This window comes from Cupriavidus sp. CPT47-8839-RL05A, from assembly GCF_058792255.1.
In genome coordinates this window covers 1-112,105 of the sequence record NZ_JBYTEG010000006.1, presented here as the reverse complement: position 1 = coordinate 112,105, position 112,105 = coordinate 1, and the positions used below count along the sequence as shown (strand labels likewise).

General features: G+C 66.6%; 101 protein-coding genes and 4 pseudogenes. 42 read left to right on the top strand and 63 right to left on the bottom strand.

Annotation, left to right across the window (positions count from 1 at the left end; all coding sequences use genetic code 11):
- Positions 1-110 precede the first annotated feature (110 nt).
- Positions 111-773 (top strand): DNA oxidative demethylase AlkB, encoded by a 663-nt coding sequence (gene alkB / locus AC3WVS_RS08950; RefSeq protein WP_492318308.1) that lies wholly within the window; start codon positions 111-113, stop codon positions 771-773.
- An 84-nt stretch (positions 774-857) separates the two neighbouring features.
- Positions 858-1,345 (top strand): annotated as a pseudogene (locus AC3WVS_RS08945) (GFA family protein).
- A 127-nt stretch (positions 1,346-1,472) separates the two neighbouring features.
- Here the strand turns inward: AC3WVS_RS08945 and cysK are convergent.
- Entirely contained in the window at positions 1,473-2,390 is a 918-nt protein-coding gene (gene cysK, locus AC3WVS_RS08940; protein WP_436224655.1) for a cysteine synthase A, read from the bottom strand.
- 295 nt (positions 2,391-2,685) lie between these two features.
- Here cysK and AC3WVS_RS08935 point away from each other — a divergent pair, with 295 nt between their 5' ends.
- The gene (locus AC3WVS_RS08935) at positions 2,686-4,845 is read left to right on the top strand and encodes a glycosyltransferase (RefSeq protein WP_492318307.1); all 2,160 of its coding nucleotides are present in this window, start codon (positions 2,686-2,688) and stop codon (positions 4,843-4,845) included.
- Positions 4,842-5,573 (top strand): cellulose biosynthesis protein BcsS, encoded by a 732-nt coding sequence (bcsS, locus tag AC3WVS_RS08930; protein ID WP_152548594.1) that lies wholly within the window; start codon positions 4,842-4,844, stop codon positions 5,571-5,573. Before AC3WVS_RS08935 ends, bcsS begins: the two co-directional genes overlap by 4 nt.
- Positions 5,574-5,702: 129 nt before the next feature.
- Here the strand turns inward: bcsS and AC3WVS_RS08925 are convergent, their stop codons facing one another.
- The 3 genes from AC3WVS_RS08925 to AC3WVS_RS08915 all read right to left on the bottom strand — a co-directional run bounded on the left by AC3WVS_RS08925 (position 5,703) and on the right by AC3WVS_RS08915 (position 9,015).
- Positions 5,703-6,332, bottom strand: a complete 630-nt coding sequence (locus AC3WVS_RS08925) for a DUF938 domain-containing protein (RefSeq protein ID WP_035827207.1) — start codon at positions 6,330-6,332, stop codon at positions 5,703-5,705.
- A 74-nt stretch (positions 6,333-6,406) separates the two neighbouring features.
- Positions 6,407-6,919 carry a GNAT family N-acetyltransferase gene (locus AC3WVS_RS08920; protein ID WP_492318306.1) on the bottom strand — a complete coding sequence of 171 codons (513 nt, stop codon included), beginning with the start codon at positions 6,917-6,919 and terminating at the stop codon, positions 6,407-6,409.
- A 110-nt stretch (positions 6,920-7,029) separates the two neighbouring features.
- On the bottom strand, positions 7,030-9,015 hold the full coding sequence (locus tag AC3WVS_RS08915; RefSeq protein ID WP_492318305.1) for a PhoX family protein: 1,986 nt from the start codon (positions 9,013-9,015) through the stop codon (positions 7,030-7,032).
- A gap of 295 nt (positions 9,016-9,310) precedes the next feature.
- Between AC3WVS_RS08915 and AC3WVS_RS08910 the strand changes: the two genes are divergently transcribed.
- Both AC3WVS_RS08910 and AC3WVS_RS08905 read left to right on the top strand, forming a co-directional pair.
- Positions 9,311-9,928, top strand: coding sequence for an IMPACT family protein (locus AC3WVS_RS08910; protein WP_492318304.1), 618 nt, complete (start codon positions 9,311-9,313; stop codon positions 9,926-9,928).
- Complete coding sequence (locus tag AC3WVS_RS08905; RefSeq protein ID WP_492318303.1) at positions 9,921-10,235, top strand: 2Fe-2S iron-sulfur cluster-binding protein; 315 nt, start codon at positions 9,921-9,923, stop codon at positions 10,233-10,235. The genes AC3WVS_RS08910 and AC3WVS_RS08905 overlap by 8 nt, the downstream gene beginning before the upstream one ends.
- Positions 10,236-10,290: 55 nt before the next feature.
- Here AC3WVS_RS08905 and AC3WVS_RS08900 read toward each other — a convergent pair whose 3' ends face one another.
- A complete protein-coding gene (locus AC3WVS_RS08900; RefSeq protein ID WP_492318302.1) occupies positions 10,291-11,388 on the bottom strand; it encodes an extracellular catalytic domain type 1 short-chain-length polyhydroxyalkanoate depolymerase in 1,098 nt (365 codons plus the stop codon).
- 133 nt (positions 11,389-11,521) lie between these two features.
- Between AC3WVS_RS08900 and AC3WVS_RS08895 the strand changes: the two genes are divergently transcribed.
- On the top strand, positions 11,522-11,722 hold the full coding sequence (locus AC3WVS_RS08895) for a DUF3606 domain-containing protein (protein WP_010810704.1): 201 nt from the start codon (positions 11,522-11,524) through the stop codon (positions 11,720-11,722).
- A 319-nt stretch (positions 11,723-12,041) separates the two neighbouring features.
- On the top strand, positions 12,042-12,791 hold the full coding sequence (locus AC3WVS_RS08890) for a carbonic anhydrase (protein WP_492318301.1): 750 nt from the start codon (positions 12,042-12,044) through the stop codon (positions 12,789-12,791).
- A gap of 58 nt (positions 12,792-12,849) precedes the next feature.
- Here AC3WVS_RS08890 and AC3WVS_RS08885 read toward each other — a convergent pair whose 3' ends face one another.
- The 7 genes from AC3WVS_RS08885 to czcI form a co-directional block, all read right to left on the bottom strand.
- The gene (locus tag AC3WVS_RS08885; RefSeq protein WP_492318300.1) at positions 12,850-13,605 is read right to left on the bottom strand and encodes a sulfite exporter TauE/SafE family protein; all 756 of its coding nucleotides are present in this window, start codon (positions 13,603-13,605) and stop codon (positions 12,850-12,852) included.
- A 12-nt stretch (positions 13,606-13,617) separates the two neighbouring features.
- A complete protein-coding gene (locus tag AC3WVS_RS08880) occupies positions 13,618-13,974 on the bottom strand; it encodes an antibiotic biosynthesis monooxygenase family protein (protein ID WP_492318299.1) in 357 nt (118 codons plus the stop codon).
- 27 nt (positions 13,975-14,001) lie between these two features.
- Positions 14,002-15,126, bottom strand: coding sequence for a cytochrome P450 (locus AC3WVS_RS08875; protein WP_492318453.1), 1,125 nt, complete (start codon positions 15,124-15,126; stop codon positions 14,002-14,004).
- 152 nt (positions 15,127-15,278) lie between these two features.
- The gene (locus tag AC3WVS_RS08870) at positions 15,279-18,455 is read right to left on the bottom strand and encodes a CusA/CzcA family heavy metal efflux RND transporter (RefSeq protein WP_492318298.1); all 3,177 of its coding nucleotides are present in this window, start codon (positions 18,453-18,455) and stop codon (positions 15,279-15,281) included.
- A gap of 13 nt (positions 18,456-18,468) precedes the next feature.
- The gene (locus tag AC3WVS_RS08865) at positions 18,469-19,737 is read right to left on the bottom strand and encodes an efflux RND transporter periplasmic adaptor subunit (protein ID WP_492318297.1); all 1,269 of its coding nucleotides are present in this window, start codon (positions 19,735-19,737) and stop codon (positions 18,469-18,471) included.
- 16 nt (positions 19,738-19,753) lie between these two features.
- Positions 19,754-21,025: a TolC family protein gene (locus AC3WVS_RS08860; RefSeq protein ID WP_492318296.1), complete on the bottom strand. Its 1,272-nt coding sequence runs from the start codon at positions 21,023-21,025 to the stop codon at positions 19,754-19,756.
- Positions 21,026-21,119: 94 nt separating this feature from the next.
- Positions 21,120-21,494, bottom strand: coding sequence for a cation efflux protein, CzcI family (czcI, locus tag AC3WVS_RS08855; protein WP_035827227.1), 375 nt, complete (start codon positions 21,492-21,494; stop codon positions 21,120-21,122).
- A gap of 285 nt (positions 21,495-21,779) precedes the next feature.
- On the opposite strand from czcI, the gene AC3WVS_RS08850 reads away from it, so the two are divergent.
- Positions 21,780-22,124 (top strand): hypothetical protein, encoded by a 345-nt coding sequence (locus tag AC3WVS_RS08850; RefSeq protein ID WP_492318295.1) that lies wholly within the window; start codon positions 21,780-21,782, stop codon positions 22,122-22,124.
- A 52-nt stretch (positions 22,125-22,176) separates the two neighbouring features.
- Here AC3WVS_RS08850 and AC3WVS_RS08845 read toward each other — a convergent pair whose 3' ends face one another.
- The 24 genes from AC3WVS_RS08845 to tssB form a co-directional block, all read right to left on the bottom strand.
- Positions 22,177-22,383 (bottom strand): zf-HC2 domain-containing protein, encoded by a 207-nt coding sequence (locus AC3WVS_RS08845; RefSeq protein ID WP_492318294.1) that lies wholly within the window; start codon positions 22,381-22,383, stop codon positions 22,177-22,179.
- A gap of 40 nt (positions 22,384-22,423) precedes the next feature.
- Positions 22,424-23,017, bottom strand: a complete 594-nt coding sequence (locus AC3WVS_RS08840) for a sigma-70 family RNA polymerase sigma factor (RefSeq protein WP_492318293.1) — start codon at positions 23,015-23,017, stop codon at positions 22,424-22,426.
- Between the two features lie 58 nt (positions 23,018-23,075).
- A complete protein-coding gene (locus tag AC3WVS_RS08835) occupies positions 23,076-24,698 on the bottom strand; it encodes an AAA family ATPase (protein WP_492318292.1) in 1,623 nt (540 codons plus the stop codon).
- Positions 24,699-24,749: 51 nt separating this feature from the next.
- Entirely contained in the window at positions 24,750-25,427 is a 678-nt protein-coding gene (locus tag AC3WVS_RS08830; RefSeq protein WP_492318291.1) for an alpha/beta hydrolase, read from the bottom strand.
- A 129-nt stretch (positions 25,428-25,556) separates the two neighbouring features.
- Positions 25,557-26,654 (bottom strand): type VI secretion system protein TssA, encoded by a 1,098-nt coding sequence (gene tssA, locus AC3WVS_RS08825; protein WP_492318290.1) that lies wholly within the window; start codon positions 26,652-26,654, stop codon positions 25,557-25,559.
- Positions 26,651-30,769: a type VI secretion protein IcmF/TssM N-terminal domain-containing protein gene (locus AC3WVS_RS08820; RefSeq protein WP_492318289.1), complete on the bottom strand. Its 4,119-nt coding sequence runs from the start codon at positions 30,767-30,769 to the stop codon at positions 26,651-26,653. Before AC3WVS_RS08820 ends, tssA begins: the two co-directional genes overlap by 4 nt.
- Positions 30,770-30,806: 37 nt before the next feature.
- Positions 30,807-31,559, bottom strand: a complete 753-nt coding sequence (locus AC3WVS_RS08815; RefSeq protein WP_492318288.1) for a DotU family type IV/VI secretion system protein — start codon at positions 31,557-31,559, stop codon at positions 30,807-30,809.
- Between the two features lie 26 nt (positions 31,560-31,585).
- Complete coding sequence (tssK, locus tag AC3WVS_RS08810; RefSeq protein ID WP_492318287.1) at positions 31,586-32,914, bottom strand: type VI secretion system baseplate subunit TssK; 1,329 nt, start codon at positions 32,912-32,914, stop codon at positions 31,586-31,588.
- A gap of 45 nt (positions 32,915-32,959) precedes the next feature.
- Positions 32,960-33,463 (bottom strand): hypothetical protein, encoded by a 504-nt coding sequence (locus AC3WVS_RS08805; RefSeq protein WP_492318286.1) that lies wholly within the window; start codon positions 33,461-33,463, stop codon positions 32,960-32,962.
- A 29-nt stretch (positions 33,464-33,492) separates the two neighbouring features.
- Entirely contained in the window at positions 33,493-34,947 is a 1,455-nt protein-coding gene (locus tag AC3WVS_RS08800) for a dicarboxylate/amino acid:cation symporter (RefSeq protein ID WP_492318285.1), read from the bottom strand.
- Positions 34,944-35,645 (bottom strand): cysteate racemase, encoded by a 702-nt coding sequence (gene cuyB, locus AC3WVS_RS08795; protein ID WP_492318284.1) that lies wholly within the window; start codon positions 35,643-35,645, stop codon positions 34,944-34,946. The genes AC3WVS_RS08800 and cuyB overlap by 4 nt, the downstream gene beginning before the upstream one ends.
- Before the next feature lie 32 nt (positions 35,646-35,677).
- Positions 35,678-36,958, bottom strand: coding sequence for a dicarboxylate/amino acid:cation symporter (locus AC3WVS_RS08790; RefSeq protein WP_369798934.1), 1,281 nt, complete (start codon positions 36,956-36,958; stop codon positions 35,678-35,680).
- A gap of 50 nt (positions 36,959-37,008) precedes the next feature.
- A complete protein-coding gene (locus AC3WVS_RS08785) occupies positions 37,009-37,980 on the bottom strand; it encodes a substrate-binding periplasmic protein (protein WP_492318283.1) in 972 nt (323 codons plus the stop codon).
- Between the two features lie 20 nt (positions 37,981-38,000).
- Positions 38,001-38,261, bottom strand: coding sequence for a hypothetical protein (locus tag AC3WVS_RS08780; RefSeq protein ID WP_492318282.1), 261 nt, complete (start codon positions 38,259-38,261; stop codon positions 38,001-38,003).
- 17 nt (positions 38,262-38,278) lie between these two features.
- Positions 38,279-38,665: a DUF4280 domain-containing protein gene (locus AC3WVS_RS08775; RefSeq protein ID WP_492318281.1), complete on the bottom strand. Its 387-nt coding sequence runs from the start codon at positions 38,663-38,665 to the stop codon at positions 38,279-38,281.
- A gap of 2 nt (positions 38,666-38,667) precedes the next feature.
- A complete protein-coding gene (locus AC3WVS_RS08770; RefSeq protein ID WP_492318280.1) occupies positions 38,668-39,330 on the bottom strand; it encodes a toxin-antitoxin system YwqK family antitoxin in 663 nt (220 codons plus the stop codon).
- Positions 39,331-39,388: 58 nt separating this feature from the next.
- Positions 39,389-41,290 (bottom strand): type VI secretion system tip protein TssI/VgrG, encoded by a 1,902-nt coding sequence (gene tssI / locus AC3WVS_RS08765; protein WP_492318279.1) that lies wholly within the window; start codon positions 41,288-41,290, stop codon positions 39,389-39,391.
- Positions 41,291-41,293: 3 nt separating this feature from the next.
- Entirely contained in the window at positions 41,294-44,014 is a 2,721-nt protein-coding gene (gene tssH / locus AC3WVS_RS08760) for a type VI secretion system ATPase TssH (protein ID WP_492318278.1), read from the bottom strand.
- Between the two features lie 11 nt (positions 44,015-44,025).
- Positions 44,026-45,072, bottom strand: coding sequence for a type VI secretion system baseplate subunit TssG (gene tssG, locus AC3WVS_RS08755; protein ID WP_492318277.1), 1,047 nt, complete (start codon positions 45,070-45,072; stop codon positions 44,026-44,028).
- Complete coding sequence (gene tssF / locus AC3WVS_RS08750; RefSeq protein WP_492318276.1) at positions 45,027-46,802, bottom strand: type VI secretion system baseplate subunit TssF; 1,776 nt, start codon at positions 46,800-46,802, stop codon at positions 45,027-45,029. The genes tssG and tssF overlap by 46 nt, the downstream gene beginning before the upstream one ends.
- A complete protein-coding gene (tssE, locus tag AC3WVS_RS08745) occupies positions 46,795-47,250 on the bottom strand; it encodes a type VI secretion system baseplate subunit TssE (protein WP_492318275.1) in 456 nt (151 codons plus the stop codon). The genes tssF and tssE overlap by 8 nt, the downstream gene beginning before the upstream one ends.
- A 12-nt stretch (positions 47,251-47,262) precedes the next feature.
- Complete coding sequence (locus AC3WVS_RS08740) at positions 47,263-47,787, bottom strand: Hcp family type VI secretion system effector (RefSeq protein ID WP_010810734.1); 525 nt, start codon at positions 47,785-47,787, stop codon at positions 47,263-47,265.
- Positions 47,788-47,846: 59 nt separating this feature from the next.
- The gene (tssC, locus tag AC3WVS_RS08735) at positions 47,847-49,358 is read right to left on the bottom strand and encodes a type VI secretion system contractile sheath large subunit (protein ID WP_492318274.1); all 1,512 of its coding nucleotides are present in this window, start codon (positions 49,356-49,358) and stop codon (positions 47,847-47,849) included.
- A 64-nt stretch (positions 49,359-49,422) separates the two neighbouring features.
- A complete protein-coding gene (gene tssB / locus AC3WVS_RS08730; protein ID WP_492318273.1) occupies positions 49,423-49,959 on the bottom strand; it encodes a type VI secretion system contractile sheath small subunit in 537 nt (178 codons plus the stop codon).
- An 847-nt stretch (positions 49,960-50,806) separates the two neighbouring features.
- On the opposite strand from tssB, the gene AC3WVS_RS08725 reads away from it, so the two are divergent.
- Positions 50,807-51,472 carry a LuxR C-terminal-related transcriptional regulator gene (locus tag AC3WVS_RS08725; protein WP_492318272.1) on the top strand — a complete coding sequence of 222 codons (666 nt, stop codon included), beginning with the start codon at positions 50,807-50,809 and terminating at the stop codon, positions 51,470-51,472.
- Positions 51,473-51,556: 84 nt separating this feature from the next.
- Here AC3WVS_RS08725 and AC3WVS_RS08720 read toward each other — a convergent pair whose 3' ends face one another.
- Positions 51,557-51,766 (bottom strand): hypothetical protein, encoded by a 210-nt coding sequence (locus AC3WVS_RS08720; RefSeq protein WP_492318271.1) that lies wholly within the window; start codon positions 51,764-51,766, stop codon positions 51,557-51,559.
- Between the two features lie 142 nt (positions 51,767-51,908).
- Here AC3WVS_RS08720 and AC3WVS_RS08715 point away from each other — a divergent pair, with 142 nt between their 5' ends.
- From AC3WVS_RS08715 to AC3WVS_RS08685, 7 genes are all read left to right on the top strand, one after another.
- Positions 51,909-52,988, top strand: coding sequence for an AraC family transcriptional regulator (locus tag AC3WVS_RS08715; RefSeq protein ID WP_492318270.1), 1,080 nt, complete (start codon positions 51,909-51,911; stop codon positions 52,986-52,988).
- A 303-nt stretch (positions 52,989-53,291) separates the two neighbouring features.
- Positions 53,292-54,080: an SDR family oxidoreductase gene (locus tag AC3WVS_RS08710; protein WP_492318269.1), complete on the top strand. Its 789-nt coding sequence runs from the start codon at positions 53,292-53,294 to the stop codon at positions 54,078-54,080.
- 80 nt (positions 54,081-54,160) lie between these two features.
- Complete coding sequence (locus AC3WVS_RS08705; RefSeq protein ID WP_492318268.1) at positions 54,161-55,450, top strand: styrene monooxygenase/indole monooxygenase family protein; 1,290 nt, start codon at positions 54,161-54,163, stop codon at positions 55,448-55,450.
- A gap of 76 nt (positions 55,451-55,526) precedes the next feature.
- Positions 55,527-56,051 carry a flavin reductase family protein gene (locus AC3WVS_RS08700; protein ID WP_492318267.1) on the top strand — a complete coding sequence of 175 codons (525 nt, stop codon included), beginning with the start codon at positions 55,527-55,529 and terminating at the stop codon, positions 56,049-56,051.
- Between the two features lie 99 nt (positions 56,052-56,150).
- The gene (locus AC3WVS_RS08695) at positions 56,151-57,749 is read left to right on the top strand and encodes a phytoene desaturase family protein (protein ID WP_492318266.1); all 1,599 of its coding nucleotides are present in this window, start codon (positions 56,151-56,153) and stop codon (positions 57,747-57,749) included.
- 27 nt (positions 57,750-57,776) lie between these two features.
- On the top strand, positions 57,777-58,556 hold the full coding sequence (locus AC3WVS_RS08690; RefSeq protein WP_492318265.1) for a cyclase family protein: 780 nt from the start codon (positions 57,777-57,779) through the stop codon (positions 58,554-58,556).
- 258 nt (positions 58,557-58,814) lie between these two features.
- Positions 58,815-60,050, top strand: a complete 1,236-nt coding sequence (locus AC3WVS_RS08685) for an adenylate/guanylate cyclase domain-containing protein (protein WP_492318264.1) — start codon at positions 58,815-58,817, stop codon at positions 60,048-60,050.
- 52 nt (positions 60,051-60,102) lie between these two features.
- Here AC3WVS_RS08685 and AC3WVS_RS08680 read toward each other — a convergent pair.
- Together AC3WVS_RS08680 and prpR are read right to left on the bottom strand one after the other, a co-directional pair.
- Positions 60,103-61,129 (bottom strand): annotated as a pseudogene (locus AC3WVS_RS08680) (IS30 family transposase).
- Positions 61,130-61,295: 166 nt separating this feature from the next.
- On the bottom strand, positions 61,296-63,359 hold the full coding sequence (gene prpR, locus AC3WVS_RS08675; protein ID WP_492318263.1) for a propionate catabolism operon regulatory protein PrpR: 2,064 nt from the start codon (positions 63,357-63,359) through the stop codon (positions 61,296-61,298).
- A 227-nt stretch (positions 63,360-63,586) separates the two neighbouring features.
- Between prpR and AC3WVS_RS08670 the strand changes: the two genes are divergently transcribed.
- From AC3WVS_RS08670 to AC3WVS_RS08650, 5 genes are all read left to right on the top strand, one after another.
- The gene (locus tag AC3WVS_RS08670; RefSeq protein ID WP_492318262.1) at positions 63,587-64,798 is read left to right on the top strand and encodes a CaiB/BaiF CoA transferase family protein; all 1,212 of its coding nucleotides are present in this window, start codon (positions 63,587-63,589) and stop codon (positions 64,796-64,798) included.
- Complete coding sequence (locus AC3WVS_RS08665; RefSeq protein ID WP_492318261.1) at positions 64,795-65,751, top strand: hydroxymethylglutaryl-CoA lyase; 957 nt, start codon at positions 64,795-64,797, stop codon at positions 65,749-65,751. Before AC3WVS_RS08670 ends, AC3WVS_RS08665 begins: the two co-directional genes overlap by 4 nt.
- Positions 65,752-65,904: 153 nt before the next feature.
- Positions 65,905-66,843 carry a tripartite tricarboxylate transporter substrate binding protein gene (locus tag AC3WVS_RS08660; RefSeq protein WP_492318260.1) on the top strand — a complete coding sequence of 313 codons (939 nt, stop codon included), beginning with the start codon at positions 65,905-65,907 and terminating at the stop codon, positions 66,841-66,843.
- A 68-nt stretch (positions 66,844-66,911) separates the two neighbouring features.
- Positions 66,912-67,670 carry an SDR family oxidoreductase gene (locus AC3WVS_RS08655; protein WP_492318259.1) on the top strand — a complete coding sequence of 253 codons (759 nt, stop codon included), beginning with the start codon at positions 66,912-66,914 and terminating at the stop codon, positions 67,668-67,670.
- A 123-nt stretch (positions 67,671-67,793) separates the two neighbouring features.
- Positions 67,794-68,741 carry a Bug family tripartite tricarboxylate transporter substrate binding protein gene (locus AC3WVS_RS08650; RefSeq protein WP_492318258.1) on the top strand — a complete coding sequence of 316 codons (948 nt, stop codon included), beginning with the start codon at positions 67,794-67,796 and terminating at the stop codon, positions 68,739-68,741.
- 86 nt (positions 68,742-68,827) lie between these two features.
- Here AC3WVS_RS08650 and AC3WVS_RS08645 read toward each other — a convergent pair whose 3' ends face one another.
- Genes AC3WVS_RS08645 through bufA1 form a run of 5 tightly spaced genes read right to left on the bottom strand, consistent with a single transcriptional unit; the run spans position 68,828 to position 71,917 of the window.
- Positions 68,828-69,379, bottom strand: coding sequence for a GDCCVxC domain-containing (seleno)protein (locus AC3WVS_RS08645; protein WP_492318257.1), 552 nt, complete (start codon positions 69,377-69,379; stop codon positions 68,828-68,830).
- 55 nt (positions 69,380-69,434) lie between these two features.
- Positions 69,435-69,911: a DoxX family protein gene (locus AC3WVS_RS08640; RefSeq protein ID WP_492318256.1), complete on the bottom strand. Its 477-nt coding sequence runs from the start codon at positions 69,909-69,911 to the stop codon at positions 69,435-69,437.
- Positions 69,908-70,720: an HvfC/BufC N-terminal domain-containing protein gene (locus AC3WVS_RS08635; protein WP_492318255.1), complete on the bottom strand. Its 813-nt coding sequence runs from the start codon at positions 70,718-70,720 to the stop codon at positions 69,908-69,910. The genes AC3WVS_RS08640 and AC3WVS_RS08635 overlap by 4 nt, the downstream gene beginning before the upstream one ends.
- Positions 70,692-71,582: an MNIO family bufferin maturase gene (gene bufB / locus AC3WVS_RS08630; protein WP_492318254.1), complete on the bottom strand. Its 891-nt coding sequence runs from the start codon at positions 71,580-71,582 to the stop codon at positions 70,692-70,694. Before bufB ends, AC3WVS_RS08635 begins: the two co-directional genes overlap by 29 nt.
- Before the next feature lie 14 nt (positions 71,583-71,596).
- Positions 71,597-71,917 (bottom strand): BufA1 family periplasmic bufferin-type metallophore, encoded by a 321-nt coding sequence (gene bufA1, locus AC3WVS_RS08625; RefSeq protein WP_492318253.1) that lies wholly within the window; start codon positions 71,915-71,917, stop codon positions 71,597-71,599.
- Positions 71,918-72,033: 116 nt separating this feature from the next.
- Between bufA1 and AC3WVS_RS08620 the strand changes: the two genes are divergently transcribed.
- Both AC3WVS_RS08620 and AC3WVS_RS08615 read left to right on the top strand, forming a co-directional pair.
- The gene (locus AC3WVS_RS08620; protein ID WP_492318252.1) at positions 72,034-72,729 is read left to right on the top strand and encodes a sigma-70 family RNA polymerase sigma factor; all 696 of its coding nucleotides are present in this window, start codon (positions 72,034-72,036) and stop codon (positions 72,727-72,729) included.
- Complete coding sequence (locus tag AC3WVS_RS08615; RefSeq protein WP_492318251.1) at positions 72,726-73,379, top strand: NrsF family protein; 654 nt, start codon at positions 72,726-72,728, stop codon at positions 73,377-73,379. The genes AC3WVS_RS08620 and AC3WVS_RS08615 overlap by 4 nt, the downstream gene beginning before the upstream one ends.
- A 438-nt stretch (positions 73,380-73,817) precedes the next feature.
- Here the strand turns inward: AC3WVS_RS08615 and AC3WVS_RS08610 are convergent, their stop codons facing one another.
- Entirely contained in the window at positions 73,818-74,681 is an 864-nt protein-coding gene (locus AC3WVS_RS08610) for a class I SAM-dependent methyltransferase (protein ID WP_492318250.1), read from the bottom strand.
- 96 nt (positions 74,682-74,777) lie between these two features.
- Complete coding sequence (locus AC3WVS_RS08605) at positions 74,778-75,671, bottom strand: NAD(P)/FAD-dependent oxidoreductase (protein WP_492318249.1); 894 nt, start codon at positions 75,669-75,671, stop codon at positions 74,778-74,780.
- Positions 75,672-75,952: 281 nt separating this feature from the next.
- Between AC3WVS_RS08605 and AC3WVS_RS08600 the strand changes: the two genes are divergently transcribed.
- The 3 genes and pseudogenes from AC3WVS_RS08600 to AC3WVS_RS08590 all read left to right on the top strand — a co-directional run bounded on the left by AC3WVS_RS08600 (position 75,953) and on the right by AC3WVS_RS08590 (position 77,517).
- Positions 75,953-76,585, top strand: a complete 633-nt coding sequence (locus tag AC3WVS_RS08600) for a TetR/AcrR family transcriptional regulator (protein WP_492318248.1) — start codon at positions 75,953-75,955, stop codon at positions 76,583-76,585.
- Positions 76,573-76,692 (top strand): annotated as a pseudogene (locus AC3WVS_RS08595) (IS5/IS1182 family transposase); the annotation flags it as partial. The gene AC3WVS_RS08600 and the pseudogene AC3WVS_RS08595, both read left to right, overlap by 13 nt.
- Before the next feature lie 396 nt (positions 76,693-77,088).
- Positions 77,089-77,517 (top strand): hypothetical protein, encoded by a 429-nt coding sequence (locus tag AC3WVS_RS08590; protein ID WP_492318247.1) that lies wholly within the window; start codon positions 77,089-77,091, stop codon positions 77,515-77,517.
- 1,441 nt (positions 77,518-78,958) lie between these two features.
- On the opposite strand, the gene AC3WVS_RS08585 is transcribed toward AC3WVS_RS08590, so the two are convergent.
- Together AC3WVS_RS08585 and AC3WVS_RS08580 are read right to left on the bottom strand one after the other, a co-directional pair.
- Entirely contained in the window at positions 78,959-80,035 is a 1,077-nt protein-coding gene (locus AC3WVS_RS08585; protein ID WP_492318246.1) for a porin, read from the bottom strand.
- A gap of 554 nt (positions 80,036-80,589) precedes the next feature.
- Complete coding sequence (locus tag AC3WVS_RS08580) at positions 80,590-81,012, bottom strand: HU family DNA-binding protein (RefSeq protein ID WP_492318245.1); 423 nt, start codon at positions 81,010-81,012, stop codon at positions 80,590-80,592.
- 184 nt (positions 81,013-81,196) lie between these two features.
- On the opposite strand from AC3WVS_RS08580, the gene AC3WVS_RS08575 reads away from it, so the two are divergent.
- Positions 81,197-81,874 carry a PIN domain-containing protein gene (locus tag AC3WVS_RS08575; protein WP_492318244.1) on the top strand — a complete coding sequence of 226 codons (678 nt, stop codon included), beginning with the start codon at positions 81,197-81,199 and terminating at the stop codon, positions 81,872-81,874.
- 109 nt (positions 81,875-81,983) lie between these two features.
- Here the strand turns inward: AC3WVS_RS08575 and AC3WVS_RS08570 are convergent.
- Positions 81,984-82,403 (bottom strand): annotated as a pseudogene (locus tag AC3WVS_RS08570) (amidohydrolase family protein).
- Between the two features lie 513 nt (positions 82,404-82,916).
- Between AC3WVS_RS08570 and AC3WVS_RS08565 the strand changes: the two are divergent.
- The gene (locus AC3WVS_RS08565; protein WP_492318243.1) at positions 82,917-83,606 is read left to right on the top strand and encodes an ArsR/SmtB family transcription factor; all 690 of its coding nucleotides are present in this window, start codon (positions 82,917-82,919) and stop codon (positions 83,604-83,606) included.
- A gap of 26 nt (positions 83,607-83,632) precedes the next feature.
- On the top strand, positions 83,633-84,139 hold the full coding sequence (locus AC3WVS_RS08560; RefSeq protein WP_010810742.1) for a DUF6630 family protein: 507 nt from the start codon (positions 83,633-83,635) through the stop codon (positions 84,137-84,139).
- A gap of 29 nt (positions 84,140-84,168) precedes the next feature.
- On the opposite strand, the gene AC3WVS_RS08555 is transcribed toward AC3WVS_RS08560, so the two are convergent.
- The 3 genes from AC3WVS_RS08555 to AC3WVS_RS08545 form a co-directional block, all read right to left on the bottom strand.
- Positions 84,169-85,101 (bottom strand): LysR family transcriptional regulator, encoded by a 933-nt coding sequence (locus tag AC3WVS_RS08555; protein ID WP_492318242.1) that lies wholly within the window; start codon positions 85,099-85,101, stop codon positions 84,169-84,171.
- Between the two features lie 71 nt (positions 85,102-85,172).
- The gene (locus AC3WVS_RS08550; protein ID WP_492318241.1) at positions 85,173-86,258 is read right to left on the bottom strand and encodes a Zn-dependent alcohol dehydrogenase; all 1,086 of its coding nucleotides are present in this window, start codon (positions 86,256-86,258) and stop codon (positions 85,173-85,175) included.
- Between the two features lie 88 nt (positions 86,259-86,346).
- The gene (locus AC3WVS_RS08545) at positions 86,347-88,017 is read right to left on the bottom strand and encodes a phospholipase D family protein (RefSeq protein WP_492318240.1); all 1,671 of its coding nucleotides are present in this window, start codon (positions 88,015-88,017) and stop codon (positions 86,347-86,349) included.
- Between the two features lie 409 nt (positions 88,018-88,426).
- Between AC3WVS_RS08545 and AC3WVS_RS08540 the strand changes: the two genes are divergently transcribed.
- Positions 88,427-89,962: an amino acid permease gene (locus AC3WVS_RS08540; RefSeq protein ID WP_058697403.1), complete on the top strand. Its 1,536-nt coding sequence runs from the start codon at positions 88,427-88,429 to the stop codon at positions 89,960-89,962.
- Between the two features lie 71 nt (positions 89,963-90,033).
- Positions 90,034-91,710: an amidohydrolase gene (locus AC3WVS_RS08535; RefSeq protein WP_492318239.1), complete on the top strand. Its 1,677-nt coding sequence runs from the start codon at positions 90,034-90,036 to the stop codon at positions 91,708-91,710.
- Between the two features lie 101 nt (positions 91,711-91,811).
- On the opposite strand, the gene AC3WVS_RS08530 is transcribed toward AC3WVS_RS08535, so the two are convergent.
- Positions 91,812-92,057: a type II toxin-antitoxin system RelB/DinJ family antitoxin gene (locus AC3WVS_RS08530; protein WP_492318238.1), complete on the bottom strand. Its 246-nt coding sequence runs from the start codon at positions 92,055-92,057 to the stop codon at positions 91,812-91,814.
- A 232-nt stretch (positions 92,058-92,289) separates the two neighbouring features.
- On the opposite strand from AC3WVS_RS08530, the gene AC3WVS_RS08525 reads away from it, so the two are divergent.
- Positions 92,290-94,452, top strand: a complete 2,163-nt coding sequence (locus AC3WVS_RS08525) for a TonB-dependent siderophore receptor (RefSeq protein ID WP_492318237.1) — start codon at positions 92,290-92,292, stop codon at positions 94,450-94,452.
- A 56-nt stretch (positions 94,453-94,508) separates the two neighbouring features.
- Here the strand turns inward: AC3WVS_RS08525 and AC3WVS_RS08520 are convergent, their stop codons facing one another.
- The 4 genes from AC3WVS_RS08520 to AC3WVS_RS08505 all read right to left on the bottom strand — a co-directional run bounded on the left by AC3WVS_RS08520 (position 94,509) and on the right by AC3WVS_RS08505 (position 98,372).
- Positions 94,509-95,486 (bottom strand): Bug family tripartite tricarboxylate transporter substrate binding protein, encoded by a 978-nt coding sequence (locus tag AC3WVS_RS08520; protein WP_492318236.1) that lies wholly within the window; start codon positions 95,484-95,486, stop codon positions 94,509-94,511.
- Positions 95,487-95,569: 83 nt separating this feature from the next.
- Positions 95,570-96,385: an enoyl-CoA hydratase gene (locus AC3WVS_RS08515; protein ID WP_492318235.1), complete on the bottom strand. Its 816-nt coding sequence runs from the start codon at positions 96,383-96,385 to the stop codon at positions 95,570-95,572.
- Positions 96,382-97,125 (bottom strand): FadR/GntR family transcriptional regulator, encoded by a 744-nt coding sequence (locus tag AC3WVS_RS08510; RefSeq protein WP_492318234.1) that lies wholly within the window; start codon positions 97,123-97,125, stop codon positions 96,382-96,384. The genes AC3WVS_RS08515 and AC3WVS_RS08510 overlap by 4 nt, the downstream gene beginning before the upstream one ends.
- 65 nt (positions 97,126-97,190) lie before the next feature.
- Positions 97,191-98,372, bottom strand: a complete 1,182-nt coding sequence (locus tag AC3WVS_RS08505) for a CaiB/BaiF CoA transferase family protein (protein WP_492318233.1) — start codon at positions 98,370-98,372, stop codon at positions 97,191-97,193.
- A 307-nt stretch (positions 98,373-98,679) separates the two neighbouring features.
- On the opposite strand from AC3WVS_RS08505, the gene AC3WVS_RS08500 reads away from it, so the two are divergent.
- The 6 genes from AC3WVS_RS08500 to AC3WVS_RS08475 all read left to right on the top strand — a co-directional run bounded on the left by AC3WVS_RS08500 (position 98,680) and on the right by AC3WVS_RS08475 (position 103,860).
- Positions 98,680-100,203, top strand: coding sequence for an NCS1 family nucleobase:cation symporter-1 (locus tag AC3WVS_RS08500; protein ID WP_492318232.1), 1,524 nt, complete (start codon positions 98,680-98,682; stop codon positions 100,201-100,203).
- 58 nt (positions 100,204-100,261) lie between these two features.
- Entirely contained in the window at positions 100,262-100,996 is a 735-nt protein-coding gene (locus tag AC3WVS_RS08495; RefSeq protein WP_010810757.1) for an aspartate/glutamate racemase family protein, read from the top strand.
- Between the two features lie 38 nt (positions 100,997-101,034).
- Positions 101,035-102,024, top strand: coding sequence for an allantoinase PuuE (gene puuE, locus AC3WVS_RS08490; RefSeq protein ID WP_492318452.1), 990 nt, complete (start codon positions 101,035-101,037; stop codon positions 102,022-102,024).
- Positions 102,025-102,113: 89 nt separating this feature from the next.
- The gene (locus tag AC3WVS_RS08485; RefSeq protein WP_492318231.1) at positions 102,114-102,932 is read left to right on the top strand and encodes a GntR family transcriptional regulator; all 819 of its coding nucleotides are present in this window, start codon (positions 102,114-102,116) and stop codon (positions 102,930-102,932) included.
- Between the two features lie 100 nt (positions 102,933-103,032).
- The gene (locus AC3WVS_RS08480) at positions 103,033-103,452 is read left to right on the top strand and encodes a cupin domain-containing protein (protein ID WP_492318230.1); all 420 of its coding nucleotides are present in this window, start codon (positions 103,033-103,035) and stop codon (positions 103,450-103,452) included.
- Between the two features lie 57 nt (positions 103,453-103,509).
- On the top strand, positions 103,510-103,860 hold the full coding sequence (locus AC3WVS_RS08475) for a hypothetical protein (RefSeq protein WP_492318229.1): 351 nt from the start codon (positions 103,510-103,512) through the stop codon (positions 103,858-103,860).
- A gap of 88 nt (positions 103,861-103,948) precedes the next feature.
- On the opposite strand, the gene AC3WVS_RS08470 is transcribed toward AC3WVS_RS08475, so the two are convergent.
- The 5 genes from AC3WVS_RS08470 to AC3WVS_RS08450 form a co-directional block, all read right to left on the bottom strand.
- A complete protein-coding gene (locus AC3WVS_RS08470; RefSeq protein WP_492318228.1) occupies positions 103,949-104,329 on the bottom strand; it encodes a DUF427 domain-containing protein in 381 nt (126 codons plus the stop codon).
- An 88-nt stretch (positions 104,330-104,417) separates the two neighbouring features.
- Positions 104,418-104,942: a gamma carbonic anhydrase family protein gene (locus AC3WVS_RS08465; protein ID WP_492318227.1), complete on the bottom strand. Its 525-nt coding sequence runs from the start codon at positions 104,940-104,942 to the stop codon at positions 104,418-104,420.
- Positions 104,943-104,993: 51 nt separating this feature from the next.
- Positions 104,994-105,986 carry a tripartite tricarboxylate transporter substrate binding protein gene (locus AC3WVS_RS08460; protein ID WP_492318226.1) on the bottom strand — a complete coding sequence of 331 codons (993 nt, stop codon included), beginning with the start codon at positions 105,984-105,986 and terminating at the stop codon, positions 104,994-104,996.
- A gap of 76 nt (positions 105,987-106,062) precedes the next feature.
- Entirely contained in the window at positions 106,063-107,220 is a 1,158-nt protein-coding gene (locus AC3WVS_RS08455) for a CaiB/BaiF CoA transferase family protein (protein WP_492318225.1), read from the bottom strand.
- An 8-nt stretch (positions 107,221-107,228) separates the two neighbouring features.
- Positions 107,229-108,176 carry a hydroxymethylglutaryl-CoA lyase gene (locus tag AC3WVS_RS08450; protein WP_492318224.1) on the bottom strand — a complete coding sequence of 316 codons (948 nt, stop codon included), beginning with the start codon at positions 108,174-108,176 and terminating at the stop codon, positions 107,229-107,231.
- 221 nt (positions 108,177-108,397) lie between these two features.
- Here AC3WVS_RS08450 and AC3WVS_RS08445 point away from each other — a divergent pair, with 221 nt between their 5' ends.
- Both AC3WVS_RS08445 and AC3WVS_RS08440 read left to right on the top strand, forming a co-directional pair.
- Complete coding sequence (locus AC3WVS_RS08445; protein ID WP_492318223.1) at positions 108,398-109,360, top strand: LysR family transcriptional regulator; 963 nt, start codon at positions 108,398-108,400, stop codon at positions 109,358-109,360.
- A 184-nt stretch (positions 109,361-109,544) separates the two neighbouring features.
- Positions 109,545-110,237, top strand: a complete 693-nt coding sequence (locus AC3WVS_RS08440; RefSeq protein WP_492318222.1) for an SDR family NAD(P)-dependent oxidoreductase — start codon at positions 109,545-109,547, stop codon at positions 110,235-110,237.
- Here AC3WVS_RS08440 and AC3WVS_RS08435 read toward each other — a convergent pair.
- Positions 110,224-111,180: a LysR family transcriptional regulator gene (locus AC3WVS_RS08435; protein WP_492318221.1), complete on the bottom strand. Its 957-nt coding sequence runs from the start codon at positions 111,178-111,180 to the stop codon at positions 110,224-110,226. The genes AC3WVS_RS08440 and AC3WVS_RS08435 overlap by 14 nt on opposite strands.
- Before the next feature lie 118 nt (positions 111,181-111,298).
- Here AC3WVS_RS08435 and AC3WVS_RS08430 point away from each other — a divergent pair, with 118 nt between their 5' ends.
- On the top strand, positions 111,299-111,976 hold the full coding sequence (locus AC3WVS_RS08430) for a type 1 glutamine amidotransferase domain-containing protein (RefSeq protein ID WP_492318220.1): 678 nt from the start codon (positions 111,299-111,301) through the stop codon (positions 111,974-111,976).
- Positions 111,977-112,105: the final 129 nt, after the last annotated feature.

Below are 112,105 nucleotides of genomic sequence, written 5' to 3'. Positions count from 1 at the left end.
GCGCGGAATAAATGGCTGCAATTGCGCTCCACTGACTTGCCTGCATCAAGGGCAGGTAAGGAGCACAATGCATGGGATTGCCGCAGCATGTGTATCCAGCCACCTGCCCCATGACCTTTGATCTTTTCGACAGCCTCGACGGCCCGAACCCCGCTACACCAACCATCGAGCCCCTCGCCGACGGCGCCGTAGTCCTGCGCGGCCTGGCCCGTGCGGATGCCGAAGTGCTGCTGGCCGATGTCCAGGCCATCATCGCGCTTGCGCCCTGGCGGCACATGATCACCCCCGGCGGGCTGCCAATGTCGGTGGCAATGGTCAACTGCGGCACGGTCGGCTGGGTCTCCGATGCGCGCGGCTATCGCTATGACCCCATCGATCCGCTGAACGGAAAGCCGTGGCCGGAGATGCCTGCGAGTTTCCGGCAGCTGGCCACCACCGCCGCGGCGCAAGCGGGCTTTGCCGGTTTCGAACCGGATGCCTGCCTCATCAATCGCTACGAGCCGGGCACCCGGCTCTCGCTGCACCAGGACCGCGACGAGCGCGATTTCAGCGCGCCCATCGTTTCGGTCTCGCTGGGACTGCCCGCGGTGTTCCTGTTCGGCGGCATGCGCCGCGCCGACCGCCCGCAGCGGGTGCGGCTGGCGCATGGCGACGTGGTGGTGTGGGGCGGGCCGTCGCGGCTGGCCTTCCACGGCGTGGCGCCGCTGGCCGACGGCGACCATCCGCTGCTGGGGCGGCTGCGCATCAACCTGACATTCCGCAAGGCGCGTTAGCCATCACCGCCGCCTTGGCACTTTGCCGGGGGTTTTCTACAGTCAATGGACTGTCCTGAACGCCACCGTGCAAAGGCCCATGCCATGCATCTCGACGGCTCCTGCCATTGCGGCGCGATCCACTTCTCGCTTGAATCCGATTCACCCAGTCCGTATATGCATTGCCATTGCTCGATCTGCCGCAAGACGGCCGGCGGTGGCGGCTACGCGATCAACATCGGCGGCGACGCGGCCACGCTGCGCGTGCGCGGGCGCAAGCACTGGGCATTTACCACGCCGTGCTGCGCGAACCCGGCAAGCGCGCGCGGCGCTCGCCGGCGCAGCGGCATTTCTGCGTGAAATGCGGCAGCGCGCTGTGGCTTTGGGACCCGCGCTGGCCGGAGCTGGTATATCCGCATGCATCGGCCATCGACACGCCGCTGCCGCGCCCGCCGGAGGTGGTGGAAGCCTCGCTGGAATCGGTCGCGCCCTGGGTCGACGTGCCCAAGGGCAAAGGCCATGTGCACTGCGACACCTGGCCGGAGGAATCGCTGGCGGACTGGCACAAGCGGCACGGCCTGTCGTCGCGCTGAAAGGCTCCCGTTCGGCGTCAATGTGCGGCTCGATGCCGGCTTCGGGCGGCGCACGCGCGGGGTCTACTTCCAGATCAATGAAGCGTTCTGAGCGCCCGGGCCGCAAAGGCCGGGCGCTTGCGTCTGCTTAGGCGGGCAGGAACCCCTCGACGGTCAGGTAGCGCTCGCCGGTGTCGTAGTTGAAGCCCAGCACGCGCGCGTTGGCCGGCAGCTCGGGCAGTTTCTGCGCGATCGCGGCCAGCGTGGCGCCGGACGAGATGCCGACCAGGATGCCTTCCTCGCGCGCGCAGCGGCGTGCCATCTCGCGCGCGGGCTCGGCATCGACCTGGATCACGCCGTCGAGCAACGAGGTATCGAGGTTCTTCGGGATAAAGCCCGCGCCGATGCCCTGGATCGGGTGCGGCGCCGGCGCGCCGCCGGAGATCACCGGCGAGGCCACCGGCTCGACGCCAAAGACCTTGAGCTGCGGCCACTTGTCCTTGAGCACGCGGGCGCAGCCCGTCAGGTGGCCGCCGGTGCCGACGCCGGTGATCAGCACATCCAGCCCCTCGGGGAAGTCATTCAGGATTTCCTGCGCGGTGGTGCGCGCGTGCACGTCGACATTGGCCGGGTTCTCGAACTGCTGCGGCATCCATGCGCCCGGCGTGGCCGCAACCAGTTCCTCGGCGCGAGCGATCGAGCCCTTCATGCCCTTCTCGCGCGGGGTCAGGTCAAAGGTGGCGCCATAAGCCAGCATCAGGCGGCGGCGTTCCACCGACATGCTGTCGGGCATCACCAGCACCAGCTTGTAGCCCTTGACCGCGGCCACCATGGCCAGGCCGATGCCGGTATTGCCCGAGGTCGGCTCGATGATGGTGCCGCCCGGCTTGAGCACGCCACGGCGTTCGGCGTCTTCCACCATCGACAGCGCGATGCGGTCCTTGATCGAGGCGCCGGGGTTGCTGCGCTCTGACTTGATCCAGACCTCGTGGCCGTTGCCGAACAGGCGGTTGATGCGGATATGCGGGGTATTGCCGATCGTCTGCAGGATGTTCTGGACCTTCATGGTGTTCTCCGTGGCGGGCGCGATGCCGCAGGCCTGTAAGGCGCTGGTATCGCAGGATCGAATGACGGGACGATTCTAGAGCAAAGCGCCGTGCAGGCCGAATGCTGGCCAGTGACCGAAATCCCTCGCCCCTGCCTTAAATGGTCTTCATATCAGAAATAAACAACAACCGCCCGATGCGACATCGGGTCGTCAAAGAACTCCCTCTTATGGCACCATGCGGACTAGTCGGATGACTATGCCGACATGCTCTCCGCTTGTAGCTCGACGGGCACCGCGCCCAATGGAAGCCAACATGAAGACAGAGCAGCCCAAACGCTATATCGCCTGGCTAGTGGCCGTCTATGTGTCTTGCGGATTCGCGTATCTCGCCTGGCGCGTAGGAACCGTCAACATGGACGCGCCGTGGCTGTCTCTGCCGCTGTATGCCGCTGAAGTCTACGGATATCTGAGCGGCCTTCTGTTCGTGCTGATGACCTTCCGGCTCAGCGTGCGGGAGGTAGTACCGCCGCCAGCGGGACTGAAGGTCGATGTGTTCGTGCCCACTTATAACGAGTCCGTGGAGCTGCTGCGTCGTACGCTGCTGGCGGCCACGCGGATGGAGTACCCGCATGTTACCTGGCTACTGGATGACGGCCGGCGGCCAGACATGCGCAAGCTGGCCGAGGATCTTGGCTGCCGCTACCTCGCCCGCGATAACAACTCCCACGCCAAGGCCGGCAACCTGAACCACGCGCTGCAGTTCTGCGAAGGCGACTTCATTGCGATCTTCGACGCCGACCATGCTCCTCGCAAGGATTTCCTGGTGAAGACACTGGGATTCTTCCTCGATGCAGACGTTGCGTTCGTGCAGACACCGCAAGACTTCTTCAATATCGACTCGTTCAACCACCGCATCGGAAAGAAGCGGGTCTGGGATGAGCAGGCGCTCTTCTTCAAAGTCATACAGCGCGGCAAGGACGCACTGAATGCGGCCTTTTTCTGCGGCAGTTGTGCGGTTATCCGACGTTCCGCGGTGGAGAGAATCGGCGGCTTCGCCACCGAGACCGTTACGGAGGATGTTCATACGGCAGTCAAGCTGCACAAGCTGGGATTCAAGTCTGTGTACTACGCCGAATCACTTGCCTTTGGCCTGGCGCCGCACAGCATTGACACCTACCTGAAGCAGCGCATGCGTTGGGGAATGGGATCGATGCAGGTATTCCGGCGCGAAAGAATTCTATTCAGCCGGGGCCTGACGCTGGGCCAGCGACTCAATTATTTCGCGTCGGCACTTTTCTTCTTCGAAGGTTGGCAGAAGCTTGTTTTCTTTCTGACACCGCCGGCAGTATTTCTCTCGGGCGACCTACCCATAGTCTCATCGCTCAACACCTTCCTGCTGCTGTTCTGCCTGTACTACCTGCTGTCGATGTTGGTTCACCTTGAACTGGGACGCGGCTACAACTCGCTGCTTCTCAGCGAGCAGTACGCCATGACTCGATTCTTTGCCTTCATGTCAACGAGCGTTGGACTGTTTCGTCGCAACATCCCGTTCGCCGTGACCGACAAGCAGCTTTCCGATACAGGCAGGATGTGGCTCTGGATGTCGCCGGTGCTGGCGCTGGCGGGGATTACGGCAATCAGCGTGCCGATAGGCCTGTACCGGATGCATACAGGGAGCATTCCGGTCGGTGCAGGCGTCGTCACGCTCATATGGACCTGCGTGACCCTTCTCACGGCAGCGATGGTGACCGTCTACGCTCACCGCCATGCAAGCAACCGCCGCACCGAGTACCGCTTCCCGCTGCGGCTGCCGATCACGCTGACCCTTGATGGCAAGTCATACCTCGGCTTGACATCGGACCTTTCCCCCAACGGCGCGCTTTACGTCGGGGAACCAATTCCAACGTTATCCCGCGGCGACACGGTAAACATGGCCATCCACCTGCCCAATCTAATCGTGTGCGATGCGGCCGTGGCGACCTTCGTCAACCGAGCTGCGGCGTGGGCGGGAAAGGCCGCGGCGGGCGTCGCCGGGGAGGCCACAGTGGGACTGCGCTTTAACTGGGATGCGCAGGGCAACACCGGCGCACTGGAGACGTTCCTGTACGGTAGTCGGCTGCAGCTCGAAATGGGCAACCTTTCCGAAACCGAGACTCCGCCTCTGACTCGCCTGGCTGAATTGCTGAGCCGCGACGAGGGCGCGCCACTGCTGGCGCAGAACTGGGCGCCGGGACTGCTGATGCAGCCGCTGCGCGCCGGCGTGTTGCCGGTGGTCATCGCCACGATCGAGGGCGCGGCGCCGCTGCTGTTCAGCAGCATCGAACTCGATCTGGACACTGGTGCCACGTTGCGTCGTACCACGGAAGGCAAGGCCATGGAACATACGGTCAGGCTGACGCCCACGGGCAGGCTAGCGACGCCAACCGGCGATTTCCACCTTTACAACATTACGCCGCACGCGACGACGGTATGAAAGAAAAAAGCCGAATGACGCAGGACACGCGCAAGAATATTCGGGCCGACCGTGCTCTCGCCATCGTGACCCTCTGTGGCGCGGCCATGGTCCCGTTGCCGGCCATGGCGGGCACGTTGTTCGGCGGGGCAAGCTTCGCCGGTGGAGGTGAGCGTAGCGAATACGCTGGTGTCACCGGCAATTGGCTGCCGGTGTCCTTCCTCACCCAGAAGCTCGTCGTCAGCGACTACCACTACAAGTACGGCTCGAACGGCACGACGGTGTCAGTGAACGGACAGTCGGCCGAGGCGGCGCTTGGCGTACAGAAAGGCTGGGAGACCGGCTGGGTTGAAGCCACGGCCGGTGCGCGCTATCGCTACAATCGCGTGTCGCCAGAAGGCGCCGATAACCGTGTCGACGGCGGCGAATGGGGCCTGGCATTGACAGTCCTCGGCCAGCAGGAGTTCGCGAAACACTGGGCCGTCAACGGGATCGCGAGCTACAACATCGGGCCCAAGGCGTATTGGGCGCGCGGCCGGATTCTCTACAAGATTTTCGGCGATGCGTGGGCCGGCGCGGAGATCATCAAGCACGGCGACCCGTTTTACCACTCCACGCAGGGCGGTCTGGTGCTGACCGGCATCTCGCTCGGCCAGACCGTGAAGCTTGGCTTCTACGGTGGTGTCAAGAAGACCGGTGGGCAGCCGCGCGCGTTCTATGGCGGGCTGGAAATCAGCAAGGCGTTCTGATGGCGCTGGTGCCGCACACATACGGCTGCGGGAGCGGCGCACGGCGTTGCTGCTGACGGGAACGAGGGGCGCCGCTGAATCCGGGGAAGATCGTCACAGATGCCCCAAAGTGCCCCAACAATACGCTAACTATTTGATTCCATTGACATGGAACGTTAGGCTGAAGTTGTTGGCGGGCATTGGCACCGGCTCGTCGCAGCGCATGCCCTGCGCCTCGCCCAACGCGATCACGGCTTCCATGTCGCGCACGCCCCAGTCGGCATCGGTGGCGCGCAGCTGCGCGTCGAAGGCGGCGTTGCTGGGCGCCGTATGCGCGCCGCCGCGGCGATAGGGGCCATACAGGAACAGCACGCCGCCCGGGCCCAGCAGCTTGCCGGCGCCTGCGAAGAGCGCCTCGGCCGCGGCCCACGGGGCGATATGGATCATGTTGATGCAGACCACCGCATCCGCGGCGTCGATGCCCCACGGCTGGCGGCAGACATCCAGCGCCAGCGGCGCGCGCACATTGGCCAGGCCCGCATGCGCGGTCCACGCGGCGATCGACGCGCGCGCGGCGGCTTCCGGATCGCTTGGCTGCCAGGTCAGTCCCGGCAACGCTGCCGCGAAGTGCACGGCATGCTGGCCGGTGCCGCTGGCAATTTCCAGCACCGTGCCGCTGGCGGGCAGCACTTTGCGCAATACCGCAAGGATCGGCTCGCGGTTGCGCTCGGTGGCGGGCGCCATGCGGCGTGCATCGGGGTCTTGGGTCGAGCCGGTCATGATGGCATGCTCAGCGGGGGAAAGCGCCTAGCGTAGCAGAATCGGCGCGCCGGGGGGCGCGCTGCCGCAGTGCGTCAACGGCGCCCCGGAATCCGGTAGATCAAGCGCTCGAACTTGCGCGTCGTGGCCTGGCCCACGACCGTGCCGCCAAGCGACTCTGCGATCCGGCGGCTGGGCCAGTTCGGTTCGGCCACGGGATAGACCAGGTGCGCCGGCGACAGGTTGTCCTGCGCCCATTGCGCCAGCGCAGTGACCGCTTCCAGGCCGAAGGCATGGCCGTGGCAGTCCTCGCGGATCCAGATGCCGAGTTCCGGCGCGGGCGTGTCGGCATGGTGCAATCCCGCCAGCCCCAGGAACAGCCCGTCGTCGGCACGCCGGATGGTGAGCACGAATTCCGAGCCTCGCGCCATGCCTGCCAGCCAGCCTTGCCACACGGCCTCGAAAGCCGCCGGCGAGGGCGACGGCTCCCAGTCCATGAATCGCGCAAGCGTCGGGGTGATGCAGGCAAACGCCTCGGCTGCATCGTCGCCACGAAAGGGCAGCAGGCTGAGGCGCGCGGAGCGGATGTGCGGAAGCTGGTCAGGCATGACGGGCGGGAGGCTGGGCGTGAACCGGAGTTGCCATGTTAGACGATCGCGCCCCAATAAAAAACGGCGGGCCGAAGCCCGCCGCCCTCATCCTGGCACTGCGCGACGCGTCAGGCCTTGGCCAGCCTGACGCCGGTCGGGTCGCCCGTCAGGTAACCCACGGCGGCACCGAAGCGGTCCTTGTAGTTGGCCATCACCTTGGCTTCAAGCGCCGGCCGCACCTTGTCGTGCAGCGGCGACTCCCAGTCGCCAACGTGCTGGAAGTTGCTCATCACATAAGTCCAGCCGTTGATCTCGTCCACCGCGTGCAGGCCGGTGGATTCGGCGCCGACCGGGCACGACAGCACGCGGCTGAGCACCTTGGTATCGACGTTGTACGCCCACAGGAAGTTGTTGACGTGGGTGTTGCTGTCCTCGCCGACAAACAGCGTGCGCAGCTTTTCCGAGAACTTCAGGTTGTCGGGCGTGGCCACCTTGTCCGGGTTGGCAAAGTTGCCCAGCGCATCCTGCTGCTTCATCTTGCCACCGCCCAGGTCTTCGCTGACCAGCGCGGGCACCGCCGCCATGTCGACCGGCACCCATTCGCTGTTGATGGCCGTGCCGGTCTTGTCGGCCTGGCCGCCCTTCAGGTTCAGCTCATAGACCGCGCCGGAGTACGGGCCTTCCACCTGGATATCACCGGCGTTGGCGGCATTGCCCGTGAGCATGCTCGACTCGATGCGGGACATGGCCGAGTAGGCCTTCTTGTCCTTGATGTTGACCGTGGTGCCTTCCATCTTGGTAAAGCCCAGGCTGCCGCCGACCAGGGCGGCGTAGCGGTGCGTTTCCAGGAACGCCGCGGCCTTTTCCATGCCCGGCATCAGCTTCACCCAGTTCGGCTTGCCGTTGTAGATGATGCGGGTGTAGCTGACGTCAGCGGGATCGGTGGTCCTGACATCCATGATGTCGGCCAGCCTGATGCCGCCGTCGACCAGCGCGCGGATTTCGGCACTGGTGGCGCTGCCCAGCCTGATCCACGACAGCGTGGCGCTGCCCGGCCCCACGCCCGAGGTCTGGTGCCACTTGGCCACGTACAGCGTGCCGGACGACAGGTCGCGGGCGCGGTCGGCGATAAACAGGAACAGGCCGCCGTTGGTGGCATCGTCGCCCATCAGCACGGTGCGTTCGTCGGGCATGACCTGCACCAGCTCATGCGAGATGCGGCCCAGGCAGTAGTGCTTCTTGATGGTGCCGGTGCCGTCCGGGTTGACCGTGACTTCCGGCAGGTGGCCGTAGTTGTAGGCGTTGGCGCGGGCCGGGTCGCCGTACAGGTTCTGGCTGTAGCCCTGCAACTGCGTGACCGCGCTGGCGTTCAGCAGGTCGGTCTCGTACTCTTCGCTCGACAGGTGGGTGTTCCACGGCGACAGGCTGGCGCCGCAGGTGATCCACAGGCCGTTGACGCCCGAGGTATCGACATTGTGGTACTTGACCGGGGTCAGCTTGCCGGTGGCCGGGTCCTGGTCCAGCGTCACCACCGCGATCGGCGACGGCAGCAGGCCGTACATGCTGACATTGCCCTGGTTGCGCGTGGTGTACTCGAACTGCACCACCGCAAACACCGTCTTGCCCTTGATGCCGGGCACGGTCGGGTTGGCCAGGGTCAGCAGCGAGCTGCCGTCCGGCGCGTCGGAGAAGAACTGGCGTTCCTTGCCGGCCACGGAGGTGTCCATGATCGGCTTGTTGTTGATGTCGTAGTAGCCGCCGGCCAGGATGGTGCCGCCCTTGCCGTCGGGCAGGGTGTCGCCGGTGATGAAGAACGGCTGGTAGGCCAGCTTGTAGGTCTGGCTGCTGCCGTCGCTGAACGACACCTTGAGGCTGGAGCCCACCGTGGTGGTCGCCATGGCGTCGGGCGTTGCCAGCGTCGGCGCGCTCATGCCAACGAATTCGGCCGTGGTGAACGTGGCCGCCTGGGCCGGCGGAAGCGGCGCGGCGACAGCGTCGTCGCCACCGCCGCAACCTGCCAGCAGGCTGGTGGAGGCAAGGCCAAGCGGCAGCATCGGCGCGCCGGCCAGGAGCTTCAGGGCCTTGCGGCGGCCTGCATTGGGTTGTTCAAGCATGTTCTCGATCCGGGGAAAAGGAAGGGATATGTTGTTCACTGCGTATTTGCGCCGGTCCTGCGGGCGGGGCCGGGCACCAGTTGGCACAGGCGGGCGGCGGGCGGCATTGCGCATGGCCGTAGCGGATCGTAGGCGCCGTTTGTGACACCAAGTTGACGATACAACACAAAAGCGGTGCTATCGCCCTGGTCCCGGATGCCGCTGCGGTACACTTGCCCTTTGCATCCGCGGCTCCACAGGCGCGGATCCGTTGAATGCCGGCAGCCGCCGTTTCTGCCTCCTTCCGCCCTTCCGCTTGCCCACCTACACGCTAGCCAACCCCGTCCGGGCCGAGATCGAAATCCGCAAGAGCCGCTTCCTGGCGCTGGCGCTGCCCGTTGCCGACCGTGACGCCGCCATGGCGACGCTGCAGGCGCTTCGCGCCGAGCACCCCACTGCCACCCACGTGTGCTGGGCCTTGCTGGCTGGCGGCGCCTCGGGCATGTCCGACGATGGCGAACCTTCCGGCACCGCCGGCCGGCCCATCCTGGAAGTGCTGCGCCACCATGACCTGGACGGCGTGCTGGCGGCGGTGGTGCGCTATTACGGTGGCGTCAAGCTGGGGGCCGGCGGGTTGGTACGCGCTTACACCGATGCCATCGCGGCCGCGCTGAAAACGGCCGAGCGCGTGGAACGCATCGCCTACGGCACCCTGACGGTGTCAGTCGACTACGCCGACGAGCCGCGCGTGCGCCGGTGGCTCGACTACGATGCGCAGCCGGGATGCACGCTGGCCGACACCGCCTATGGCGCGCTGGCCACGTTGGTCCTGCGCATGCCCGCAACCCAGCTCGACGCCGCGCGCGACGCCCTGCGCGACGCGACCCACGGACGCGCCCAATTCCCGGAAGCGGAGGATGAGGACCATGGCTGAACGCGAGCCGGTGGCGCCCGACGACCGCGCGGAATTCACCGCAAGCGTCCTGCCAGGCAATACCCGCTTCGCCGCGCCGGCGGCGCTGAGCCTGCTGGAAGCTGCCTTGCTCGAAGGCGTGGCGCTGCCCAACTCCTGCCGCAACGGCACCTGCCGCGCCTGCGCCAGCCGGCTGCATGCGGGGACGATCCGCTATCGGATCGAATGGCCGGGGTTGAGTCTGGATGAGAGGGATGAGGGGCTGATCTTGCCGTGCGTGGCTTGTCCGGCCAGTGATGTGGTGATTGAGCCTGTCAGTTTGGTGTAGGGCTCAGGCCTGAAGAGAGCCTTAATCACCGTTTGGCAGCGTCAAGACTACGCTCTCACCCCTCAACCGCCAGAAAAAACCGCAACGCCAGCTTCAACCCATCCGGCCCCGCCGGATCGGAAAACGCCTGCCCGCCTGCCCCGCCACTCCAGGCGTGACCCAGCCCCTCGATCCGCACCAGGCGCACGTAAGGCGACTTTCCGTCCATCCAGTCGAACACATCCATCGCATGGCGCATGCCGCGCTGGATGCGCCGTGCCGGCACCGCGGACAGCGCGTGCGCACCCTCCGGCTGCAGGTGCATCCACATGCCCGCCGCGGCGGTGGCGTTGCTGAAGTCGACCACGTGGTCGGCATCGCCATGCAGCAATAGCAACGGCGGCGGGCGGCGCCCTGCCAGCCCGAACCGCAGCGCCTGCATGGCCTTGGCATCGGGCCCACGCCCCCCGCGCATGGCGCGCGCTGCCTGGGCGGCATTGGTGGCGCTCCATGGCACCGCGCCGGAGTGCGACCCCACTGCGGCAAAGCGTTCCGGATAGCGCAGCCCCAGCATCAGCGCCATCGCGCCGCCCGCGGACAGCCCCAGCACGCTGATGCGGTCCGCGGCAACCGGATGGCGGCGGCAAGCCTGGTCGACCAGCGCCATCAGCAGCCCGGCTTCGACGCTGCCCTGCGCGGCGGGCCGGAACCAGTTCCAGCAGCGCTGTGCATTGGCCTGCGAGGTCTGTTCAGGCAGCAACACCACCCAGCCGGCTTCGCGCGCCACCGCGGCGGCGCGCGTGACCGCGGCAAAGCTGGCGGCGTCCTGGCCGCAGCCATGCAGCAGCACCAGCATTGGCGCGCGCCGCGACGCCGTGACGCCGGCCGGCACGAAGATGCGGTAGCGGCGCGGTGCCACTGGCGCGCCCCATGCGCCTTCTTCCCAGCGCCCGCTGCCGCGGCTCTGCGGCGCCTGCACCGGCGATACCACGCCCGACAGTGCGCGCTGCGTGGCGGCGGTGACTGCAGCCGATTGCTTCACCGCGTTGCGCACGATGGCCTCGGTCATCGGCCTGGTCAGGTTCTGGTTGACGGCGCGCTGCATGCGGCGCGCATTGCGGGCAGCAGCCTTGTTCAGCGTGGACCAGAGTTTTGCACCGGATGAGCGGGGCATGCGGCGTCCTGTCGGCCTGGGTAACCCGTACATCATATGCGCAAGCCCAGGCCCACCTTGCATGCAACGCGTGCCGGATGACTGCCTACAATGCAAGGGCCGTGTCGCCCCGAGACATGGACAGGAGGCAAGCATGAGCGATGTGACAAACGAGTTCAGGCCTTTGGATCCTGGCCGCATCAACCTGATGGATCCGCTTGAAGTGCAGTACTGGTGCCGGGAGCTCGGCTGCAGCACCAGTGACCTGGAGAACGCCGTCGATGCCGCGGGCGACCATATCTCCGCGGTACGCGCGCAACTGGAATCGAACCAGGCCGGCGCGCGGCCTGGCTGAAATCCCGAGACAAACGGTGGCAGGCAGGCATCCCCGGCTGAGCGGGGATGCCTGTGGCGGCCTGCGCCTTCAGCGGCCACGTGAGATGTCGGCGCCGTCCATGACGGCATGCGCGGCACGCATCAATCGCATGCGTGCATGCAGTCCATACTCTTGTTAAGCGCTGTGCAGACCGGAATTCAGCAATGCCTTATTCGCTGGACGGCAGTTTTGCTGCATGATTTCCGGCCCGGGCAAAAGACCCGGCACTCAAGACTGGGACAGCTTGATTACACCATGTCGGAAAACAAGGGGTTACCAACACTAGGACGCATCGACAATGAACACCAGGCTGCCGATTATCACGGTTTGCACCGCCTTGCTTGCACCTGCCGCGTGGGCCGGCAATGACCCGCACTGGAGCTACGCCGGACCGACCGGCGCCAGCCACTGGGCCAAGCTCGACCAGGACTACAAGACCTGTGCGCTGGGCAAGCACCAGTCGCCCATCGATATCCGCACCGGCAAGGCCCAACCTGCCGACCTGAAGCCGATCGGCTTTGGCTATGCCGCGGCGCCCGCCACCGTGGTCAACAACGGCCACACCGTACAGGTCAACCTGCCCGCAGCGGGGCAGATCGAACTCGACGGCGTGCCCTACAAGCTGCTGCAGTTCCACTTCCATACGCCCAGCGAAGAGAAGATCAACGGCAAGAGCTATCCGCTGGTCGCGCACCTGGTGCACCAGAATGCAGAAGGCAAGCTGGCGGTGGTGGCGGTGCTGTTCAAGTCCGGGCGGGAGAATGCGGCGCTGAAACCGGTCTTCGCGAGCCTGCCGGCCAAGGCCGGCGAGTCGCGCGAACTGACGGCGCCGCTGGATGTGGCGGCGTTGCTGCCGGCCCGGCAGTCGTACTGGGCCTTCTCCGGCTCGCTGACCACGCCGCCGTGCAGCGAGGACGTGCGCTGGCAGGTGCTGAAGACCCCGGTGGAAGTGTCGCCGGCGCAGTTGGCCGCATTCCGCCGGCTTTATCCGATGAACGCCCGCCCGGTGCAGCCGCTGAACGGCCGCACGGTGCAGGCCAGCCGCTAACTGCGCACTGTTTGCTCCCTCTTCCGCTTGCGGGAGAGGGAGCAAACCGGCAGCGTGCTTAGGACAGCCCGCGCAGCGCCAGCTCGCCGCCCAACACCAGCAGCCCGCAGAAGAACAGCTTGCGGAAGCGCTCGGCGCTGATCCGGTGGCGCAGCCACTGGCCCAGGAACATGCCGCCGAGCGCCGGCACCAGCGCCAGCGCCGAGGCGCCCAGCACCGGCATATGTAGCAGCGACCCGCCCATGGCCAGGCTCACCGCCAGCGCAATGGTCGATACCGTGAACGACAGCCCGAGCGCCTGCACCAGGCTTTCCTTGTCCAGCCCGAGTCCCTGCAGGTAAGGCACGGCGGGAATCACGAACACACCGGTCACCGCCGTAATGCCACCCGTGACCAGCCCGGTCAACGGCCCCAGCCACCGCTCCGCCCCCGCCGGCACCACCAGCTTCACCGCTGCCAGCCCGACCACCGCGTACAGCACCAGCGCCACACCCAAGGCCGAGGTCGCGTGCGTCATCATGCCGGCCGGCACCCATGCCGCGCACAGCCAGGTGCCGGCGCAGATCGCCACCAGCATCGGCCACAGCCGTTGCATCAGTTGCCCGAAGCGCGGGCCGCTGAACAGCTGCACCACGTTGGTCACCATCGACGGCGCCACCAGCAGCGCCGCTGCCTGCGCGGGCGGCATCACCAGCCCCAGCATGCCCACCGCGACCGTGGGCAAGCCCAGGCCCACCACCCCTTTGACAAAGCCTGCCAGCAAGAATGTCAGGCCGATAAAGGCGGCTTGGGTGGCGATTGCTTCCATCGTCATCGCTGCTCCCCCTCAGCCCGCCTTGTGGTCATGCACCGCGCGGCTGTCCGCCGGCGCCTGGTCGCGCTCGTTCAGCCCGTAGTCGCGCAGCACCTGCGCCACGCGCAGCCGGTAGCCGGCAAACACGCCGCCGCGACCGGACGCCTGCGCCTGGCGATGCGCCAGCGTATTGCGCCAGGCGATCACCGCGGCCTCGTCGCGGAAGAACGACAGCGACAGCAGCTTGTTGGGGTTGGTCAGGCTCTGGAAGCGCTCCACCGAGATAAAGCCGTCGATGGCCTCCAGCTGCGGGCGCAGGTGCGCGGCGATGTCGAGGTAGTTGTCCTGCCGGCCCGGCGCGGGCTCGACTTCGAAGATGACTGCGATCATGTTGTCTCCTGGGGGCAATGGCGGGAATCAAAGGAAATGCGGAATGCGTGCGTTCAGCGACGGACGATAGCGGAATGCCTGCGCCAGCGCGGCCGGGTCGGCCCCACGCGCACGCAGCGCCGCCACCATGGCGGCAGCCAGCGCCTGCGCCAGGCGGTCGCCGGGACAGGCATGGCGGCCGTGGCCGAAGGTCCATGGCCGTTCGCCGGCCGCGGCACCACTGCACGACGCCGCGGCCAGCAGCACCAGCACCGCGTCGCCGGCCTTGACGGCGTGGCCGCACAGTTGCGCATCGGCGGCCAGGAAGCGCCGCGTATTCTGCACCGGCGGATCCTCCCGGGCGACCCGTGCCACCACGGCATCGAGCGGCAGCTCTGACTGCGTCGTGTCGCGACCCAGCCGCAGCAGCGTATTCCCGGCCAGCGCCGCGGTAGCTTCGCAGGCTTGCACCAGCAGGCCGATGATGTTGGCGGCGACCGCCTGCGCGTCGATGCCGGCGGCACGGGCTGCCTGCCGCAGCGCCGGCAGCGGCCCTGCGCCGTCCGCCGCATCGGCAAGCCAGTGCCCCAGCCATTGAGCGGCCTCGGCGCCTGCGCGCACGGCCGGTGCATCGGCCAATGGCGACTGCGCGCCGGCGAAGGCCGCAACCCGTTGTGCGGCTTCGGCCGCGCTGCTGCCTTCGTTGGCAGCCGGCAGGCCGAGCAGGTCGGCGACCGTGATGACCGGCAGCGTGAACAGCCAGCGATTGATGCACTCGCCGGACATGGCGGCCCAGGACGCTTCGCCGGCATCGAGCACCGCCGCCAGCACCGTCGCGCGCTGCGCCGCGGCGGCCGGGTCGATACCCGCCAGCATCGGCATCAGCAGGGCCTTGAGCGGCGCGTGCGCGGCGCCGTCGTTCATCCGGATCAGCCGGCCGAACAGCTCGCCGGCGGCGGTGCCGGCCAGCGCGGGCGGCACCGGCTGTGCGGGCGGCCGCACGCGGCAGTCGGGGTGGGCAAGCACGTCGGCCACTTCCCGCGCGCCGGCGGCAACCCACAGGCGCAGGCGGTCATCGCGGAAGAATGGCTGGCTGGCGGCCAGCTCCCGGTAGTACGGGTACGGGTCGGGATGGGTGACGGCGCTGAGCGGATCGATATCGGTATCGGGCATGGCGGCACAGTGGATGGAAGTGCTGAGTCCTTGCAGCGAACCCAGCGCCCGGGGGCTGGCGGACAGTCGCATCATGCCCCCGCGGCGCAGGCCGAAGGTTCATGGTGACATGAACTATCGAATGCAATGGCGCAACACCGCCGCACCCTGGCTCACGCATCCATTCGCGCCAGCTCCCCTTCCCCTTGCGCCGCTTGCGTCGCCGCCTCGTCGTTCCGGTGCGCCAGCCGGTACAGCACCGGCAACACCAGCAAGGTCAGCGCCGTCGACGACAGGATGCCGCCGATGACGACCGTCGCCAGCGGGCGCTGCACCTCGGCACCCGTGCCCGTGGCCAGGGCCATCGGCACGAAGCCCAGCGACGCCACCAGCGCCGTCATCAGCACGGGGCGCAGGCGCGTCAGCGCGCCGTTGCGAATGGCATCATCAAGGCCCAGGCCTTCCTCGCGCAGCGAGCGGATAAACGACAGCATCACCAGCCCGTTGAGCACCGCAACGCCGCACAGGGCGATAAAGCCCACTGCCGCCGAGATCGACAGCGGGATACCGCGCAGCCATAGCGCCAGGATGCCGCCGGTCAGCGCGAACGGGATACCGGTGAAGACCAGCAGGCCGTCCTTGACGTTGCCGAACATGGCGAACAGCAGCACGAACACCAGACCCAGCGCCAGCGGCACCACCACGCGCAGCCGCGCGGTGGCGGACTGCAGCTGCTCGAAGGTGCCGCCCCAGCTGGTCCAGTAGCCCGCCGGGATCTGCACGCGCGCGCGGATCGCGGCCTCGGCCTCGGGCACGAAGCTGCCGATATCGCGCCCGCGCACATTGGCGCTGACCACGATGCGGCGCTTGCCGTTCTCGCGCGAGACCTGGTTGGGGCCCGGCGCGATCTCCACGCTGGCGACTTCGCTCAGCGGGATATAGCTGGTGCGCGCCGCGGCTTCCTTCGGCAGCGGCACCGGCAGCCGCTGCAGCGCTTCCACGTCCTCGCGCACGGCATCGGGCAGGCGCACCACGATGTCGAAGCGCCGGTCGCCGCTGAAGAAGGTGCCCGACACCTTGCCACCGATGCCGATCGCCACCGCATCCTGGATATCGCTCAGGTTCAGGCCATAGCGCGCCGCCTTGTTGCGGTCGATCTGCACCGTCAGCATCGGCAGGCCGGTGGTCTGCTCGACCTTCACCTCGGCCGCGCCGGGGATGCCCTGCAGCACTGCCGCGATGCGATTGGCGGTCTGCTCCAGCACCGCGTTGTCGTCGCCGAACACCTTGACCGCCACGTCGGAGCGCACGCCCGAGATCAGCTCATTGAAGCGCAGCTGGATCGGTTGCGAGAATTCATAGTTGTTGCCCGGCAGCTTGCCCACCTCGTCGCGTATCGCGGCGATCAGCTCGTCGCGCGTGCGGCGCGGCTCGGGCCATTGCGACATGGGCTTGAGCATGATGTAGCCGTCGGAGATATTCGGCGGCATCGGGTCGGAGGCGATCTCCGCGGTGCCGGTGCGCGCAAAGATGCGCTCGATCTCCGGGAACTTGGCCTTCAGCGCGGTTTCCACCTGCTGCTGCATCGCCACGGATTGCGTCAGGCTGGTGCCGGGGATGCGCAAGGCCTGGATCGCCAGGTCGCCTTCGTTGAGGCTGGGCACGAACTCACTGCCCAGCCGCGTGGCAATGGCCAGGCACAATGCCACCGCCACGCCGGCAAACGTCAGCACCACTGGCGTCGCGGCCAGCGAGCGCTCCAGCAGCACCGCGTAGCGGCGGCTCGCCCAGGCCATCAGCCGGTTCTCGCGCTCGGCCACGCGGTTGCCGATGAACAGCGCCACCGCGGCCGGCACGAAGGTCACCGACAGCACCATCGCGCCCAGCAGCGCCAGCACCACGGTGAAGGCCATCGGGTGGAACATCTTGCCCTCGACCCCGGTCAGCGCAAAGATCGGCAGGTACACCACCATGATGATGAGCTGGCCGTACAGCAGCGGCCGGCGTGCCTCGCGCGCCGCGGCAAAGACTTCATGCAGGCGTTCGCCGCGCGTGAGGGGCCGGCCGTGGCGCTCCTGCGCATGCGCCAGCCGGCGCACGCAGTTCTCGACGATCACCACCGCGCCGTCGACGATGATGCCGAAGTCCAGCGCCCCGAGGCTCATCAGGTTGGCGCTGATGCGGTAATGCACCATGCCCGTGAAGGTGAACAGCATCGACAGCGGGATCACCAGCGCGGTGATCAGCGCCGCACGCAGGTTGCCAAGGAACAGGAACAGGATGGCGATCACCAGCACCGCGCCTTCCAGCAGGTTCTTCTTGACCGTGGCAATGGCCTTGTCGACCAGCGTGGTGCGGTCGTACACCGTGACGGCCTGCACGCCCTTGGGCAGGGTGCGGTTGATCTCGGCCATCTTGCGGTCCACCGCCTGCGACACCGTGCGGCTGTTCTCGCCGATCAGCATGAACACGGTGCCCAGCACCACCTCGCGGCCGTTCTCGGTGGCCGCGCCGGTGCGCAGCTCGCCGCCGGTCTGCACGGTGGCCACGTCGCGCACGCGGATCGGCTGGCCCTGCGCGGTGCCGACGATCACGTCGCGGATATCGTCGAGCGAGCGCACCTGCCCCGGCACGCGAACCAGGTACTGCTCGCCGCGGCGCTCGATATAGCCGGCGCCGACGTTGTCGTTGTTCTTCTCCAGCGCGCTCACCACATCGGCCAGCGACAAGCCGTACGACGCCATGCGCTCCAGGCTGGGCGCGACCACATAGGCGCGCGCATGGCCGCCGATGGCATTGACCTCGGTCACGCCGGGCACGTTGCGCAGCTGCGGGCGGATCACCCAGTCCTGGATCTCGCGCAAGTCCGCGAGCGTGTAGGGCGTGCCGTCAGGCTTGCGCGCACCGGGGTCGGCCTCGACCGTCCACAGGTAGATCTCGCCCAGCCCGGTCGAGATCGGGCCCATCGCGGGCGTGATGCCGGCAGGCAGCTTGTCGCGCGCTTCCTGGATGCGCTGGTTGACCAGCTGGCGCGCAAAGTGGATATCGGTGCCGTCGCGGAAGATCACCGTCACCTGCGACAGCCCGTAGCGCGACAGCGAGCGCGTCTGCTCCAGCCCGGGCAGGCCCGCCATCACGGTCTCGACCGGATAGGTGATGCGCTGCTCGGTCTCCAGCGGCGAATAGCCCGGCGCGGCGGTGTTGATCTGCACCTGCACGTTGGTGATATCGGGCACCGCATCGATCGGTAGCCGGGTGTAGCTGTACAGGCCCAGCGCGGCCATGCCCAGCACCGCCAGCAGGACCAGCCAGCGTTGCTCGATGGCAAAGCGGATCAGGCGTTCAAACATGCGTGCCTCCCGCTCAGTGCTCATGCCCGGCGCTGGCTTTGCCCAGCTCGGACTTGAGGACGAAGCTGTTGGCCGCGGCGTAGCGCGCACCGGCCTGCAGGCCCTCGGTCACCTCCACCAGCTTGCCGCCGGCGCGCCCGGTCTTGACCGGCTGCACCGCAAACCCGCCCGGCACGGCGATGAACACCACGCTCTGGCCGTCGACCTGCTGCACCGCGTCGGCCGCCACCGTCACCGGCACCTGCGCCGGCGCGCCCAGCACGCTGACCGTGACGAACAAACCCGGGCGCCACGCCATGCCGGGATTGGCCAGCGTCACGCGCGCCTTGGCCGTGCGCGTCTGCTCGCCCAGCAGCGCGCCGACGTAGGACACCTTGCCCTCGGCCTGCGTGTCCGAGGCGCTCGAGCGCACCGTGACCGCTTCGCCCACGCGCACCTGGTCCAGGTCACGCGCGGACACCACGAACTCCGCCCACACCGAACTCAGGTCCGAGACCGTGAACACGCTGGTGGCTTCCTGGACCGCTTCGCCCAGCGCCAGGTGCTTCTCGACCACGATGCCATCGAACGGGGCACGCAGCGCAAACTGGTTCAGGCCGCCGCCCTTGCCCGCGCTGTTCTCCGTGGCGCCGATCGCGGTCAGCTTCTGGCGCGCGTTCTGCACCGCGATCTGCGCTTCCTCCAGCGCCGTGCGGGCCTGCTGGTAATCTTGCTCGGCGGAGATCTTCTCCTGCCACAGCGTCTTCTCGCGCGCGTAGGTGGCACGCGCCAGCGCCTCGCGCTTCTGCGCCGCCAGCAGTTCGCTGCGCTGTTCGGCCAGGGTCGTGCTGGCGAGCAGCGCCAGCACTTCGCCCTTGCGCACCTGCTGGCCAAGGTTGGCCGGCACCGCCTGCGCCACGCCCGCCACGCGCGGCACCACGTGCGCGGTGCGGTCTTCATTGAAGCGGATCTCGCCGGGGAAATCGACGCTGCTGCGCAGCGGCGCAGCGGCGGCGGCGGCAATGCCGATGCCGGCCTGCTGGATCTGCGCGGGCGTCAGCGCGATCAGGTGCGGCTTGCCTTCGCCTTCCGGTTTCGCCGCGGGGACGCTGGCGTCAGCGTGCGCGGCCGCCTTGTCTTCTTCCTTGCCATGTTCATGCTCCTCGCCATGCTCGGCATGCCCGTGCCCGGCCTCGCCGCCAGCGCTGCCGCCCTTGCCGGTGAACAGGATCGCCGCGCCGCCCAGCAGCCCCGCGACCAGGATGGCCACCACGGCGGCCCGTTGTTGCTTGCTCATTGCCATGTCTGCAGCTTCCGTATCAGTGTCCGAGGATGCGGTCGATGCTGGCCGCCGCGTCATAGGCGCGGGCCAGCACGTCCAGGTAGCGGATGCGCGCCTGGAACAGCGTGCGCTGGGCATCCAGCACATCGAGGAAATTGAATTTGCCGGCCTCGAACCCGCGCGAGGCGGCGGCATAGGCCTGCTCCGCCGCGGGCAGCACCGAGGCCTGCAGCGTCTGCGCCGCGGCGCGCGATACCGACAGCTGCGTCGACGCCTGCTGCAGCTCACCGACCAGGCGGATGCGCGTGGCCGCGTGCGTGTCCTGCGCCTTGTCGGCGCGGCGCAATGCGGCGTACAGGTTGCCCTGGTTGCGGTCAAACAGCGGCAGCGGGATCGCCACGCCCAGCACGGCCATATTGCGGTTGGCCTCGTTGTCGCGCTTGGCGCCCAGGCTCACGGTCACGTCGGGGTACTGGCGGCTACGCGCCACGGCGACTTCGGCGCGGCTGCGCTCGGCCAGGAGGCGGCTTGCCGCCAGCTGCGGCGAGTCTTCCAGCGCCGCTTGCAGCGCTGCCGGCGCGGGGCGCGAGGGCAGTGCATCAAGGTCGCCCTGCGCCTGCGCAAAGTGCGGCACGGCATTGCCCCACAGCGCGGCCAGCGACTGCCGTGCGGATTGCAGCGCGCCGGTGGCCTCGGCCAGTTCCAGCTCGGCATTGGCCTGTTCGACCCTGGCGCGCGCTTCTTCCAGCGGCGCGACCTTGCCGGCGGCCACGCGCCGCCCGGCCGCCGCGGCCGCCTTGCTGGCGATGCCGACCGAGCCTTCGGCGAGCTTGACGCGCTCCTGCGCCACCAGCACGCCAAAGAAGCGCGCGATCACCGCGGCGCGCAGCTCGGCGCGTGCGCCGCCCAGCTCGGCCTGCGCCAGTTCGCGCCCGCGCTCGGCCACGCCGATGCGCGCGGCGCGCTTGCCGCCGAGTTCGATCGGCAGGTTGATCTGGCCGGTGGTGGAGCGCGTGGCCTTGCGCGTGTCTTCCATCGACACGGCCAGTTCGGGATTGGGCAGCACGCGCGCCTGCGTGACATCGCCCTCGGTGGCGTCAAGCTCCTTGCCCGCCGCGGACAGCGCGAAGTTGCCGGCTTCGGCCAGCGCCAGCGCGGCGTCGAGCGTGAGCGTGCCGGCAGGCTCTTGGCCCGGGGCCGGCGAGGATGCCGATGGCTGCGCCATGGCAGGGGGCGGCGTCTGCGCGACGCCATGGATCGGGCTGGATAGGACGGCCGCCAGCCCAAGCGGCAGCAAAAGTCTTCGCATCGAATTGCACCAGGAAAGAAACCGGGAGAATTCGGCGAGACGCCTGACGTCAGGGACTCAGGAAGACCAGGAAATGGAAGCGTCGTCTCGCCGGCTAGGCAAGACGCGGCCACTGCGGACGGTCTGGCGCCCGCGCACTGTGCGAAGAGAAGCTGGGCTGCGGCGCCGGTGGCGCCAGTTCCACCCGGCGCATGGCGTGCACGTCGGGCGCGTCGGCCCGTGCAAACGGCAGCGAAGCGATATGGCAGACGCCGCAGTCGGGATCGGGCAGGCCGAGCTTGGCCTTGTCCTGGGCCTTCTGCGCGGGCTGGTCCTGCTTGCCGCTGTCGGCCTTGTGCTGGTGCTCATGGTGCCCGAAATGGGCCTTGGCCGAAGCCGCCACCTCATGCCGGCAATACGCGGCGGCTCCCGCCCAGGCGAACTGGAGCGGCAGGACGAGCGCAAGAAGGATGAGGATGAGCCGTTGCATAGGGGAAGTGGCAGTTGCCCTGGGCGCCTGGCATCAGGCGACGGGGGATTGCAGCGAGCCGCAAGTTTAACCGAGCCGCGCCGGGCATTCCGGCGACGGGGTCATTACATTTGCGTCATGCCATGGGTGGTTTCCGCCCTCGCCCGTTAATTCAATTTTTTTGAATAACTTGTCCGGCAACTGGCCTGCTTCCGTCTCGATGGCGCTCCTATAGTTCTGTACATGAACGGCACGCACACAACGCAAAGCCTTCTGACAAATTCAACGAGCTTAAGGAGAACCATCATGACCAAGACCACCCGCCTCGCTACCGCCCTGCTCCTGTCGCTGGCCGCCCTGGGCGCCGCGCAAGCCGCCACCGCCGCCGAGCAACTGCCCGGCGACAAGTACGGCTACAGCTTCCGCAGCACCGTGCCCGGAGACAAGTATGGTTATGAGTTCCGCAGCCATGATGTGTTCACGGAAGGCGCCCGCGTCGGCAAGGCCGATCCGTTTGTCGACGGCGCCCGCACGGTGGCCGGGCTGGACCGCAGCGGCGTGTCGACCGCCCCCGCGCGCAGCTTCGACACCTATACCGAAGGCAGCCGCGCTGGCCGCTTCGACCCCTACGGGGAAGGCGCTCGCGCCTGAGCGATGCCGGCACCCAGCCAGCAAGAAGGCCAGCGGCTCCGCTGGCCTTTTGTCATTCGTCGCGCCCGAGCCTGTGCATGGCCTCGCGCAGGGTCCGCATCTGGGCGCTGAAGCTGGTGCAGGCGTCGCAGATCGCCAGGTGGGCGCGCATGCGCAGCCGCTCGCCCCATGACAGCGGCCGGTCCAGGCCCTTCATGGTGAGGTGGTGGACCTCTTCGCAGTTCGGCAGCAGGCGGCGGGAAGGGCGCGGATCTGGCATATAGGTCAGTGACTTGTCCGTTGCATGGGCGGGATTAGGCTCAACCGGCCTTGCCCGGCCGCCCGCGCTGGCCGAACCAGTGCAGTTCCAGGCATTCGCGCAGGCGCATGCGGGCGCGGTACAGCATCGCCCAGGCATTGGTCGCGCTGATCTGCAAATGCTGACAGATTTCTTCGGTGTCCAGCTCCAGCCACTCGCGCATCATGAAGATCCGGCCGGTGCGCTCCGGCAGGCGGTCAACGCAAAGCTGCAGGATCTCGAAGAACTCGCGGCGCTCAAAGGCGCGTTCCGGGTTGCCCCAGTCGGACGGCGGGTCCTGGTAGTGGCCGTTGCGCGTGAACAGCGCGTCGAAGGCGTCGTCGTCGGATTGCGGCTGGCCCTCGGCATCGGTGGCCAGCGCCAGCCTGACCTCGCGCTTGCCGCTGCGCAGGATGTCGATGATCTTGTGCTTGAGGATGCCAACCAGGTAGGTGCGCAGCGTTGACTGGCCGGCGAAGCGCTCAGGGTGCTCCAGCGCCGCCAGCAGCGTTTCCGAGACGGCATCCTCGGCCAGCGCCTCATCGCGCAGCTGCAGGCGGGCAAAGCGCAGCAGGTAGGGGCGTATGGCCTGGAGTTCGGCGGGGTCGAGGCTCATCGGGGATCGGGGCGCGGTTGCCTGGACGGATGCCCCATGATACCCGCGCGCCGGCGCCTTACCCTATCCCGCGGAACTGCCCGCACAGCCGGAACACGTCTTCCGACAGCGGGATCCCCTTGGCCTTGCCGTAGCGCGTCGCCAGCTTCAGCAGCTCCTTGATGTCGCGCCCGCTCGCCTTGGGGTAGGCGGCGGTCAGCGCATCGATCAGCCCGTCGCCCAGGTCCGCGCCGAACTGCCCGGCCTGCAGGCGCCACAGGCGCATGGCGTCTTGCTTGCACGGCGTTTCGTAATGGATGGTGGCGATACAGCGCGACAGGATGGCATCGTCGACGTCGCCGATGCGGTTGGTGGTCATGAACAGCAGGCCGTTGAAGTACTCCAGCGTGCGCAGGAATTCCGCGACGATGGCGTTGTGCTCCAGGTCGTTGTCGCGGCAGCGGATATAGACGTCTGCCTCGTCCAGCAGCAGGATCGCGTTCCAGCGCATGGCGCGGCGCAGGATCGTCATCAGCGTGGCACCGACCGACGCGGCGGTGGTGCCCAGCTGCCCGGAGTGCACGCGGTAGAGCGGCTTGCCCACCACCTCGGCGTAGACCTCCGCGGTCAGCGTCTTGCCGAGGCCTGGCGCGCCCTGGCACAGGATGGTGGTGCCGCCCGACTTGCCGGGCACGAAATCCGGCACCAGCATGTCCATGTGCGAGGTCAGGATATCGATCAGGTCGCGGTGATGCGCGGGCAGGACGAGCTTGTCACGCAGGGCGGGCTGGTAGCGATACTCGGACAGGTGCTGCACATGCACCCAGATATTGCGATGCCATTCCAGGTGGAACAGGTGCACGTAGCAATGCAGCGGCACGCGCTCAAAGCCCTCCATGACCCCGGCATCGCGCCAGAACGCCGGGTCGCAGGTCATCTCGAAGCGGCGCTCCAGCCGCTCCTCATCATTCACGCAGCGCGCGCCCGTGGCGTCGGCGATCGGCGTCAGCTCGGCGGGTCCCTTGGCATCGAGCGAGAACGCCGCGCGGGTGGCGACGAACTGCGCGCCGAAGCGGCGCTGGTAGCGCACGAAGCGCTGCGCATGCTGCTCGTATTCGTGCCGGAATTCCGCGCACTCCTTGTAGAAGCCGAACTCGGCCAGCAACTCCGGGATGGTGCGGTTGGCGATGTCGTCGTGGGTAATCACCATCGACGTGGTCATGCCGGAGCGGCGCAGGTGGTGGTCGGTCAGCGTGGAGTTGGCCGACTGCATGGTGTTGGCCAGCATGTCCACCACCACATAATGCATGCCCTGCTCGGGCGACACATAGCGCATCCGGCGCACCAGCCACGGCAGCAGCACGCCGTCGCGGCTGCGCTGGTACAGCCAGCCGTCGATGGCATCGCGCGACAGGTAGGCGGCCAGCCCCGCCACCAGCTGGTCCAGCCCCGGAATCAAGCGCGCCTGCGGTGCGTTGTAAACATTGTCCAGCGCCAGCATCTGGAACATCAGCGCGCGCTCGTTTTGCGTCTTGCTCAGCGTGTAGAGCGAGTTCAGCGACTGCGCGTCGAACAGCTTGCTCGACACCAGCATATTGCCGTGGCAGACGCCGTGCTCCTGCAGCTGCCGCGCCAGCGGCGACCCGGTTTCGATCATCGCCAGCAGGGGATGGATCAGCGCCTCCGGAATCTCGAAATCCATGTACCGCACTCCCGTTGAATGGCATGGCCGCGCCGGCCAGCGGCCGGGGTTTCACTGCAGGAAGAAATCGATCGCGCGCTCGACCACGGGCGGATGGATGACATGCAGGCCATCGAACTCCACGTATTGCACGTCGTAGCCCGCGGCCTTCAGCCTGGCCGCATGGGCGCGGCCGCTGGTGGCGACCGGCAGTTGCTCGTCGGCCAGCCCGTGCGCGACAAACACTCTGGGCGCGCCCTCCTGCATGAACACTGACATGAAGCCGCCGGAGAACGCAATCACATGGCTGGCAATGTCGCCGTTGGTGATGCCGACCGAGAGCGCGTAGCTAGCCCCGTCCGAGAAGCCGGCAAAGGCAAGCCGGCCCGGGTCGACCCGGTAGCGCGAAGTCACCGCGGTCAGCGCCTGGTGCAGCCGCTGCAGGTCGGGGCCGTTGCCGCCGATCACGATGTCCCAGGTCGGGAAGAGCGAATGCGGCGCCAGCACCAGGAACTTGTGGCGCTGCGCATGCGGTTCGATATGCGGCAGCACCTTTTCCGGAAACCCGCCCGCGCCGTGGAACATCACCAGCAGCGGCACCGGCCCGCGGTCCGGCAGGCCGTCCGGAACGAACAGCACGGCATCGCGCTCCGCAGCCACGCCGAGCGGGTTACGCCCGGGTGGCAGCGGGCCGTCGACGGGATCAGCGTGGGTGAAGGACAAGCGACCGAACAGCGAGGGATCGAGCATGGCGGCAGGAGACGTTATACACACTTAATATATTGTATATCACATATCTAAGTGTGGCGATGGGCTCCGGACGACCGACAGCGAGCTCCCTCTCACGCTTGCGGGAGAGGGATCAAACCTGCACCTGCCCTAATCCTGGTTCTCCAGCAGCGAGAAATACCGCCCGATATCCCCATCCTCGCGCAGGATGTCCTGCATCAGGTCCGCCAGCGGCATCTGCCCCCAGCGCACCGCGCGCCGCAGCAGGTAAGGCGTGGGGCTGTGCGGCTCATGGCGCGCCAGGTAGTCGGCCACGTCGCGGATCAACTGGTAGGCGTGAGCACGGTTCTCGATGCGGCCGTGCGCCAGCATGACGGTCTGCCCCGGTCCCGCGGCCGGCAAGACCGGCAGCGGCTCGGGATCGTCCACGCGATCGTTGCTACCGGCCGGTGCCGGCGCCGTGGCGGCGGGTTCGCCTCTGTGGGCGCTGCCCGTTGCGTCGCCGCGCAGCGCGGCCACCGCCCGCACCAGCCGCGCCAGCGTGTCCGACACGCGCGCCAGGCTCGGCGCTTGCGCCCCCAGCAGCGCGTCGATGCGCCGGTCAAAACCAGCCCATTCGGCGCTGGCACCGTGCAGGTCGCGCCACAACGCATCCAGCCGGGTCCGGTCGGGCGCGTGATGCGCGCGCTGCAGCAGCGCCTCGCGGCCCAGGCTGTCGTCGTCATCGACCGGCGCCAGGCTGCGTTCCCACAGGTCCAGCGTGATGTGCAGGGGTTTCTCGTCGGCCAGCGACAACAGCGGGACATGCAGCGCCAGCACCGCCGGCAAGGTCTCGTTGAGCCATGCGATCGGGGCGCAGCGTGCCTCCGCATCGTCGGCTTCCATGCGCGGCCAGGCGCTATCCCAATACGCGTCCGCCAACGCCCCCAGCAAGCGCACCCCGGCGCAAAAGCCGGCCGCGCCGTGCAGATGGGTCCACGCCTCGCACAGCCATGCCGACAGCTGGAAGTCCTTGCTGCGCGTGGCCAGCGCCTCGCTGGCGAGCGCGGCCACGCGTTTCCAGTCAGCCTTGACCAGCGGGCGCTCCCATTCCCGCATCGGCAAGGACTCGTCGTCGTGCTGGCGCGCTTCGGCGATGGCGCGATAGACCGGCTCGTAGCGCAGCGAAGCGCCCGCGGGATCGTCGCCCGGCACCGGCGCAAGCAGTGCCTGCGCGTCCGGGATGCGGTCTTGCGTTGGCGTCGTCATAGGTTGGTCCATTCAGGAGCCCGGGTGGGAAAGCTTTGCGGCCACGGCAGCGGCATCTTCCTGCCCGCGGCCGTCAGCACCAGGCGCAGGAACACGCGGCCGCGCACCGGCCTGGGCGCCGCCGTGAGATCCGGCGCGGCGCTGCCCAGCGGAAAGTCGAAGCGCAGCAGTTGCGCCGTGCCGTCGGCGCGTCCGCCCGGATCCGCGATGCGATGGCGCGCAATGAACGACAACAGCGACCACGGGTCGGCAAAGCGCCAGGTCATGGTCTTGCCGTCGGCGGCCAGCGCGCGCTGTTCGGCGTCAGGCAACGCGACCATCGGTGAGTCCTTGGCAAAGCGCAGCGTCAGCGTCACCGGACTGCCGTAGTCCCAGTGCAGCGAGCGCGGCGCATCGCGCATCGACAGGCTCTGCGCGCCGAGCGTCAGGGTCCAGTCGATGATCTGGTTGCCGGCCAGTTCCGCGCCACGGTTGACGCGGAACTCCGCGCTCACGTCATAGCCCGCGGGCGCGCCCTCCTCGACCGGATACAGTGGCGCGAGCAGGGTCCTGACCTGGTCGAAGCTGTCGATGAACTGGTGCACCGGCACGCCGGACGCGATATTCCTGAGCGGCCCGTCGCCACGCGCGGCCCGGTACGTCGCCGAGAGCGGTTCATAGCGCTTGAGCACGCGGCCAAGCTCGGCATAGTCCGCCGTGCGCACCTCGCCGGCGTTGGCGCCGCCGCCAAACGGCGCACGCCCGGCCAGCCGTTCATTGAACGTGGCCGAGAACCCGTCCCACTGCCGCTGCAGGTCGGCAAAGTAGCCTTGCGCACAGCGCGCGAGCAGGCCGTCGTACAGGCGCACGTGCAGCGCGGCAAAGTAGTCATCCCCGCCGGCCGGCCGCGCCGCAAAGCGCGCCAGGCACACGCCCTGGCCGGACTCGGCCGCCGCGGCCTGCACGAACTGCTCCAGCATCAGCAGCCGGCTGTTCGGGTTCTTGAGCCGATAGCGTTCCAGGTCGCGGTTCAGCGCCTGCCAGCGCAATGCCAGGCCGGAGCCGGCGTCGGCGGGCGAGAGCGCGGCAAGATACACCGCGGCCTCGCGGCCCAGCGCCTGCGCACGCGCCGACTGCTGGTCCAGGTACGGCCCCAGCGCCGCCGCGTCGTTCAGCCCGAACGCCGTCAGCAGCGGCGCGCGCGGCGCACGGGCCCCGTCGCCGGCGCTGCCCTGCCGGATCGCGTACAGCTCGGACTGCTGCAGGAGCTCGTCCACCGCGCGCAGCCGTGCCAGCGCATCGCGCGAAACCAGCGCATCGAGATCATCCACGCGCGACATGGCATGCATCTCGCCCAGCATGGTCTTGATGCGCGCGATCCGGCCCAGTGCAGCCTCGAAGCCGGCGCTGCCGCCATCGGCCTGCAGCGGCGCCAGGATTGCCGCGGTCGCGACCTGGTCGGTCACCAGCCGCGCAAACTGCTGGTCCACGCTTTGCGCAATCGCATCGCGCCAGGGGCCTGGCAGGCCCGTCAGCCCCTCGTCAAGAAAGCGCTTGCGCATGTCGCCCAGGGCGATGGCCTGGTCAAGCTGCTGGCGATCCCACAGCACCGCCGACCCGGCCGGCACCGACGGCAGCGCCAGGTCGCGCGGCGGTGCCATGAACGGCTGGTTCAGCAGGGCGGCGAGCCGGTCGCGCAAGGCCAGCCGCTCGGGCGTGACCACGAAGCGGCCGTCCTTGTCCTGCCACGCGATCCCGCTGTCGGGTCCGCTGAAGCGCTGCGCCAGCTCGCCGGTGAAGGCCTGGAAGCCGCTTTCAGCGCGTGCGCGCGCGGCGGCCACCAGGTCTTCGCCGAGCAGCCGGTTCTGCGCGGCCTGCGCCAGCGTGCGCGCGTAGACGGTGCCCGCGGCGAACTGGGGCTGCCTGATCCAGCCGCCCTTGCCGGACGCCAGCAGTTCCTGCTGCGTGCCGATCGCCGCGACAATGCCGCGGTAGTCGGCCAGGACCCGGTTGACGCCACTGCCGGCATTGGCCCCGCCGGCCAGTTCATCGAGGCTGGACCTGACGGCGCGCTCGGCCACCAGCAGCGGGTTGTTGTTGAAGAGCCGCTCGTCGAGCTGGCGCGCGCCCTTGTCGAAGGTGCAGCGCAAGGGCGGCACCAGCGCGGTCAGTGCCCTGCCGCCGGTTGCCAGGCTTGCGGCACCACGCCCCTTGCCAGGGTCGCGCTGGAAATACGGCAGGCTGCCCGAGACCTCGCCCTGCAACTCCGCCCCCAGCGCATAGCGCACCACCAGCCGCAGCGCATCGGCGTTGCCAGGCTGCGGCGTTTCCAGCCGGTGCAGCGCTTGCAGCGCAGCGTCGAACTGGTCGACCGCGGCAACGTACTGCTGCAGCGCGCGCATCTCCGGCATGTCTTCCAGCGCCAGGCTGCGTGGCGGCAGGGCCTCGCCCCGTGCGCCCGGCGGCGCCAGGCAGCTGTCGCCGATAATCAGCTGGCCGGTGCTCGGGTCGCGCCCCACGCCTGTCAGCGTGTCGACGCGTGCCAGCAGTTCGCGATCGATGGTGTCGAGCGCGATCTCGCCGAAGGCGCGCTGGAAGCGATCGTGCACGCGGCCGTCCAGGTCGTCGATAAAGGCCCACGAGCCCGGCATGAACCAGGACGAGACCGACTGCGCGCTCAGGCGCTGGTTCATCGCGATCAGCCCCAACGCCTGGCGCCGGTACCAGTCCGGCGGCAGGTCCTGGCCGCGCTGCGCGGCCAGCGCGCGCTGCTGCGCGCCGGCACGCAGTTCGCCAAGCGCGGCCAGCAGTTCGGTATGGCGATGTCCCATCTGCCATGCCGCGACCAGCAGTCCCCCGCCCCACGCGCACAGCACGGCCATGCCGCCCCAGCGCAGCGCACGGTGTACCAGCGGCCGCGCCAGCTGCTGCGAGCGCGATGGCCGCGTCAGTCCGTACTCAAGGAAGATCTTCTTCTCGAACAGGTCGCGCAGGAACGCCGGTTGCCGCATCAGCTCGTTGAGCAGGTCGGCGGACGAGCTGGCACTGGCTGCCGGCGCCAGCTCCGGCGCATGCGCATCCTCTGGCGCCAGTGCGTCAGGCTGCGCCGCACGCAGGCGCGGCGCGGCGAAGGCCGGCGCATGCGCCGCCAGCTCGCCGCTGTCGCCGGTCAGGTAGACGCCGCGCAGATAGAAGGGCTCGTGATAGGCGCTGGGCCGCAGCAGTTCGTCGACATAGCGCGTGAGCTGCCCGCGCATGGCTTCGATGCGCGCCGGCAGCAGCAGCGACTGGCAGGCATCCACCTCCTGCGCCCCTATCGCCAGCAGCTCGGCCACACCGTCCGACACCGCGCGCACCACGCCCGACATGGCGGCATCGATCCAGCCCGACTGGTAGGTGGCCGACAGGTCGTACGGCGAGGACCAGCCCAGCATGCCGGCGCGCATCGGCTCTGGCAGCGCGCGCGCAAAGTGCGCGAAGCCCGGCAGCGACTCACAGCCCGTCACCACCACATAGACCGCGAAACGCACCGCAAAGCGGTTCTGCGCCAGCCATAGCCGCCGGTGGGCCAGCTTGGCCCGGCGCACCAGCTCAAGCTGTGCGTCGGTGTCGTCGGCCAGCAGCATCGCCGCCGGCACCGTCACCACCACGCTGTCGAAGGGCCGTTGCGGGCGATAGCCGCGGCACAGGCCGAGGAACTCGTCCCAGGGCTTTTCATCGGTATCGTCGTCAGGCGAGCCCAGATAGGCCGCATTGATGTCGATGACCACGCCGCGGTCAAAGAAGTGCCATGAAATCCCCTGCGTGGCGGCCGCATTGGCAGCGTCGGAGCTCAGCACGCTGGCCACGCCGGACTGCGCGATCGGCAGCGGCCGCGCATCCTCGCCCTCATTCAGGACCAGGATCCACGGAATGTTGTAGCGCTCGGCGCGCGAGGCGATATTGCCCTCGACCAGCTCGATCGCCTGGCGGAACGCGGTGCGCAGCGAATCGGTGCGCAGGCGCACGATCTTGCGCTCGGCCGCCGGCTTGGCGCGGGCCCGCTGCGCAGCGAAATACAGCACCGCGCCGAGCACGGCCAGCGCCACCAGCGTCAGCACGCCGATCGAAATCAGAAACAGGTTGCTGGTCAGCATGCGCCTGCCCCCCGGGCGCGGATGGGCTGCCGGCGCGTCATGGCGTGCCTCCGGCCACGGTATCGGCCCGCAGCGCTTCGCGCACCGGCCAGGATTGCCACAGCCACGTCACCTCGGACAGCGCCAGCAGGGTGGTCAGGCCCAGCAGGAACACCACGGTCCAGCGCGTCAGCGTGGGCAGCTTGCGCGGCGCGATATGCGAGAGCGTGTGGGCGTAGGCGGGTTCGCTGAGCACGCGCTCGCGTCCGCCCAGGTCTGGCCGGCGTTGGTAGATGAACTCATACAGTTCCTCGCGCAGGCTGCGCAGCCGCGCTTCGGCATCGGCGCCGCGAAAGCGCCCCTGGAAACCAAGCCCGAGCGTGAACAGGTACAGCCGTGCCAGGTTGCGGCGCGACGGCTCGCGGTCCAGCAGCAGCTGCTCGATGCGGCGAAACACCTGGTCGCCGGCCACGTTGGTGCGAAACAGCGTCGATTCGAGCAGATGCCCGTGCCACGCGGCGCGGCCGGCCCAATCGGCGTTCAACAAGATTTCATCGGCGAGCACCGCCTTCAGGTAGCGGGCATCGGCCACGTCCTCCATCTCGAAGCGCGAGCTGTCGCGCCGCGATTGCAGGGTCTGCACTTCCAGCAGGTTCAGCAGCTGGCGGTTCATGCCTTGCGCGGCAGCTTCGCCGCTGAGGTCGGGTTGTTCGGAGAACCGCTCCTGCAGCTTGACGAGTTCATCCAGGAACGCCCGGAACTGCCCGGTGGCAAGATCGTCTTCCTCGGTTTCCGGTCGGTAGCGCGCCATAGTCTGTTTGCCTTGATAGTCTGCCGTCAGCCCTTGACGAACAGCAGCATTTCCTGCGGCCGCTGCACGCTGGCGCCTTCATTGGGATTGCCAATCACCATCGCCTCGCTGGCATGGACCAGCGCGGGATCGGCTTCGATCTCGAACAACAGGTAACCCGAGCCGGAACGCACCCCAAGGTCCTCGGCATGCTCGACCACACGGCGCACCGCGCCCAGTACGCGCCGCGTGCGCAGCGACGGGTAGACCGACTGCGAGCCCACCACAGCGCCCGACATCCACGCCAGCAGGTCGCGCTCTGATTGCCCGCGCAGGCCCACCACCAGGCGCTCGCCGATCCAGTCCGGCTGCAGCACGATGTCGAACGCGCCGTGGCGGAACTCGAACTTGTGCTCGCGGTACTCTTCGCTGACCTCGGCCAGGGTCTCGCGCAGCGCGCGCAGCAGCGGCGTGAACACGGCCATGGGGTCGGCGTGGTCATAGTCATCCGGCACCGGCGGCAGGCCGCCCGGCTTGAGCAGGCTGAGCGAGCCCAGCACCGAGGCCAGCGCCAGGTAGAGTGCGAGCGGGTGCAGATGCGGCGTGCGCAACACCGCCTCCAGCAGCGGCAGCGCGCTGACCAGGCTGCGCAAGCGGTCCTTCAGTTCCAGCTGGGTCAGGCGGTCGTCCGCCCGGGATGACGGGATCGCGGTCTGCTTGGCCACGAACGCGGCCTTGCCGCGCAGCTGGGCCACCAGCGACGCCACCGCCGTCCACAGCGCGCTGCCGCGTGCCACCTCCAGCAACGGCGGCAGGCGGTCGCCGAGCCGCACGATCTCGTTGTCCTTGTAGACCGCGCCCAGGCACAGCGACACATGGAGCGGCGACGGCCTGGCGCCGGCATCGAGTGCCAGGCCTGGCAGCAGGCGCGGGATGTCGGCGGGCGGCGCCTCGGACACTTCGTCCTCCACCGGGGCGCCCGCCACCGAGCGGAACCGCCGCACCTGCCCGTCCTTGCGGTTTGCGGCCGCCACCGGCAGGGTCAGGTAAAGCGCCAGCATGCCGCCGGCAAGCGCGTCGGCAAACGGTTCGAGCGCCAGCTCCAGCGGCGGCTGGCGGGCATCGTCGCGCGCGTAGGATACGGCCGTGCCGTCCGGCATGATGGCTTCGAGCTGCAGCACGCGCACCACGCCCGCCGGCAGCAGCCCGGCGTCGAACTCCAGCCGGCGCACGCCCCAGCCAAACGGTGCGGCCGCCAGCGTCTGCCACGCCACCAGCGAATCGAGCCGCCCGGCCAGCAGCTGGAGATGCTGGGGCGCCAGCAGCATGCCCTCATGCCATTCAACCCGATCGACCGGCAGCGCGCGCTCAGACATGGGGGGCTCCCGGGCCGTACGCGGCCGTGGCAGGAAAAAACAGGTTCATTTGGTCACAAGCACGGTAAAGGCGGCGCTGTCGAGCTGCACGGCAAGCGTGCCGTTGAATTGCTCGACGCGGGCGCGATGCGCGCCCGGCGCCTGGTAGTTGGCGAACACATAGGCCGCGGCGACGCGCGGCCCCTCCAGGTCTTCGGCCGGCACGTCCAGCCGCTGGCCGGGCACCAGTTCCCAACTGCGATAACGCAGCCCGCTCGGATAGGTGCTGCCCAGGTCGCTGCGCCCGGCAAACCACTTGGCCGCGGGCAGTTCTGCCAGCCGGGCCTGCAGGGCCTCGTCGCTGACCAGCACCACGTCGACGGCCACCGGGCTGTTGCCGTTGGCATCCGCCGCCGCCGTCAGCGTGACTTGCTTCCATTTGACCTTGTCCCCCTTGAAGCCCAGCCATGAAGAGGCCGCGCAGCCCCCGAGCAGGCCAGCGAGCGCAGCCGCCGCCAGCAGCGTGCCGGCGCGGCGCAGGGACAAGAGATGCACGGGCGTCGTCATCATCAGACTCCTTCGTGGTTGCGGATGCGGCATCATTTCGCACCCACCCCGATGCCCATCAGCACGATCAGCAGCGCGGCCAGCAGCGCGCTGGCGCTGGCCAGCGCCAGTTGCGCGCGCGTCAGCACCAGCCGCACCGCCGCGGCCTGTGCGGCGGGCAGCCGTGGGCCCGGCACGCCGGCGCGCCCATCCACGCCCTCCGTCCGCTGCGCCGCGACGCGCTCCATCGGCAGGCCCACCGACACCAGCGCAATCACCGCGCAGGTGCAGACCAGGCTCAAGGCATTGCGCGGGCCGTCGCAGATCGGGTCGATCGCCAGCAGCAACACCGCGGCTGCCTCCGCCGGCAACTGCAGCACCGAGAGCGCAACGCCCGCATAGGCGATCGTTCCCAGGCCGCCCTGCCCGGCCGAGAGCCAGGCCGCGATGGTGGCGGCCATCGCGATCCATGCCACGTCACCGGCGCCCACGGGGCGCCCGTACAGGTTGGCGACGAACACCGTGACCAGCGCGAAGTACAGCGCCGAGCCCCCGCGCACGAACACCGCGCCCAGGGGCACCACCAGCTCCACCAGCCCGCGCGGAAAACCCAGCCGCGCGCTCATGGCCTCGATCGTGTGCGGGATCGGCGCGGTGGCACTGCCTGAGGCCAGGCCGACCAGCATGGAGCCATTCAGCTCGGTCACCACCTGCGAGAACGGCAGCCGCGCGCAGGCGGCAATCGCGGCCGCGGCCACGCCGCTGAGCAGCAGGCAGAGCATCAGGAACGTGACCAGCACCCCGGCCATCGCGCCCATGGTGGCGCGGTCGGCATGCATCGACAGATGGGCCGCAAGCCCGAATGCCAGCACCGGGATCAGCAAGTTGGCATGGGCGATGATCTGCTCGAAGGTGCGGTAGATCCCTTCGAACACATTGCTCAGCATGCCGGTCTGCTCGCGCGACAGCGCCGCGAAGGCAAGCCCGAACAGCAGCGTCCCGGTGAGCACGCCCAGCGTCTGGCCATGCGCCAGTGCGCGGTAGAAGTTGTCGGGAATGATGTCCCCGAGCGCGTGCGGCGGCTTGTCCGTATTGGCCCCGGCCTTGCCATGCAGGTCCACGCGCACCTCGCCGCCATCGGCCACGCCGCTGAGGATCAGCGCGCCAAGCTTTTCGCTGGCCCGGGCAGAGAGTTCCGCGCCCGGCGCGGCCAGCACCCCCGCCAGCGCGCCGGCCAGCGCGCACACCCCCACCACCCCGGCAGCCGTGCCGAAGATGGCGCCGAAACGCGCCCCGGCGCGCGGCAGCGCCAGCACCTGGCGCAGGCCGAAGAAGGTGGCCACCACCAGCAGCGGCACCGCGGCCATGTTCACCACCGACAGGTAGAGCTGTCCTACCAGCCATGCAAAGCGGCCCAGCGGCCCAGCCACCGTGCCGGCGAGCGCGCCCGCCACCAGGCACAAGAGCAGCCCGGGCACGCTGTGCGAGAGCCAGTTCAGGGCTTTCATGCGGCCTTGTTCCAGCCGCGCGCCAGCGCGAACGCCACTGTCGCCCGTGCCAGCTCGTTGGTGCTGTCGACCAGCATGAGCGGCGGCGCGGCCAGGCCGCGCGCCGCCACCGGGATTTCCGTGCAGCCCATGATCGCGGCGCCGACGCCGAGCGCCGCGAGCCGCGCCAGCGCGCTGCCGAGCGCCTCGCCGGCCTGGTCCAGGGCGCCGGCCTTGACCGCCCGGATGCAGGCATCGACCTGCAGCTGCACCGGCTCCGGCGGCACCACCGCCCCGATCCCGCGCGCGCCGAGCGCTTCCTGGTAGATGCCCGAGGCCAGCGCACCGCGCGTGGCCAGGATGGCCACGCTGCCGGTATCGGCAGGCAGGGCCGCCACGCAAGTCCGCGCGATATGCAGGATCGGCGCCGCGCTGTGCGCGCTCAGTTGCGCATACCAGTGGTGCGAGGTATTGCACGGGATCACCACCAGCCCCACCTGGTTGCGGTTGAGCAGCTCGATGCCGCGCAGCAGGTAGGGCAGCGGCAAGGCATCGCCAGCCAGGATCGAGCGCGAGCGGTCCGGGGTCTGCGGCAGGTGCGCCACCACCATCGGCAGGTGGTCCTGGTCACGCGCGGCATCGGTGAGCCGCACCACGCGATCAAGGAAATCCACCGTCGCCAGCGGCCCCATGCCGCCCAGCACCCCGATCATGGTCATGCCAGTACTTCCGTTGTTCATATGAACCGACCCTAAAGCTTCAGCGGCCGCGGGCAGATCACCGACACCGCCGCGGTATTGCCGACCACCAGGATCAGCGTGCGCAGCATGTCGCAGACCGGGTCGACGGCAAGGAAAAGAATGAATGCGGCCTCGAACGGCAGGCCAAGATAGGCACAGGTCATGCCGACCAGCGAAACGATCACCAGGCCCGTCATGCCGGCCGAGGCAAAGCCCGCCAGCACCGAGGCCAGCAGCACCGTGGCGATATCGACCAGGCCCAGCGGGTGGCCGTAGAGCTGCGCGATGAACAGCGTGGCGCAGACGTAATAGACCATCGGCCCCACGCGCAGCAGCGAGATCGCCAGCGGCACCAGCAGTTCCACGCGCACCCGGGCAAAGCCGAGCCGGTCGACCAGGCACTCGATCATGCTGGGCATGCAGGCTGCGCTGTTGCGTGTGGCCAGCGCCAGCGCAAACGGCGAGCGCAGCGCGTCCAGCGTCGCGCCCAGGCTCTGGTTGGAGCGCTTCCAGATGATCCCGACCGCCAGCGCCAGCAGCAGCACCGACGCAATGGAGAACGCCAGCACGAACTGCATCATTGCCTGCAGCGGTTCCAGGCCGGACTTGCCCAGCTGCGCCGCGCTCATGCAGAACAGGATCACGGGCAGCGGATAGCTGAGCCAGTGCATCAGCTTCTGGCAGGCGTGGTAGACCGTCTCCAGCGACAGGCTCAGCCCGATCGAAATGCGCTCGGGCACGCGCCCCACGGCCAGGCCGAACATCAGCGCGAACACCAGGGCCTTGAGGGCGTCGCCATTGGCGAGCGCGGCAAAGATGTTGGTCGGGATCAGGCTGGTCAGGACTTCGGACAGGCTCAGCGACTTCTCCTGGATATCCTCGCCGTAGAGGTTCATCACCGTATCGCTGGACCTGGCATCGCTGCCCACCATCGCGCCGAAGGTCTCCATGGTGGCGCTCGACAGGTTGCTGCCCGGGCGCATCACGATCAGCACCAGTGCCGACACCAGCGCCACCAGCAGCGACGCGCCGACGAACACCGTCACCACGCGGATCATCAGCCGCGAGGCCCCGCCGTCGCGGAAAAGCCGCTGCAGGCTGAAGATCACCGCCGACACCATGAACGGCAGCGTGGTCATCTTGAGCAGGTCCACGTAGACATCGCCCACCACGCCCAGATGCCGGGCCAGCGCGGGCCAGAGCAGCCCGGTGGCGCCGCCCAGCGCCAGGCTGCCGATCACCACCCACGGATTGAGGGCAATGGCGTAGAGCTTGCCGGCATCCAGCTTCATGGACGCGGCGCGCTGTGCCTGGGCCGCGCCCGGCTTCATGGCGGGCGCGCTCATCGCGTGGCCGCCTGCAGCACGTCCGCCACCTCGAGCCGCTTGGGCCGCTCGGCGAGGAACTGGTTGACAAAGCCCAGCAGCGCCGGCGCCGACACATTGACGGCGATGCCCAGCGTGTCCTCAAGATCCTGCAGCGTCACCACGCGCAGGCGCAGCGCCGCGGTCGGATCCGCCTTGAGCACGCGCTTGACCTCGAACTCGTCGCGGTACACCGCGGCGACGCGGCCGTCGTTCAGCGCCTTCAGGGCTTCATCCCAGGTTGGATAAGCCGTCACGTAGGCCTTGGGGAAATTGTTCACCACATACTCCGAGTACGACGAATTGCCGACCACGCCAATCGAGCTGTCATAGGCGCGGATCACCTCCGGCACCGGCCGGCCGCGTGCCATCTGAGCGAACTTGACGCGATTGAGCAGCAGCGCGCGGTTCAGCCGCAGGTAGGGTGTGCTGAAGCTGATGATCTGCATGCGCGGCAGCGTGCGCGACAGCTTGCTGATGGCCACGTCGGCCTGCCCCTGCGCCAGCAGCTTGACCACCCCGTCGAAGGTGGTGGCGTCGCGGTTGAAGCGCACCCGCACGTTGAGCTTGCGCGCAAGCTCGCGCGCGAGGTCGATATCGAGCCCGCTCAGCTCGCCGTTGCGCTCCTGGAAGAACGGGGGCTGGTCCACCTTCAGCACCGCGACCACCAGTTCCCCGCGGCTGGCGATGCGGGCGAACTCCGGCGCCATCAGGCGTCCGTCAGGCATCAGCACCAGTCCGTTCGGCGTGGAGACGGGCCCAGGGGCGCCTTCCGGCATCCCGCCCTGCACGGCAAACGATGCCGCCGGGTGGGCCGGTGCCGGCGTGTAGGTGGCCTGCGCATGGCCAGCGGCCGGCAGGGCAAGCGCGGCGCCCGCGAGGGCGCGCGCCAGCCAGCGCCACGCGCGTGTTGCCGCGCGGCGGGAATCAGGGACGGGAGTCAGCGACATGGCGTCAATCGGTTCATGTTTCAGGGAGTCGAGGGCGCGCCCGGAGCCGCGCCAAGGCCAGCGGCAATGGCGGGCGCCTGGGTGGCGGCGGGCTGCGTGGCAGTGGCCGGGGCCGCGGGCGCCACGGCCATGGGTGCGGTGTCCGCACGCTGGGGTACGCCAGGCCGCCCCAGGCGGGCGCCGATCTCCACGCCCATCAGGAACAGCAGCGCACACAGCAGCACCGCGCAGGTCACGGCGATGGTCACCATGCGCGAGCTCATCGAGAATACGTAGGTCATGCTTGCCTCGGCGGTCATCAGGGGGTCATCACGGTGGCTTGCGCCGGCGCGACGATCTGGATCACGCCGCCCCATGCGCACATCAGTTTCGAGCTGTCCTGCAGCGCCGGCGCGCCGCCGATCTGCACGGTCGGCGCGCCCGGCAGCCACGGCGCCGACGTCGCCGGCACGCACGGCATCGGTGTCAGCACGCCCTGCGCCGCGGCGGTGGCCGCGGCCACCTGCGGGTTGCCGAGGCAGTTGCACATGCCGAAGGGCGGGATATTCACCATCGGCAGGTGGTCCATCACGCTGGCCGCACCGCTGCCGGCCAGCACGCGGCCCAGCGGCAGCACGACCAGGCTGGACGGCGCCAGCCCGAAGCTGCACTGCATGGTCGCGCCCATGGTGACCTGCAAGGCCATGCCTAACCCCTCAGCCAGCGTTCGAGACGCTGTGCAAAGCCGGCGGGCATTGCCGCGCCATCGTCGCCATCGGCGGGTGCGATCGCCTGCCAGTCGCCCCGGGGCTTGCCGTCGGCATAGCTGCGCACTGCGATGACCTCGCCTTCCGGGTCGAACCTGCGCGCCATGCCGTGCAGCAGGTCGTTGCGGTACGGCAGCGACTGCGCCAGCGTGCCGCCAGCGCCGTACTCACGGGTCTCGCCCTCGAGCCTGCCGGCGCGGTAGCGGCTGCGGCGCACCACCGCGCCCTCATGCGCATAGACGGCCTCGTCCTCGAGCCGGCCCTGCCGGTAGACGCAGCGCGCGGTCACCTCGCCGGACGGCGCGTAGCACACGCTCTCTCCCGCGAGCTGCCCGTCGGCGTACAGCTGGCGCGTCTCCAGCCGGCCGTTGCGGTAGGTGGCGCTGATGCCGTGCAGGCGGCCGCCGGCATAATGCGCTTCGTATTCGAGGCTGCCATCGGCGGCATAGGCACGCAGCAGCCCCGCCAGTTCGCCATGCTCGTATTCCGCATCCAGGCGCAGCGAGCCATCCGGATGGAAGCACTCGAACCTGCCGTGGGGGCGCCCGCCGGCCAGCGGCGCGCGCGACACCAAGCGGCCATCGCCGTCATAAGCTTCGGCCATGGCGGGTCCTGGATCGGGCGGCGTCGGGGCAGTTAAAGTCATGGCTCTGTTCCGTGGGTCAGTTCAGTTTCACCAGGGCGCCCTTGAGCTCGAGCATGCCGCCGCTTTCCACCGTCTGCGCGGCCGACGCCTTCTGCCGGACCATCATGGCTTCGTTGCTCAGGGTGGTGCCGGCCTTGCTGCTCAGCGTGGTGCCGGCCTCGCACTGCAGCGAGGTTCCCGCCTTGAACGCGATCGATCCGCCGACCTCGATCACCAGGTTGCCGGCCACCGTGAGCTTGTAGTTGCCGCCAACGTCGTGCGCGAACGCCGCGCCGCTGGTGTGGGTCTCGTCGCCATCCGCCTTGACCTGGCGCGTGCCGCTCACCTTGTGCGTTTCATTGCCGGACCGCACTTCCAGCGCAAGGTCGCCGGCCTTGACCAGGTGCGATTCGCCGCCCGCCTCCACCGTGGTGGACAAGGTGTCTGCCACCGAAACCGTCATGGCGCGCTGGGCGCGCAGGAACAGCTCCTCGGCACCAGCCTTGTCTTCCATGCGCAGCTCATTGCCGGCCGACCCGCCCTTCGATGCGCGCGAACGGATCACGCTCTGCGTCTGCATGGCCGGCAGCGGCACCGGTACGCCGGACTGGCCGTTGTAGACGCTGCCGGTCACCAGCGGCCGGTCCGGGTCGCCATCGACATAGCCGACCACCACCTCCTGCCCTACGCGCGGCAGGAACAGGTGGCCCCAGCCGGCGCCGGCCCAGGCCTGCGCCACGCGGACCCAGCATGAGCTGTCCTGGTTAGCGCCGGGCGCACGGTCCCAGTGGAACTTCAGCTTGATGCGGCCATGCGCATCGGTCCAGATCTCTTCGCCCTGGGACCCGGCCACGGTCGCGGTGTGCGTGCCGGCGACCAGCGGCCGCGGCGTGCTGAGCGGCGCGCGGAATGGCACCGACAGCGGCAACACCGACACGGTATTGCCATAGGCATCACCGCTCCAGGCATGCTCCACCGCGCGCACCACGTAGGCGATATCGAGCGCGGGATCGACGTGGCCGTGCAGCGTGAAGCGGATGCCCGCGGCCAGGTGGTGGCACGCGCTCTCGCCCATGCCCGTCTGCGCCTGGGCCTGCTGCGCGCCGACCCGGATCGCAGCCTTGCGGCTGGCGTCGGCGGCATCCTTGTGCCGGCCGGGAAACACGTACTGCTGCGCCACCGGCGCCGCGCCGGCCAGGGCGGTGCCCTCCGAAGTCCGGGCCTGCAGGTAATCGTAGTCGGCCAGCACCTGCGTCGCGGCGCCAAGCTGGCGCGCCATGCCGAAGGCGAGCATCCGTGCCGCGCCGGCCTGCGGGCGCTCCATGTCATGCATCGCCAGGTCGGCGCAGTGCGCGCCGGGCGGGTGGGCCGACGGGCTGTCGGCCAGCACCATGGTGTGCGCGCCGTCCGCGAAGGTGAAGAAGTAGAAGATGCCTTCCTCCTCCATCAGCCGCGAGATGAAGTCGAACGGGCTTTCGTCGTACTGCACGCAGTACTCGCGCACCGGGTAGCGCGTTTCGGTGATGCGGGCCTCGAACGCCACGTCGAAGGACTGCAGCACGCGGCGGATGATCTGCGGCGCGGACAGGTTCTGGTAGATGGCGCGGTCGCGCCCGAGGGTCAGCAGCCACAGCCGCGGCGCCAGTTCCGCGGTGTAGAAGCCATGGTTGTGGTCGGCGCCGGCGTGGGCAAAGCGCGTGACGATGCCGTTCAGGTAGCGGGGCGCGCCGCCCGGGTGCTGCAGCGTGACGGTAAGGCGCTGGCCCACGATGCGGCCCGGGTCGAGCGCCTTGTCCGCCGAGCGCATGCGCAGGCTGAAGCGGAACAGCTCGGATATTGCCTCGCGCCCGGCAAAGCCATCGAGCAGCAGCACGTCGCCGCCAAACGGCGTGGCCAGTGTCGCGAAGCTGCCGGCCTGGGTGGCCTGTGTCGGGATCATGCGTCAGCGCCCCTCTTGCGGCAGGAAGCGGAACGCCACGCCGCCGCCGGTGTCGAGCGAGAGATGCACGCCGCCGAACGGCTCCGAGATCGACAGCTGCTCCAGCACGCGCCGCGCCAGTTCCGGCAGCACCGACTGGGTCAGGATATGGTCGACATTGCGCGCGCCGCTGTCGACCTCGGTGCAGCGCTGCGTGATCGCCTGCGCCAGTGCCTCGTCCCAGCTCAGGCGCGCGTTGTGGTTGCGCGCGAAGCGTTGCGCCAGCCGGGTGAGCTTGAGGTCGACGATATTGCGGATCTGCGCATCGCCCAGGTGGTAGTACGGCACCAGCACCAGGCGCGCCAGGAACGCCGCGCTGAACTGCCTGAGCAGCGCGGGGCGCAGCTTCTCGACCAGTTCCTGCGGCGGCGGGCGCCGGCCGCCGCGCGAGGCCTCGGTGATCACATCCTGCGCCGCGTTCGAGGTCAGCAGGATCACCGTGTTGCGGAAATCGATCGGCACGCCTTCGCCGTCTTCCATCACGCCCTTGTCGAAGACCTGGAAGAACAGCTCCAGCACGTCGGGATGCGCCTTCTCCATCTCGTCGAGCAGCACCACACTGTACGGGCGGCGGCGCACCGCCTCGGTCAGCACGCCACCCCGGCCGTAACCGACGTAGCCCGGCGGCGCGCCCTTCAGGCCCGACACACTGTGGGCCTCCTGGAACTCCGACATGTTGACCGTGATCATGTTGCGCTCGCCGCCGTAGAGCAGGTCGGCCAGCGCATGCGCGGTCTCGGTCTTGCCGACGCCGCTCGGTCCGACCAGCAGGAACACGCCGACCGGCTTGCCCGGGTCATCGAGATCGGCGCGGAACGTGCGGATGCGGCGCGCGATCGCGTCGAGGGCCTCGTCCTGGCCCACCACGCGCTCGCCGAGCTTGTCCTGCAGGTACAGCACCGTGTGCAGTTCGTCGGCCAGCATGCGGCCGACCGGGACACCGGTCCAGCCTGAAATGACCTCGGCCACCGCGGCCGAGTCCACGCATACCGGCACCATCGGCTCATCGTTCTGCACCGCCTCCAGGCCTTTTTCCAGGCGCGCGAGACTGGCGCCAAGCGACTCCGCGCTGTCGGCGTTGTCGTCGTCCTCATGCCTCGCCGCACCGTCGGCTCCGGCCTCGGCCTGGCTCTCCTGCTCAAGGAACGCCGCGATCCTGCGGCGCCAGGCCAGGATTTCCTCGACGGCCAGCTTCTCGGTGGCGAGCTTGTCGCTGAGCCGCGCGTGCTGCGCCCGGGCTTCGTCGCGCTGGCGCGTGACGGCAGCGATTTCGTCGGCGCGCCCGCTGCCGGTGGCGGCCTCATGGCGCAGGATGCGCAGTTGGTTCTCGGCGCTTTCGATCGAGCGCCCAAGCGCTTCGATCGCCTCGGGCACGCCGCTCTGCGCGGCCGCCACGCGGGCGCAGGCGGTGTCGAGCACGCTGATGGCCTTGTCGGGCAACTGCCGGCCCGAGACATAGCGGTGCGACAGCCTGACCGCGTCGCGCACGGCGTCGTCGAGGATCTCCACGCCGTGGTGCGCTTCAAGCTTGCGCACCATGCCGCGCAGCATGTCCACGGCCGCGGCCTCGGCCGGCTCGTCCACCTTGACGATCTGGAAACGGCGCGCGAGCGCTGGGTCACGCTCGATGTACTTCTTGTACTCGGCCCAGGTGGTCGCGGCAATGGTGCGCAACTCGCCGCGCGCCAGCGCAGGCTTGAGCAGGTTGGCGGCATCGCCCTGCCCTTCGCTGCCGCCGGCGCCGATCAGCTGGTGCGCTTCGTCGATAAACAGGATCACCGGCACCGGCGAGGCCGCCACCTCGGCGATCACGGACTTGAGCCGGTTCTCGAACTCGCCCTTGACGCCGGCGCCGGCCTGCAGCAACGCCAGGTCCAGCGAGCGCACCGACACCTGGCGCAGCGCCGGCGGCACGTCGCCGGAGACGATGCGCTGGGCAAAGCCTTCGACCACTGCGGTCTTGCCCACGCCGGCCTCGCCGGTCAGGATCGGGTTGTTCTGGCGGCGGCGCAGCAGCACATCGACCAGTTGCCGGATTTCACTGTCGCGCCCGCGCACCGGATCGATCGCGCCGGCTCGCGCCAGCGCAGTCAGGTCGACAGTGAACTGCTCCAGCGCCGATGCCTGCCCGCTGCCGGGTCCGCGCTGCGGCATGCCGAACGCTGCCGTGGCCGCCGCTGCCGGGATTGCATCGGTTCCGGACCCGCCGCCAATGGCGGATGCCCCCAGCAGCGCTGGCAGGGCCTCGCGCAGCGCCGCACGCGGAATCCGCAGCAGCGCCGGCGCCGATTCCAGCAGCATGCCGCGCAGGCTTTCCACCTCCAGCAGTGCCAGCAGCAGCGTGCCGGCGCGCACTTGCTGTTCGCCGAGCAGCATCGAACTGAGCAGCCAGGCTTCCTGGAACAGCGGCGAGAAGTTGGGCGACAGCGCCGGCGTGCGGCCGTTGCCGCGCTTGAAGCCGTCGATCGCCTTCTGCAACTGCGACACCACCTGCGCGGGCGCGAGGTCGAAATGCGCGAGGACCGCCTGCAGGTCCGTGGCGCCGCCTTCCAGCAATTGCAGCAGCAGGTGCTCGACGTCGACGCTGTAGTGCGTTTGCCGGACGCAAAGTTGGGCGGCCTGCTCCATCGCGTGCCGGCACTCGGGATTGAGGCGGCTGAGCAGCGTGCGGATATCGATGTCCATGTTTGTGCCGGTCAGGATGCGTGCGCTCGCAACGCCAGTTGCACCGGCGCGGGCCGTGCCTGGGCGCCGCCGGCCAGCCAGGCGGTCCAGCCCAGGCGCGCACCCAGCCCCAGCCCCGCGGGCTGGCGCGTGCCGAGATGGAGCGCGAGCCGCACGTCGAGCGGTTGCGGCACATAGGCGCGTACCAGCGCCGCGACCAGCGCGTGGTCGCGCCCGCCAGGCAGCAGGGCGCGCAGGCGCTCGGCCCCGGGCACCTGCACATCAAGCCTGATGCCGGCGGCCTGGTCCCACGTGCGCCGCCCCAGCACCGCGCCGCCGCCGAGCGTGATCCCCCCGGCTGCACCGCGTCCGCCGAGCCGCACGGCATCGCTGGCTTCAACCGGCAGCCAGCCGCCGAGACACTGCGTCCCGCTCACGCGCAAGCCGAGACGGTCCCCCAGCATGGCCAGCAACCCCGCCATCGAACGCGGCGCCGCACCCAGCAGCCCGGCATGGCGCAGCCACGGCGCCGCGCCGGCGGGTGCATTGGCGGTTGAGGGCCCACGCTGCAAGCCGAGGTTGCTGAGCGCATCCAGGCACGCCGCCAGCGTGCCGCCGGTCGGGCGCTGGCCGCCCAGTGCGGGCGAGTGCTTGCGCCGGCCGCGATACAGGAAGGACAGGAAGCGGTGATTGAAGCTGTCGAGCAGGTCGCCCATCGCGGGGTCGCGCGCGGCGCGGCGCTCAAGCAGCATCTCGGTGTAGGCCAGCGGCAGCGGCCCGCCTGCCCCCGCCAGCGACATCACGGGGGTCGTCAGCGTGAACGGGCGCCCGCCCCGGCCAGCACCTTCGGTGGACGCGTGCACCGCGCCGATATCGCGCGGCTGGAAGGCCAGCGAGACCAGTCCGCGCAGGCGCACCGCCTCCCCGGCGCCGTTGCCGCGGCCGACCGGCTGTGCCCCCGGCACCGCGCGTTCAATCAGGCTGATGGCCTGGAACAGGTCGAAGCCGGCCGGGTTGGACGCCAGGCAGTCGATCAAAGCAGCTGCTGGCTGCCCGTCATCGCGGGCCATTGCTTCCATATCTCGTCTCCGCGGCGCACGACCAGCCGCACGAAGGAATTGACTGAGGCATACAGCGCAAGGAAGCGCGCCAGCACCGCTCCCAGCAGCAGCGGCGAGCCGCCGACAAAGGCATCGGGATCGAACTCGATCGAGACCTCGGTGCCACGGCAGTAGCCGCGCCAGGCCTCGGTGCCCACGTGCGCGGCCGCGCCGCGCGCGCGCACGCTGCGGATGCCCCGCACCTGGTCCTGCTGGCGGTGGCCGTCGCCCGCGAACAGGCGCAGCATCTGCTGCACCTCATGGCGCCCGGTGCCACCGCCGGCCAGGGTGCCGTGGTGCAGCGTCAGCAGCGAGATCAGCGGCCACAAGGTCTCGCTGCCCATCGGCGGATTGCGCTGCACGGTCGGCTCATAGAGGCAGCGCACCTGCGCGTACTGCGACACATCTTCCAGCACCATGCGCGCCCCCACCGGCACCTGCTCCGCGAGCCGGCGATTGGTGCACAGCACGTTGGCATAGACCACGGGTGCCGCCGGCAGGCGCTGCACGTTGCCCGCATCGACAAAGCTGAGATACATGTCGGTGCCGGACAGGTTGGCCCGCAAGGTCGGCTCGCGGCGCGCGTGCCAGAACAGCTCGCCTTCGGCCGGGTCGTCGGTGGCCGCCGCAAACGGCGGCACCGCCAGCGAGCGGTCGCTGGCCGGATCCGACAGCACCACCGACCGGATCGAATGGATCTCGGTCATCGCCTCGCGGCGCTGGTCCGCCACCAGCCGGTACTCATAGTGCCGGTGGTCGAGCATGATGGGCTCGCTGGTCTGCGAGAACAGGTTGATCGCCGGCACGCAGCCAAGCCGGAACATGCCGGCATGCAGCCGGTCCAGCCCGGGCGCGCTGCGCTGCAGGCGCAGCACCACGTCGCAGCTGCGGCCCTTGCCAAGCCGGCCGGCGGGCAGGTCCAGGTCGAAGAAGTGAAACTTGCGCGCGAAGGCGAAGTACTCCTGCATCAGCCCGTAGGCCGGCTGCGCATGCGGCGGCTGCGGCAGCACGTTCTCGCCGGGGCCGTAGCCGGCCTCGCGCCACGCGCTGGCGGGCAGCCACGCCGGCGGGCCATCTGGCGGTTCGACGCTGACGCCGGCCACGCTGGTGACCAGCAGTTCATACAACGGCACGGTCACCATCCAGTCGCCGTGCAGATGGATGCGCAGCGTTCCCAGTCCGAGCTCGGAGAAATCGACGCCGTCGGCGCATTCAAGCGTCAGCCGCAGGCCGTTGTCGTCGGTCATGCGCGCGTGCGTGACCGCCAGCGGCCACAGCGTCGTGTCCCATGCCGTGCGGAAGCGGCACATCTCGCCGCCCTCGGTGCGTGCATGCAGGCCGGTGTGGCGCGGCACGGCGTAGCCGGTGGTCACCTTGCCCTGGGCCGCGTCGAGATCGAACTGCACCACCGTCATCGACGGCACCGGCTGCACCAGCGACGGGCACACGTTCTCCAGCAGCGCTGCGGCAACTTGCGGGAACACCTGGTCCAGGTCGCGATGCACACGCGCCGCCAGGAAGGCGGTGGCTTCGATCAGGCGCTCGGTATGCGGGTCGAGCGATTCGGTGCCATGCAGCGCAATGCGCGCGGCCACGTTGGGATAGCGCTCGGCAAACGCGGCGCCTTCCGTGCGCAGGTAGGCAAGCTCGCGCTTGTAGTACGGCAGGATGCCGCCGTCGCCGGCACCGTCTGCGATGCCCTCAGCCATGATCGCCCCAGCGCGGGTCAGCGGGCTGGCCTGCCGCGGCGAGCTCGAACGCCACGCGCACCGGCGCGGCGCCCAGCGGCAACTCGCCGTCGATCACCAGGACCGGGCGCGGGGTGTCGCGCTCGGCAAAGCGTACGCGCGCCTGGCGCAGGCGCGGCTCGAACATCGCGATCGCATGCGCAACCAGCGCCGCAATCGCGTCGCAGTCCGGCACCGACTGGAACGAGCGGAAGGAGAAGTCCGGCACACCGTAGTCGAGCACGGTCCCGTCCGACTCCAGGAACTGCGCCGCCGTCAGCCGCGAGCGCGTATTGAGCAGCCGGGCAAGCTCGCGCGCCACCGACTGGCGCAGCGGCTCGCCCTGGAGCAACTGCGCCGAGGGGGCGTTCGCACCCGCCGACAGCCGCTCGAACAGCGGCATCGGCGACCCGGTGACGATGACGGACATGTGCAGCCCCGCTTACGCCGCCTTCTTCTGCGGCTCCGGCGGCGCGGACACTGCGCAGGCCATGTTCTCCACCAGGTCCCAGCCGAACGCTGCCGTGCCTTCCTTCTGCGCGTCGCCCTTCTGTTGCGTGAAGAACGCGGTGATGCGGGTGAAGTCGAGCGTGAACGTGTCGGAGGAATCGCCCATGCCGCCAGCGGTCTGGATGGACTCGACGATCGCGTCGCTCAGCGTGTAGGTCATCTCGGAGCGGAACGCACCGTCTTCGGTTCGTCCGATCTCGAGTTTCACATCGCCGAGCGACTTGCCGGCGGCGCACGCGGCGTACAGACCGGGCGTGGCCTGGTCGGTCTTCTTTGACATCGTCATGCTCTGGAACTGCGCCTTGCCCGAGGTGCGCTTCGAGTTGGCCGGGTCATTGGTCACGGCCATCGCCACGCCGTGCGAGAACGAATAGATCTGGATGCGCTCGGCGGCACGGCCAGTCTGCTGCTTGTTGCTGCCCTTGATCTCGGGGATGTCGAGAATGATGGTGTCCATGGTGTCTGTGCTCTCTCAGTTCCGTTATGTCCGGGGATGCCGGATGCGAGCCTGCCGGTCTACGCTGCCGCTGCCGGCAGGTCTGCAACCAGGCGGATCGATGCGGTCAGTTCTTCCATCTGGAAGTGCGGCTTCAGGAAACACGTGGCACGGTAGGCGCCGGGCTTGCCCGGCACCTCGGTCACGTCGACGCGCGCGGCGCTCAGCGGAAAGCGCGACTTGGCCTCCGGCGTCGCGGAGGGATTGAGCAGCACGTAGTCGGCGATCCAGTTGTTCAGGTAGCGCTCCACGTCCCCGCGCGTCTGGAAGCTGCCCACCTTGTCGCGCATGATCACCTTCAGGTAGTGCGCAAAGCGCGAAGCCGCCAGCACATACGGCAGACGGGCAGACAACTGCGCGTTGGCGTTGGCCTGGTCCTTGTTGTAGACCTTGGGCTTGTTTGCCGTCTGGCTGCCAAAGAAGGTGGCGCTGTTCGAGCCCTTGGCGTTGACGATGGCGATAAAGCCCAGGTCGTTGAGCTCCTTCTCGCGGCGATCGGTGATGGTGACTTCGGTCGGGCACTTGAGCGCGACGTCGCCTTCATCCGTCTTGTAGGTATGCGCAACCAGGCCGTCAACCTTGCCGCCGCCTTCAACGCCGCGGATGGCGGTCGACCAGCTGTACTTGGCATGCGCGTCGGTGATGCGCAGGCCCAGCTGGTAGGCCGAGTTGGCCCACAGGTACTTGCTGTGGTCGGTGCCGTCGACGTCTTCTTCGAAATTGAAGCTCTCGACCGGATTGGTCCTGGCGCCGTAAGGCAGGCGCGCCGCGTAGGACGGCAGCACCAGCGACACATAGCGCGAATCCTCGGTTTCGCGGAAGCCGCGCCACTGCGCCAGCTCCGCGCTCTCGAAGATCTTGGCCAGGTCGCGCGTCACGCCCAGCTCGGTGAAAGCGCGCAGGTCGAACAGGCTCGGCGCCGCGCTGGTGATGAACGGTGCATGGGCGGCAGCTGCCACCTTCGAGATCCGCTCAAGCAGCGCCACGTCCTGCGGATGGCGGCCGAAGCTGTAGTCGCCGATCAGCAGCGTATAGGGATGGCCGCCGAAGGTGCCGTACTCTTCTTCGTAGATCTTCTTGAACAGCACGCTCATGTCGTGGTCGACTGCGGTTTCAAGATCCTTCAGCAGCTCGGCCTTGGTCACGTTGAGCAGGCGCAGCTTCAGGCTGGTGCCGGTCTCGGTGCCGTAGACCATGTCGTGCAGGCCGGTCCACGCGCCTTCCAGCGCCTGGAACGCGGGGTCGTGCATGATGGCGTTGAGCTGGTCGCTCAGCAGGCGGTCGATCTCTGCCACGCGCTCGTTGATGGTTGCCACCAGGCTCTTGTCCGGGCTGGTGCGCATGCCCTCGTCAAGGATCTGCGAGGCCAGCTGGCCGATCAGCTTCCTGGCATAGCCGCTCTGCGACGGCTCCACCGCCATATTGCCTTCCTGCACGATACGGTCGAGCAGCGTCAGTTCACGCTCGGCTGCGGCCGTGGTGCTCCCCTTTGATTCGGCGCTCGCGTTGTCCGCTGCGGAGTTCTTTGCCATCTGGTTCACCCTTTGTGAATTCGTTGCGTCCTGCGGGCCTCGATGCCCGCGCCCCGCCGCCGCGTCATGCCGGCGTGGCGTCTCCGGTTTCCGGCTGTGCCGCCGCGGCGCCGGCGTCGGCTTCGCTGCGCAGCAGCTTGAGCTCATCGGCGTTGTTGACGATGCGCTCAAGCAGCACGTCGAGTTCGTCGTTGCCATCGAGCTTGCCGAGCAGGTCGCGCAGTTGCTGGCGTGCTTCCAGCAGCTTGGCCAGGCGCGGCACCTGTGCCACCAGGCTTTCCGGGTGGAAGTCGCTGAACTTGCCGAAGCGCAGTTCGACCTTGAGATTGGCGTCGCCCTTCATGGTGTCGGGCACGGACAGCTCCAGGCGCGGTGCGATCTTGCCCATGATCTCGTCGAAGTTGTCGCGGTCGATCTCGATGAAGCGCCGTTCCTTGAGCTTGGGCGGCGGCACCGCCGGTTGCCCGGACAGGTCCGCCAGCAGGCCGACCACCATGGGCAGCTCGCGCTTCTCGACCGCGTCACCGACCTCTACGTCATATGAAATCTGGACCCGAGGCGGGCGATTTCGCCCTACCCACTTCTGCAGACTATTGGACATGGAACTCTCCGGAAGGACTCGAATGTGTCCGGTCAAATCATCGGTTTCGCACGGCAGCCCGTGCTGAAGGCAAAACCAGTCCCCCGGGCCGGCGCAACCGGTCCGAAAAAGGTCGAAGCGCATCGCGCCGCAGGGCCGGCATGGCGGCTGCGGAAGGCGGATACCCTCGCTGGCAAACCCACTTTTTGTTACCCGTTCCTACCTGGCGCAGAGCGCAGGCAGCAGGCTGCACGCGCTCGACCCCGCCGGTGGCTCCGCGCCAGCCGGCTCGCGCATGGCGTGCTGCGGCACGACGAAGGCACCTTGTCTTTGCGCGCCGTTCCATCGTTGACCCTTGCTGTGTTTCTAGTTGCGGCGCGCAAATTCAAGCGGAATTTAAGGTGACGGTGAGGTCGGGCACAATCCCTGAGAATTGGTATTTTGATGAGCAGGGCTGCCGCCCGAGGTTGCGCCGCGCGGTATTGCAAACCTGCCTGGCTGGCCCCCAGCCTCATTCGGGGGAGATGGCTTGCCCCCACGCGCGGCAGCCGCCTCTGCCTGATTTCAGGTATAGGAAAAACCGCCTGATTGGGCTTTACTTCTACCCAAGGCCCAGCTGCATGCCACGTCAATGCCGTGGCATGCGCCGCTACCAAGGGTCAAACCAGAACGAGAAAGGGGTCAGCCATGTCAATCGCATACGACAGTTGCCGTATTGCACCACTGCGGGTCCGATGGTGAAATCAGCGCCGCTGATCATCTGAACTGCACCCGACCGGGCATGCAGCTCGCATCCCTGGTCGCACCAGCCCCCATGCCTTTCTCCATGCCAACGAACGCGACGCTCTCCGATAGCCGCCGAAACGTCATGCGTGGCCAACTGCTGCTGGTCGGGCACGAGAGCCCGATGCTGACGCGCCTTTGCGGGATCCTCACCGTGCTCGACTACGCGGCCGGCGCGCTCTCGTTCGCGGGCACCATCGCGCAGGCCTGCGCGATGGTGGAGCAGGGTCCGTTCGACATGGCGCTGGTCGACACCAGCCTGCCCGATGGCGGTGGCATCGAGCTGATCCGATGCCTGCGCGAGCGTGCCCCGGATCTGCCCATCGTCGTGATTGCATCACCGGGCACGGACACGGAAATCGTCGGCGCGCTGATCGCCGGCGCCACCGGCTACCTGCTCAAGGAGCGCGACGACATCGAGCTGACGGTGTGCCTGCGGGGCGCGCTGCGCGGTGGCACGCCGATCGATCCGTCCATTGCCAAGCGGCTACTCACGGCATTGGTACCCAAGGCCGCACCCGCCGAGACCAGGCTTTCACCGACGGGAAGCGCAAAGCCGCTGCTCAGCGCACGCGAGACCGAGATACTCGTCTTCATCAACAAGGGGTCGACCAACCGCGAGATCGCCGACGCACTGTCACTGTCGCGGCTGACCATCGAGTCGCACGTCAAGAACATCTATAAGAAGCTGGCGGTCAAGACGCGCACGCAGGCTATCTTTGAGGCGCGTGCGTACGGCGTGCTGAACTGAGGCGCGCCCCCTTGCGCCAGCGGCGCTTGCAGCCCATCCGGCGCACCGTTTTCCGTCAAGCGGCGCCCCACGGCCGGTCTGGCTTCACGAGCTGACCTCATGCGCCGGTGCCCCGATGCTGATTGGCTTGCCGCCGGACAGCGTGGACAGGACGCCCCAGTCTGCGACGGTGAAACCGTTGGCCTGCACGATCACATGGAATTCCCCCGAAGTCAGCTGGCTGGCCTGGGCCAGCAGGGCGGGGTTGTAGTTGTCGACGAAATCGTAGTCGGCGGTATCCATGGATTGGTCCATGCGGTCCGGTGGGCGGGAACAGGGCTGGCCCGGCAGCCGTCTTGGCGTGCGCAGGAAGTTTAGGTATAAAGTAATTGATTGCGCGCCTTCCCTCGCTGCGCAGGCGAGCCAGGACACGCTGCAATCCGCCAGGAGTGAGACGATGCAGACCACCCCCCAGTCACCCGCCGAACAGCCCTCTTCGCCAGCGGGTGATGACAACTGCGCGCCACGAGGCATGCTGGCGAACTACCCCTCCTTTCGCTCCGAGGATGTGAAGGAGGCCCAGGGCAAGATCGCTTCGGTATTTTGCCCGCATGAACTGCGAGTGGTCGGCGCATTGCAGCAATTGCACGTCCAGCACAATCTGGTACGACTGCATGAGACCGCAATCAACTTCCTTGCCTATGGCGCCCATGTAGAGATCGACCCTGGCTGCCTAAAGCACTTCTATCTCGCCCAGATCCCGGTTGCGGGCCATGCCGAAATCAAGTGTGGCTCGCAGGAGATACTTTCCGACGTCCGCACCGCCAGCCTGCTGAGTCCAGACACCCCAACCCGAATGCACTGGCACGAGGATTGTGCGCAAGTCCTGCTCTGGATTCAGAAGGAAGCCATCGAGCAACGTTTCGCATTGCTGACCGGGCGCGATCCCAGCGGGCCCCTTTCATTCGATCCGGCGTTGCCCCAGCACGCTGGGCTCTCGAGTCCATGGAGCCAGTCCGTACTCGACCTTACCAGGAATATCGACCAGCACGGCACCAACTGGCTCCAGTTTCCGGCCGCGGTGGCGTCGATGGAGGACTACCTGCTGCGGATGCTGCTGCTGCTTCAACCGCACACCCACACCTATCTCCTTGCGCGCAACGCCGAACCCGCCAGGCCACGTCATATGCAGCGGGTGATAGATTATGTCCGCGCGAATGCCGACACACCGCTGACCGTCGCCGACCTGGCGCAAGTCGCCTGCGTGAGCATCCGGGCGCTGGAAGAAGGCTTTCGCCGCCATCTCGATACGACGCCGTTGGCCTATCTGCGGGATGCCAGACTGGACTGCGTCCGACAAGCGTTGATTGCTGCCGCCGGAGCGGAGCAGGCCTCCATCACGGATATTGCATATCGCTTTGGCTTTACACATCTCGGCCGGTTTGCGGCCTACTACAAGAAGCGCTTCGGCGTTTCTCCGTCGGCGACCCTGCGCAGGGGCGCAGCGGAGCGCCACGTCCGCGATGCCGGGCGTTGAAACTCAGCAGGCTCTCTAGCCTCTCAATACCCCTGCGGCCTCGCCCCGTTTCACTGCCTTGCAGTTGTTGATACAACAACGCCAGCCCGCGCTCGCGGGTGAACGGTTACCTGCACGCCCGGCCATCCGGCAAGGCCATCGCGCCACCCTTTCCTGATTCCCCGCCTCCTTTTCCCGGTCCGCCAGCAACGGCTCGTTATCTGGATATTTGCCGGCGGATTGTGGATAGCAGCGTCATCACCGCTACACCAAACTAGGTTGCACATGGCTACATGCGAGCCAATACAACAAGTGGAGACGGACATGCAAGGAATCGAAGGCAAGACGGCGATTGTCACCGGTGGCGCAACGATGATTGGCGAGGCAGTGGTATCGGCCCTGGTCTCGGCTGGCGCCAACGTCGTTGTCGTCGACATCGACCAGCAAGGGGGCCGCAATGTTGCCGAGCGGCATCCGGAGCGCTGCCGCTATGTGGCCGTGGACGTGACCAGCGATGCCGACATCGCTGCCTGCATCGCCGACACCATGGAGACCTTCCGCGGCATCGACCTGCTCGTCAATTGTGCCTGCACCTACGTGGATAACGGTGCCGATTCCACACGCGAGCAGTGGCTGGAATCCTACAACGTCAATGTCGTCGGCGCGGCGATGATGCTGAAGGCGTGCGTGCCGGAGATGAAAAAGCGCGGCGGCGGTGCGGTCGTCAACTTTGCCTCGATCTCCGCGGGCGTGGCGCAGACGGGGCGCTGGCTGTACCCGATTACCAAGGCAGCGATGCAGCAATTCACACGTAGCGCCGCATTGGATCTAGCCCCGGACAACATTCGAGTCAACTCGGTCTCGCCGGGCTGGACGTGGTCCTCCGTCATCAGCGCGCTGAGCGGCGGCGACAAGGCGAAAGCCGACGGTATCGCCGCAGATTTCCACCCGCTCGGCCGGCTCGGCAAGCCAGAAGAAGTCGCGCAAGTGGTTCTCTTCCTCCTGTCAGATGCTTCCGCCTTTGTTACCGGCGCCGACTATGCATGTGACGGCGGATACGGCGCCCTCGGCCCCGAGGGTCGGCAAGCAGCCATCAACCGGCTGACGGCATAAGCCGGCCGGTGATTCCGGGCGACCCCGGTTCGCCCGGAACGAAGTGAATTGCACACAAGACAATGCCACAGGAGAGACACATGATCCCCCATTCCATCGACAAGATCACGCCGCGCAGGATTGCGATTGTTGGCGCGGGCCAGGCAGGACTATTGCTCGGCTGCGGCCTGCTGGATCAAGGCTATGAGGTCACGCTGGTGACAAACCGCACCGCTGACGAGGTATGGAGCGGCAAAGTGATGTCGTCCCAGTGCATCTTCGACCAAGCACTCCAGATCGAGCGCGATTTCCGCATGAATCAATGGGAAAGGCAGTGCCCCACGGTGGACGGCATCGGCCTGACCATCCCTACCGACGACGGCAAGGGCGAAGTCGCCATCCACTGGCGCGCCCGCCTGAATGCCTACGCCCAGTCTGTCGATCAACGTGTAAAGATGCCAGGCTGGATGGCGGAGTTCGAAAGCCGTGGCGGCATTCTGCGTATCGAAAATGTCGAGATTCCCCAGCTTGAAGCCTTGGCCGAATCTCATGATCTTGTTCTCCTGGCCGGTGGCAAGGGGGAGATCGTCAATCTGCTGACACGCAATGATGCGCGCTCGCCTGTTCGTCATCCCCAACGCCAGTTGGCACTGGCTTACGTGACGGGCATGCAGCGCAGTGGTCCGTTTGAGTGCGTCAACTTTAATCTGATTCCCGGCATCGGCGAGTACTTTGTCTTCCCGGCGCTCACCACCCAGGGCAGTAGCGAAACCCAAGCCTGCGACATCATGGTCTTCGAAGCCATTCCCGGCGGCCCGATGGACCGCTGGGCAGACGTCAAGTCCGCCGGCCAGCATCTGGATACCTGCCTGGGCATCCTGCGCGACTACCTGCCGTGGGAAAGCGAGCGCTGTGCCAATGTACGACTCACCGATGCCAATGGGATCCTGAGCGGACGCGTGACCCCGACCGTGCGCAACCCTACCCTTTCCCTGCCTTCCGGCCGGCTTGTAATGGGGCTCGGCGACGCGGTCATGGTCAACGACCCGATCACCGGCCAGGGCTCGAACAACGCCACCAAGGGCGCCCTGCACTATTTCGAGGCCATCCTGCGCCATGGGGACAAGCCCTTCGATAAGGCATGGATGCAGCAGACCTTCGACGGCCTTTACGAAGGCTATGCCGAACCGGTCATCCGTTGGACAAATTCCCTGCTGTTCCCGCCGCCAGCCCACATCGTCAAGCTGCTGGCCACAGCGCAGCACGCGCCGCGCATCGCCCAGCGCATCGCCAACGGATTCAACGATCCGCGCGACTATGGAAGCTACTGGTTCAACGAGGAAGCCACCGAGGCCTGGATCGCTGAAGCGTCGCAATCCAAGGCCGCCTGAGGCAATAAAAGTCACCCATACGAAAGCAAGCAGCCTGCTCACCGTGCAACGGTTGAGCAGGCGACAGGAGACAGCCATGACCGACGCTCGCGAATTTCGGAATGCCCTCGGCCGCTTTGCCACCGGCGTAACCATCGTCACAACGCGCACCCCCGACGGAGAACCCTGGGGCGTGACCGTGAATAGTTTCAGCTCGGTATCGCTGGAGCCTCGCCTGGTGCTGTGGAGCCTCGCCAAGAGGTCCTACAGCCTCGAGGCATTCCAGAAGACCGGGAGTTTCGTGATCCACGTCCTGGCAGCCGACCAGGAACATGTCTCCAACCGCTTCGCACGCGGCGCGGAAGGCAAGTTTTCGGGAGTCCCCTGCACGGATGGCATCGATGGCTCGCCTGTCCTGTCAGGTTGCGCGGCGGTATTCCAATGCCGCAACACGCATCAGTATGACGGCGGCGATCACATCATCTTCCTGGGCGAGGTCCGGCACTTTGACACATCGGATCGGGAATCCCTGCTCTTCTACAAGGGCAACTACGCGCGTACCGCCAACGCTCTTACGGAGCTTTCAGAGCTGATCCGCACCGAATACGTCGCCGCGACCTGATTCCGGTACCGCACACGGCAATCCGTCTAAAGGAAGCTGGCCAACACCGCGACCGAACGCATTTGCCCGTCTCTCTATCCTTGCCCCCGGGATCATCCAATGAGTACGTATGACGCCGTCATTGTCGGCAGTGGTATCAATTCGCTCGTCTGCGCTGCCGTCCTGGCCAGACGCGGCAAGCGTGTCTGCGTGCTGGAACGCAATAGCACGCTGGGCGGATGCATTCGCACAGAGGCCCTGAATGCACCGGGCTATCTCCACGACACGTTGTCCACGGCACATCCGCTCTTTGTCACGTCGCCAGGCTACGCGGAGCTGAAGGATGAACTTCATCAGGCAGGGCTCAGCTACCGCAATAACGGTACGCCCACTGGCGTACTGTTGCCTGATAACCGTTCGCTGATTCTGAGCACGTCCCGTGAGCGCAATGTCAGCACATTCAATACGCTGGCAAGCGGCGACGGTGATGCCTTTCAGTCCGCCATGCAAGAGGTCGAGCAAAACGCCGGCCTGGTGTTCTCGCTGCTTGGCAACGAACTGTGGAGTGCCGGTGTTGCAAAGACCGTGGCCGGCCGCCTGTGGAAACAAGGCGTGCATGACACCGTCGCCTTCTTTTCCCCTGCCCTGATGAGTTGCCGCAGCTGGCTGGAAACCCGGGTCAAATCCGACCTGGTCCAGGCGCTGCTCGCGCCTTGGGTACTACATACAGGCCTTGGCCCGGAAAGCGCCATGTCTGCATTGATGGGAAAAGTCGTCGCCTTCACGCTGGAGGCGGTTGGCCTGCCTATCGTCCAAGGCGGCAATGCCCGTACTGTCGACGCCTTCCGCAGAATCATCGAGAGCCGGGGTGGCACCTTCCACGTTAATGCCGACGTCGAGGACATCCTGGTCGAGGGCGGCTCGGCGCGCGGCGTACAGACGCGGGACAACCGCGTTTTCATGGGCAAGGAGATCATCTGCAACGTCACGCCCGGCCAGCTTTACGGAAAGCTGCTGGCCGCTGAGCACGTTCCCCCTGGCCTACGTCGGCAGGCAGCCGAGTACCGCTACGGCAAGGGGAACATGCAGATCCATTTGGCGCTGTCCGCCCCTCCGGACTGGCCCCAAGAACATCTGCGCGATGTCATCTACCTGCACCTTACCTCGGGTCTGGACGGTGTCTCCAGGGCAGTCAGCGAAGCAGAGCGAGGCCTGCTTCCAGCCGAAGGCACGATTTGCGTTGCCCAGCCTTGCGCTGTTGACCCTTCCAGAAGCCCGGCCGGAGGCTGGGTGCTCTGGATTCAGGTTCCGGAGTGTCCGCGTCAAGTCAAAGGCGATGCGCTTGGAGAGATCGCCGTTCCCGCGGATGGTCGCTGGACCGCCGAGCTCCGTGAGCGCTACGCCGACCGGATTATCGACCGCATTGCTCGCCAGGTTCCGAATCTCAAGGCGAGCGTCGTCGGGCGTACGGTCCTGTCCCCGGCGGATCTTGAGTCGATGAACGTCAACCTCGTCGGCGGCGATCCCTATTCCGGCGAATGCAGCATCGACCAGTTCATGTTCTGGCGTCCGGTCCCTGGCGTCAAGGATCACGCTACCCCGGTTAAACATCTGCACCACATCGGCGCCTCGACCCATCCAGGACCCGGTCTTGGCGGTACCTCCGGTTACCACGTCGCCAATGCGCTCGCAAAGAAACGGGCGAAATCCAACTCATAAGTGAAGCAACCACAGGGGACAACAACCATGAGCAACAGCCTCGCCCACTTTGCAGCGGACCTGCTGTCCGGCCGCATCCGCGTGGTGGACCTGACGCAGACCTTGAGTTCTGAATTTCCGACCATCTCGCTGCCTCCGGAGCTGGGCCAGACCTGGCCCTTCCGGCAAGAGACTATCTCGCGCTACGACGATCGCGGACCGAACTGGTACTGGAATAACTTCTCCTGCGGCGAACATACCGGGACCCACTTCGACGCACCAGTCCATTGGATCTCTGGCAAGGACTTGCCGGACAATACGACCGACACCATCCCTGCCGAAAAATTCTTCGCCACCGCCTGCGTCATCGACTGCTCGAGCGAGGCCGAGGAAGACCCGGACTACTTGCTCACTGTCGACGCCGTCAAAGCCTGGGAAGCACGGCATGGCCGCATCCCTCCGCGCTCCTGGGTCCTGATGCGCACCGACTGGTCCAAGTGCAATAGTCCCGAGGCGTACCTGAATGCGCGTGACGACGGCATGCACACACCTGGCCCTGACCTGGGCGTGGTCCAGTGGATGATTGCAGAGCGAGATGTCCATGGATTTGGCGTCGAAGCGATTGGCACCGACGCGGGCCAGTCCTATGGCTGGGAGTTGCCGTTCCCGTGCCATTACCTCATGCATGGCAACAACCGCTACGGTCTGCAATGCCTGACCAATCTCGACCAACTCCCGCCGCAGGGTGCATTGATTGTCGCCGCCCCGCTGAAGATCAAGGACGGTTCCGGCAGCCCGCTTCGCGTCCTGGCTCTTATTCCCGGTTGATATTCGCGGCGACAAATTCCGGGTTAAGTGGTCACCGCTTTCTGACGGAATAGGCCCGCGAGGCCCTGTGCTGTGCTTCTGTAGCCCTGCGAGGAGGCGGCGCTGATATTCGCCTCGGTGCGAACGGCAACGTGGCCTGCCGGTCAGGGCGTGCCGCGCCGTTGCAGATATGCTCCAATAGCAAAAGCCCTGCCGTCGAATGCCAGCCCGTCAGGCTGACTCCTGTATGAATTTGCGGCGGAGCGGAAGAGGTGAAGCATGGCCCTTATTAGCCGCCAGCTGTTCTTGGCCAGCCCGCAGATTCGGGTGCGAGATGTAACGCTTTCCGCACAAGACGACTTCCAAACCCAGCGAGCCAAGCTTGCCGGCATCATGCTGGACGCAATGTACCAGTTCGTCGGCCTGCTGGACGTCGATGGCAAGATGCTCGAGATCAATCGCGCAGCGCTCGAGGGAATCGGCATTCAAATGGATGACATTCGCGGAATGCCATTCTGGGAGGCCAGATGGTGGGTCATCTCTCCGGAGACCCAGCGCGCCTTGCAACAGCTGATCCGGCGCGCAAGCCAAGGCGAGTTCGTCCGCGGTGACTTCGAGGTTTACGGCCAAAAGATGGGCGAGGAGACGATCATTGTCGACTTCTCGCTATTACCGATTAGAGATTCGGATGGCAAGGTGGTGTTCCTGCTGCCTGAAGGGCGCAACATCACGGAAAAGAAGCGCGCCGAAGCAGCGCTTGCGCGAAAAAACGAGGAGCTTCAAGCCAGTTGGGATCTCATCTGCCGTCAGCGCGATGAACTTCAGAGTCTTTACGATCGACTCATGGTCGAGCAGACGCTTTCGGAGCGGCTGCTTTTGAACCTGCTGCCCTCTCCGATCGCTGAACGACTAAAAGCACGTCCGGAAATCGTAGCCAACAGCATTCCTGAAGTCATAGCCGACAGCTTCCCGGAAGTGACGGTCTTGTTTGCGGACATCGTGTCATTCACCCGTTTCTCGGTGGGCATGAGCGCCGAGCGCCTGGTCGCAGTGCTCAATGAGATCTTCACCGAATTCGACACCATCGCGGATCGCCGCGGACTTGAGAAGATCAAGACAATCGGGGACGCTTACATGGCAGCCGCCGGGCTACCGGAACCGGTTTCTGACCATGCTGTCCGAGCTGCCGACATGGCACTGGACATGATAGACGCGCTCAGACTGTTCAATCGACGCACCGGCTATAACCTCCGAATGCGAATTGGCATCAATAGTGGATCGGTCGTGGCCGGCGTTATCGGCAAGCGCAAATTCATTTACGACTTATGGGGCGATGCCGTCAACACTGCAAGTCGGATGGAGTCCCATAGTCTGGCTGGACGGATTCAGGTTACCGACGCAACTCGCAATCGACTGGGAGAATCCTTTCAGTTCGAAGAACGCGGCATCATCGTGGCAAAGGGGGTCGGTGCAGTGCATACCTGGTTCCTGACTGGCCGCCGCGAGGCGCTATAGCGAGGCATGTCGCCAAGCCTGACTCAGCGAATGTCCGAGGTCGACTGCGGATTCAACCGGTCGATGCAACGTTTTGATGGAATCGTTCGGCCGGGGTATCAAAGTTGAGTGTCTTGCGCGGACGTTCATTGAGCCGCCTCGCGACGGCTTTGAGTTTGGCTTGCGAGTAGACGGAGAGATCCGTGCCTTTCGGGAAGTATTGTCTCAATAGGCCGTTCGTGTTCTCGTATGAGCCCCCCGTTGCCAGGGATTCTGAGGGTCGCAGAAGTAGACCTGGATGTCGGTCGCCACGGTAAAGCGCTTGTGATCGGCCATCTCTTTTCCACGATCCCACGTCAGCGATTTGTACAGCTCCTGGGGTAATTTGCCTGCATGTTTGATCAAGGCGTTGACCACAGTCTCTGTGTCCTTGCTGGCAACCTTCACCAGCATCACAAACCTCGTCTGACGCTCGACCAAGGTGACGATCTGGCTGTTGCCGCTGCCGAAAAGCAGGTCGCCTTCCCAGTGGCCGGGAATCGCGCGATCTTCGACGGTTGCAGGCCGCTCACTGATCGAAACGGTGTCACAGATTCTTCCGCGCTCGTCAGTCTTCGCGGAATAGAGACGAGAGTGACGCATGACCCGGCAGCGCCTCAGGTGCTCAAGCAACTCCTTCTTCAGCGCACCGCGGGCCTGTACATAAGGGCTACGATAGATCGTCTCGTGCGGCGGCGCGCTCGCGCCCAGGCAAGCTCGTCCGCCTGGTTTGCACGATAGCCTTGGCTTCCCCCGTTTCGCCTGAGCTCACGACTAATGGTAGACGGGGCGCGTCCTAGCCTGGATGCAATCGACCGGACAGAGAGCCCGGCCGCCACGGACCGAGAGATCTCCTCTCGTTCGGCAAGCGTCAACGCCAATCGGGAGCGGTTTCGCTGTACTGGCTGGATACCACCGGTCTCTGCCAAGACCCTCTGAATCGAAGAGTGACCCCGATCGAACAATCGTGCGATCTGATGAAGCGTGTCACCTTTGCGCCACCGTTCCCACATCAGTGCCTTTTGGGTCTCGGTGTAGTAGATCCGCCGTCTTTGCTTCATTTGCAGCACCCCTCAGGCTCGCAAAGCCTTTAGTGTGTTGCATCGACCGGTTGAATCCGCACCTGACTTCGGCCACTAGAGCTAAGCTAGGCTGTGGCAGTAATGGGCGGGAGCTGCCGTCGGACACCGTCCCGTTCAGCAACCGCTATGACGGTATGCAGCCAAGCTAGCACTCCTGGCCTGGAGTACCAGATGCGTGTGGCGAGGACTCGGTGCGTACCGGCTGCGCGCCGATTGCTAAAGCATGCACCGACGAAATCGCGGAAGCCGCCGTGGCCGCCTTCTCCCATCGCCACAACGTCGCGCGACTGACGCCCAGCCGTTGCGCTGCTTGCTGGCGATTGCCACCACATTCCGCCAGCACCTCCAGTACACGTTCGCGCGGTGCGATCAACGGTGGCGAAGCATCCGCAGCAGCCTGTTGCCGCGCCCCGAGGCTGCCGGCCCTGACGCCTTCAGCCATCCCCCCAAACAACTCCGGGCAATCGTGACGCAGTTCGTCGAATGCGATGTGATGCAGGACCTCCCATTGCGAGAAGAACACCGCCATTCGCTCGCAGATGTTCTCCAGCTCGCGAATGTTGCCGGGCCATGCATAGGCCTGGAGCCGCGGCAGCAAACGCGCGACAAGGGCCGGTGCGTCCAGGCGCGAGTCCAGTCGATCGAGCGAACGTCGCAACAGGAACGTGGCAAGCAGTTCGATGTCCTCGGAGCGCTCGCGCAGCGTCGGCAACGCCAGTTGCAGCGTGTTGATGCGGTAATAGAGATCCTGACGGAACTGCCGCGCGGCAATCAGTTGCGGCAGCGGCTGGTGCGTCGCCGCGATGATCCGTACGTCGACCGGAATCGGAATTGCGCCGCCCAGACGCAGGATCTCGCGCTCCTGCAACACGCGCAGCAGGCGGGTCTGCAGCGAGACCGGCATGTCACCAATCTCGTCGAGAAACAGCGTGCCGGTATGGGCCGATTCGAATAGCCCGCGCTTGCCGCCCCGGCGCGAGCCGGTGAAGGCCCCTTCGTCATAGCCGAACAGCTCGCTCTCCAGCAGCGCCTCCGGAAATGCGGCGCAGTTGATCGCCACGAAGGGCTTGGCGGCGCGCTTGCTTTCATTGTGGATGGCCTGCGCGAACTGCTCCTTGCCCACCCCGCTCTCGCCGGCCAGCAGCACCGTGAGGTCCGTCCTGGCAAAGCGCCGCGCCGTTGCGCAGGCGCGGGTAAAGGCTGGGCTGGCGCCGATCAGGTTGTCGAAGCGGTTGCGTGCGTTGCGCGGATGCCGGCGCTGCTGGCTGCGCAGGCTGGCGTCCGCATCCTGGATGTTTCGCGAGTCGTACAGCGTGATGGCCGCGCCGACCGTATCGCCATGCTCGCGGATCGGGGTGCGATTGACGATCCAGTCGCGCTGCGCGAAGCGGAACACGCTGCCCCGCTCCTGCACGCCGCTGGCCAGCGTGGATTGCAGGGACAGCGCCGGCTCGATGTCTTCCAGATGCTGGCCGATCATCCGATTCTTGGCGCGGCCAAGCAGCACTTCCATGGGTGGATTGACGGCAATCACGCGATTGTCCCGATCCACTGCCAGCACGGCTTCCTGCAGGTTATGCAGCACGCCATTGAGCTGGTCATAGCGGCTGGCTTCCAGCCGGGCCACGCGCGCCAGCTCGATGGCGTCTTCAATCCCCTGCCGGACCGCATTGATCGAATAGGCCAGGCGCCCATGGATGCCGTACTGCTCGGCCAGTTCCACGACGATGCTGGAACCCACCACTACTTCATAGCCGTCGCGCGCCAGCAGCTCGAAGCACTGACGCGCCTCGTCCGGCGTGCGGTATGCGTACTGGGCAATCTCGATATTGAGCAGTTCGCGGATGGCGTCCAGTTCTGGGATGCATTCGCCATACATGACCACACCAACCCGGCTGGAGATGCGCCGCGCGTTGTAGAGCGCCAGCAGGATGTCGAAGCCGCTGAGCTTGATGGTGGCAACCGGCGCGTCGAGCGCGTTGCGCAGGATCGTGGCGTTCGCGCCGGCGCTGACGAAGACGTCGGTCGCCCCATCGCGCAGGCGGTCATGGGCGGCGTCCAGCGCGGCCTCGAACGAGCCATTGACCACCTCGATCGTCGCGCGATCGGCAAACTCGTCCAGTACCGCCATGGCAAAGCGGCTCAGGTGCCTGTAGCTGATGAAGCAGATGCGCGGCCGGCTGCCGCGTTCGGGAAGGGTGCTGCGCATGGGGCTCCTCGCCGGCCCGGGCGGCTGCAGTGCAGTGCCGGGCGCCTTCATTCGTCTCGTGTGCGTTGCACGAGCGTCTCACCGTTGTTTCACGGACGTTGCATGAGTGTTTCATGAAACCGGGGATTTGTCATCCGAAAGCCCTCTGCCCCATGGAAATCAAGCACTTGCAAGCGCCTGCACGGGCTGGCACATCCATTGCGCTGACACCATCAGACGAACGAACCATGGAGGAATCAATGCAGGCGCTCGGACACATCACCGTGCTGGACCTGACCCATATGCTCTCGGGCCCGTACGGCACCATGCTGCTCGCCGACCTGGGCGCGCGCACGATCAAGGTCGAACCTCCCGGCACCGGGGAAGGCACGCGCAAGCTGCTCGCGGAGAGCGAGGACTACGCCCGCGACGGCATGGGCGCGTACTTCCTGACGCTGAACCGCAACAAGCAAAGCGTGTGCGTGGACCTGAAGTCCGAGGCGGGCCGGGCGGTCTTCCTGGATCTCGTGCGCAATGCCGACGTGGTCTTCGACAATTTCAGCGCGGGCGTGACGGAGCGGCTCGGCATCGACCACGCATCGCTGAGCAAGGTCAACCCGCGCATCATCACGTGCTCCGTCACAGGCTTCGGCCAGACCGGGCCGGACCGCCAGCAGCCGGCGTTCGACCAGGTGGTGCAGGCCATGGGCGGCGGCATGTCGATCACCGGCATGGCCGACGGCCCGCCGGTACGCAGCGGCATTCCGGTCGGTGACCTGGGCGGCGGCGTGTTCGGTGCCATCGGCGTGCTGGCGGCGCTGGCCGCGCGCGAGCAGACCAGCGTTGGCAAGCACGTGGACATCTCGATGCTGGACGCCCAGATCTCGCTGCTGAACTACATGGCGACGATGCACCTGATGTCCGGCCTGGTGCCGGAGCGCATCGGCAACAGCCACTTCGTGCACGTGCCGTACAACACCTACCCCACCAGCGACGGCCACATCATCATCGCCTGCATTGGCGACGCGTTCTTCGAGCGCTTCCTGAGCGTGATCGATCATCCCGACCTGCGGGCGCCGGAGTATCTGAAGCAACCCGGCCGCTATGCGGACAAGGCACGCATCGACGCCATCATCGCCAACGAATTGCGCGGCGAATCGTCCGCCTATTGGCTGGCGCGCCTGCGGCAGGCCCGCATCCCCTGCGGTCCCGTCAACGACTTCGCGCACGCACTGCGCGAGCCGCAGGTGGAGGCCCGCGACATGATCGTCGAGGTACCGCTGAAGACCGGCGAAACCGTGCGCATGCCGGGCAACCCGGTGAAGCTTTCCGGCGTGACCGAACCCGCGTACACCTGCCCGCCCGCGCTGGGCGAGCACACGGCCTCCGTGCTGCGCGACGTGCTGGGCTATGACGACGAACAGGTCGCGCGGTTGCGCGAAGCCGGAGCGGTGGCATGAGCACCGGCCATAGCAACGCCCCCGGGACGGACGACACCCCGGCCATCACCATCACCGACGTCGCGCCGCGCGACGGGCTGCAGAACCAAGCCGTCGCCATCTCCACCGACGCCAAGGTCGAACTGATCCGCCTGCTTGCGCGTGCGGGAATACGCAGCGTGGAAGCCACCAGCTTCGTATCGCCAAAGGCCGTGCCGCAGATGGCCGACGCGGCCGACGTGATCCGGCGTGCATCGGCACAGTGCCCGGACCTGCGACTATCCACGCTGGTGCCGAACCTGAAAGGGCTGGAACGCGCCCATGCCGCGGGCGCCACCGAGATTGCCGTCGTGCTGTCCGCCACCGAGACGATGAACCAGCGCAACATCAACATGGGGCTGGATGCGGCGACCGAGGTCAGCGAGCAGACGCTGATCCGGGCGCGCGGACTGGGCCTGCGCACGCGCGCCTATGTGGCCGTTGCGTTCGACTGTCCGTTCGAAGGGACGGTCGATCTGGACACGGTGCTGCGGCTGGCCTGCCGCATGCGCGATGCGGGCGCCGGGGAAATCGTCATCGCGGACACCATCGGTGCAGCCGCGCCTGCCGCGGTCAAGACCCGCATGTCGGCCCTGGCGCAAGCGCTCGGCCCCGACTCGCTGGCGATCCATCTGCATGACACGCGGGGCCTGGGTGCGGCCAATGCATGGGCCGCGCTGGAAGCCGGCGTGCGGCGCTTCGACGCCAGCGTGGGCGGCATTGGCGGTTGTCCGTTCGCGCCCGGCGCGGCGGGCAACCTGGCTACCGAGGATCTGGTGCTGATGGCCGGCCAATGTGGCTTCAGCACCGGGATTTCGCTCGACGGGCTGCTCGACGCGGTGGCCTACGCCGAATCGCTGCTGGGCCGCGCGCTCGGCGGTCGCTCCAGTGCGTGGCTGCGCAGACAGCGCGAGCGCCAGCGCGTGGCGGCCTGACCGGGCAACGTTGCAACCAGACAGTCCGCCCAGGACGGCACGCGATGCCGACACGGATGCCGGCGCGCATCCGGACTGACAAGACATAAATGGAGGAGACACACGATGTGGAATGTTCGCTCGATTCGTGGCGCACTGCGCGCCATGCGCGTAATGGGCGCCATGGCCTGTACCGCGGCAGCACTGGCTTCCGGGCACGCCCTGGCCAAGTGGCCGGAAAAACCCGTCACGCTGGTGGTGCCTTATGCGCCCGGTGGCGGCACCGACATCGTCAGCCGGCTCGTTGCGCAGAAGCTTTCCGAGCGCTGGGGGCAGTCTGTCATTGTGGAAAACCGGCCCGGTGCCAATGGCGTGATCGGCTCCGGCCACGTGTACAAGTCTGCTCCGGATGGCTATACGCTGCTGATGGTGGTGGGTTCGCACGCGATCAATCCCGTGCTGATGAAGAAGCTGCCCTACGACACCGTACGCGGCTTTTCCCCCATCACGCGGCTCGCCATCTCGCCGATGGTGCTGGTCGTGTCGAAGTCCAACCCCGCGAAGTCGCTGACCGATCTGGTCAGGACCGCCCGCAGCCAACCGCTCGGCATCGGCTACTCCGAAGGGCAAACGCGGCTGACCGGCGAGCTGCTGCGCCAGGCCGGCAATCTCAGGACCATTCCGGTGTCGTACAAGGGTGGCGCGCAGATCATGGTCGATGTCATCGGTGGCCACGTCGGTGCCGGTTTTACCAGCGTACTCACAGCGCTGCCTCACGTGCAGAGTGGCAATCTGCGTGTGATCGGCGTGGCGGCAGACCAGCGTATGGCCCTCTTCCCGGATGCCATGACGTTCAAGGAGGCGGGACTCGACGGCGTGGAATCGCTGAACTGGTACGGCCTGTTCGGGCCGGCGGGCATGCAGGCAGCCATCGTGGAGCAGATCCATCACGACCTGCAGCAGGTGACGCAGGATCCGGCGCTCGCCAAGCAGATGAAGGACCAGGGGGCTACCATCGTGCTGACGCCGCCAGCGGAGTTTCGCGCGTTCCTCGGCAAGGAAACCCAGAAGTGGGCGGATGTGGCCAGGCGCGGCGGCATCCAGCCTGAATAGCGGCGTCGCCGGGCCGCCCCGCGTATCTTGCCGCGGCACACATCGAACTGACATGGACACCACCCGATATGGATCTTGAACTGAGTGGAAAGCGCGTGCTGATTACCGGCGGCAGCCGCGGCATCGGACTGGCATGCGCGCGCGCATTCCTGCGCGAGGGCGCCAGGGTTGCCATCGTCGGCCGCAGCGAGGCGAATCTCGCCACCGCGCTGACGACGCTGGCGGCCGACCTGACCGATGCCATGCAGGCCGCCCACGCCGCTGACGCGGCCGCGGCCGCGCTGGGTGGCATCGACATCCTCGTCACGTCCGCCGGCGGCGCGCGTCGTACGCCTCCGGCGGAGCTCACGCCTTCGGCGTGGCGCGATGCCATGGACGCCAAGTACTTTGCCTACATCCATGTCATCGACCCCGTCATCAAGCGGATGGCCCAGGCGGGCAGCGGCGTGATCGTCAACGTCATCGGCATGGGTGGCAAGGTTGCGAGCCCGACCCATCTGCCCGGCGGCGCCGCCAACGCCGCGCTGATGCTGGCCACTGCGGGGCTGGCGAGCGCCTACGGACGCTCCGGGGTGCGGGTGAACGCGGTGAATCCGTCGGCCACGCGTACCGAACGGCTTCAGCAAGGCCTGGAGGCCGAGGCCAAGCTGGCCGGCGCGACCGTGGACGAGGCACTGCGCCGCGCCAGCGAGCGCACCGGGCTCGGGCGGCTGGCCGCGCCCGAAGAAATTGCAGATGCCGTGCTGTTCCTCGCATCGGCGCGGGCGGCCTACATCTCTGGCGCGATCCTGTCGATCGATGGTGCCACCACGCCCATTGTCGTCTGATCGTGCCGAGGCCGTACCCGTCGTTTTGCAGTGCCAATAACAGGCGATAACGCCAAAAGACTCCCTGTTTGAGCAGGAGGAGACAATATGCAACGTCGTACCCTCGTCAAGGCGCTATGCGCCATGGCCGCCGTCCCGCCAGCAGTATTCGGCACGGGCGCCGTCGCGCAGGACTACCCTTCGCGCCCCATCCGCCTGATCGTGCCGTTCGCGCCCGGTGGCGTCTCGGACACCAGCGCACGTGTGATTGCAGACAAGCTGAGCCAGCGCCTGGGTCAGCAGATCGTAGTCGACAACAAGCCCGGCGCATCGGGCAATATTGGTACCGCGATGGCGGCCCAGTCGGCACCGGACGGCTACACGTTACTGCTTGGCTTCGATGGCACCATCGTCATCAATCCACATGTCTTCCCAAAGATCCCGTTCGATCCGCTCAAGGACTTCGTGCCTGTCGGCAAGATTGGCGATGCGGCACTGATCCTGATCGCGCATCCGTCCGTGCCGGCGAAGAACCTGAAGGAACTCGTCGCGTATTCACAGACCCGGCCGGATGGCCTGTCCTATGGCAGCGCCGGCACCGGCAGCACGCCGCACCTGGCCGGCGAACTGCTCAAGGCTCGCACCGGCCTGAAAATGGTTCACGTCCCTTACAAGGGTGGCGGCCAGGCCATGGGCGATCTGGTGGGGGGCACGCTGCCCGTGCTGTACACCGCAGTGGCCGGTGCCCAGCAATACGTGAAGTCCGGCAAGGCCACGGCGATCGCTGTCTCCGGTGCGAGCCGCGTGCCCGCCCTGCCGGATGTGCCGACGCTGGAAGAATCAGGTGTCGCGGGCCTGGTCAGCGACTCGTGGGTTGGGTTGCTGGCCCCTGCCAAGACCCCGAGGGAGATCGTCGATCGCCTGTCCAAGGAACTGAATACCGTTGTCAACCTGCCTGACACGCGCGAGCGGCTCGCGACGCTAGGCATCGTGCCGGTCGGCAATTCGCCGGAGGCGTTTAGCAAGCAGATTCAGACCGATCTGAAGAAGTACGGCGACGTCGTCAAGGCAGCAAATATCAGGGTCGAATAAGGTAATGGGGCATCTGGTAGCGCCCCGGATGCCCTCATCGACGTCTCGACTGTCAAGGTGGCTCGTACCCGCCGACCATAGTCGTTCTACATATCGGATGACCCAAACGTAGAAGACATCAACCGTGCCAATCGCGGTTGACGGCAAACCGATGTCCGCGTTCGGCCAACTTCTGCCACTCGCCGAATCGCCAAGACGGACACCCAGCCGTCGGCTTCGCTCAACCGACCGGACATTCGACATTCTCCGACACCAAAGGAATCGGCGACCTTCAAACGGCTGGCTTCCGCCCAGTACACGAATCGCACGGCAGAAAGGCCAACATATGCCTCCTCGCGGAAGCGGTTGACGGCCGCCCGCCGCTGGAAATATTCGTCTGCCCTCGCAGGCAACGGCGGATCATTCGCCACGGCGTATAGAACTTCACTCAATTCGCGACCCGTCCCTTGCTGCACCTGCGGACCTCTGACCGAACCAAACGAGCAGAATGCGCAGCAGTCTCCCGATTTGGGTTTCAGCGCCACTCTGCAATGCCGACACTCATAGAAGAACACGCAAGCATCCGTAGGCATGGTCTCCCGCTGCGCCCACCCGCAATGTGGGCAGGTCACGACTGATTCCAGGATGACGTCGCGCATCGCACTATCGTCGCTGAAGATCAGAAGGATCGCCCGGGCTTCCCGTCCACACGGCTCAGTGCTCCGAAGCGTCCGTGAGACGCCGGTGAATCAGCCAGTCAACCGAGAGCGCCCCGCCCCCCCGCGCCAGCAGTACCAGCAGCATTGCCGCCCACTGGATATGCGTAGGCCATGCCTGCGGATAAACGAACAGCTGGATCACCGTGATCATGCCAAGCAGTATCAGCGCCACGGGGCGGGTTGCCAGGCCGAGCACCAGCAGCACTGGCGCCGTCAGCTCAACGGATACCGCCAGGTAGGCGGCCAGTTCGGGCGGCAGCAGCGGCAGTTGGTATTCCTCCCGGAACAGCTCCACCGCCGTCACCCAGTTCGCCAGCTTGGCCACGGCCGAATTCCAGAAGACGGTGGCGACCGCGAGCCGCAACGGAATGGCCAGGACTGTGTACGGCATGCGATCGAGCCAATCCACCGCGCGCTGCGCGCGCGCGGCAAGCGTTAGAGAGGCGCGGGGGGAAGGCGCAGCGTGTGTCATGGCGAGAGATCCGGGATGGGTAAGTCAGAGGCCTGGGCCCGGCCGAAGCCGGTAAAGCAGCCGGCCGACAACAGCGTGGCCAGCCACGCGGGTGCATCCGCCGGCGGCGTCGGGCCCAACGCGGCGTGCAGTGGATGCCCGGCCAGCAAGGCCGCGGTGAATTGCCATCGCCACGCGCTGAGCCGGTCGACGTCGATGCCGTCCGATGTGCGGCGCACCAGCAGCCAGACCGGGTCCGCAGCGGGGTCGATGCGCGACAGGGCATGGTCGTCGCGGTTCAGCACCGCGCGCCAGATGGCATCGACGGGGAACGCGGCATGCACCAGGCGCACCGCGGGATGCGGCAAGAAATGCATATCGCCGGCTGCGGATAAGTCTGATTCCGCCAGGCGGCGCAGATCGAGCGGCGTGACGTCCGGCGCGTGCAAGACCGTACTCACGGCCCACTCCAGCCGGGCGACGTCAGGCAGGTAGCCAATTGCGGCTGCCCCAGGCAGGCGCGCCAGAAATTCCGCGAACGCCTCGCCATACGCATCCAGCCACGCGCTCTGCGGGGCAGACTGCCCGATGAACAGCCGGGCCGCGCCTTCGAAGAACTCGGGGCCTACCAGCGCCTGGATGGCAGGATAAGACAGGCGCAGCGCGCCTACGAGCGTGGCGGTGGCGGTGTTTCGGTAGATGCCCAGCCGCGCCTGGGGCGCCAGCCCGTCCGCGATCACGTGCGCCGAGGCCTCGCCGGTGGCAGCATTCCCCAGTTCCTGGGCGAACGCGCGCTGCAGCTCAAGCAATGAGGGCGGATCGGATTGCATGCTGCTGTTTCTCCAGTGCCGCCTGAGCGATACGCGCTTCCCCCATCAGCACATCGAGAGGCGGCACGTCCGTATCCCATTCGATCAGCGTCGGCACCGCACCGAACCGCTCAAGCGCCGCCTCGTAGAGCGACCACACCGCCGGTGCCACGCGCGAGCCGTGATCATCGATGCGCAGGACCTGCCCCTGCCCGAGTTGCCGCACACTGTGGCCGGCCACATGGATTTCCCCGATAACGGCCGGCGCAAGCGCATGCAGGTAGGTCATGGCGTCCCATCCGTGATTGCAGGCGCTGACATAGATATTGTTGACGTCACACAGGATGCCGCACCCGGTGCGCCGCGCCACTTCGGCCAGGAATTCCCACTCGGGAACGGTTGAGTGGCGATACTGCAGGTAGGTAGACGGGTTCTCGACCAGGATGCGGCGCCGCAGTGCGCCCTGGATCTGGTCGACATGCCGGCATACCACGGCAAGCGCCTCCTCGGTCATCGGCAAGGGCAGCAGGTCGGCGAGATACGTGCCGCGGGTGGTGCTCCAGGAAAGATGCTCCGACACAAGCCCGGGTTCGACCCGTTCAACCACCTCGCGCACCCGCGCCAGATGCGCCAGGTCCAACCCGTCTGCGCTGCCCAGCGACAGGCCAACGCCGTGCAGCGATAGGGCGTAGTCACGGCGAATGGCGTCCAGGCAGCCCGGCGCGCGGCCGCCGCCCATGTAGTTTTCCGTATGCACCTCGAACCACGCAACGGCCGGGCGTTCCTCCACCACTGCCTGATGGTGCCGAAAGCGCAGTCCGATCCCGGCGCGCGGCGGGATCGGGCCCAGGGCGCGTGGAGAGGCGACAGCCGCGGCAGGCATGTTTCGCCCCTGCCTCAGGAGGCCTTCAGCTTGCCGCCCTGGATCTTGCTGCAATCGCCGGCGGGCAGCAGCACGTAGGATTTGGCATCGCGTGCCTGCGTGGCTTGTCCCGCGCAGGAATGCGCACCTTCCGCGCAGTCGTTCTTTGCCACGGCATTGATGCCATAGCACTTCTCCAGCTTGCTCTTTTCCATCCTCGCCATGTTGTCCTTCACGACCTGCGGCATCGCGCTCATGTCCTTCGTGGTTTGCGCTTGCGCGGGCGCGGCGACCATGGCAAGCGCCAGCCCTAGGGCGGACGACAAGGTGGATGCGGCCAATACATGCTTGTTCATCTTGCTTTCTCCTGACGGTTGCGGCCCGGATCCGGAGCCGTGTCAGGAGATTCGGCCCCACGCGACCAAAGGTTACGCATCCCCGGAAAAACTAACTGCGCGACAGGCGGCTCTCCATGAAGCAGAATTCAGGCATGTCTTCCCAAGCTGACCGCTCACAACGTCCAGGCCACCATGCCGGCGGCAAGCTGGGTCTCGTTGACGCCACGCACGATGCGGCTGGTCCTGACCCCTTGTCCAAACCCGCGTGCCGCCCGGACGGCACGCCGGACTGGTCGGCCATGATGGCCCGCGCACAGGCCGGCGACCGCGCGGCGTACCGGCGCCTGCTCGAAGGCATCACCCCGTACATCCGGGCGCTGGCCGTACGCCAGGTCCGCAACCCCGGCGATATCGAGGACACCGTGCAGGATGTGCTGCTCACGATTCACGCCGTGCGCCACACCTACGACCCGGCGCGTCCGTTCGGCCCGTGGCTGGTGGCCATCGCCCGCCGGCGGATTGTCGACGGCCTGCGCCGGCGGGCACGCACCAGTGCGCGAGAAACACCGCTCGACACGGAACCGGAAACCATTTCCGACCCCGGCGCGAACCTCCAGGAAATGGCACTGGACGCACGGGCGGTGCGCGACGCGGTGGACTGTCTGCCTGCCGGACAGCGCGAGGCGCTGCGCATGCTGAAACTGGAGGAGATGTCATTGAAAGAGGCCGCCATCGCCAGCGGCATGTCTGTCGGCGCGCTGAAAGTGGCCACCCATCGCGCCTTGAAGACACTGCGCAAACTGTTCGAATCCCAAGGTAGCAAGCCGTGAGAGACACCCCTGACCTGATCGACTCGCTGGTGGCTGACGCCACGCCGGTTCGCCGCTTGCACCGGCCCTTGGTGCGGGTGGTGTGCTGGCTGTTGCTGGCTGCCCTGTTGCTAGCGCTGGTAGTGCTCGTGAATGGCGTGCGGCCAGATCTTGCGCTGAAGCTGCAACAGCCCGTCTTCGTCACCAGCGTTACAGCCGCCATCGTGACCGGCGTCTTGGCCGCGGCGGCCGCGTTCATCGCCAGCGTGCCGGGTCGCTCGCACCGGTGGCTGTTGTTGCCGCTGCCATCCCTGGCCGTCTGGGTGGGCACAATCGGTTACGGCTGCCTGACGAACTGGGTGGTGATCGGGCCGGAAGGCATGTCGCCCGGCGAGACCGCGCGCTGCTTCGCAACGCTGGTGATGGTCAGCGCGCCGCTATCCATTGCCTTGACGGCCATGTTGCGCTATGTGGCACGCCTCTCGCCAACGCCGGTGGCGATGTGTGCGGGCCTTGCCGTTGCCGCGATGGCGGCAACGAGCCTGCTACTCATTCATCCACTGGATGCCAGCGCGATGGTCTTGTTGTGGAATCTGGGTGTCGCGCTGCTGTTCGTCGGTGCCGGCAGTCTATTTGGACTTCGACCGTTCGCTCGAATGGCGCGACACTGAGGCTACCCGACGGCAGCTCTCCCAGCCTGTGTGACAAGCACTTGGCCACGACGCCCGCCAGGAGGGCATGCAGGTAGAGCCGATGGAAGCGGAAGGCTCGTCACAGTATTCATCTCCCTCTGTCTACGATTCTCAGTTGCCCCGGATAGGCCGAGAACTTACCGACCAACGCGGCAGCACGAATGACGGTTGCACGTTGGAAGCCGCCCTTGACTTGGCATCGGGGCCGACGGCCGAAGTGGGTCGGAAGTCGCTTCTGGCGCTGCAGAGTCCGGCCCCAAATGGCCAGCGGGTCGAGACCGGCCAAAAGCGGCCTGTACCTCGCCATCAAGGCTTCTAGCTCACTAATGGCGGCTTCCAAGCTTGGAGGGACATCAATTTGACCGGCCAAAAACGCCCCACTCCACGGAGCGGGGGCGTCTCCCTGTTTAATCCCTGTCAGCCTACCGGATTGCGTGCCATGACGATCCACGCCGCGCCGTTGATCATCACCGACCGCTCGCCGGGGAGCCCCGCGAAGGCGGCACGAACTGCGGCCGAGGCGCGGGCGCGGATGTCGTCGGGCTGATCAGCGAGCGCACGCGACAACGGGCCGACCTCGAGTGTCATCTTCACCGCGTCGTCGATCGCAGCGTCCCGCGTCCCGCCCTCGCCGAACGGGACGGAAGCGTCGAAGGGGGCGATAGCAATATCGGTGAAGCCAGCCGCCGTCAGGATGCGTGCCACGCGCCCCCGGTCGCCGAACGAAAACGGGCCGGGCGCTTCGGGATCGGGCAGCGCGCTCGGCGGGACGATGCCCTTGAGCGCGCCCATCGGCAGGCGCACCCAATCGTTCTCGGCCGCGCCGCGCCAGCAGACGAAAGCGACCCGCCCGCCGGGCCGGAGCGCGCGTCGCATGTGGGCGAACGCCGCTATCGGATCGTCGAAGAACATCACCCCGAAACGCGAGAACAGGATGTCGAACGCGCCCTCGGGCAGCTCTGCGCTGCTGGCGTCGGCCACCTGAAACAGGGCCGGCGTATCCCGTTGCGCAAGCGCGCGCGCTCGGCCGATCAGCGGTTCGGATATATCCACGCCCAGCACTTGGCCCCCTGCGCCGACGCGGGCTGCGAGAGCCAGACTCGACGCGCCCGCGCCGCAGCCGATGTCCAGCACGCGCTCACCCGTCGCAGGCGCGGCGGCTTCTATCGCGGCCTGGCCGAACACCGCCACCATAGCGTCGAGCCGGGCCTGGTTGGCAACCCAGCGCTCCCCGCTTTGACCGTTCCAGTCACCGACCTGATCGGCACTTTGCTCTGCCATGTCATCTCCTTGACTCGACGATCCGTCCTTCGCCGCGCCGATCTACGCCGACCTTTTCGAAGGCGACGACGCAACGGGAGAAAGGAATCCGTGCTCTCAAACAACCATCGACTGCTGGGCGAAGATACCCGCCATCGCGCCCTGCGATGATGCTTGGGTGACCGAGGGCAAGAAGGGCGTGGCGAGGTCGCCAGCGGCGTAGATGCCGGGGATGCTGGTTTGGCGGCGCTCGTCGACTTTGAGGACGATGCCAGTGGGCGTATCGACCGTGGCGAGGCCCAGTGATTCATGCAGGCTTGCGGACGGCTTGTTGCGCGGATGGGCGAACAGGACGTCGACCGCGACATTGCGGCGGGTATCGAGATTGACGGTGGTGATATGGCCCGTGTGATGAGCGATCTCGACGATCCGGCCATCGACGACAGGTATGTTGCGGCGCGCCAGATCGGCCTGGATATCGGCCGCAATGTCATGACCATCGGCGAAGACAGTCAACTTGTCAGTCCAATCGCGGAACAGCCTGGCAGACTGGTGCGACTGTGGGCCGGACCAGACGAGGCCCCAATGCTGGCCGGCGACTTCAAACCCGTCGCAATAGGGGCAGGGCACGATGGACGTGCCCCAGCTTTCGGCAAAGCCCGGAACATCAGGCATCTGGTCGGCGACGCCATAGCTCAGGATGAGGCGGCGCGCCCTTAGGCTTTCGTGATCGTCAGTGACGACGCAGAAATCGTCGATGGCGCCAGACACGCTCTCGGCCCGAGCATTGACCAGCCTGATCGTTGGATAGCGCGCAAGCTGCTGCCGCGCCTCGACTAGGATGTCCAGCGGCGGCTTGTGATCGTGGCCGAGCAGGCCATGCGAGTGGCCGGCAAAGCGGTTGCGCGGCCGGCCGGTATCGAGAACGGTGACCTTGCGGCGCGCACGGCCGAGCTGCAGGGCGGCGGCGAGGCCGGCAAAGCTGCCGCCGATGATGATGACGTCATTCATGGTGATGGGCTCCGTGTTGTGGATAGAGGGGTGGCTAGGCCTGGTGCGCAATAACGTCCGGAGATAAGCGCTTGAGACGGTCAGCGAGCAGGGCTTCGGCATTGGCAGAAAGTTGCCCATGGCTATTGACCGGCCGGACAATGCCGCATTCGTTATCGCCGGGCGGCCCGGGGAAAGCTGATTTGGACAACCGGTTGGAACCTACCCTTGGCTTGCACATTTTCGATACTCCGTGGTATCGTAGTACAAGAATTTGAATACTGTCAAGTACTGGAATTTTCGTGACCGAAAACAGCCAGGGCCGGCGCGGTCGGCCCGCCAACGAGGCGCTTCGCCAAACGATAGTCGACACCGCCTGCGAACTCTTCGTGGAACTGGGTTTTCAAGCGACGACCATGGACAAGGTCGCCCAGCGGGCGAAGATATCCAAGCTAAGCATCTATCGGCACTTCGAGAACAAGGAGGCGCTGTTCAGCGCGGCCATGGTGGCCCGCTGCGAGCAGTTTGCACCGCAGGCTCTTTTTGAAGGCGTCGACGGTTCGGCCGAAGACCAGCTCATGGCGGTGGGGTCATCCCTGCTTCGCACGCTGTTGAGCCCGGACGTCCGCAATGTCGAAGCCATGGTTTTGGCCGACAAGACGAATCAAAAGTCGTTAAGCAAGCTCCATTACGAAGCCGGCCCCGCCCATGTCATCGCCCAAATCGAGGCCGTGTTGCGTCAGTTGCACGCGAAAGCGATTCTGAACGTACCCGATGCTCTCCAGTCCGCCCGCTTGTTCGCCGCGCTTTTCAAAGGATCCGATCTCCTGCTTATCGCCCGCTTCGACGAGGCGAGAGCAGAGGACGACAACGAAATCGAATCCTATTGCCGGTCGGCAGTCGCCATGTTCATCGCCGCGCACGGTGGCATCTAAAGATGCCATCGCGGCCGATGAAGAACACGCAGCAGTTGCGTACGCTGTTCGCCCTGAGCAACCTATGGATGATGCGTGGACGACTGATGGGCGAGGCCATTGCATGAGCGCAAAAGCCGTCCGCGCGGGCAGGCAGAGGCCGTTTTACACACGATAGCGGCCGCTACTGCGGCCTAAGTGGAACGACAGGGAAGGGTCGTAAGGCGCCGGTCGGCTCCTCTCAACTTGGTCGTCATGACGTTCGGACTTGAGCAGCCGGTTGCTTCCCTACGGCTGACATTGCACAACGGCCTGAATCCAGCGCCTACAAGCTACCCAGCCTCAGCCGGTGCCAGGAGAGGTAGATCTTCCGCTGTCAGGGACTTTCACCCTCTACTCCCTTGCCGGTTAGCCGGCGAACACTGTATATTTATACAGTTGTCGTCGCATCCCAGAAAAGCTGGCTCCTGAAGTCAAGCCCGTGCGGCGCCTGCGCTTTCTCTCCTTCACCTTGAAAGGCAATTATGTTCGTGGACCGCACCGAAATCATCAACGCCGCCAAGGCACTGCGAGCCAGCCAGGAAGAGTCCAGGTACAGCAAGCTCGTCGCGCTCGCGAACAAGCAACTCAAGGCAATGCAAACGGCAATCCAGAAGGGCAAGGAAGAATTCGAGACCAGACTGGTACTCGACATCAACGAAGACAATCCGCAAGCAGCGCTGGAACCGCGCGCGCAACGGCTAGCCGACGACCTCAGAACGCAGGGCTACACCGCAACGGTGACAACGTTTGCCGAGGTCAGCACCGACCGCAAGAACTGGACGCCGAATATCACGGTCGTCATCGGTCTGGGCGACATGGTTTCAGAAGACGACAACGCGATAGCGGAAAGCACGGTGTCCGACGAGACGGAAGTCGCGCTGGCCGGCGAAGCTGCCAGTGAAATGGCCTGACAGCAGGCGGGCAATCCGAGGCAAGGACCGGCATCACGGGGATGCTTCGCGCACGGTCGCGTGCATGATGGCTTTTCCAACAAGGGAAATCTGCACGCGGTCTACAGTGGCACCCGATGAAGGAAACCGTGGCGTATAAGGGCGCAATAGCCTGCGTCTATGCAGGCTGTCAATAAAGTCCGGAAAGCCACGCCAGACACAGGTCGCTGGGTGTTTGAGGACGATTTTTTCTGACTTTATTGACGCGATGTTTCTGACTTTATTGTCCGTGCACCGCTTCACCGACCGCTTCACCGCTTCACCGCTTCACCGCTTCACCGAAGATACTCGAACAGATGCCATCAGTACCGACAGCACGGCCGCGCGCTCCGGTCTGCCAGCAAGGCTGTGGCTCGCTACGAGGGCGCAGACGCACAGACGCGCAGATGCCAAACGCCAAACGCATGCAGATTCACCCCCGGAATCTGCATGAACGATTGCAGCGCACCTTCCGTGCCCCCTCGCGGGACAGTACTCCGTGACGATCAGAGCGTAGTTGAGGTCCGTAGATCAGCGTTCGGGATAGGTTTCAATTGCTGGTCGAACCAGACGTGCCCGCTCATAGGTGCTCCGCTGCCTCGATGAAACTGACCCGCGCTACATCCGCGGCGCTGTAACGCCGGATGCTGTCTAAAGCGCGACTCGCCTGGGTGAAAAGCTCAGTCACATAAGCGCTCCAGGTATGTCGCAGGTGGATGGCCCGCTCATGCAAGGCGGTGGCGATCCACCCCGTAGGCATCTGGACTATGCACCATCAGTGAACGGGTCGCGTTTGTCGCCGATCTTGGCACGTCCGTATAGATATCGTATTTCCCCGCTTCCCACTGTCCGTATAGGGATCGCGTGGACCGGAAATACTGGCACCATCCGTATAAACATCCCATGTCGTGCTGCCATACGCGACGCCCGCGCCAAGGGCGATCACCGCGCCGACGAGAAGCAAGAGTAGCGCACCTCCAGCGATCAAGAGCAACCTCTTCGCCGGGGGCGGCGAGCCCTCGAACGAAGCCGTCGTCATCAAAAGATTCGCCGCCGAGCCCGGAAAGGTTACGCGCGGCCAAGGGCAAGTGCTTGGAATACGACTGAGCTGCACGATCCGCACACAGGCGTCCGTTCAGTCGAGGACGGAAACTTTGAGTCCCGCGAGCGAATCTTTTTGCACGGACAGGGTAGGTGCCGATTAAGGCATTTTCCAGGCCAAGCCTCTTCTTCTGCCCGCGCGATTCGCAAGGCATCGAGCGCTGGTGGTTGGAAATAACCGGCAAGGGCAACAAGACTAGGCTTGGCCCGCCACCGGCGAAGTGATCGCCGATCTGGCGCGCTACCGCCGCGCCAACGTGCCGCTGCCACTTTTGCTGGTCAACCGTATGGGAACTACGCCCCGTCGCCGGGGCAAGTCGCATCAGAACCGGTGACGAACGCCCATCACCGCACCCACCTGATCCTTGCCAGGCTGTACGTTGAAGACGGCCGACGTGCCGCTACCGCTGTTGAAGCCATTAACACCTAGCGCCGAGTTATCCTTGTTGAGCGCGTAGGAGACTGACGCGTAGAGGTCGGTGCGTTTACTGAGCGAATAATCGCCGGTCAGCACGAATTGCCAGGGGTCGGATCCGGTCTGCCGGAAGTCTTGGTAGTAAGCCGTGCCAGTCAGGGAGAAAGCCGACGTCAGCTTGTAAGCCAGGCCTAGCCAGTAGAGGTTCGAGCCGGCATCAGCCGCCTGGGCGCCCGGCAGCATGGCGCCATCATAGGCTTTCGCCAGGCGGTAGCCCGCATAGACCTTAGCATCACCCACCGCATATGTGCCAGCCACGGAAACGCGCCTCAGGACCGGCGCCTGGTTTGACGGCGTGCCGACGTGCACATCGTCATAGGCCACGCCCAGCGCGAAGGGGCCGGAGGCATAGTTGAAAAACGCGCCGAAATTACGTCCGAATACGTTGCTGCCAGCCACTTCGCTGCCATTAGCCTGGAATGAGTAGAAAGCCTGTCCAGTTAGCTTTCCGAACTTGCCGACATACTTGATGGCATTGTCTGCGCGCGCGCCAAACTCCGGCGCAATCGAGAGGATGCTGTAGCGGTCGGCAATAGCATTGGGATCATAGATATTGCCGAATTCGCGCATGCTGGTCTGCTGACGCCCCAACAGCAGTGAACCGTATTGGCTATCGAGCCCTACATAGGCATTGCGGCCGAACAGACGCCCGCTCTGGCCCGAATTGCCGGTATCGATATCGAAGCCGCTTTCCAGCAGAAAGACTGCCTTCAGCCCGCTGCCCAGATCCTCCGCGCCCCGCAGGCCCCAACGCGAGCCAGACTGATTCCCGGAAACCAGCCGCACGAGACTGTCGCCGTTGCGCCCTGCATTATTGTTGAATTCGATACCGGCGTCGGCGATACCGAACAGCGTCACGCCGGACTGGGCGTACGCCGCATTGACTGCGACCGATGCGGCAGTTATCGCAAGTATTTTTTTCATCTGACCTCTCATTGTCCTCGTGAGCAGTCGCGCATGGAACATGATTTCCGTGCAGTACCCAGGTTTCCAGCCTCGGAACGAGCGTACACATCGACACAGCAATTTCGCGGCTGTGCAATTTGAAGTTGAATTGTATTTGCTGCGTATCTGAAGCGATGGACTATTAAATGATACTTTGTCCGCAAGCCAACCAAGTAGACATGATTTGCGGCCCCATAAGGGTAGCAAATGCCACACGAAGACATCAAAAATTCCTGTTCGCGCTGTTGCGATTTCCAGACGCACGCTTGTGAGAGGCCTACAGGGAATGCCAAGATACGCCAATTAGCTATCATGAGCCCTTTGGTTATATCGAGGTCCAAGATGATATTGATATCGATATAAGGGCGCAATGTCGTTGGGGTAGATCGATATCGAAGATTCTCATCTACTCAAGGCAGGCGTGGATATCGTCGTGATCAGCCAATGGCTCGGTACGGTGAGACCGCCGACCGTATGCGCAAAGATGGGAAGCACCCCCCTTCCCATCTTTACTTGCAGCGCCGCCTCAAGAATTACAGGGCTGCGTCCTTCAGCTTCTTCAGCGGACGGACCTTCACCTTTACCGATGCTGGCTTGGCAGCAAACCATTGCTCTTGTCCCGTGAAGGGATTCTTGCCAAAGCGCTTCTTCGTGGCCGGGACCTGGATAGCAGCCACCTTAAACAGGCCCGGCAGCGTGAACTCGCCAGCGCCCTTCTTGTGGATAGCGCTCACGATGGTGTTCTCTAGGTGAGACAGGACAGTCTGCACCGTCTTCTTGTCCAGTTCGGTCTGGGTAACCAAGTGAGCCAGCAGGCTCGACTTGTTGAACGTCTCCTTCAGCGGCTTCGCTACAGGCGCTGCTGCGGCCTTCTTAGCTGCAGGTGCAGCCTTCTTTGCCGGCGCTGCCGACTTCTTGGCCGCAGTCTTCGTGGCGGCCGTCTTCTTCGTTGCCATGTGGCTCCTTTTGCAGGAATACCGGCACTATTGCCGGAATCCGCGCAGCATCGCGGAGATTCATGCAGATGTGCAGTAGGGGCCGGCCGCATGTTGTGGCTTGTTACGCAGGAATCTTCACGGTCCAGCGCTCAGGCATGTGGTAGTCGCAGCCAGAAGGAATTCACCCGGATACCCTCACCCAATGTCAGACCTGCCTAGCGACTTGCTCGAACTCGTTCAAGACTGTCGCCTTGAACTGGTCGAACACCACCCATTTGTTGAACTGACTACTCCAGAATCCCCTGCCTCGGAATATTGGCTCAGCCAGCTCCTCGATAACGCTTCCACTCTGGATGCGTTGGGTAGAATGAACGTTGATACAAGAACTACAACGGAAGGCATTAGCCATGAGGGTCTTGCGGAAGAGGATTGGCTGGCGCGCCAACTTGGCGGGGCCCGTGCCGACGTGGGCGACCAGAATGCCCCGGGATGCTCAACGATGAGCCACAGCGCGGTCGTGTTGGTCGACTTTGAGAGCGTCCAGGACATCCAATTTTTCCGGCTCGCGGGTTCGCGTCTAGTAGTGTTCGCCGGAGAGGTCCAGAGGAAGGTCCCCATTGAGGTGGCCATGGGCCTGCAAGCGCTTGGCGAGCGAGCCCGGTGGGTCCGCTCGAGCGGGGTAGGCCCCAACGCCCTCGACTTTCACATCGCCTTCGAGATCGGCCGCATGGTGGAGAAAGGCGAGAAAGGGCCCGTGTTCGTGCTCTCCCGCGACAAGGGATTCGATCCCTTGCTAGCTTGGCTTGGCGCGGAGCTGGGGATTCCCGCGCGGCGTGTCGCCTCGCTCGCCGAGGCGTTTGGCGCCGGCCCGTCACCTTGATCCGGTTGTTGACGCCTTCGACCAGATTGGTGCCCAAGTGTCAGCGGCTTGGGCCAGGATGCCTGGCAGGTAGGGCTTGAGCCGCCAGGCGAACTGGCCCGGCTTTGACTCAGAAGGCCGGAACCGAAGTCGCCGCGTCGCGGTACACCTGGCGACCTCCGACATGGGTGGCAATGGCGTGGAGATTCTGGATGTCGACTTCAGGCACCGCCCGATAGTCTCCCGACAACACCACGAAGTCGGCCAGCTTGCCCTTTTCGATCGAGCCCTTGGTATCGGCCTCGCCGTTCAGGTCGACCTAGTTGATGGTGAACATGCACAGCACGTCGGCGCGTCGCACGCGCTCGTCCGGACCATAGACGCCGTCGGTGATCGTGTCGCGGGTAATGAAGTGATACATCCCCCAAAACGGATTGACCGACATGTTCACGGAGTCGGTGCCGCCGACGAGCTGGAAGCCGGCATCCATGAAGGTCTTCACGGGGGTCACGTGTTCCGCTCGGTCGTGCCCCCAGTACTTCGATAGCACCGGTGCCGCAACGTACAGGTGGGCCTACACGGACAGCCTAGCGCCCAGAGCGCGCACACGCTCAAGCTGCTCCTTGCGGAACCACGAATGCATGCTCGATGGTCCAGCCTCTGACAGCACCCGGGCTCGCCTTGTCAAGGCTTTCCCACGCTGCCAGGACCTGGTCCAGCGCCGCATCGCCAACCACGTGAACGGCTAGCCGCGCGCTAGGCCTGGCTTCTCCGTGCCTACGGCTATGCAAACCCAGACCGGTCAAACGCAAGACAAGGGGGGATTTTGCATAGCAGTTGTTTCGAGGCGCGGGCGCGCGACCGTGTATGCCTTGGAGGTAAGCGGCAAAGCAGGAAGCGAAGAGCCCCAGGACAAGACATTTCAAAAGGACATTAATGTCCAGGAAGGCGCTTTAATGTCTAGAACGGGACTTTAATGTCTTGGAAGGACTTTAATGTCCGAGGTCAAATGGCCCGCCCATCTCCTATACTCCGCATGCCACCTTTCATCCGGAGCCAAACCATGGATTACACCCCCGGCATCAGCCAGCTCGCCGGCCTGCTCGCCGATCCCGGCCGCGCGGCCATGCTGTGGGCGCTGATGGACGGCAGCGCCCGGCCCGCCGGCGAGCTGGCGCTGATCGCCGGGCTGTCGGCCTCCTCCACCAGCGGCCACCTGGCGCGCTTGACCGAAGGCGGGCTGCTGGTGGCCGAGACGCGCGGGCGCAACCGCTACTACCGCCTGGCCGCGCCGGAGATCGGCGTGGCGATCGAGGCGCTGGCGTCGGCGTCGCTGGCCAGCCAGCCGCCGCGGCTGCGCGACGTGCCGGTATCGCGCACCGCGCCACCGGCGCTGCGCCAGGCGCGCACCTGCTACGACCACCTGGCGGGCGAGCTGGCGGTGGGCCTGTTCGAGCGGATGACGCATTCAGGCTGGCTGATGCTGGACGGACAGCGCGTAGACCTGAGCGGCGACGGCGCGCAGGCGCTGGCGGGGCTGGGTGTCGACGTGGAGGCGGCGCGGCGCAAGCGGCGCCAGTTTGCCTGCACCTGCCCGGACTGGAGCGAGCGCAAGCCGCACCTGGGCGGCGCGCTGGGCGCGGCGCTGTTGGGCAGCCTGCTGGCGCGCGGCTGGGTCGAGCCCACGCGCACCTCGCGCGCGTTGCGCGTGACACCGGCCGGCCAACGCGAGATCATGCGCATCGCGGCCTAGGAGACCGCAGCAAACGGAGAAAAAAGATGGCCACACCACTGGACGACGACACGCAGGACGCGATTGCGCGTTTCTTCGCCCTGATCAACCTTGGCGACAGCGCGCAGACCTCGGCGCAGCTGTCGATGTTTGAAGATGCCCTGCTCGATGCCGAGGACGATGACACCGATGGCCAGGAACTGCTGTGGGTGATCCGCGAGGTCATCGACTGGCAGTCCGGGTTCTTTGTCGACTGGAAGGATGCCCAGTCCTTTATCGGCTGCCTGAACCAGCTATGCGAACGAATCGACCTGGAGATCGACTGGGGCAGCGATGACCCCGAGGAAGAAGCCTTCCTGGAGACCACCAGCGTGCCGGAACTGATGGAGCTGGCGCACAACCAGTTGCGCGTGGCCGGCTATACGCTGTGGAACTGGGATACCGGCGGCGACGCCTACGGCGGCTGGATCACGCGCAGCGAGGACGACGAGGAAATGCTGGATCTTGCCGAAGTGCTGCACTTTGACGTGCGGCCGGCCGAGCAGCCTTATTGACCGATGCCTGCGAGCGGAGGCCGCGGCAGCTAAGCGTTCTCCCTCCGCTTGCCGGACGGGCGCCGCGCCTCCGGCACCCCCAGCGTTTGCTCCAGCATGTCCAGCAGCACCCGCACGCTGGCCGGCATCAGCTTGCGCGCCGGCATCAGCACGTAGACCTTCAGCGGCGATGAGGCATAGCCCGGCAGCACGCGCACCAGTTGCCCCTGCCCGACCGCATCCTGCACGAAGCGCGGCGACAGCCGCGTCACGCCCAGCCCGTCGAGCGCCGCCTTGAGCCGCAGCTCGGCGTTATGGGTGCAGATGCGCGGCTCGACATCCAGGCGTGCAATCTCCACGCCGTCGCGCAGGAACTCCCAGTGCCGGTCGTCGGCGTTGCCCAGCGTGGGCCACCCCTGCAGGTCCTGCGGCGTGCGCGGCAGCCCGCGCGCCTTGATCAGTGCCGGCGCGGCATAGAAAGCGCGTTCAACCAGGACCACGCGCTTGCTGGCGAACGAGGTGTCGTGCAGCGCGGTGTCGGTCATCACGAACGCGAGGTCGTAGCCGTGGCGGATCAGGTCGGGCTGGTCCCAGCTGACATCGACCTGCACGCGCAGGCCGGGGTGGGCGCGCAGCACGCGCGTCAGGCTTTCGGACAGATGCTGGGAGCCGACTTCATAGGGGGTGGAGATGCGCAGCAGGCCGCTGACTTCGGCGCTGTCCGAGGTGGCCTCGGCACTGATTTCATGGAGTTCGGCGAACAGCGGCGCCACGCGCTCATACAGGCGCTGGCCGCGTTCGGCCACGCGCACGCGGCGCGTGGTGCGTTCGAACAGGCGGATGCCAAGCTGGCTTTCCAGCCGCGCCACCGCGGCGCTGGCGGAAGATTTGGGTACCTCTGCCAGCTCGGCCCCCTGGGTGAAGCCGCCGCCTTCCACCACGCGGCAAAAAATCTCCCAGTCCTTCCATTCGATTGTCTTCATGCGGCGCCTCGTCATTGCGGTGCGCCGCGATTGTCCCACAGCGCGAACCATGGCGCTGTGGGCAGCGGCCCTTAATCGAACAGGATCACCGAGCGCGCCAGCTCGCCGCGGCGCAGTTCGTCGAAGGCATCGTTGATGCGCTCCAGCGGCAGGCGCTGCGCAATCAGTTCGTCCAGGTGCAGGCGGCCGGCCATATAGAAGTCCACCATGCGCGGCATGTCCACCGGAAAGCGGTTGGATCCCATCAGCGAACCCTGGATGCGCTTCTCGGCAAGGAAGTCACTGCCCTTCAGTTCGATCTTGACGCCGGGCGCGATCATGCCGATGACCGTGGCGGTGCCGCCCCGGCGCAGCATGGCAAAGGCCTGCTCGGTAGTCTGCTTCAGGCCGATGGCCTCGAAGGCATGGTGCACGCCGCCGCCGGTGAGGGTGCGCACGGCATCCAGCACGTCTGCATTGCCGGCGTCGATCACGTCGGTCGCGCCGAACTTGCGCGCCAGCTCCAGCTTGGCCGGCACGCGGTCGATGGCGATGATGCGCCCGGCACCGGCAATGGCGGCGCTGTTGACCGTGGCCAGCCCGATGCCGCCGCAGCCGATCACGGCAACGGTCTCGCCCGGCTGCACCTTCGCGGTATGGATCACCGCGCCCATGCCGGTGGTGACCGCGCAGCCGATCAGCGCGGCGCGGTCCAGCGGCATGTCGCGCCGTATTGCCACCAGCGCGTGCTCATGGATCAGCATCTGCTCGGCAAAGGCCGACAGGTTCAGGAACTGGTTCAGCGGCCCGCCCTGGCGGGCCATCAGGCGTGGCTCTTCACCTTCGCGGCGGCGGGTATCGGGCTCAATGCACAGCGAAAGGTGGCCGGTCAGGCAGTGCTCGCAATGGCCGCAGTATGCCGACAGGCAGGTGATCACGTGGTCGCCGGGCTTGACCGTGCGCACTTCGGCGCCGACCTGCTCGACCACACCCGCGGCCTCGTGGCCCAGGATCGCCGGCATCGGGTACGGGTAGGCACCGTCCAGGAAATGCAGGTCCGAGTGGCACACGCCCACGGCGGCGGTGCGCACCAGCACCTCGCGCGGGCCGGGCTTGCCGATGGCAACGTCTTCGATAATCAGCGGGGTCTTGGGTTGATGCAGGACAGCGGCTTTCATGAAGCTCCTTTGCGGCAGGCAACGAAGCGGAAAACCATACGCCCAAACCCGGGTTCAGGAAAGGCGCGGTGCAGCACCGCAGTCAGGTTTACAACTCTTCCTTGATCGGGAGCACGCGCAGCACGCCAATGCCCAGATGCTGCAGCGGACCCATGCCGGGTTCGCTGTCATAGACCATGAGCTGCCCTTTCTCGCGCGTGGTCCAGGTCAGGCGCCGGTTGCCGCCGTCGCCATCGGTCTGCATGCCGACGCGGTAGGCCATGTCGAGCAGCCCGTGCTCGGTGGACTTGATCATGCGCTCGGCCAGCGCCGGGCTGTCCAGCACGACGCCCATCTCGGTATTGAGCTTGGCCGAGCGCGGGTCCATGTTGAGCGAGCCGATGAATACCAGGTGCCGGTCGACGATGTAGTTCTTGGCATGCAGGCTGGCGCGGCTGGACGACAGCCATGAGCGCGAGCGCGAACCGCGCGCGGCCTTGCCGCTGCTTGCCAGTTCGGCGTAGGCGCTGGGCTTGAGCTCGTACAGCTCGACGCCCGCGGCCACCAGCGCCAGCCGGTGCGGGGCGTAGCCGGCATGCACCGGGCTGACATCGGTGGCGGCAAACGAGTTGGTCAGGATGCGCACGCGGATGCCGCGCTTTGCCAGGGCGATCAGCCAGGCCTCGCCGTCATCGTCCGGCACGAAGTACGGCGAGATCAGCAGCACTTCCTTCTGCGCGCCGTTGATCATTTTCTCGAGCCGGGCGGTGGCGTGCCCGGGGTCGTCGTCGGTCTGGTGCGTAATCTTGGCGGCCTTGTCGGAGACCACGACAGCCTTGCCGCTGTAGGCAGGCATGCGGCCGCTCTCGATGCCCTTGGCCAGGCCGGACTCCAGCAATTCCTTCACGTAGGGGCTGGCGACGGCCTGGTCGCCGCGTGCTTCCAGGCCCTTGCGCAGGCTGCGCATCTCCACCGGCGCTTCCTTGCCTGCGGGGATCAGCGCCACCACCGGGTATGAGGACTGGTCGTTCCAGTATTCGTCGAACACGGCCGATACCTGCGGTACCGCCGGTCCGGCAATCAGCACATCAAGGTCGCTGAAATCCATGTCGGTGCGCGCGGAGAAGTAGGCATCGCCGACATTGCGCCCGCCCACCAGCGACATCTGGTTGTCCACCGTCATCGACTTGTTGTGCATGCGCCGGTCCAGCCGCTTGAAGCCTGCCAGCATTTCCAGCCAGCGCACGCTGCGGTTGGCAAACGGATTGAACAGGCGCACCTCGATATTGGGATGCGAATCGATGGCCGACAGGATTTTGTCCATGCCGCCGGTATGCAAGTCGTCGAGCAGCATGCGCACGCGCACGCCGCGGTCGGCCGCGTCGATGATGTCGCCCAGCACGGCGGCGCCGGTGCCGGTGGTTTCGAAGATATAGGTCTGCAGGTCCAGGCTGCGCTGCGCCGCACGCGCCATCGCCAGCCGCGCAGCGAGCGCGTCGGGCCCGGACGACAGCGGATAGAACAGCGATTCGCCGGGGCGCTGGGCAAGGCGCGGCGCCAGCACCTTGCCCAGCGGAGTATCGGCGGTACTGGCCGGGGCGCTCGAGGGGGTGCGCTGCGCCGAGGCCGGCAGGCTGGCGCACCCTGCCAGCAGCCCGGCCACCAGCGCCGACCCCAGCATGGCCGCCGTCAGCCGGCGCAGGCCCCGGCTGGCGCCCGCGTGTGCCGCGGCACGGCTTGACCGGGTATCGAACGGAATATGGCAGAGCGTCTGGAACATCCGTAAGGTCCCCCTGCGGCGGGATGGAATGGAGCTGGCCCCGCGCGCCGGCCGGCATGCAGCGCCTGCTACCTCGCACGATATACCGCGCGCCGCTGCCGTGGCAGCGGTGCCATTCCTGTTCCGCGCCGGGTGTTTGTCCTACACCTCATTGCACAGGCACGCGGCGACGCGGCGGATGCAGCACACCTGGCGGCCCACAGCCCGCGCAGCGGCTTTCCCTGCACAGCGATTTCTCTTATGATGCCGCCCAATATACCGGCCGGTAGAACCGGGAGGAGGCACTGGCGGCGGGCCGCCGCGACCCGTGCGGCTGGCGCTTCGGCACAGCTTGCCGCCTCTCGGCGATGCCGGCATAGTTGCGCGCCTTCGCGCCTTTTGTCCTGGCGCGCGCCCAGACCGGATCCTGATGTCAAGCCAACCTTCCCAGCCCACCTCTTCCGGCGCCCCCGCGCCGACGCTGCGCCGCACCCTGCGGGCACGCCATCTCACCATGATCGCCATCGGCGGCTCGATCGGCACGGGGCTGTTCGTGGCCTCGGGTGCCACCATCGCGCAGGCCGGCCCCGGCGGCGCGCTGGCCGCCTATATCCTGATCGGGGCGATGGTCTATTTCCTGATGACCAGCCTGGGCGAGCTGGCGGCCTATATGCCGGTGTCGGGCTCGTTCGCCACCTATGGCGCGCGCTATGTCGATGAAGGCTTCGGCTTCGCGCTCGGCTGGAACTACTGGTACAACTGGGCGGTGACCATCGCCGTGGAACTGGCCGCGGCCCAGCTGGTGATGCAGTACTGGTTCCCCGACACGCCGGGCGTGCTGTGGAGCGCGCTGTTCCTGGGCCTGATGTTCCTGCTCAACGCGATCTCGGTGCGCGGCTTCGGCGAGGCCGAGTACTGGTGCGCGCTGGTCAAGGTGGTGACGGTGATCGCCTTTATCGGCATCGGCACGCTGATGATCTTCGGCATCCTGCGCGGCGACGTGTCGGCCTCCCACGGATTGGCCAACCTGACCACCGGCGACGCGCCCTTCGTCGGCGGCCTGCCGGCGCTGATCGGCGTGGCCATGATCGCCGGCTTCTCGTTCCAGGGCACCGAGCTGATCGGCGTCGCCGCCGGCGAATCGGCCGATCCCGCCAGGAACATCCCGCGCGCGGTGCGCCAGGTGTTCTGGCGCATCCTGCTGTTCTATGTGCTGGCGATCCTGATCATCGGCATCCTGATCCCCTATACCGACCCGAACCTGCTCAAGAACGACGTGCAGACCGTGGGCGTCAGCCCGTTCACGCTGGTGTTCCGCCATGCGGGCCTGGCCTTTGCGGCAGGCGTGATGAACGCGGTGATCCTGACCGCGGTGCTGTCGGCCGGCAATTCGGGCATGTATGCCTCCACCCGCATGCTGTACAACCTGGCCACCGAAGGCCGCGCGCCGCGCATCTTTGCGCAGCTGACGCGCAACGGCGTGCCGCTGATGGCGCTGCTGGCCACCACCGCGGTGGGCGCGCTGTGCTTCCTGACCTCGCTGTTCGAAAGCAGGTCGGTCTACCTGTGGCTGCTGAACCTGTCCGGCATGACCGGATTTATCGCGTGGCTGGGCATTGCGGTCAGCCATTACCGCTTCCGCAAGGGCTTTGTCGCACAGGGGCTGGACCTGGACCGGCTGCCTTACCGCTCGCCGTTCTTCCCCTACGGGCCGATCTTCGCCTTTGCGCTGTGCCTGATCGTGACGCTGGGGCAGAACTACCAGGCCTTCACCAGCGGCAAGATCGACTGGGTCAGCGTGGCCGCCACCTATATCGGCATCCCGATCTTCCTCCTGATCTGGCTGGGTTACCGCATTGCGCGCAAGACGCGCTTCGTGTCCTATGCCGAGATGCAATTCCCCGCCCTGCCGGCCAGACGCGATGCCGCCCCGGCCCGCGCCGCCGTGCCGGCAATCGGTGAATAAGCGCCAATCCCGGGCGCTTCACAACCAGCAGTACACAAAAGCAAGAAAGCACAACAACAAGGAGCATCGCTTTGAAGAAAGCAATCCGCATGAGCATGCTGGCGCTTGGCGCCTGCATGGCACTGAGCCTGTCCGCGCACGCCGCGCCGACGCTGGTGGAATCGGTGCAGGGCTATACCCTGAAGCAGGACAAGATCACCAGCTTCACCGGCCTGGTGTTCGACCAGGGCAAGGTGCTGGCCACCGGCGACGCCGCCGCGCTGCGCGCGCAGTACCCCGATGCCAGACGCATCGACGGCCACGGCAAGACCCTGTTGCCGGGCCTGATCGACGCCCACGGCCATGTGTTCCGCCTGGGCTTCAAGACCACCGAGATCTCGCTGTCCGGCACCAGGACGCTGGCCGACGCGCAAGGCATGATCCGCGCCTATGGCGACAAGAACCCGCAGCGCAAGTGGCTGCTGGGCTATGGCTGGAACCAGGTGAACTGGAAGCTGGGCCGCTTCCCGACCGCGGCCGAGCTGGACGCGGCGGTGTCGGACCGCCCGGTGCGGCTGGTGCGCGTGGACGGCCACGCCGCGTGGCTCAACACCAAGGCGCTGCAGGCCGCCGGCATCACGCGCGACACCAGGGACCCGGCCGGCGGACGCATCGAGCGCGATGCCAACGGCAACCCCACCGGTGTGCTGGTCGACAAGGCCATGGCGCTGGTCAACAGCGTGATCCCGCCGTACAGCGACGACGATCGCCGCGCCGCACTGGCCGCCTCGCTCGCGCACATGAGCGCGCTCGGCCTGACCGCAGCGGGCGACGCCGGCGTGACCGTTGCCGAAGACAAGATCTACCGCGAGTTCGCCGACCAGGGCAAGCTGACCACGCGCATCTACGGCATGATCCGCGACACCGGCGACGACTTCAAGGCGCTGTCGGCCAAGGGGCCGCTGGTGGGCTATGGCAACGACCGCTACTACCTGCGCGCGGTCAAGCTGTATGGCGACGGCGCACTGGGCAGCCGCGGCGCCGCGCTGATGGCACCGTACTCGGACGACCATGTGCACAGCGGCCTGCTCTTCATGAGCGATGCCGCCATGCAGACCGCGGTCAAGAGCGCGATCAAGGCCGGCTACCAGGTCAACATCCACGCCATCGGCGATGCCACCAACCACCAGGTGCTGGATGCCATGGAAGCGGCCTACAAGGACGTGGGCGGGCGCCAGCTGCGCAACCGCGTCGAGCACGCGCAGGTGATCGCGCTGTCGGACATCCCGCGCTTCAAGACGCTGGACCTGATCGCCTCGATGCAGCCCACGCACGCCACCAGCGACATGAACATGGCCGAAGACCGCGTCGGCAAGGACCGCATCAAGGGCGCTTACGCCTGGCAGACGCTGCTCAAGCAAGGCACCGTGATCGCGGGCGGCTCGGACTTCCCGGTGGAATCGGCCAACCCGTTCTACGGCCTGCACGCCGCGGTCACCCGCACCGACCATGAAGGCCGCCCGATCCGCGGCTGGCATCCGGAAGAGGCCATGACCCTGCCGCAGGCATTCCGCGCCTTCACGCTGGACGCGGCCTATGCCGAGCACCAGGAGAAGACGCTGGGCTCGCTCGAAGCCGGCAAGTGGGCCGACTTCATCCTGGTCGACCAGGACCTGTTCAAGGCCAAGCCGGCAGACATCTGGAAGACCCAGGTGCTGGAGACCTGGGTGGCGGGTGAGCGGGTGTACGCGAAGGACGGCAAGCGCTGAGCGTTTCCCACGCATCCCGCGCGCACGCGGTAAATCTCACCCGCTAGCCATGGCTGGCGCTCCCCCTCCCGCACGCGGGAGCGGGGAGCTCCCAGACCGCATCAGTCGCCTGCACGGCAGAGATCGGCCCTCAGATCGTCCAGCGACTCAAACCTGCGCAACCCGCCGGCCCGCGCTTGCCTCAGCGCAGCAATAGTCGCCGCATTTGGCGTCATCAACGCCAAGGGAAGTGCCTTGTCGGTTGCTATGCGCCTCAACAGCATGCGCACTGCGTCGGACACCGTCAGGCCCATCGCTTCCAGCACGGCAGAAGCCTTTTCCTTGGGTTCGCAGATCAATCCGGACACGAATGTTCGACATGGCCATGGCAGGCTCCAGTGATCGATAAGGGAGTCAGGGAGCCTAGCGCGAACGGCTACGCCAGCCATCCGTTGCTTTCACCGCAACACCCCTTCCCACACCTTGACCCTCGCAACCGGCTTAGGCATCATTCGGCCTTTTCCTAAATGCGAATTATTCGCATTTGTATCTACATTTACATACAGGTTTGCCTGTCTCCTGCCCTCTGCGGGTCCCCTCATGAATCGTCAAGTCATTCGCGCCGCGCGCCTGCGCGCACCGAAACCCCGCCATCTCGCCGTGCTGGCGCATCTGGCCGTCCTGGCCGGCTTCCCGGCAACCGCCGCACTGGCGCAGCAAGCCGCGGCGCCAGCGGATGCGCAGTCGCTGCCCGCGGTGACCGTCAGCGCCTCGGCGGTCGACGATTCCGGCCTGCAGCTTGAGAAAAAGGCCAGCACCGGCGCGCTGGGCTCGCGCACGCAGCTCGACACCCCGTACTCCACCACCATCGTCACCGGCGAAGACCTGGCCGACCGCCAGGTGGCCAAGCTGGGCGATGTGTTTGCGATGGATGCGTCGGTCAGCGACAACGGCAACGGCTACAACAGCTGGTCCAGCTACCTGAGCGTGCGCGGCCTGCAGATCGACTGGCAGAACGGCTTCAAGATCAACGGGCTGCCGTTCGTGGCCTACGGCATCACGCTGCCCTATGAGCACATGGAGCAGGTGGAACTGCTCAAGGGGCTGCCGGGCTTCATGTACGGTTTTGCCACCCCGGGCGGCATCGTCAACTACGTCACCAAGAAGCCGACCGACACCTTCACCGCCTCGTTCGAACTGGGCTACCGCGCCGCCAATGTCTGGAGCGAGCACGTCGACCTGGGCGGGCGCGCCGGCCCGAACAGTATGTTCGGCTACCGCCTGAACGTGACGCACGAGGAAGGCACGCCCTACAACGCGCGCAATATCAAGCGCGACAGCGTCTCGCTGGGCCTGGATGCGCGCCTGACCAGGGACCTGACCTGGACCTTCGACTCGATCTACCAGGACCGCCGCGCCACTGGCCAGATGCCGTCGTTCAGCCTGTGGAGCTACGGCGACGCGGCCCTGCCGGCCGCGGTGTCCGGCCGCATCCGCAACTTCGCCGGTGCCGACCAGCACCTGAACACCAACCTGCAGCTGTACAGCACCGGCCTGCGCTACCAGATCAATCCTGACTGGGCGGCCAGCACCAACTACAGCTTCACCAAGGTCAACCGCAGCCGCAACGAAAGCACCTACAACCTGCTGAACCAGGCCGGCGACTACAGCGACCAGCGCTACGACACCGCGCAGAACCAGCAGGTGGGCCAATGGCAGGCGATGCTGGAAGGCAAGTTCCGCACCGGGCCGTTCGGGCACCAGCTGGTGGCGGGCCTGTCGTGGCAGAAGCAGATCGACCGCTATGACAACAACGGCTTCGGCGCCGTCATCGGCACCGGCAACATCTTCGAGCCCAACACCAACACGTACTACAGCTCGACCGCCTTCAACAAGGTGCGCAACAGCGACATTACGCAGAAGTCGGTGTTCGCCAGCGACACCGTGCAGCTGAGCGAGCGCTGGTCGGTGCTGGCCGGCCTGCGCGTGACCAACTTCGAGCAGAACGGCTACGTGCCGGTCAGCTCCAGCTACAGCAAGAACGGCGTGGTCACGCCCACGCTGGCGCTGATGTTCAAGCCGGTGCCCACGGCCACGGTCTACGCCAGCTACGTGGAAGCGCTGGAGCCCGGCTCGATCGTGCCGGATGGCTACACCAACGCACGCCAGCTGCTCAGCCCGATCCGCAGCAAGCAGTATGAAATCGGCGTCAAGGCCGACCAGGCCGCCTGGAGCGCCACCGCCGCCGCCTTCCGCATCGAGCGCGGCGCCGAGTACGACAGCATCAACGGCGGCGTGCCGACGCGCCAGCAGGACGGCACCTCGATCTACCAGGGGCTGGAACTGGCCGGCGTGTACCGGCTGGGCCCGCAGTGGGAATTCGGCGCCAGCGCGATGTACCTGGACTCGTACTACGACAAGGGCCTGGCCAACAACGGCAAGCGCGTCGCCGGTGCGCCTGACCTGGTGCTGGCGGGACGCATCAGCTACCGCGTGCCCTTCGTGCCAGGCCTGCGCCTTGGCGTCGATGGCAAGTACACCGGCAATACCAAGCTGAACGCGGGCAATACGCTGGAGGCCGGCGGCTACACGGTGTTCAATCTCGGCGCGAGCTACAACACCCGCGTCGCCGGCAAGGACCTGACGCTGCGCGCCGCGCTGAACAACGTGACCAACAAGCGCTACTGGGGCTTCCAGTACGAGAACTACATCCAGCCGGCCGATCCGCGCAGCGTGAGCCTGACGGCGAAGATTGCTTATTGAGATTGGCCGGAGCGCAAGGCCGCCCGCAGAAGCCCCGCTTCCGCAGGCGCCTGCCTTCAGTCAACCTTGACGTTCAGGTCTTTCACCACGCCAGCCCATTTGGCCAGTTCGGCATTGACGAAGCGGCTGAGTTCAGCCGGGGTGCTGCTGGCCGGCGTCGCCCCTTCCCCGTTGAAGCGCTGAACAAGCTTCGGCGACGCCAGTGACCTGGCGACGGCCCGGTTCAGCGCATCGATCACCGGCTGGGGCGTATTCTTCGGTGCCAGCAATGCATTCCAGGTATTGATCTCGAAGCTGCCGAAGCCCGGCACTTCACGCATGGCGGGAACATCCGGCAGTTGCGGCGACCGCTCCCTGGTGGTCACGGCGATGGCGCGCAGCCTGCCGGCCTTTACCTGCGGCAGGGCGCCAGGCAGCGTGGCGAAGCTCAGTTGCGTCTCGCCGGCGATCACCGAAGTATTGGCAAGCGCTCCGCCCCGATACGGCACATGCACCAGCTTGGCATTGGCGCTCTGGGCAAACATCGCACCGGCCAGGTGGACGGGCGAACCGTTGCCGCTGGATGCGTAGTTCAGCTCTCCCGACTTCTTCCGGGCCAGCGTCACCAGGTCAGGCACGTTCCTGGCGGGCAGGTTCGGGGTCGTGATCAGCACGAGCGGGATCGAGGCGACCATGCTGACGGGCGCAAAGCCGCTGACCGGCTCGTAGCCCAGCGTTTTCTTGTACAGGGCTGGGTTGATGCCGTGGCTCGACACGGTTGCCATGAACAGCGTATAGCCATCCGGCGCCGACTGCTGCACATAGGCGGCGGCCGAGTTGCCGGCCGCGCCGGGCTTGTTCTCGATGATCACCGACTGCTTCAGCTCGCTGGCCAGTTGTTCGGCCAGCGCCCGCGCCAGGATGTCGGTCGTGCCCCCGGCCGCATAGCCCACCACGATACGGATGGGCTGTTGCGGATATTGGGCCGCCGCGTGCCCTGCCAGGCCCAGGCCGGCCACGGCCATCGCGAGGACAAGCCTCTGCTTCGTGTTCATGCCATGTCTCCTCTCTTTTGTATGTGTCCCCACGTCATGCGTGGCGGCATTGCCGATATTCCCGGAGCTCCGGGATGTAACGCTTATTGGCCCTTGAAAGCGGGGCTGCGCTTTTCGGCGAAGGCGCGCTTGCCCTCGCGGTAATCGTCGCTGGCGAAGCACTGCATGACGAGCTGCTGCATGCCCGCGATATCGACCTGCGGGCCCAGCTGCTGCAATTGACGAATCATGCGTTTGCCGGCGCGCAGCGTGAGGGGCGCGTTGGCGGCAATCTGGTCCAGGCGCGCCTGCAGCGCCGTGTCGAGGTCGGCCGCATCGGTCACGTGGTGGACCAGGCCAAGGGCCTTGGCGTCCGCCGCCGCATAGCGGTTGGCGGTCAGGAAGATTTCGAGCGCATTGGCGGCGCCGACCGTGCTGACCAGATTCCGGATTGCGGTGAGCCGGTAGCCCAGGCCGAGCTTGCCGGCCGGGATGGCGAAGGTGCTGTCGGCCGACGCAATCCGGATATCGCAGCACAGGGCAATATTCAGGCCGCCGCCGATGCAATAGCCCTTGATCCTGGCGAGGGTCGGCTTGGCGTAGTCGTAGAGGGCCAGCTGGGCGGCCTCGGCCACTTGCTCATAGGCCGCGACGGCCTCTTCGCCGGAGCGCAGGCTGTCGAACTGCGCGATGTTTGCCCCGCTCACGAAGGCGCGTTCTCCGGCGCCAGTCAGCACTACCGAGCGCACTTCGTCGTCCTGCTCGAACGCTGCGAGCGCCTGGGGCAGTGCCGCCCACATGTCGAACGAGACGGCGTTGTGGCGGCCAGGGTCGTTGAAGGTAATCCAGCCGGTGCGGCCGCGTTTTTCGACCAGCAGGGTATCGGTAATCTCGCCTTGCAGTATGCGTGTCGTGGTCATGTTGTCTTTCCAGGCGCTCGGGCCTTATGTCTTTCAATACCGTTGGTCAAGTGGTAGCGCATGGCGGCGCGCGCCTGGTCGGCGTTCCCCGCGGCAATGGCGTCGAAGATCGCGTGGTGCTCCTGCTCGACTTCCGCGATGCGCGTGGTCCCGGTCGAGGTGGAACGCAGCGTGCGCACGGAGTCGTGGAGCACATGGCTCAGATGCGCCATCAAGCGGATGAAGTACGGGTTGTTGGTCGCGTTGCCGACCGCGAGGTGGAAATCGAGTGCGGTGTCCGCGCCCTTTTCCCAGTCTCCGCCCGCTTCATCGACCTTCGCCAGCGCCAGTCGCAGCGCCTCCAGCTGCGCGGGCGTGCGGAACCGCGCCGCCAGCGCGGCCGCGCCCGATTCGATCTCGACGCGCAGCTGGAAGACATGCTCGAGCGCATCCTCATGCAGCAGCTCGTCGGTGACGATCTCGAAGTTGCGCTGCCCGATGCCCTGCGCCACGAACGTGCCGGTGCCGCGCCGGGTTTCAACGTAGCCGGCCAGCTTCAGGCGCGCGATGGCCTCGCGCACGACATTGCGGCTCACGTCGAACGCGGTGGCCAGCTCGTTCTCCGTAGGCAGCTGCTGCCCGTGGGCCAGGGTCCCGTCCAGGATGCGCTGGCGGATCTGGTGCGCGATCTCGTCGGGCAGGTTGTCCGGCCGGCGCAGGCTCGTGAATCCGCGAATCTCCATGCCAAGTTGGGCCTTCATCAGAATCTCCGTCATGTCCGTGGCCCCGGAAGCGGGGCAATCATGGCGGATATGGTAGCGCTCAATCAGATGACCCCCTGCGCTGCAAGCGCTTCGATCCGCGCGGAATCCAGGCCGAGCAGCGAACGGTACACGTCGTGGTTGTGCTCACCGCTCTCCGGTGCCGGCGCCAGTTCGCCCAGCGAGGTCCGGCTCAGGATCACCGGCTGGCCGACCACGGAGATCGTGCCCAGCCTGGGGTGCTCGATGGGCTGGCTCATGCGCAGATGTTCGACCTGCGGATCGGCGAAGGCCTCGTTCATGCTGAGGATGGGGCCGCACGGCACCCCTTCGCGATTCATGCGGCCGATCCATTCCTCGGTGGTGCGCGTGCGCGTGCGCTCGGCGATCGCGGCGTTCAGCGCCGGGCGATTGCGGGCACGCAACGGCACCGTCAGGAAGCGCTCGTCCGCGATGAGTTCAGGCACGTCGAGCACCTTGCACAGCCGCGCGAAGATGTCGTTGCCCATGGCGGCGATATTCATGTAGCCATCCTGCGTCGGGAACACGCCGGTCGGGCTGCTGGTGGGATGATCGTTGCCGCTCTGGCCCGGCACCTCGCCATTCATCAGCCAGCGCATGGCCTGGAAGTCCATCATCCACAGCTGCGATTGCAGCAGGGAGGTCTGCACCCACTGGCCCTGGCCGGACACTTCGCGTTCCAGCAGCGCCACCATCAGGCCGATCGCGCAGAACAGGCCGGCGGTCAGGTCCGCAACGGGAATCCCCGCGCGCATCGGTCCGCGCCCGGGTTCGCCCGTGACCGACATCATGCCGGAGATCCCTTGCGCGATCTGGTCCAGGCCCGGGCGCTCGTGGTACGGACCATCCTGCCCGAACCCCGATACGCTGCCATAGACGATGCGCGGATTGACCTTGCGCAGCGACTCATAGTCGATGCCCAGCTTGAACTTCACGTTGGGCCGGTAGTTCTCCACCACCACATCGGCCTTGCGCACCAGCTCCAGGAACAGCGCGCGCCCCTCCGGATGCTTGAGGTTGAGCGTAATGCTCTGCTTGTTGCGATGGGTGTTCTGGTAGTCGGCAAACTGCGCCGAACCGCCCGGCTTGTCATCGGGCGCCTGGCCCGGCTCTTCGATCTTGATGACGGTCGCCCCCCAGTCGGCGAACTGGCGCACGGCGGCCGGACCGGAGCGCACGCGCGTGAGGTCGAGTACGGTGAATCGGGAAAGCGGACCATGCCCCATAGTTATCTCCAATTTTGTCTCTTTGCCAGGCATCTACAGATGGGATGTTGGACATCCTATATTTAGGATCTGCACGAATCAAGCCGGGGGTAAACCCCTGAGGACATCCCGGAGTGGACGAAAAGACTTCAGGGAAAGCGAATGTTGACAATCACGAAACCGTGATCTACAACATCGTCTACACACCAAATCAATTTTGTAGACAATTTTGTAGTCAATAAAAAGCAGCTTTCCACCGGCGCACACCAAAGAGCCAAACGGCCGCATGTCGCCTATCGTCAAGACACACATCTGCCAGGAGACTCAGATGATGCAAACGACCGCAACCCCCGCCGACGCACCGCAGGTGCAGGCGGGGCATGCCGCACACGGCAACGCCCTGATCAAGCCGGGCTATGACGAACGCCTGACCAACGAGGACCTGGCGCCGCTGCGCAAGCAGACCTGGGGCACCTACAACATCTTTGCCTTCTGGATGTCGGACGTGCACAGCGTGGGCGGCTACATCACTGCCGGCAGCCTGTTCGCGCTGGGGCTGACCAGCTGGCAGGTGCTGGTGTCGCTGCTGGTCGGCATCCTGATCGTGCAGTTCTTCTGCAACCTGGTGGCCAAGCCCAGCCAGGTGACCGGCACACCCTATCCGGTGATCTGCCGGGCCTCGTTCGGCGTGCTCGGCGCCAACATCCCGGCGGTGATCCGCGGGCTGATCGCAGTGGCGTGGTACGGCATCCAGACCTACCTGGCTTCCAGCGCCTTCCTGGTGCTGGCGCTGCACTTCTTCCCCGCGCTGGCGCCCTATGCCGACGTGAAGCTGCACGGCTTTGCCGGACTCTCCACGCTGGGCTGGGCCGCATTCATGGTGCTGTGGGTGTTGCAGGCGCTGGTGTTCTGGACCGGCATGGAGACCATCCGCAAGTTCATCGACTGGGCCGGCCCGGCGGTGTACGTGGTGATGATCGCGCTGGCGATCTGGCTGGTGAACAAGGCCGGCTGGGAGAACGTCAATTTCACGCTGAGCTTCGTCAAGTACACCGGCTGGGAATCGGTGCCGGTGATGCTGAGCGCGATCGCGCTGGTGGTGTCGTATTTCTCCGGCCCGATGCTGAACTTCGGCGACTTCTCGCGCTATGCCAAGGACTTCAAGTCGGTCAAGCGCGGCAACTTCTGGGGCCTGCCGGTCAACTTCCTGGGCTTCTCGCTGCTGACCGTGGTCACGACCTCGGCCACGCTGCCGGTGTTCGGCAAGCTGATCACCGACCCGGTGGAGACCGTCAGCCATATCGACAGCACCTTCGCCATGCTGCTGGGCGCGTTCACCTTCATGACCGCCACCATCGGCATCAATATCGTCGCCAACTTTGTTTCGCCGGCATTCGACTTCTCCAACGTCTCGCCCAAGCACATCAGCTGGCGCACCGGCGGCATGATCGCGGCCGTGGCGTCGATCTTCATCACGCCGTGGAACCTGTACAACAACCCGGCGGTGATCCACTACACGCTGGACGTGCTGGGCGCCTTCATCGGCCCGCTGTTCGGCATCCTGATTGCCGACTACTACCTGGTGCGCCGCCAGCATGTCGACGTCGACGACCTGTACACGCTGAACCCGCGCGGCCGCTACTGGTACCGCAACGGCTTCAATCCGGCGGCGGTGGCCACCATGATCCCGGCGGCCATCATCCCGATCCTGTGCGTGGTAGTGCCGGCCTGGCAGTCCGCGGCCAACTACAGCTGGTTTATCGGCATGGGCATTGCGCTGGTGCTGTACCGGCAACTGGCGCCGCGCATGATGCCCGGCCACTTCGGCAGCCGCGCCGCCAGCCAGGCCTGATCTCCGGAACCATTCTTTCGACTGCACGATTTCGACCGCACTTAGCAGAGCCGCGCCCATGAAGCTGAAGATCATCAACCCCAATACCACCCAGAGCATGACCGACAAGATCGGGCAGTGCGCCGTCGCCGTGGCGGCACCGGGCACGCGCATCAGCGCGGTCAGCCCGCGCATGGGACCGGCTTCCATCGAAAGCCACTATGACGAAGCCCTGTCCGTGCCCGGCATCCTCGATGAAATCCTGGCCGGCGAACAGGAAGGCGTGGACGGTTACGTCATTGCCTGCTTCGGTGACCCCGGCCTGTACGCCGCCCGCGAGGTGGCGCGCGGACCGGTGATCGGCATCGCCGAGGCCGCCATGCATATGGCCAGCGTGGTCGGCAGCAGCTTCAGCGTGGTGACCACGCTGGCGCGCACCTGCAATATCGCCTGGCACCTGGCCGAGCGCTACGGCATGAAACGCTTCTGCAACAACGTGCGCGCCTGCGACCTGCCGGTGCTGGAACTGGAGCGCCCGGGCTCGGACGCGCGCCGCATCATCACCGAGGCCTGCCGCCAGGCGCTGGTTGAAGACCGCAGCGAATGCATCGTGCTGGGCTGCGCCGGCATGACCGACCTGTGCGACGAGATCGCAGACGCCATCGGCGCGCCGGTGATCGACGGCGTGGTGTGCGCGGTCAAGATGGCCGAGGCGCTGGTCTCGGTGCGCCTGGGCACCAGCAAGCGCGGCGACTGGGCGCGGCCGCTGCCCAAGGCGTATGCGGGCATGCTGGCCCCTTATGCGCTGAACTGAACCGTATGACTTCCCGACCCATTTCCGACTCCACCACCATGCTCCAGTCCCGCTATCCACGCGATCTCATCGGTTACGGCGCCCGGCCGCCGCACGCCCGCTGGCCGGGCGGCGCGCGCGTTGCGCTGCAGTTCGTCCTCAACTACGAAGAAGGCGGCGAAAACTGCGTGCTGCACGGCGATGCTGCCTCCGAGCAGTTCCTCTCCGAGATCGTCGGCGCCGCGGCCTACCCCGACCGCCACATGAGCATGGAGGGCATCTATGAATACGGCTCGCGCGCCGGCGTCTGGCGCCTGCTGCGCGAGTTCGAGAAGCGCGGCCTGCCGCTGACCGTCTTCGGCGTATCGATGGCGCTGCAGCGCCATCCTGAACTGACCCGCGCCTTGGTCGAACTGGGCCATGAGATCGCCTGCCACGGCTGGCGCTGGATCCACTACCAGGGCATCGACGAAGCCACCGAGCGCGAGCACATGCGCATCGGCATGCAGATCATCAAGGACCTGACCGGCGAGCTGCCGCTGGGCTGGTACACCGGCCGCGACAGCCCCAACACGCGCCGCCTGGTGGTGGAGCACGGCGGCCTCCTGTACGACTCGGACTACTACGGCGACGACCTGCCCTTCTGGACCGAGGTCGAAGTCACTGGCGGCGAGAAGAAGCCACACCTGGTGGTGCCGTACACGCTCGACTCCAACGACATGCGCTTTGCCACGCCGCAGGGCTTCAATACCGGCGAACAGTTCTTCCAGTACCTGAAGGATGCGTTCGACGTGCTGTACGAGGAAGGCGACCCGAGCGGCCAGGACAGCCCCAAGATGCTGTCGATCGGCATGCACTGCCGCCTGCTCGGCCGCCCGGGCCGCTTCCGCGCGCTGCAGCGCTTCCTCGACTATGTGCAGGGACACGACAAGGTGTGGATCTGCCGCCGTGTCGACATCGCCCGCCACTGGGCGCAGGTGCACCCGTTCCAAGCCGCGGGCGGTGCCGCAGCCGTGGGCACGATGCGCGAGGAAGTTGCTCCGGCCTGACAAATGCCGTCCATGTCGCCATATTTGTGTACGATATAGCCGTCTTTCGTCGCCAGTTCCGGCGACAGGCTGAATGTCCGTCCCCTGATATGGCAACCACATCGAAGAAGGCGGCGCCCGGCGCGGCAGCAAAAACGCCGCGCCGGCCCGCGTCCAAGGCAACCCTGAAAACGGCACCCAAGGCCGCCGCCAATGCCGCGCCGGAGGAAAGTGCCGGCCCGGAGGCCGCCGCCAGCGAGGCTTCCGCCACCGAGGCGATCTACCTCAGCCTGCTGACCGCGATCATGGAGCACCGCCTGCTGGCCGGCACCAAGCTGGTCGAGGAACGGCTGTGCGAAGTGACCGGCGCCAGCCGGGCCCGCATCCGCCAGGTCTTCGCGCGCCTGGCGCATGAGAAGCTGGTCACGCTGGTGCCCAACCGCGGCGCCTTTGTTTCCAGCCCCACGGTGGACGAGGCGCGCGAGGTGTTCCAGGCGCGCCGCGTGGTCGAGCCCGCGCTGGCGGCCGAACTGGCCCAGCGTGCCACGCCGGCCAAAGTCCGCAGCCTGCGCCGCCATGCCATGGAAGAAGACAACGCGCGCGGCCGCGGCGACCGCGCGGCGATGATCCGCCTGTCAGGGGAATTCCATATCCTGCTCGCGGAGATGGCCGGCAATGCCATCCTCGAAAAGCTGATCCGCGAAATGGTGTCGCTGACCTGCCTGATCATCACGCTGTACGACCGCCCCGGCGCGCCGGCCTGCGCCGAGCATGAGCACCGCCAGCTGATCGACGCCATCGAGCAGCGCGACGCCGCGCGCGCCAGCGCGATGATGGCGCAACACCTGGAACACATCGAAGGCTCGCTCGACCTGAGCGTGCCCGACAGCGGCGCGCCGGACTTCTACAGCATCTTCAGCAAGGGTTGACGCCCTGCCCTCGCACGCCCAGGCAGGCATTGCACTCCGCGCCCGGCAGCCTAGACTGGCTGCATAACAACGCGCGCAATGCGCCGCTGGGAGGTGCGCCATGGCTGCCACTGCCGAACCCGTCACAACCGCGCGTGCGCCGCTGGCCTTTGAGCGGCTTTACGCGGATGCCGCCGGCGAATCCCACTTTGCCCCGCTTTCCGTTGCCATCACCGAGCGCCTGTTCGCGCCACCGGCGCGCGCCTTCTGGGTGTCGCCGCTGGACGAAGCCGCGCGCCAGGGCTTCCTGCTGGTGCCGGCCGGCTGGGTGGGCGCACTGCACCCGTCGCCGCTGCGCATGTGGATCTTCGTTCTGGCCGGTGCGATGGAGTTCGAAGCCAGCGACGGCGAACGCCGGCCGCTGTCGGCAGGCAGTGCGCTGCTGCTGGAAGACACCACGGGCAAAGGGCATCTGAGCAAGGTCGTCGGGCCAGCCGATGCCACGCTGGCCGTGGTGCAATTGCCGGCCCGCGACGGCTGAATCCGCGGCCCGCCTGGCCAGGCTGCGGCGGACGCAACGCCACCACCGGAGACGCCCATGAATGCTCCCGATCCAGCGGCTTCACCCGGGCCAGCGCCGCAGATGGTGCCCAACGGCTATCGGCAAGGCATCATCACCGCGATCACGGTGCTGCTGGGCTTTTCGCTGGCGTTCTGGCGCTTCTGGGGCTTCGAAAGCCCTGGCCACTGGAACCTGCGCGCGCTGTTCGCGGCGGTATCGCTGCTGGCCGCCGTGTCGCTGCAGATCGTCGCGCTGTTCCGCGCGCTGCGCATCGAGGACGATGCGGTGGACGAGTACCGCAGGACGGTACGATGGTTTATCGCGTCGGCCATCGCACTGCTGCTCGGGCTGGCCGTGGCGATGGTCGATGCGGCGCTCGGCCCGTAGGCTGTCCGCGGCTATGGTGCTTGCCGTCGATGCAAGCAACCGCGCAGTTCCGTTCCTGGTGCCGCCATGCCGCGCGGCGCGCGATCCTTCAGTTGCCGAGGATCTCGATGCTGCCGACGCGCTCCGGATAGAAGGCCAGGTACGAGCCCATGGCGGCGACCGCGGCGTAAGGCGCTTCATAGCTCCACACCGCATTGCGCGAACGCTCGCCGCCTGCGGGAACGGAGAAGTAGCTGCAGTCGCCCTTGTACGGGCAGTATGTAGCGTGCGCGGTACGCTCCAGCTGCGCCATGTCGACATGCGCGCGCGGGATGTACTGCACCGGCGGGTAGGCCGCCTCTTGCAGGGTCAGCGCAGCGTCGCTGTCGGCAATGGTGACGCCCGCCACCTTGACCACGACCCTGCCGGCGGTCGGCGTGATGGTGATCGGATGGTCGGGGCCGGGAATCTTGACAGGCTTGTCGGACATGGTCGTCCTCCTGGGGGCATCGCCACGGTGGCTGCAGGCATTCTAGGCGCTTGGCGCGCATCCTGCAGGCCACACCGTGCCCAGTCACTTAGCCGATCTTTTCCAGCGCCGTCCGGTAATACGCGGCACGCCGGACGTAGTCCTCGGCATTCACGCGCAGGTGCTTCACTTCCTCATCCGTCAGCTCGCGCACAGCCTTGGCGGGCGAACCCAGGATCAGCGAGCGCGGCGGGAACTGCTTGCCCTCGGTCACCAGCGCGCCGGCGGCCACCAGCGACTCGGCGCCGATCGACGCGTTGTTCAGGACCACGGCCTGGATGCCGACCAACGCGCCATCGCCCACGGTGCAGCCATGCAGCATGGCCTGGTGCCCCACGGTCACGCCGGCCCCGAGCGCCAGCGGACAGCCCGGGTCGGTATGCAGCACCGCGCCTTCCTGCACGTTGCTGCCGGCGCCGATTGTCACCGGCTCGTTGTCGGCGCGAATCACCGCGCCGGGCCAGACCGAGACGTGTTCGGCCAGTTCCGCGCGGCCGATGATGGTGGCTTGCGCCGCGACAAACGCGGTACCGGCGATGGCGGGCGCGAGGTCGCCAAGTTTGTAGAGTGTCATGAACGAGAGCGTGAGGATGGATCAGGTGTGGTGCCGCAGCGAAGTGGGGCGCTATTCGATCTTGACGTTGGCTTTCTTCACCAGCGCGGCGTAGCGTGTGGCCTCGCTGCGGAAGAAGCTTGCGGCGGCTTCGGGTGTGCCGGGCTCGATCACGGTGGCTTGCTTCTTCATCGCTTCCAGCACTTCAGGCGAGGTGAAGGCCCTGGCGAATGCGTCATGCACGCGCTTCACCTCTGCCGGCGGCATGCCGGCGGGGCCAACCACGGCAAACCAGCCGGCGACGTTGTAGTGGGGCAAGCCTTGTTCGGCGATGGTGGGGATGTCCGGCGCTGCGGCTGAGCGCTTGTCGCCGCACACGCCGATCGCCCGCAGTGTGCCGGCCTTCAGGTGCGGCGCCACCGCGTTGAGCGCGACTACGCCCAGTTCCACCTGTCCGGCGATCAGGTCGTTCATCATCGGCCCGGTGCCCTTGTAAGGCACATGGCGCGCACTCACGCCGGCCTCGTCCAGGAACATCTCCCCGGCCAGGTGGATGATGGTGCCATTGCCGGACGACCCGTAGTTGTAGCCGTCGGGCCTGGCCTTGAGCAGCGCCACCAGTTCCTTCACGTTCTTTGCCGGCACCTTCGGGTTCACGACAAGCACCAGCGGCGTGGTGCCGATCACGCTGATCGGGGTGATGTCCTTGATGGCATCGAACGGCATGGTGCGGAACACGCTCGGGTTGATGACATGGTTGTTGGAGACCAGCCCGAGCGTGCTGCCGTCCGGCTGCGCCTTGACCACGGCCGCGGCACCGGTGATGCCGCCGGCGCCGGGCAGGTTCTCGATCACCACCGGCTGGCCAAAGGCCTTGCCCAGGGCCGGGCCGGCCGCGCGCGCGATGGTGTCCACGCCGGAACCGGCGCTGATCGGCAGGATCAGGCGCACCGGCTTGCCGGTGCTGCCCTGCGCGAGCGCGCCGATGCCGGGCGCGGCCAGCGCGGCGGCCATGGTGGCGGCCAGCGCCAGCCCTGACTTGAAAAGGATGCGACGGGGGTGCATGGGGTTGTCTCCGTATCGTTATCGTAGGATCTTTGCGGGCTGCCGCTGTGGCGCGGCATGCCCGTCGTGGTACCGGTCAGCCGGCGCGGCCCTGGCCGAGCTGCGACAGGATCTCTTCGTTGTGCTCGCCGGCCCTGGGCAGCGGCCGGCGCACGCCCGGGCGGCGCCCGCCCATCAGCAGCGGCAGCAGCACCGTGGGCGTGGTCGAGCCGTCGTCGGCCTGCATCGGCACCAGCCCGCCGCTGGCGAGCAGGTGCGGATCGTCAAGCAACTGGTCCGGGCGCACGATCGGCGCATAGGGGATGCCGGCGGCTTCGAGTCTGGGCGCCAGTTCTGCGCTGCGGTGGTGGCGCAGGATCGCGCCCAGCTCATCGAGCAGTTGCGGACGCACCGCCACGCGCGAGGCATTGCTGGCGTACTCGGGCTTGTCGAGAAGCTCCGGATGCTCCAGCACCTGGCACAACGTCACGAACTGCTTGTCGCTGACCGCGCCGATGAACAGCTGCTCGTCTCCGGCCAGCGTGAAGACGTCATACACGCTCCATGCCGATACGCGCGACGGCATCGGCGGCGGCGCCTCGCCGGTCATCGCGAACTGCTGCATATGCTGCGAAGCCAGGAACACGCAGTTCTCGAACAGCGCGCTCTGGATCTCCTGGCCGCGCCCGGTGCGGTCGCGCTCGCGCAGCGCGGCCAGCACGCCGATGGCGCCGAACATGCCGCCCATGATGTCGTTGACCGAGGTGCCCGCGCGCAGCGGCCGCCCGCTGGGGCCGGTCATGTAGGACAGGCCGCCCATCATCTGCACCACCTCGTCCAGCGCCAGCCGGTTCTCGTACGGGCCGGGCAGGAAGCCCTTGTGCGAGACATAGATCAGGTGCGGGTAGTCGCGTGACAGCGTGGCGTAGTCCAGCCCCAGCTTCTGCATCAGGCCGGGCCGGAAGTTCTCCAGCAGCACGTCGCTCTGGCCCGCCAGCTCGGCGGCGGCGGCGCGCCCTTCCTCGGTGGTGATGTCCAGCACCACGCTCTTCTTGTTGCGGTTGAAGGCGCGGAAGAAGCCGATGCCCAGGCCCGGCAGGTTGCGCGTCTTGTCGCCGCCGGGCGGCTCCACCTTGATCACTTCGGCGCCCAGGTCGGCCAGGATCATGCCGCAGGTGGGGCCCATCACCATATGCGTGAATTCGACCACGCGGATGCCGGCCAGCGGCAGGGAGTTGCTGTTGTCTTGGGTCATCTTGCGTCTCAGGCAGTGGCGCCAGCGTGCTGGGCCGGGAAGGTCTTGGGCAGGCCGGCGCGCCACAGCGTGCCGTGCAGGGTTTCGTCCTTGAGCCAGCCGGCCACGTCTTCACGCAGCGCCAGCAGGCGGCCGATATCGATGCCGGTGTCGAAGCCCATGCTGCCGAGCATGTAAGCCAGGTCCTCGCTCGTGACATTGCCGCTGGCGCCAGGCGCGTGCGGGCAGCCGCCGATGCCGGCCAGGCAGGCGTCAAAGCGGCTCACGCCGGTTTCCAGCGCCGCGTGGACGTTGGCCAGGCCAAGCCCGCGGGTATCGTGGAAATGGCCGCACCAGAAGCGCTCGCCGGCGATCTCGACGGCGCGCGCAAACAGCTCGCGCACCATGCGCGGGTCGGCATAGCCGACGGTGTCGGCCAGGCTGACGCGGTCGGCGCCGGCATCGAGCAGCGCCTGCATCAGGCGCAGCACTTCATCGGGATCGACATGGCCCTGCAGCGTGCAGCCGAACGCGGTACCGACACCGCCTTCGATCAGCGTCTTCGCGCCGCTGGCATCGCGCGCGGCCCGGATGCGGGCGACTTCCGCCACCACCTCGTCCGGCGTCTTGCGCAGGTTGGCCAGGCTGTGCGCATGGCTGGCCGACAGCGGCACGAGCATGAGGTCCGCGCCGCTGGCCAGCGCATCCTGCGCGCCGCGCAGGTTCGGCACCAGCACCGAGACGAACAGGCCCGGCAGCGTGCGCGCAAACGCCACCAGCCGCGCGGTATCGGCCAGTTGCGGCAGCAGGTGCGCGGGCACGAACGAGCCGACTTCCAGCTCACGCAGGCCGGCCGCGTACGCGCCGCGAATCCACGCTTCCTTGCTGGCCGTGGGCAGGATGGTGCGGATGCTCTGCAGGCCATCGCGCAATCCGACTTCGCGGATAACGGCGTGGCGGGGAAAGGGAACAGACATGATTCAGGGGCTTCCGGTTTGCGCCCTGCAGTGGGGGCGACGGAAGAACTCTATGAGTTTCTGCTCAAGAGCTGAAGCGGTGGTTTACGCACGATAACATTCCGAACCGGAATGTCTGCCGGGCGCCGCACGACGGCATCCAGGAATTCCCGGATGAATGATTACGGGCAAGCAAAGGGGCTTAACATTCCATTCCGGAAACCCCGCAGTCCCTCACAGCCATGCGAGACCTCGACCTCACCACCCTGCGCCTGTTCGTCGCCGTCTGCGAAACCCGCAACATGGCGCGCGCGGGCGAGCAGGAGCACATCGTGGCATCGGCCATCAGCAAGCGGCTGGCGCAACTGGAAGAGACGGTTGGCGCAACCCTGCTGGAACGCCGCCGCCGCGGCGTGATCCCCACGCCCGCCGGCGAGATGGTGCTGGCGCATGCGCGCGCCATGCTGGCGGCGGCGGACCGCGTCGCGCGCGACATGGCCGACTATGGCGCCGGCATCCGCGGGCAGGTGCGGCTGCTGGCCACCGTGTCGTCGATGGCGGAATCGCTGCCGGACGATATTGCCGCCTTCCTGCAGCAGCCGGCCAACCGCGACGTGCGCGTGACCATCGAGGAAAGCCTGAGCAGCGACGTGGTGCGCGCGCTGCGCGAGGGCTCGGCGCCGCTGGGCATCTGCTGGGACGCGGCCGACCTGGAGGGCTTCCAGACCCGGCCCTACCGCACCGACCACCTGGCGGCGGTGGTCCACGCCTCGCATCCGCTGGCGCAGGCCGAGGACTGCCGCTTCGAGGACACGCTGGACTACGACCATATCGGCATGCCCGCCCAGACCGCGGTGCAGACCATGCTGACGCGCTACGCGGCCATCCTCGGGCGCGGCATTGCCTACCGCGCGGTGGTCTCGACCTTCGACGCCGCGTTGCGCTGTGTGCGTGCCAACCTGGGCATCACCATCATCCCGGCCGAGATCGCCGCGCCGATCGCGCCCACCTTCGGCCTGCGCGTGATCCCGCTGCGCAACGACTGGGCGCGGCGGCGCTTTGCGATCTGCTTCCGCGACCTGGAACTGCTGTCGCCGGCGGCGCGGCTGCTGGTGGCCTTCCTTGAACAGACCGCGGCGGCGGAAGCGGCGGCCGCCCCCGCGGACATCACGCCAGCGCACAAGCCACGCCGCAATCGGCAATGACGCCGGCGCGGCGCGCAACTTCCTGTGCCGTTCAAGGGTTAGCCCGAGGCAATTTCGCAAGCAAATGTTGGGGAGCGGTGCGTAGACTGGCTTGCGTTTTTCGCCCCGGCCCACGATGGTAAAAGCCGGCCCCGGGCGATGCTGACCCCGACCATGCGCGCCACCACGGCGCAGGAGCACGCAAATGAACTTCAACGGCAAGAACGTATTGATCACCGGCGCACGCGGCAACCTGGGCCGCGCCGTGGCACAGGCCTTCGCGCAGGCCGGCGCGCGCGTGGTGCTGCTGGACCGCCATGCAGCGCCGCTGCCCGAAGCGGGCACCGGCCACCTGACGCTGCAGGCGGACCTGCTGGATGCCGCCAAGCTGAGCGAGGCCGTCGCGCAAGCGGTTCAGGCATGCGGCCGCATCGACGTGGTGTGCAACCTGGCCGGCGGCTTCGCCATGGGCCCAAGCGTGCATGAAACCAGCGCCGAGGCCTGGAACCACGTGTTCGACATGAACGTGGGCACGGTGCTGAACATGGCGCGCGCGGTGGTGCCGCACATGCTGGCCGCCGGCGGCGGCGCCATCGTCAACGTGGGTGCCAACTCGGCGGCGCGCGGGCTGGCGCAGATGAGCGCCTATTGCGCCTCGAAGGACGCGCTGGCGCGCGTGACCGAATCGATGTCGGCAGAGCTGCGCGACCAGGGCATCCGCGTCAACGCGGTGCTGCCCAGCGTGCTGGATACGCCCGAGAACCGCCAGGCCATGCCGGATGCCGATGCCGCGCGCTGGGTCAGCCTGGATGCGCTGGCCGATGCGATCCTGTTCCTGGCCTCGGATGCGGCGCGCGCGGTGCAGGGCGCGCTGCTGCCGGTGGTCAACCGCGCCTGACGCGGGGCTTGCGCGCGGCGGGTTCGGCCGCGCTGATGGCGCTGGCCGCCTCCTGGATCTGCTGGCGCAGCCAGCGCCGCAGCCGGTCGGCATCGGTGCGCGCGTGCCAGATCTGCATCATGTCGACGTGGGGCAGTGCGAACGGCACCGGCAACAGCACCAGATCAGGGTCGCGCGCCACGGCCTCTTCCGCGACCGAGCGCAGGCAGGTCAGCAGCAGTTCCGTGCCGCGCACCAGCCGGCTCGGCGCAAGGAAGCTCGACAACCCCGCCACTACCCTGCGCTTGTGCCCCTTCCGGGCCAGCGCGCGGTCGACCACGCCGTTGAGGTCGCCGGTCAGCGTGGTCAGCAGGTGTTCGCACGCCAGGAAGGCGTCGAGATCCAGGCCGTCGGCAATGCGCGGATTGGCGCGCGAGGCCAGCACCACGAAGTCCTCGCTGCACAGCCGCTGCTGGTGAAAGGTATCGGGCAGGTTCTCATAGAAACCCGCGATCGCCAGGTCGCAGGTGCCCTTCTCAAGTTCCTCGCGCGGCAGCTCGCCGCGCGTGTTGTGCGTGACCAGCACCACGCCCGGCGCCTGGCTGCGCAGCCGCGGCAGCAGGGCTGGCAGCAGCAGCTGCTCCATGTAGTCGGTGGTGTAGATGTGCAGGTGCTCGCTGCGCGCCAGGTAGTCGTGGCCGGCACAGGCGTCATAGAACGCGTCGAGATCCCCGACCAGCCGCTGCACCTGCGGCGCCAGCGCGTGCGCACGCGGCGTCGGCGTCAGGCCGCGCGGCGCACGCACGAACAGCGGATCGCCGAGCTCGTCGCGCAGGCGGTTGAGCTTGTGGCTCAGCGCGGGCTGGCTCAGCGCCATGCGCGCGGCCGCGCGCGAGGCATTGCCCTCCTGGTACAGCACGTGGAACACGTACAGCAGGTTCAGGTCCTTGCTGCCGATATTCATTTTTTGGATAACAGAGATCGAATAATAGAAGTTTTCGAATCATAGTCCGCTGCCTAGGATGTTGCCAGTGCCGCGGCATTTCAGCCCGGCTGCCTGTGAACCGACATGGAGCGGAACAATGAAAATCCTGATGGTGCTGACGTCGCACGACCAGCTGGGCAATACCGGCAAGAAGACCGGCTTCTGGCTGGAGGAATTCGCAGCGCCCTACTACGTCTTCAAGGACGCCGGCGCCGACATCACGCTGGCCTCGCCCAAGGGCGGCCAACCGCCGATCGACCCGAAAAGCGACGATCCCGGCGCCCAGACCGACGCCACCCGGCGCTTCCAGGGTGACCCGGCCGCCAGGGCCGCACTGGCCAGCACGCTGACGCTGGACCAGGTGAAGGCGGAAGACTTCGACGCCATCTTCTACCCGGGCGGGCACGGCCCGCTGTGGGACCTGGCCGAAGACAAGCGCTCGGCCGCGCTGATCGAGCAGTTCGACCGCGCCGGCAAGCCGGTGGGAGCGGTATGCCACGCACCGGCGGTGTTCCGCCATACCCGGGGCGCGGACGGGGAACCGCTGGTCAAGGGCAAGGAAGTGACCGGCTTCACCAACAGCGAGGAAGAAGCCGTGCAGCTGACCAGGGTGGTCCCGTTCCTGGTGGAGGACATGCTCAAGGCCAACGGCGGGCGCTTCACGCGTGGCGAGGATTGGGCCAGCCATGTCGTGGTCGCGGGGCGACTGGTGACGGGGCAGAATCCGGCATCGTCTGATGCTGCGGCGCAGGCGTTGTTGAAGATGTTGAGGTGAGGAAAGGCGGCAAACGCGCCGCCGCCGGTTTGCTCCCCTCGCCCGCTTGCGGTGTACAGACCGGAGACATGGGTAACAGGTGTTCGGAGACATAGGTGACACGTGACCTGCGCGCATCATGATGCGCGC

What these genes read in the sequence shown, in the direction of transcription:
- AC3WVS_RS08485 (WP_492318231.1), top strand. Translation starts at nt 102,114, where the DNA reads ATGGCAACCACATCGAAGAAGGCGGCGCCCGGCGCGGCAGCAAAAACG.
- AC3WVS_RS08555 (WP_492318242.1), bottom strand. Translation starts at nt 85,101, where the DNA reads ATGAAGACAATCGAATGGAAGGACTGGGAGATTTTTTGCCGCGTGGTG.
- AC3WVS_RS08780 (WP_492318282.1), bottom strand. Translation starts at nt 38,261, where the DNA reads ATGACCTACGTATTCTCGATGAGCTCGCGCATGGTGACCATCGCCGTG.
- AC3WVS_RS08645 (WP_492318257.1), bottom strand. Translation starts at nt 69,379, where the DNA reads ATGCGCGACGTCATCCTGGAATCAGTCGTGACCTGCCCACATTGCGGG.
- AC3WVS_RS08520 (WP_492318236.1), bottom strand. Translation starts at nt 95,486, where the DNA reads ATGAACACGAAGCAGAGGCTTGTCCTCGCGATGGCCGTGGCCGGCCTG.
- tssE (WP_492318275.1), bottom strand. Translation starts at nt 47,250, where the DNA reads ATGTCCGTCATCGTCACCGGGTCGCCGATGCCGCTGTTCGAGCGGCTG.
- alkB (WP_492318308.1), top strand. Translation starts at nt 111, where the DNA reads ATGACCTTTGATCTTTTCGACAGCCTCGACGGCCCGAACCCCGCTACA.
- cuyB (WP_492318284.1), bottom strand. Translation starts at nt 35,645, where the DNA reads ATGACCATGATCGGGGTGCTGGGCGGCATGGGGCCGCTGGCGACGGTG.
- AC3WVS_RS08725 (WP_492318272.1), top strand. Translation starts at nt 50,807, where the DNA reads ATGCGTGGCCAACTGCTGCTGGTCGGGCACGAGAGCCCGATGCTGACG.
- AC3WVS_RS08620 (WP_492318252.1), top strand. Translation starts at nt 72,034, where the DNA reads ATGAAGCAGAATTCAGGCATGTCTTCCCAAGCTGACCGCTCACAACGT.
- AC3WVS_RS08650 (WP_492318258.1), top strand. Translation starts at nt 67,794, where the DNA reads ATGGCCGCCGTCCCGCCAGCAGTATTCGGCACGGGCGCCGTCGCGCAG.
- AC3WVS_RS08450 (WP_492318224.1), bottom strand. Translation starts at nt 108,176, where the DNA reads ATGTCTGTTCCCTTTCCCCGCCACGCCGTTATCCGCGAAGTCGGATTG.
- AC3WVS_RS08500 (WP_492318232.1), top strand. Translation starts at nt 98,680, where the DNA reads ATGATGCAAACGACCGCAACCCCCGCCGACGCACCGCAGGTGCAGGCG.
- AC3WVS_RS08895 (WP_010810704.1), top strand. Translation starts at nt 11,522, where the DNA reads ATGAGCGATGTGACAAACGAGTTCAGGCCTTTGGATCCTGGCCGCATC.
- AC3WVS_RS08720 (WP_492318271.1), bottom strand. Translation starts at nt 51,766, where the DNA reads ATGGACCAATCCATGGATACCGCCGACTACGATTTCGTCGACAACTAC.
- AC3WVS_RS08455 (WP_492318225.1), bottom strand. Translation starts at nt 107,220, where the DNA reads ATGACCCAAGACAACAGCAACTCCCTGCCGCTGGCCGGCATCCGCGTG.
- AC3WVS_RS08505 (WP_492318233.1), bottom strand. Translation starts at nt 98,372, where the DNA reads ATGGGGCATGGTCCGCTTTCCCGATTCACCGTACTCGACCTCACGCGC.
- tssB (WP_492318273.1), bottom strand. Translation starts at nt 49,959, where the DNA reads ATGTCCAATAGTCTGCAGAAGTGGGTAGGGCGAAATCGCCCGCCTCGG.
- AC3WVS_RS08775 (WP_492318281.1), bottom strand. Translation starts at nt 38,665, where the DNA reads ATGGCCTTGCAGGTCACCATGGGCGCGACCATGCAGTGCAGCTTCGGG.
- AC3WVS_RS08815 (WP_492318288.1), bottom strand. Translation starts at nt 31,559, where the DNA reads ATGGCGCGCTACCGACCGGAAACCGAGGAAGACGATCTTGCCACCGGG.
- AC3WVS_RS08655 (WP_492318259.1), top strand. Translation starts at nt 66,912, where the DNA reads ATGGATCTTGAACTGAGTGGAAAGCGCGTGCTGATTACCGGCGGCAGC.
- AC3WVS_RS08640 (WP_492318256.1), bottom strand. Translation starts at nt 69,911, where the DNA reads ATGACACACGCTGCGCCTTCCCCCCGCGCCTCTCTAACGCTTGCCGCG.
- cysK (WP_436224655.1), bottom strand. Translation starts at nt 2,390, where the DNA reads ATGAAGGTCCAGAACATCCTGCAGACGATCGGCAATACCCCGCATATC.
- czcI (WP_035827227.1), bottom strand. Translation starts at nt 21,494, where the DNA reads ATGCAACGGCTCATCCTCATCCTTCTTGCGCTCGTCCTGCCGCTCCAG.
- AC3WVS_RS08835 (WP_492318292.1), bottom strand. Translation starts at nt 24,698, where the DNA reads ATGGATTTCGAGATTCCGGAGGCGCTGATCCATCCCCTGCTGGCGATG.
- AC3WVS_RS08690 (WP_492318265.1), top strand. Translation starts at nt 57,777, where the DNA reads ATGAGCAACAGCCTCGCCCACTTTGCAGCGGACCTGCTGTCCGGCCGC.
- AC3WVS_RS08800 (WP_492318285.1), bottom strand. Translation starts at nt 34,947, where the DNA reads ATGAAAGCCCTGAACTGGCTCTCGCACAGCGTGCCCGGGCTGCTCTTG.
- AC3WVS_RS08545 (WP_492318240.1), bottom strand. Translation starts at nt 88,017, where the DNA reads ATGTTCCAGACGCTCTGCCATATTCCGTTCGATACCCGGTCAAGCCGT.
- AC3WVS_RS08660 (WP_492318260.1), top strand. Translation starts at nt 65,905, where the DNA reads ATGGGCGCCATGGCCTGTACCGCGGCAGCACTGGCTTCCGGGCACGCC.
- AC3WVS_RS08575 (WP_492318244.1), top strand. Translation starts at nt 81,197, where the DNA reads ATGTCAGACCTGCCTAGCGACTTGCTCGAACTCGTTCAAGACTGTCGC.
- AC3WVS_RS08710 (WP_492318269.1), top strand. Translation starts at nt 53,292, where the DNA reads ATGCAAGGAATCGAAGGCAAGACGGCGATTGTCACCGGTGGCGCAACG.
- puuE (WP_492318452.1), top strand. Translation starts at nt 101,035, where the DNA reads ATGCTCCAGTCCCGCTATCCACGCGATCTCATCGGTTACGGCGCCCGG.
- AC3WVS_RS08905 (WP_492318303.1), top strand. Translation starts at nt 9,921, where the DNA reads ATGGCTGAACGCGAGCCGGTGGCGCCCGACGACCGCGCGGAATTCACC.
- bcsS (WP_152548594.1), top strand. Translation starts at nt 4,842, where the DNA reads ATGAAAGAAAAAAGCCGAATGACGCAGGACACGCGCAAGAATATTCGG.
- tssA (WP_492318290.1), bottom strand. Translation starts at nt 26,654, where the DNA reads ATGACGACGCCAACGCAAGACCGCATCCCGGACGCGCAGGCACTGCTT.
- AC3WVS_RS08700 (WP_492318267.1), top strand. Translation starts at nt 55,527, where the DNA reads ATGACCGACGCTCGCGAATTTCGGAATGCCCTCGGCCGCTTTGCCACC.
- AC3WVS_RS08430 (WP_492318220.1), top strand. Translation starts at nt 111,299, where the DNA reads ATGAAAATCCTGATGGTGCTGACGTCGCACGACCAGCTGGGCAATACC.
- AC3WVS_RS08770 (WP_492318280.1), bottom strand. Translation starts at nt 39,330, where the DNA reads ATGGCCGAAGCTTATGACGGCGATGGCCGCTTGGTGTCGCGCGCGCCG.
- AC3WVS_RS08685 (WP_492318264.1), top strand. Translation starts at nt 58,815, where the DNA reads ATGGCCCTTATTAGCCGCCAGCTGTTCTTGGCCAGCCCGCAGATTCGG.
- AC3WVS_RS08860 (WP_492318296.1), bottom strand. Translation starts at nt 21,025, where the DNA reads ATGCGAAGACTTTTGCTGCCGCTTGGGCTGGCGGCCGTCCTATCCAGC.
- AC3WVS_RS08740 (WP_010810734.1), bottom strand. Translation starts at nt 47,787, where the DNA reads ATGGACACCATCATTCTCGACATCCCCGAGATCAAGGGCAGCAACAAG.
- AC3WVS_RS08440 (WP_492318222.1), top strand. Translation starts at nt 109,545, where the DNA reads ATGAACTTCAACGGCAAGAACGTATTGATCACCGGCGCACGCGGCAAC.
- AC3WVS_RS08790 (WP_369798934.1), bottom strand. Translation starts at nt 36,958, where the DNA reads ATGAAGCTGGATGCCGGCAAGCTCTACGCCATTGCCCTCAATCCGTGG.
- AC3WVS_RS08435 (WP_492318221.1), bottom strand. Translation starts at nt 111,180, where the DNA reads ATGAATATCGGCAGCAAGGACCTGAACCTGCTGTACGTGTTCCACGTG.
- AC3WVS_RS08715 (WP_492318270.1), top strand. Translation starts at nt 51,909, where the DNA reads ATGCAGACCACCCCCCAGTCACCCGCCGAACAGCCCTCTTCGCCAGCG.
- AC3WVS_RS08550 (WP_492318241.1), bottom strand. Translation starts at nt 86,258, where the DNA reads ATGAAAGCCGCTGTCCTGCATCAACCCAAGACCCCGCTGATTATCGAA.
- AC3WVS_RS08590 (WP_492318247.1), top strand. Translation starts at nt 77,089, where the DNA reads ATGTTCGTGGACCGCACCGAAATCATCAACGCCGCCAAGGCACTGCGA.
- AC3WVS_RS08465 (WP_492318227.1), bottom strand. Translation starts at nt 104,942, where the DNA reads ATGACACTCTACAAACTTGGCGACCTCGCGCCCGCCATCGCCGGTACC.
- AC3WVS_RS08635 (WP_492318255.1), bottom strand. Translation starts at nt 70,720, where the DNA reads ATGCAATCCGATCCGCCCTCATTGCTTGAGCTGCAGCGCGCGTTCGCC.
- AC3WVS_RS08925 (WP_035827207.1), bottom strand. Translation starts at nt 6,332, where the DNA reads ATGACCGGCTCGACCCAAGACCCCGATGCACGCCGCATGGCGCCCGCC.
- AC3WVS_RS08480 (WP_492318230.1), top strand. Translation starts at nt 103,033, where the DNA reads ATGGCTGCCACTGCCGAACCCGTCACAACCGCGCGTGCGCCGCTGGCC.
- AC3WVS_RS08495 (WP_010810757.1), top strand. Translation starts at nt 100,262, where the DNA reads ATGAAGCTGAAGATCATCAACCCCAATACCACCCAGAGCATGACCGAC.
- AC3WVS_RS08920 (WP_492318306.1), bottom strand. Translation starts at nt 6,919, where the DNA reads ATGCCTGACCAGCTTCCGCACATCCGCTCCGCGCGCCTCAGCCTGCTG.
- AC3WVS_RS08670 (WP_492318262.1), top strand. Translation starts at nt 63,587, where the DNA reads ATGGAGGAATCAATGCAGGCGCTCGGACACATCACCGTGCTGGACCTG.
- AC3WVS_RS08870 (WP_492318298.1), bottom strand. Translation starts at nt 18,455, where the DNA reads ATGTTTGAACGCCTGATCCGCTTTGCCATCGAGCAACGCTGGCTGGTC.
- tssH (WP_492318278.1), bottom strand. Translation starts at nt 44,014, where the DNA reads ATGGACATCGATATCCGCACGCTGCTCAGCCGCCTCAATCCCGAGTGC.
- AC3WVS_RS08445 (WP_492318223.1), top strand. Translation starts at nt 108,398, where the DNA reads ATGCGAGACCTCGACCTCACCACCCTGCGCCTGTTCGTCGCCGTCTGC.
- AC3WVS_RS08460 (WP_492318226.1), bottom strand. Translation starts at nt 105,986, where the DNA reads ATGCACCCCCGTCGCATCCTTTTCAAGTCAGGGCTGGCGCTGGCCGCC.
- tssC (WP_492318274.1), bottom strand. Translation starts at nt 49,358, where the DNA reads ATGGCAAAGAACTCCGCAGCGGACAACGCGAGCGCCGAATCAAAGGGG.
- bufB (WP_492318254.1), bottom strand. Translation starts at nt 71,582, where the DNA reads ATGCCTGCCGCGGCTGTCGCCTCTCCACGCGCCCTGGGCCCGATCCCG.
- AC3WVS_RS08845 (WP_492318294.1), bottom strand. Translation starts at nt 22,383, where the DNA reads ATGCCAGATCCGCGCCCTTCCCGCCGCCTGCTGCCGAACTGCGAAGAG.
- AC3WVS_RS08665 (WP_492318261.1), top strand. Translation starts at nt 64,795, where the DNA reads ATGAGCACCGGCCATAGCAACGCCCCCGGGACGGACGACACCCCGGCC.
- AC3WVS_RS08785 (WP_492318283.1), bottom strand. Translation starts at nt 37,980, where the DNA reads ATGTCGCTGACTCCCGTCCCTGATTCCCGCCGCGCGGCAACACGCGCG.
- AC3WVS_RS08820 (WP_492318289.1), bottom strand. Translation starts at nt 30,769, where the DNA reads ATGCTGACCAGCAACCTGTTTCTGATTTCGATCGGCGTGCTGACGCTG.
- AC3WVS_RS08525 (WP_492318237.1), top strand. Translation starts at nt 92,290, where the DNA reads ATGAATCGTCAAGTCATTCGCGCCGCGCGCCTGCGCGCACCGAAACCC.
- AC3WVS_RS08470 (WP_492318228.1), bottom strand. Translation starts at nt 104,329, where the DNA reads ATGTCCGACAAGCCTGTCAAGATTCCCGGCCCCGACCATCCGATCACC.
- AC3WVS_RS08805 (WP_492318286.1), bottom strand. Translation starts at nt 33,463, where the DNA reads ATGATGACGACGCCCGTGCATCTCTTGTCCCTGCGCCGCGCCGGCACG.
- AC3WVS_RS08580 (WP_492318245.1), bottom strand. Translation starts at nt 81,012, where the DNA reads ATGGCAACGAAGAAGACGGCCGCCACGAAGACTGCGGCCAAGAAGTCG.
- tssI (WP_492318279.1), bottom strand. Translation starts at nt 41,290, where the DNA reads ATGATCCCGACACAGGCCACCCAGGCCGGCAGCTTCGCGACACTGGCC.
- AC3WVS_RS08695 (WP_492318266.1), top strand. Translation starts at nt 56,151, where the DNA reads ATGAGTACGTATGACGCCGTCATTGTCGGCAGTGGTATCAATTCGCTC.
- AC3WVS_RS08885 (WP_492318300.1), bottom strand. Translation starts at nt 13,605, where the DNA reads ATGACGATGGAAGCAATCGCCACCCAAGCCGCCTTTATCGGCCTGACA.
- tssF (WP_492318276.1), bottom strand. Translation starts at nt 46,802, where the DNA reads ATGGCTGAGGGCATCGCAGACGGTGCCGGCGACGGCGGCATCCTGCCG.
- AC3WVS_RS08540 (WP_058697403.1), top strand. Translation starts at nt 88,427, where the DNA reads ATGTCAAGCCAACCTTCCCAGCCCACCTCTTCCGGCGCCCCCGCGCCG.
- AC3WVS_RS08705 (WP_492318268.1), top strand. Translation starts at nt 54,161, where the DNA reads ATGATCCCCCATTCCATCGACAAGATCACGCCGCGCAGGATTGCGATT.
- AC3WVS_RS08610 (WP_492318250.1), bottom strand. Translation starts at nt 74,681, where the DNA reads ATGGCAGAGCAAAGTGCCGATCAGGTCGGTGACTGGAACGGTCAAAGC.
- AC3WVS_RS08510 (WP_492318234.1), bottom strand. Translation starts at nt 97,125, where the DNA reads ATGAAGGCCCAACTTGGCATGGAGATTCGCGGATTCACGAGCCTGCGC.
- tssG (WP_492318277.1), bottom strand. Translation starts at nt 45,072, where the DNA reads ATGGAAGCAATGGCCCGCGATGACGGGCAGCCAGCAGCTGCTTTGATC.
- AC3WVS_RS08935 (WP_492318307.1), top strand. Translation starts at nt 2,686, where the DNA reads ATGAAGACAGAGCAGCCCAAACGCTATATCGCCTGGCTAGTGGCCGTC.
- AC3WVS_RS08560 (WP_010810742.1), top strand. Translation starts at nt 83,633, where the DNA reads ATGGCCACACCACTGGACGACGACACGCAGGACGCGATTGCGCGTTTC.
- AC3WVS_RS08605 (WP_492318249.1), bottom strand. Translation starts at nt 75,671, where the DNA reads ATGAATGACGTCATCATCATCGGCGGCAGCTTTGCCGGCCTCGCCGCC.
- AC3WVS_RS08585 (WP_492318246.1), bottom strand. Translation starts at nt 80,035, where the DNA reads ATGAAAAAAATACTTGCGATAACTGCCGCATCGGTCGCAGTCAATGCG.
- AC3WVS_RS08475 (WP_492318229.1), top strand. Translation starts at nt 103,510, where the DNA reads ATGAATGCTCCCGATCCAGCGGCTTCACCCGGGCCAGCGCCGCAGATG.
- AC3WVS_RS08830 (WP_492318291.1), bottom strand. Translation starts at nt 25,427, where the DNA reads ATGCTCGATCCCTCGCTGTTCGGTCGCTTGTCCTTCACCCACGCTGAT.
- AC3WVS_RS08840 (WP_492318293.1), bottom strand. Translation starts at nt 23,017, where the DNA reads ATGAGCCTCGACCCCGCCGAACTCCAGGCCATACGCCCCTACCTGCTG.
- bufA1 (WP_492318253.1), bottom strand. Translation starts at nt 71,917, where the DNA reads ATGAACAAGCATGTATTGGCCGCATCCACCTTGTCGTCCGCCCTAGGG.
- prpR (WP_492318263.1), bottom strand. Translation starts at nt 63,359, where the DNA reads ATGCGCAGCACCCTTCCCGAACGCGGCAGCCGGCCGCGCATCTGCTTC.
- AC3WVS_RS08880 (WP_492318299.1), bottom strand. Translation starts at nt 13,974, where the DNA reads ATGATCGCAGTCATCTTCGAAGTCGAGCCCGCGCCGGGCCGGCAGGAC.
- AC3WVS_RS08850 (WP_492318295.1), top strand. Translation starts at nt 21,780, where the DNA reads ATGACCAAGACCACCCGCCTCGCTACCGCCCTGCTCCTGTCGCTGGCC.
- AC3WVS_RS08875 (WP_492318453.1), bottom strand. Translation starts at nt 15,126, where the DNA reads ATGCCCGATACCGATATCGATCCGCTCAGCGCCGTCACCCATCCCGAC.
- tssK (WP_492318287.1), bottom strand. Translation starts at nt 32,914, where the DNA reads ATGTCTGAGCGCGCGCTGCCGGTCGATCGGGTTGAATGGCATGAGGGC.
- AC3WVS_RS08565 (WP_492318243.1), top strand. Translation starts at nt 82,917, where the DNA reads ATGGATTACACCCCCGGCATCAGCCAGCTCGCCGGCCTGCTCGCCGAT.
- AC3WVS_RS08890 (WP_492318301.1), top strand. Translation starts at nt 12,042, where the DNA reads ATGAACACCAGGCTGCCGATTATCACGGTTTGCACCGCCTTGCTTGCA.
- AC3WVS_RS08865 (WP_492318297.1), bottom strand. Translation starts at nt 19,737, where the DNA reads ATGGCAATGAGCAAGCAACAACGGGCCGCCGTGGTGGCCATCCTGGTC.
- AC3WVS_RS08515 (WP_492318235.1), bottom strand. Translation starts at nt 96,385, where the DNA reads ATGACCACGACACGCATACTGCAAGGCGAGATTACCGATACCCTGCTG.
- AC3WVS_RS08900 (WP_492318302.1), bottom strand. Translation starts at nt 11,388, where the DNA reads ATGCCCCGCTCATCCGGTGCAAAACTCTGGTCCACGCTGAACAAGGCT.
- AC3WVS_RS08915 (WP_492318305.1), bottom strand. Translation starts at nt 9,015, where the DNA reads ATGCTTGAACAACCCAATGCAGGCCGCCGCAAGGCCCTGAAGCTCCTG.